Source organism: Morganella sp. Je.2.23 (genome assembly GCF_051129855.1).
GTDB classification, from domain to species: Bacteria; Pseudomonadota; Gammaproteobacteria; order Enterobacterales; family Enterobacteriaceae; genus Morganella; species Morganella sibonii.
Map to the genome: position 1 here is coordinate 115,028 of NZ_JBCPSQ010000004.1, position 115,343 is coordinate 230,370.

General features: G+C 51.7%; 98 protein-coding genes (2 of these 98 running past the window's edge). 43 read left to right on the forward strand and 55 right to left on the reverse strand.

Annotated elements, in window-relative coordinates:
* The 3 genes in view from spoT to recG are tightly spaced (at most 18 nt apart) and all read left to right on the forward strand, a layout consistent with a single transcriptional unit that may run on beyond the window.
* Positions 1–525, forward strand: the 3' portion of a protein-coding gene (gene spoT, locus AAZR23_RS14505) for a bifunctional GTP diphosphokinase/guanosine-3',5'-bis pyrophosphate 3'-pyrophosphohydrolase (protein WP_046891897.1). The gene continues 1,581 nt to the left of window position 1, outside the view; 525 of the gene's 2,106 nt are visible here — the last part of the coding sequence; its start codon lies beyond the left edge, outside the window; the stop codon is at positions 523–525.
* Positions 526–534: 9 nt separating this feature from the next.
* On the forward strand, positions 535–1,230 hold the full coding sequence (gene trmH / locus AAZR23_RS14510; protein ID WP_434693375.1) for a tRNA (guanosine(18)-2'-O)-methyltransferase TrmH: 696 nt from the start codon (positions 535–537) through the stop codon (positions 1,228–1,230).
* Positions 1,231–1,248: 18 nt separating this feature from the next.
* Positions 1,249–3,330 carry an ATP-dependent DNA helicase RecG gene (recG, locus tag AAZR23_RS14515; protein ID WP_218427189.1) on the forward strand — a complete coding sequence of 694 codons (2,082 nt, stop codon included), beginning with the start codon at positions 1,249–1,251 and terminating at the stop codon, positions 3,328–3,330.
* 48 nt (positions 3,331–3,378) lie between these two features.
* Here recG and gltS read toward each other — a convergent pair whose 3' ends face one another.
* Positions 3,379–4,611: a sodium/glutamate symporter gene (gene gltS / locus AAZR23_RS14520; RefSeq protein WP_046891894.1), complete on the reverse strand. Its 1,233-nt coding sequence runs from the start codon at positions 4,609–4,611 to the stop codon at positions 3,379–3,381.
* 241 nt (positions 4,612–4,852) lie between these two features.
* On the opposite strand from gltS, the gene AAZR23_RS14525 reads away from it, so the two are divergent.
* Together AAZR23_RS14525 and AAZR23_RS14530 are read left to right on the forward strand one after the other, a co-directional pair.
* On the forward strand, positions 4,853–6,238 hold the full coding sequence (locus AAZR23_RS14525; RefSeq protein WP_434693379.1) for a uracil-xanthine permease family protein: 1,386 nt from the start codon (positions 4,853–4,855) through the stop codon (positions 6,236–6,238).
* Between the two features lie 129 nt (positions 6,239–6,367).
* Positions 6,368–8,131 carry a hypothetical protein gene (locus AAZR23_RS14530; RefSeq protein WP_434693381.1) on the forward strand — a complete coding sequence of 588 codons (1,764 nt, stop codon included), beginning with the start codon at positions 6,368–6,370 and terminating at the stop codon, positions 8,129–8,131.
* A gap of 225 nt (positions 8,132–8,356) precedes the next feature.
* On the opposite strand, the gene fabY is transcribed toward AAZR23_RS14530, so the two are convergent.
* The 4 genes from fabY to typA all read right to left on the reverse strand — a co-directional run bounded on the left by fabY (position 8,357) and on the right by typA (position 12,455).
* Complete coding sequence (fabY, locus tag AAZR23_RS14535; RefSeq protein ID WP_046891891.1) at positions 8,357–9,274, reverse strand: fatty acid biosynthesis protein FabY; 918 nt, start codon at positions 9,272–9,274, stop codon at positions 8,357–8,359.
* Between the two features lie 50 nt (positions 9,275–9,324).
* Entirely contained in the window at positions 9,325–9,762 is a 438-nt protein-coding gene (dtd, locus tag AAZR23_RS14540) for a D-aminoacyl-tRNA deacylase (RefSeq protein ID WP_032098009.1), read from the reverse strand.
* A gap of 33 nt (positions 9,763–9,795) precedes the next feature.
* The gene (gene yihX, locus AAZR23_RS14545; RefSeq protein WP_107679902.1) at positions 9,796–10,413 is read right to left on the reverse strand and encodes a glucose-1-phosphatase; all 618 of its coding nucleotides are present in this window, start codon (positions 10,411–10,413) and stop codon (positions 9,796–9,798) included.
* Positions 10,414–10,634: 221 nt separating this feature from the next.
* Positions 10,635–12,455 (reverse strand): ribosome-dependent GTPase TypA, encoded by a 1,821-nt coding sequence (typA, locus tag AAZR23_RS14550; protein WP_107679901.1) that lies wholly within the window; start codon positions 12,453–12,455, stop codon positions 10,635–10,637.
* 562 nt (positions 12,456–13,017) lie between these two features.
* On the opposite strand from typA, the gene glnA reads away from it, so the two are divergent.
* The 3 genes from glnA to glnG all read left to right on the forward strand — a co-directional run bounded on the left by glnA (position 13,018) and on the right by glnG (position 17,104).
* Positions 13,018–14,427 carry a glutamate--ammonia ligase gene (glnA, locus tag AAZR23_RS14555; protein WP_107679900.1) on the forward strand — a complete coding sequence of 470 codons (1,410 nt, stop codon included), beginning with the start codon at positions 13,018–13,020 and terminating at the stop codon, positions 14,425–14,427.
* Positions 14,428–14,581: 154 nt separating this feature from the next.
* Complete coding sequence (glnL, locus tag AAZR23_RS14560; RefSeq protein ID WP_046895002.1) at positions 14,582–15,631, forward strand: nitrogen regulation protein NR(II); 1,050 nt, start codon at positions 14,582–14,584, stop codon at positions 15,629–15,631.
* Between the two features lie 18 nt (positions 15,632–15,649).
* The gene (gene glnG / locus AAZR23_RS14565; RefSeq protein ID WP_166706832.1) at positions 15,650–17,104 is read left to right on the forward strand and encodes a nitrogen regulation protein NR(I); all 1,455 of its coding nucleotides are present in this window, start codon (positions 15,650–15,652) and stop codon (positions 17,102–17,104) included.
* On the opposite strand, the gene hemN is transcribed toward glnG, so the two are convergent.
* The 3 genes from hemN to yihI all read right to left on the reverse strand — a co-directional run bounded on the left by hemN (position 17,101) and on the right by yihI (position 19,655).
* The gene (gene hemN / locus AAZR23_RS14570) at positions 17,101–18,471 is read right to left on the reverse strand and encodes an oxygen-independent coproporphyrinogen III oxidase (protein ID WP_434693386.1); all 1,371 of its coding nucleotides are present in this window, start codon (positions 18,469–18,471) and stop codon (positions 17,101–17,103) included. The two genes, glnG and hemN, sit on opposite strands and share 4 nt — an antisense overlap.
* Positions 18,472–18,609: 138 nt before the next feature.
* Complete coding sequence (locus AAZR23_RS14575; protein WP_046895005.1) at positions 18,610–18,888, reverse strand: SemiSWEET family transporter; 279 nt, start codon at positions 18,886–18,888, stop codon at positions 18,610–18,612.
* Between the two features lie 263 nt (positions 18,889–19,151).
* Positions 19,152–19,655 (reverse strand): Der GTPase-activating protein YihI, encoded by a 504-nt coding sequence (gene yihI / locus AAZR23_RS14580; protein ID WP_046895006.1) that lies wholly within the window; start codon positions 19,653–19,655, stop codon positions 19,152–19,154.
* A gap of 216 nt (positions 19,656–19,871) precedes the next feature.
* Here yihI and AAZR23_RS14585 point away from each other — a divergent pair, with 216 nt between their 5' ends.
* Positions 19,872–21,344, forward strand: coding sequence for a glycosyltransferase family 39 protein (locus tag AAZR23_RS14585; RefSeq protein ID WP_434693389.1), 1,473 nt, complete (start codon positions 19,872–19,874; stop codon positions 21,342–21,344).
* 232 nt (positions 21,345–21,576) lie between these two features.
* Here the strand turns inward: AAZR23_RS14585 and AAZR23_RS14590 are convergent, their stop codons facing one another.
* From AAZR23_RS14590 to AAZR23_RS14605, 4 genes are all read right to left on the reverse strand, one after another.
* Positions 21,577–22,911: an NCS2 family permease gene (locus AAZR23_RS14590; protein WP_046895008.1), complete on the reverse strand. Its 1,335-nt coding sequence runs from the start codon at positions 22,909–22,911 to the stop codon at positions 21,577–21,579.
* A gap of 129 nt (positions 22,912–23,040) precedes the next feature.
* A complete protein-coding gene (locus tag AAZR23_RS14595) occupies positions 23,041–23,814 on the reverse strand; it encodes an amino acid ABC transporter permease (RefSeq protein WP_434693392.1) in 774 nt (257 codons plus the stop codon).
* A gap of 1 nt (position 23,815) precedes the next feature.
* Positions 23,816–24,553 (reverse strand): amino acid ABC transporter permease, encoded by a 738-nt coding sequence (locus tag AAZR23_RS14600; protein ID WP_434693394.1) that lies wholly within the window; start codon positions 24,551–24,553, stop codon positions 23,816–23,818.
* Between the two features lie 77 nt (positions 24,554–24,630).
* Positions 24,631–25,464, reverse strand: coding sequence for an ABC transporter substrate-binding protein (locus AAZR23_RS14605; RefSeq protein ID WP_046895011.1), 834 nt, complete (start codon positions 25,462–25,464; stop codon positions 24,631–24,633).
* A 632-nt stretch (positions 25,465–26,096) separates the two neighbouring features.
* On the opposite strand from AAZR23_RS14605, the gene AAZR23_RS14610 reads away from it, so the two are divergent.
* From AAZR23_RS14610 to AAZR23_RS14630, 5 genes are read left to right on the forward strand one after another with little or no spacing between them, the layout of a single operon-like run.
* Positions 26,097–26,684, forward strand: a complete 588-nt coding sequence (locus AAZR23_RS14610; RefSeq protein ID WP_046895012.1) for a fimbrial protein — start codon at positions 26,097–26,099, stop codon at positions 26,682–26,684.
* Positions 26,685–26,739: 55 nt separating this feature from the next.
* Positions 26,740–27,432: a fimbrial biogenesis chaperone gene (locus AAZR23_RS14615; protein ID WP_218427176.1), complete on the forward strand. Its 693-nt coding sequence runs from the start codon at positions 26,740–26,742 to the stop codon at positions 27,430–27,432.
* A 14-nt stretch (positions 27,433–27,446) separates the two neighbouring features.
* The gene (locus tag AAZR23_RS14620; protein ID WP_434693399.1) at positions 27,447–29,957 is read left to right on the forward strand and encodes a fimbria/pilus outer membrane usher protein; all 2,511 of its coding nucleotides are present in this window, start codon (positions 27,447–27,449) and stop codon (positions 29,955–29,957) included.
* A gap of 9 nt (positions 29,958–29,966) precedes the next feature.
* The gene (locus AAZR23_RS14625; RefSeq protein ID WP_434693402.1) at positions 29,967–31,046 is read left to right on the forward strand and encodes a fimbrial protein; all 1,080 of its coding nucleotides are present in this window, start codon (positions 29,967–29,969) and stop codon (positions 31,044–31,046) included.
* 46 nt (positions 31,047–31,092) lie between these two features.
* Positions 31,093–31,752, forward strand: a complete 660-nt coding sequence (locus AAZR23_RS14630; protein WP_434693560.1) for a fimbrial biogenesis chaperone — start codon at positions 31,093–31,095, stop codon at positions 31,750–31,752.
* A 32-nt stretch (positions 31,753–31,784) separates the two neighbouring features.
* Here the strand turns inward: AAZR23_RS14630 and AAZR23_RS14635 are convergent, their stop codons facing one another.
* The 9 genes from AAZR23_RS14635 to greB form a co-directional block, all read right to left on the reverse strand.
* Complete coding sequence (locus tag AAZR23_RS14635) at positions 31,785–32,036, reverse strand: zinc-ribbon domain-containing protein (RefSeq protein ID WP_230059738.1); 252 nt, start codon at positions 32,034–32,036, stop codon at positions 31,785–31,787.
* A gap of 123 nt (positions 32,037–32,159) precedes the next feature.
* Entirely contained in the window at positions 32,160–32,930 is a 771-nt protein-coding gene (gene phoU / locus AAZR23_RS14640) for a phosphate signaling complex protein PhoU (protein ID WP_107679949.1), read from the reverse strand.
* A gap of 13 nt (positions 32,931–32,943) precedes the next feature.
* Positions 32,944–33,720: a phosphate ABC transporter ATP-binding protein PstB gene (gene pstB / locus AAZR23_RS14645; protein WP_004237979.1), complete on the reverse strand. Its 777-nt coding sequence runs from the start codon at positions 33,718–33,720 to the stop codon at positions 32,944–32,946.
* 31 nt (positions 33,721–33,751) lie between these two features.
* A complete protein-coding gene (pstA, locus tag AAZR23_RS14650; protein WP_107679889.1) occupies positions 33,752–34,639 on the reverse strand; it encodes a phosphate ABC transporter permease PstA in 888 nt (295 codons plus the stop codon).
* Position 34,640: 1 nt separating this feature from the next.
* Positions 34,641–35,597, reverse strand: a complete 957-nt coding sequence (gene pstC, locus AAZR23_RS14655) for a phosphate ABC transporter permease PstC (protein WP_434693407.1) — start codon at positions 35,595–35,597, stop codon at positions 34,641–34,643.
* 84 nt (positions 35,598–35,681) lie between these two features.
* Positions 35,682–36,722, reverse strand: coding sequence for a phosphate ABC transporter substrate-binding protein PstS (pstS, locus tag AAZR23_RS14660; RefSeq protein WP_107679888.1), 1,041 nt, complete (start codon positions 36,720–36,722; stop codon positions 35,682–35,684).
* Between the two features lie 295 nt (positions 36,723–37,017).
* Positions 37,018–38,352, reverse strand: a complete 1,335-nt coding sequence (gene envZ, locus AAZR23_RS14665) for a two-component system sensor histidine kinase EnvZ (protein ID WP_166706823.1) — start codon at positions 38,350–38,352, stop codon at positions 37,018–37,020.
* Positions 38,349–39,068 (reverse strand): osmolarity response regulator transcription factor OmpR, encoded by a 720-nt coding sequence (ompR, locus tag AAZR23_RS14670; RefSeq protein WP_046895021.1) that lies wholly within the window; start codon positions 39,066–39,068, stop codon positions 38,349–38,351. Before ompR ends, envZ begins: the two co-directional genes overlap by 4 nt.
* A gap of 50 nt (positions 39,069–39,118) precedes the next feature.
* Entirely contained in the window at positions 39,119–39,604 is a 486-nt protein-coding gene (greB, locus tag AAZR23_RS14675) for a transcription elongation factor GreB (protein WP_052927185.1), read from the reverse strand.
* Between the two features lie 185 nt (positions 39,605–39,789).
* Between greB and AAZR23_RS14680 the strand changes: the two genes are divergently transcribed.
* The 4 genes from AAZR23_RS14680 to AAZR23_RS14695 all read left to right on the forward strand — a co-directional run bounded on the left by AAZR23_RS14680 (position 39,790) and on the right by AAZR23_RS14695 (position 45,326).
* A complete protein-coding gene (locus AAZR23_RS14680; RefSeq protein ID WP_052927184.1) occupies positions 39,790–42,117 on the forward strand; it encodes a Tex family protein in 2,328 nt (775 codons plus the stop codon).
* Between the two features lie 325 nt (positions 42,118–42,442).
* Positions 42,443–42,670: a ferrous iron transporter A gene (feoA, locus tag AAZR23_RS14685; RefSeq protein ID WP_186725358.1), complete on the forward strand. Its 228-nt coding sequence runs from the start codon at positions 42,443–42,445 to the stop codon at positions 42,668–42,670.
* An 85-nt stretch (positions 42,671–42,755) separates the two neighbouring features.
* The gene (feoB, locus tag AAZR23_RS14690) at positions 42,756–45,077 is read left to right on the forward strand and encodes a Fe(2+) transporter permease subunit FeoB (protein WP_052927183.1); all 2,322 of its coding nucleotides are present in this window, start codon (positions 42,756–42,758) and stop codon (positions 45,075–45,077) included.
* A gap of 15 nt (positions 45,078–45,092) precedes the next feature.
* Complete coding sequence (locus AAZR23_RS14695) at positions 45,093–45,326, forward strand: FeoC-like transcriptional regulator (RefSeq protein WP_046895025.1); 234 nt, start codon at positions 45,093–45,095, stop codon at positions 45,324–45,326.
* 28 nt (positions 45,327–45,354) lie between these two features.
* Here AAZR23_RS14695 and bioH read toward each other — a convergent pair whose 3' ends face one another.
* Entirely contained in the window at positions 45,355–46,125 is a 771-nt protein-coding gene (bioH, locus tag AAZR23_RS14700) for a pimeloyl-ACP methyl ester esterase BioH (RefSeq protein ID WP_434693414.1), read from the reverse strand.
* A 36-nt stretch (positions 46,126–46,161) separates the two neighbouring features.
* On the opposite strand from bioH, the gene gntX reads away from it, so the two are divergent.
* The 6 genes from gntX to glpD all read left to right on the forward strand — a co-directional run bounded on the left by gntX (position 46,162) and on the right by glpD (position 51,341).
* Complete coding sequence (gntX, locus tag AAZR23_RS14705; protein WP_434693417.1) at positions 46,162–46,845, forward strand: DNA utilization protein GntX; 684 nt, start codon at positions 46,162–46,164, stop codon at positions 46,843–46,845.
* 61 nt (positions 46,846–46,906) lie between these two features.
* A complete protein-coding gene (gene nfuA / locus AAZR23_RS14710; RefSeq protein WP_004237958.1) occupies positions 46,907–47,485 on the forward strand; it encodes a Fe-S biogenesis protein NfuA in 579 nt (192 codons plus the stop codon).
* A 134-nt stretch (positions 47,486–47,619) separates the two neighbouring features.
* On the forward strand, positions 47,620–47,946 hold the full coding sequence (gene glpE / locus AAZR23_RS14715; RefSeq protein WP_004237957.1) for a thiosulfate sulfurtransferase GlpE: 327 nt from the start codon (positions 47,620–47,622) through the stop codon (positions 47,944–47,946).
* Between the two features lie 14 nt (positions 47,947–47,960).
* The gene (gene glpG / locus AAZR23_RS14720) at positions 47,961–48,794 is read left to right on the forward strand and encodes a rhomboid family intramembrane serine protease GlpG (protein WP_218427164.1); all 834 of its coding nucleotides are present in this window, start codon (positions 47,961–47,963) and stop codon (positions 48,792–48,794) included.
* An 84-nt stretch (positions 48,795–48,878) separates the two neighbouring features.
* Positions 48,879–49,637, forward strand: coding sequence for a DeoR/GlpR family transcriptional regulator (locus tag AAZR23_RS14725; RefSeq protein WP_046895030.1), 759 nt, complete (start codon positions 48,879–48,881; stop codon positions 49,635–49,637).
* Between the two features lie 216 nt (positions 49,638–49,853).
* Entirely contained in the window at positions 49,854–51,341 is a 1,488-nt protein-coding gene (gene glpD, locus AAZR23_RS14730; RefSeq protein WP_434693422.1) for a glycerol-3-phosphate dehydrogenase, read from the forward strand.
* Between the two features lie 48 nt (positions 51,342–51,389).
* Here the strand turns inward: glpD and AAZR23_RS14735 are convergent, their stop codons facing one another.
* Both AAZR23_RS14735 and AAZR23_RS14740 read right to left on the reverse strand, forming a co-directional pair.
* On the reverse strand, positions 51,390–52,022 hold the full coding sequence (locus tag AAZR23_RS14735; protein ID WP_046895088.1) for a LysE family translocator: 633 nt from the start codon (positions 52,020–52,022) through the stop codon (positions 51,390–51,392).
* 216 nt (positions 52,023–52,238) lie between these two features.
* Positions 52,239–53,669 carry a DUF4026 domain-containing protein gene (locus AAZR23_RS14740; RefSeq protein WP_434693424.1) on the reverse strand — a complete coding sequence of 477 codons (1,431 nt, stop codon included), beginning with the start codon at positions 53,667–53,669 and terminating at the stop codon, positions 52,239–52,241.
* A gap of 347 nt (positions 53,670–54,016) precedes the next feature.
* Between AAZR23_RS14740 and AAZR23_RS14745 the strand changes: the two genes are divergently transcribed.
* Positions 54,017–54,928, forward strand: coding sequence for a DNA-3-methyladenine glycosylase 2 (locus tag AAZR23_RS14745; RefSeq protein ID WP_434693426.1), 912 nt, complete (start codon positions 54,017–54,019; stop codon positions 54,926–54,928).
* 44 nt (positions 54,929–54,972) lie between these two features.
* Here AAZR23_RS14745 and poxB read toward each other — a convergent pair whose 3' ends face one another.
* Positions 54,973–56,694, reverse strand: a complete 1,722-nt coding sequence (poxB, locus tag AAZR23_RS14750; protein WP_052927178.1) for a ubiquinone-dependent pyruvate dehydrogenase — start codon at positions 56,692–56,694, stop codon at positions 54,973–54,975.
* A gap of 678 nt (positions 56,695–57,372) precedes the next feature.
* Here poxB and AAZR23_RS14755 point away from each other — a divergent pair.
* A complete protein-coding gene (locus AAZR23_RS14755; RefSeq protein ID WP_052927232.1) occupies positions 57,373–58,551 on the forward strand; it encodes a M20 metallopeptidase family protein in 1,179 nt (392 codons plus the stop codon).
* Between the two features lie 76 nt (positions 58,552–58,627).
* Here the strand turns inward: AAZR23_RS14755 and AAZR23_RS14760 are convergent, their stop codons facing one another.
* Together AAZR23_RS14760 and AAZR23_RS14765 are read right to left on the reverse strand one after the other, a co-directional pair.
* A complete protein-coding gene (locus tag AAZR23_RS14760; protein WP_046895036.1) occupies positions 58,628–59,605 on the reverse strand; it encodes a LysR substrate-binding domain-containing protein in 978 nt (325 codons plus the stop codon).
* Positions 59,606–59,815: 210 nt separating this feature from the next.
* Positions 59,816–60,127 (reverse strand): helix-turn-helix domain-containing protein, encoded by a 312-nt coding sequence (locus AAZR23_RS14765; protein ID WP_046895037.1) that lies wholly within the window; start codon positions 60,125–60,127, stop codon positions 59,816–59,818.
* Between the two features lie 1,230 nt (positions 60,128–61,357).
* On the opposite strand from AAZR23_RS14765, the gene proP reads away from it, so the two are divergent.
* Together proP and phrB are read left to right on the forward strand one after the other, a co-directional pair.
* Positions 61,358–62,860, forward strand: coding sequence for a glycine betaine/L-proline transporter ProP (gene proP, locus AAZR23_RS14770; RefSeq protein ID WP_046895038.1), 1,503 nt, complete (start codon positions 61,358–61,360; stop codon positions 62,858–62,860).
* A 64-nt stretch (positions 62,861–62,924) separates the two neighbouring features.
* Positions 62,925–64,364: a deoxyribodipyrimidine photo-lyase gene (gene phrB / locus AAZR23_RS14775; protein ID WP_434693431.1), complete on the forward strand. Its 1,440-nt coding sequence runs from the start codon at positions 62,925–62,927 to the stop codon at positions 64,362–64,364.
* Here the strand turns inward: phrB and AAZR23_RS14780 are convergent.
* Positions 64,361–66,007, reverse strand: a complete 1,647-nt coding sequence (locus AAZR23_RS14780) for a sigma-54 interaction domain-containing protein (protein WP_434693434.1) — start codon at positions 66,005–66,007, stop codon at positions 64,361–64,363. The two genes, phrB and AAZR23_RS14780, sit on opposite strands and share 4 nt — an antisense overlap.
* A 703-nt stretch (positions 66,008–66,710) precedes the next feature.
* Between AAZR23_RS14780 and megL the strand changes: the two genes are divergently transcribed.
* Both megL and AAZR23_RS14790 read left to right on the forward strand, forming a co-directional pair.
* Positions 66,711–67,907, forward strand: a complete 1,197-nt coding sequence (gene megL / locus AAZR23_RS14785; RefSeq protein WP_004904656.1) for a methionine gamma-lyase — start codon at positions 66,711–66,713, stop codon at positions 67,905–67,907.
* A gap of 242 nt (positions 67,908–68,149) precedes the next feature.
* Positions 68,150–69,433 (forward strand): aromatic amino acid transport family protein, encoded by a 1,284-nt coding sequence (locus tag AAZR23_RS14790; protein ID WP_107680155.1) that lies wholly within the window; start codon positions 68,150–68,152, stop codon positions 69,431–69,433.
* Positions 69,434–69,782: 349 nt separating this feature from the next.
* Here the strand turns inward: AAZR23_RS14790 and AAZR23_RS14795 are convergent, their stop codons facing one another.
* The 8 genes from AAZR23_RS14795 to AAZR23_RS14830 all read right to left on the reverse strand — a co-directional run bounded on the left by AAZR23_RS14795 (position 69,783) and on the right by AAZR23_RS14830 (position 78,601).
* Complete coding sequence (locus AAZR23_RS14795; protein ID WP_004237940.1) at positions 69,783–70,115, reverse strand: helix-turn-helix domain-containing protein; 333 nt, start codon at positions 70,113–70,115, stop codon at positions 69,783–69,785.
* 557 nt (positions 70,116–70,672) lie between these two features.
* On the reverse strand, positions 70,673–71,308 hold the full coding sequence (locus AAZR23_RS14800; protein WP_218427155.1) for a bifunctional 4-hydroxy-2-oxoglutarate aldolase/2-dehydro-3-deoxy-phosphogluconate aldolase: 636 nt from the start codon (positions 71,306–71,308) through the stop codon (positions 70,673–70,675).
* Positions 71,309–71,328: 20 nt separating this feature from the next.
* Entirely contained in the window at positions 71,329–72,291 is a 963-nt protein-coding gene (locus AAZR23_RS14805) for a sugar kinase (RefSeq protein WP_434693437.1), read from the reverse strand.
* Positions 72,291–73,712 (reverse strand): glucuronate isomerase, encoded by a 1,422-nt coding sequence (gene uxaC, locus AAZR23_RS14810; RefSeq protein ID WP_434693438.1) that lies wholly within the window; start codon positions 73,710–73,712, stop codon positions 72,291–72,293. Before uxaC ends, AAZR23_RS14805 begins: the two co-directional genes overlap by 1 nt.
* A 13-nt stretch (positions 73,713–73,725) precedes the next feature.
* Positions 73,726–75,192, reverse strand: coding sequence for a fructuronate reductase (locus AAZR23_RS14815; protein WP_434693440.1), 1,467 nt, complete (start codon positions 75,190–75,192; stop codon positions 73,726–73,728).
* Between the two features lie 67 nt (positions 75,193–75,259).
* Positions 75,260–76,444 (reverse strand): mannonate dehydratase, encoded by a 1,185-nt coding sequence (gene uxuA / locus AAZR23_RS14820; RefSeq protein ID WP_046895052.1) that lies wholly within the window; start codon positions 76,442–76,444, stop codon positions 75,260–75,262.
* 321 nt (positions 76,445–76,765) lie between these two features.
* The gene (locus tag AAZR23_RS14825; RefSeq protein WP_166706810.1) at positions 76,766–78,076 is read right to left on the reverse strand and encodes a TRAP transporter large permease; all 1,311 of its coding nucleotides are present in this window, start codon (positions 78,074–78,076) and stop codon (positions 76,766–76,768) included.
* A gap of 21 nt (positions 78,077–78,097) precedes the next feature.
* Complete coding sequence (locus AAZR23_RS14830; protein WP_166706809.1) at positions 78,098–78,601, reverse strand: TRAP transporter small permease; 504 nt, start codon at positions 78,599–78,601, stop codon at positions 78,098–78,100.
* A 258-nt stretch (positions 78,602–78,859) separates the two neighbouring features.
* Here AAZR23_RS14830 and AAZR23_RS14835 point away from each other — a divergent pair, with 258 nt between their 5' ends.
* The 9 genes from AAZR23_RS14835 to AAZR23_RS14875 all read left to right on the forward strand — a co-directional run bounded on the left by AAZR23_RS14835 (position 78,860) and on the right by AAZR23_RS14875 (position 90,264).
* Complete coding sequence (locus AAZR23_RS14835) at positions 78,860–79,840, forward strand: TRAP transporter substrate-binding protein (RefSeq protein ID WP_046895055.1); 981 nt, start codon at positions 78,860–78,862, stop codon at positions 79,838–79,840.
* Between the two features lie 141 nt (positions 79,841–79,981).
* Positions 79,982–80,743, forward strand: coding sequence for an FCD domain-containing protein (locus tag AAZR23_RS14840; RefSeq protein ID WP_230059774.1), 762 nt, complete (start codon positions 79,982–79,984; stop codon positions 80,741–80,743).
* 295 nt (positions 80,744–81,038) lie between these two features.
* Positions 81,039–82,184 (forward strand): trans-sulfuration enzyme family protein, encoded by a 1,146-nt coding sequence (locus tag AAZR23_RS14845; protein WP_166706808.1) that lies wholly within the window; start codon positions 81,039–81,041, stop codon positions 82,182–82,184.
* Between the two features lie 38 nt (positions 82,185–82,222).
* A complete protein-coding gene (locus tag AAZR23_RS14850; RefSeq protein ID WP_107680145.1) occupies positions 82,223–83,668 on the forward strand; it encodes a Na+/H+ antiporter NhaC family protein in 1,446 nt (481 codons plus the stop codon).
* Between the two features lie 30 nt (positions 83,669–83,698).
* Positions 83,699–84,718 (forward strand): D-cysteine desulfhydrase, encoded by a 1,020-nt coding sequence (locus tag AAZR23_RS14855; protein WP_434693446.1) that lies wholly within the window; start codon positions 83,699–83,701, stop codon positions 84,716–84,718.
* 656 nt (positions 84,719–85,374) lie between these two features.
* Positions 85,375–85,941, forward strand: coding sequence for a fimbrial protein (locus AAZR23_RS14860; RefSeq protein ID WP_434693449.1), 567 nt, complete (start codon positions 85,375–85,377; stop codon positions 85,939–85,941).
* A gap of 61 nt (positions 85,942–86,002) precedes the next feature.
* Complete coding sequence (locus AAZR23_RS14865) at positions 86,003–86,689, forward strand: fimbrial biogenesis chaperone (RefSeq protein ID WP_218427146.1); 687 nt, start codon at positions 86,003–86,005, stop codon at positions 86,687–86,689.
* Positions 86,690–86,785: 96 nt separating this feature from the next.
* Positions 86,786–89,209 (forward strand): fimbria/pilus outer membrane usher protein, encoded by a 2,424-nt coding sequence (locus AAZR23_RS14870; RefSeq protein ID WP_434693452.1) that lies wholly within the window; start codon positions 86,786–86,788, stop codon positions 89,207–89,209.
* The gene (locus tag AAZR23_RS14875; RefSeq protein ID WP_218454869.1) at positions 89,209–90,264 is read left to right on the forward strand and encodes a fimbrial protein; all 1,056 of its coding nucleotides are present in this window, start codon (positions 89,209–89,211) and stop codon (positions 90,262–90,264) included. The genes AAZR23_RS14870 and AAZR23_RS14875 overlap by 1 nt, the downstream gene beginning before the upstream one ends.
* Before the next feature lie 39 nt (positions 90,265–90,303).
* Here AAZR23_RS14875 and AAZR23_RS14880 read toward each other — a convergent pair whose 3' ends face one another.
* The 4 genes from AAZR23_RS14880 to acs all read right to left on the reverse strand — a co-directional run bounded on the left by AAZR23_RS14880 (position 90,304) and on the right by acs (position 94,997).
* Positions 90,304–90,882 carry a hypothetical protein gene (locus tag AAZR23_RS14880; RefSeq protein ID WP_434693455.1) on the reverse strand — a complete coding sequence of 193 codons (579 nt, stop codon included), beginning with the start codon at positions 90,880–90,882 and terminating at the stop codon, positions 90,304–90,306.
* Positions 90,883–91,004: 122 nt separating this feature from the next.
* Complete coding sequence (locus AAZR23_RS14885) at positions 91,005–92,660, reverse strand: cation acetate symporter (RefSeq protein ID WP_166706802.1); 1,656 nt, start codon at positions 92,658–92,660, stop codon at positions 91,005–91,007.
* Positions 92,657–92,968 carry a DUF485 domain-containing protein gene (locus AAZR23_RS14890; protein ID WP_166706801.1) on the reverse strand — a complete coding sequence of 104 codons (312 nt, stop codon included), beginning with the start codon at positions 92,966–92,968 and terminating at the stop codon, positions 92,657–92,659. Before AAZR23_RS14890 ends, AAZR23_RS14885 begins: the two co-directional genes overlap by 4 nt.
* A gap of 73 nt (positions 92,969–93,041) precedes the next feature.
* Positions 93,042–94,997, reverse strand: a complete 1,956-nt coding sequence (acs, locus tag AAZR23_RS14895) for an acetate--CoA ligase (RefSeq protein WP_434693457.1) — start codon at positions 94,995–94,997, stop codon at positions 93,042–93,044.
* A gap of 369 nt (positions 94,998–95,366) precedes the next feature.
* Between acs and sodA the strand changes: the two genes are divergently transcribed.
* Entirely contained in the window at positions 95,367–95,987 is a 621-nt protein-coding gene (gene sodA / locus AAZR23_RS14900; protein WP_166706800.1) for a superoxide dismutase [Mn], read from the forward strand.
* An 88-nt stretch (positions 95,988–96,075) separates the two neighbouring features.
* Entirely contained in the window at positions 96,076–96,765 is a 690-nt protein-coding gene (yiiM, locus tag AAZR23_RS14905) for a 6-hydroxyaminopurine reductase (protein WP_166706799.1), read from the forward strand.
* Here yiiM and AAZR23_RS14910 read toward each other — a convergent pair.
* From AAZR23_RS14910 to AAZR23_RS14940, 7 genes are all read right to left on the reverse strand, one after another.
* Entirely contained in the window at positions 96,736–97,983 is a 1,248-nt protein-coding gene (locus AAZR23_RS14910; protein ID WP_218427138.1) for a RhtX/FptX family siderophore transporter, read from the reverse strand. The genes yiiM and AAZR23_RS14910 overlap by 30 nt on opposite strands.
* Positions 97,971–99,452: a PepSY-associated TM helix domain-containing protein gene (locus AAZR23_RS14915; protein ID WP_434693461.1), complete on the reverse strand. Its 1,482-nt coding sequence runs from the start codon at positions 99,450–99,452 to the stop codon at positions 97,971–97,973. The genes AAZR23_RS14910 and AAZR23_RS14915 overlap by 13 nt, the downstream gene beginning before the upstream one ends.
* Complete coding sequence (locus tag AAZR23_RS14920) at positions 99,407–99,670, reverse strand: hypothetical protein (protein WP_166706797.1); 264 nt, start codon at positions 99,668–99,670, stop codon at positions 99,407–99,409. The genes AAZR23_RS14915 and AAZR23_RS14920 overlap by 46 nt, the downstream gene beginning before the upstream one ends.
* Complete coding sequence (locus AAZR23_RS14925; RefSeq protein WP_434693464.1) at positions 99,670–101,832, reverse strand: TonB-dependent siderophore receptor; 2,163 nt, start codon at positions 101,830–101,832, stop codon at positions 99,670–99,672. The genes AAZR23_RS14920 and AAZR23_RS14925 overlap by 1 nt, the downstream gene beginning before the upstream one ends.
* Positions 101,833–101,878: 46 nt before the next feature.
* Positions 101,879–103,582, reverse strand: coding sequence for an ATP-binding cassette domain-containing protein (locus AAZR23_RS14930; RefSeq protein ID WP_434693467.1), 1,704 nt, complete (start codon positions 103,580–103,582; stop codon positions 101,879–101,881).
* A complete protein-coding gene (locus tag AAZR23_RS14935; protein ID WP_434693470.1) occupies positions 103,572–105,287 on the reverse strand; it encodes an ATP-binding cassette domain-containing protein in 1,716 nt (571 codons plus the stop codon). Before AAZR23_RS14935 ends, AAZR23_RS14930 begins: the two co-directional genes overlap by 11 nt.
* 101 nt (positions 105,288–105,388) lie before the next feature.
* Positions 105,389–106,273, reverse strand: coding sequence for an AraC family transcriptional regulator (locus AAZR23_RS14940; RefSeq protein ID WP_369450878.1), 885 nt, complete (start codon positions 106,271–106,273; stop codon positions 105,389–105,391).
* 91 nt (positions 106,274–106,364) lie between these two features.
* Between AAZR23_RS14940 and AAZR23_RS14945 the strand changes: the two genes are divergently transcribed.
* Positions 106,365–106,655 (forward strand): hypothetical protein, encoded by a 291-nt coding sequence (locus tag AAZR23_RS14945; protein ID WP_052927230.1) that lies wholly within the window; start codon positions 106,365–106,367, stop codon positions 106,653–106,655.
* A 67-nt stretch (positions 106,656–106,722) separates the two neighbouring features.
* Here AAZR23_RS14945 and dmsD read toward each other — a convergent pair whose 3' ends face one another.
* The 4 genes from dmsD to dmsA form a co-directional block, all read right to left on the reverse strand.
* Complete coding sequence (dmsD, locus tag AAZR23_RS14950) at positions 106,723–107,334, reverse strand: Tat proofreading chaperone DmsD (protein ID WP_434693474.1); 612 nt, start codon at positions 107,332–107,334, stop codon at positions 106,723–106,725.
* A gap of 85 nt (positions 107,335–107,419) precedes the next feature.
* Complete coding sequence (locus tag AAZR23_RS14955) at positions 107,420–108,280, reverse strand: DmsC/YnfH family molybdoenzyme membrane anchor subunit (RefSeq protein WP_166706791.1); 861 nt, start codon at positions 108,278–108,280, stop codon at positions 107,420–107,422.
* A 1-nt stretch (position 108,281) separates the two neighbouring features.
* Positions 108,282–108,899, reverse strand: a complete 618-nt coding sequence (locus tag AAZR23_RS14960) for a DMSO/selenate family reductase complex B subunit (protein ID WP_046895077.1) — start codon at positions 108,897–108,899, stop codon at positions 108,282–108,284.
* Between the two features lie 11 nt (positions 108,900–108,910).
* On the reverse strand, positions 108,911–111,364 hold the full coding sequence (dmsA, locus tag AAZR23_RS14965) for a dimethylsulfoxide reductase subunit A (protein WP_434693476.1): 2,454 nt from the start codon (positions 111,362–111,364) through the stop codon (positions 108,911–108,913).
* 333 nt (positions 111,365–111,697) lie between these two features.
* On the opposite strand from dmsA, the gene AAZR23_RS14970 reads away from it, so the two are divergent.
* Positions 111,698–112,543 (forward strand): 4Fe-4S dicluster domain-containing protein, encoded by an 846-nt coding sequence (locus AAZR23_RS14970; RefSeq protein WP_348770392.1) that lies wholly within the window; start codon positions 111,698–111,700, stop codon positions 112,541–112,543.
* 62 nt (positions 112,544–112,605) lie between these two features.
* Here the strand turns inward: AAZR23_RS14970 and trpS are convergent, their stop codons facing one another.
* The 4 genes in view from trpS to dam are tightly spaced (at most 40 nt apart) and all read right to left on the reverse strand, a layout consistent with a single transcriptional unit that may run on beyond the window.
* Positions 112,606–113,634, reverse strand: coding sequence for a tryptophan--tRNA ligase (gene trpS, locus AAZR23_RS14975; RefSeq protein ID WP_046895080.1), 1,029 nt, complete (start codon positions 113,632–113,634; stop codon positions 112,606–112,608).
* Positions 113,635–113,636: 2 nt separating this feature from the next.
* Positions 113,637–114,356 (reverse strand): phosphoglycolate phosphatase, encoded by a 720-nt coding sequence (locus tag AAZR23_RS14980; protein ID WP_046895081.1) that lies wholly within the window; start codon positions 114,354–114,356, stop codon positions 113,637–113,639.
* Positions 114,353–115,027 carry a ribulose-phosphate 3-epimerase gene (gene rpe, locus AAZR23_RS14985; RefSeq protein ID WP_046895082.1) on the reverse strand — a complete coding sequence of 225 codons (675 nt, stop codon included), beginning with the start codon at positions 115,025–115,027 and terminating at the stop codon, positions 114,353–114,355. The genes AAZR23_RS14980 and rpe overlap by 4 nt, the downstream gene beginning before the upstream one ends.
* Positions 115,028–115,067: 40 nt before the next feature.
* On the reverse strand, positions 115,068–115,343 hold the 3' end of the coding sequence (gene dam / locus AAZR23_RS14990) for an adenine-specific DNA-methyltransferase (RefSeq protein ID WP_107680157.1). It continues 543 nt past the right edge of the window; the window shows 276 of its 819 coding nt (coding positions 544–819); its start codon lies beyond the right edge, outside the window; it ends in the stop codon at positions 115,068–115,070.

The following is a 115,343-nucleotide window of genomic DNA, read 5'->3' on the forward strand; positions in this document are numbered from 1 at the left end:
GGTCTGGGAAATGCCATGAGCGTGGTGGTTGCCCGTAACCTGCTGAATGAACCGGAAAGTAACACCGAAGAGAACACCACCCGCAAACTGCCGATCAAAGGTGCGGACGGAGTGTTGATCACCTTCGCCAAATGCTGCCGTCCGGTGCCGGGTGACCCGATTATCGCTCATATCAGCCCGGGTAAAGGTCTGGTTATCCACCATGAATCCTGCCGCAATATCCGCGGATATGAAAAAGAGCCGGAAAAATTCATGGCCGTTGAGTGGGACAGCGACATCGACACGGATTTCATTGCTGAAATCAAAGTGGATATGTTTAACCACCAGGGCGCGCTGGCTAACCTGACTGCCGCAATTAATGATGCCAATTCCAGTATTCAGAGCATGAATACCGAGGAGAAAGATGGCCGCGTTTACTGCGCCTTTATCCGCCTGACCGCAAAAGACCGTATCCAGCTTGCGAATATTATGCGTAAAATCCGCATTATGCCGGATGTCCTGCGCGTCAGCCGCAACCGGAATTAATCACACGGTATGAATTCCCAACGTTATGAGCGCATCTGCCGGATGATGGCGATGCGCCAGCCCGACCTCACTCTGTGTCTTGAGGAAGTGCATAAGCCGCACAATGTCTCCGCCGTGATCCGCAGTGCGGATGCTGTCGGTATCCATGACCTGCATGCCGTCTGGCCGGAGAAAATCAAAACCCTGGTTTCTTCCGCCGCCGGCAGTAACAGCTGGGTGAATGTGCATAACCATGACACACTCGGCGATGCCGTGACACTGCTGAAATCGCAGGGTATGCAGATCCTTGCCACTCATCTGTCTGACAGTGCGGTTGATTTCCGGGCTATCGATTTTACCCGCCCGACCTGCATTATCATGGGCTCAGAGAAAACCGGCATATCTCAGGAAGCGGTCAGACTGGCAGATAAGCATATTATGATCCCGATGTCCGGCATGGTACAGTCACTGAATGTGTCTGTTGCTGCCGCCGTGATCCTCTATGAGGCACAGCGCCAGCGCGAGGCAGCCGGTCTTTATGAACATCCCCGCTGCGCCCTGGCACAGGATGAACAACAGCGCCTGCTGTTTGAACGCGGCTATCCGGTGCTGGCACAGGTCGCCCGTGAGAAAAAACTGCCCCGTCCGCAGATTGACGAACAGGGCCATATCATTGCGCCGGACAGCTGGTGGGCTGCCATGCAACAGAAGAAACCATCCGCCTGATACGAAACGGAGCAGAAAATGAAAGGTCAACTGCTTGATGCTATCCCACTCACGACTTTGCACGGCGTCGGGGCCGGACAGGCGGGCAAACTGGCCGGTATCGGTCTGCATACCCTTCAGGATCTGCTTTTCCATCTGCCGCTGCGTTATGAAGACCAGACCCGGCTTTATACCATCACCGATCTGTTACCGGGAATTTATGCCACGGTCAGCGGTGAAGTGCTGCGCACCGATGTGGTCTTTGGCCGCAAACGGATGATGACCTGTCAGATAAGCGACGGCACCGGCATCTTAACCCTGCGTTTCTTTAATTTTTCGGCCGCGATGAAAAATGCACTGGCGGCCGGCAAACAGGTCACGGCCTACGGCGAAATCCGGCGCGGCAAAAACGGCCCGGAAATTTTTCACCCCGAATACAAAGTCCGTCAGAGTGATACTTCCGTTGAGTTACAGGAAACACTCACCCCCATCTATCCGACCACCGAAGGTGTCCGCCAGGCCACGCTCCGCAAACTGCTCGATCAGGCGCTGGAGCTGCTCGATACCTGTGCCATCAATGAATTACTGCCGCCGGAACTGACCCGCTCTATGATGAGTCTGCCGCAGGCGCTGAAAACGCTGCACCGGCCACCGGCGGATACACAGCTTGCCGAACTGGAAAGCGGGCAGCATCCGGCACTGAAACGGATTGTGCTGGAAGAACTGCTGGCACATCACCTCAGTATGCTGGCGGTCAGGGCGGGCGCACAGCGCTACCATGCACTGCCTCTGCCGCCACAGGAGACGCTGAAAAGTCAGTTCCTGGCACAACTGCCTTTCTCTCCGACTAACGCCCAGCAGCGCGTGGTGGCGGAAATAGAGCAGGATCTGGAAAAACCGGTGCCGATGATGCGCCTGATTCAGGGGGATGTCGGTTCCGGGAAAACGCTGGTCGCTGCGCTGGCGGCACTCCGTGCTATCGCACACGGCAAACAGGTCGCGCTGATGGCACCGACAGAGCTGCTGGCTGAACAACATGCCAATACCTTCCGTCAGTGGCTGGAGCCGCTGGGTATCAGTGTCGGCTGGGTGGCCGGAAAACAGAAAGGCAAGGCACGGCTGGCGCAGGAAGAAGCCATTGCCGCCGGTGATGTGGCGATGGTTATCGGCACGCACGCCATTTTTCAGGAACATATCCGTTTTCATTCCCTGGCGCTGGTGATTATTGATGAGCAGCACCGCTTCGGTGTCCACCAGCGGCTGGCGTTATGGGAAAAAGGCGAACAGCAGGGATTCCATCCGCATCAGCTGATTATGACCGCCACTCCGATCCCGCGCACCCTGGCCATGACCGCCTATGCGGATCTCGACACCTCCGTTATCGATGAACTACCGCCGGGCAGAACCCCGGTGACCACGGTAGCCATTCCGGACAGCCGCCGCCATGAGATTATCGAACGGGTGCGCAGCGCCTGTCAGGATGAAAAACGCCAGGCCTACTGGGTCTGCACACTGATCGATGAATCTGATTTGCTGGAAGCACAGGCTGCGCAGGTAACGTTTGATGAGCTTTCCGCCACCCTGCCGGATCTGCGGGTCGGGATGGTGCACGGCCGTATGAAACCGGCAGAAAAGCAGGCGGTGATGGCGCAATTTAAGGCCGGAGAACTGGATCTGCTGGTCGCCACCACGGTTATCGAAGTCGGGGTGGATGTGCCGAATGCCAGCCTGATGATCATCGAAAACCCGGAACGGCTGGGCCTAGCGCAACTGCATCAGCTGCGCGGCCGGGTCGGACGCGGCTCTGCAGTCTCCCACTGTGTGCTGCTGTATAAAACCCCGCTGACCCAAACAGCAAAACTGCGTCTTCAGGTACTGCGGGACAGCAACGACGGCTTTGTTATCGCGCAGAAAGACCTCGAAATCCGCGGGCCGGGTGAACTGCTCGGTACACGGCAGACCGGTAATGCGGAATTTAAAGTCGCGGATTTACTGCGCGATCAGGGCATGCTGCCGGAAGTACAGCGTGTGGCACGTCATCTGCACCAGAATTACCCGGAGCAGGCAAAAGCGCTGATCGAGCGCTGGCTGCCGGAACGCACGCAATACACTAACGTATAACGAAAAAAGCCACCCCGGAAGGTGGCTTGCCTGCTTAAGCGTTGTTTGTTACCCGCCCGCAACCGGGAAGATAGGTAATGCCAGGAAGAACGGGATAACCAGTGCGTTAATCAGATCGAGGAAGAACGCCCCCACCATCGGTACCACCAGGAAAGCCACATGGGAAGGACCGAAACGATCCGTCACTGCCTGCATGTTGGCAATCGCGGTTGGTGTGGCTCCCATCCCGAAACCACAGTGACCGGCAGCCAGAACCGCCGCATCATAGTTTTTGCCCATCACACGGTAAGTGACGAAGACAGCATATAACGCCATCACGATAGTCTGTACCGCCAGGATGACCAGCATCGGGACCGCCAGAGAGGCAATTTCCCACAGTTTCAGGCTCATCAGTGCCATCGCCAGGAACAATGACAGACTGACGTTACCCAGTACCGACACCGCCCGCTCAAACACACGGTAAAAGCCCATCAGTGACAGACTGTTGCTCAGGATAACCCCGATAAACAGAACACACACGAATGCCGGGATCTGGAACTTCCACTGCATTGACGTGAAGAAATCCGTCAGAACACCATACAGATACGTTCCTGCCAGCAAACAGATAGCAATCAGTGCAATTGTTTCAAGCAGAACCATTGAAGTGATCATGCGTCCGGCCTGCGGTTTTTCAAACGCGGTCGGTGCTTCATCATCCTGTAATTTCACATCGCTCATGGCCGTTTTTTTGATCAGGAAACGGGCTACCGGGCCACCAATCAGGCCGCCGAGTACCAGACCAAAGGTTGCGCAGGCAATCGCGATTTCTGTTGCGGAGCTGAAACCATAGCTGTCGCTGAAAATTTTACCCCATGCAGCCCCGGTACCGTGACCACCGGAGAGCGTGATAGAACCGGCCAGCAAACCAATCAGCGGGTCAAGCCCCATCATTTTTGCCAGAGAGATACCGACTGAGTTCTGCACAATCAGTAAGCCCACAACCGCAATCACAAAGATAAATAACGTTCTGCCGCCCGCCTTCAGGCTGGCTAAGTTGGCGTTTAAGCCGATGGTGGCAAAGAAAGCCAGCATCAGCGGGTCTTTGAGTGAATCATCAAATTTCACTTCCAGATCCATACCGGATTTGAACCCCAATAATACGATCGCAACCAGAAGACCACCGGCCACAGGTTCAGGAATTGTATACTTTTCGAGGAATGGTACAGTTTTTACGAGTTTACGTCCCAGTAATAGGACGAGTGTGGCCGCAACCAGCGTGCCGTAAACGTCGAGTTGATACATTCACGTACCCCTTTTATTGTTGGTATTTGTTACATCAATATCGCGTTAATAACGTCCCTGTTACGCAAAAAGAAAAAGCAGGTATCCGGATTAAAGAAAAAAAAGCGGATAAAGACAAGTTAAAATAAATAAAACTGTGATTATATTCCGCTATAAAAAATAACATCTCATCGGCGCAAACGATTGCTTTTGTGCCCCGGATCATTAAAATACGGTAATTGCTTATCCCGGACCTGTTGATATGAACTCTGCAATTTCTGATAAAACCAGTGTAAATCCCGCAACTAACACAAATAGTGAACTCATCTACCGGCTGGAAGATCGTCCGCCGCTGCCGCAAACGCTCTTTGCCGCCTGTCAGCATCTGCTGGCGATGTTTGTGGCAGTAATTACACCGGGGTTGCTTATCGCCCAGGCACTCGGCCTTTCCGCCCACGACACCCAGCGGATTATCAGTATGTCACTGTTCGCTTCCGGACTGGCATCACTGCTGCAAATCCGCACCTGGGGGCCGGTCGGTTCCGGGCTGCTCTCTATCCAGGGCACCAGCTTTAACTTTGTGGCTCCGCTGATTATGGGCGGTATGGCGCTGAAAAATAATGGTGTGGATACCGAAGGGATGATGGCTGCACTGTTCGGCACTCTGATGCTGGCGGCCATGACAGAAGTGATCCTCTCCCGTTTTCTGCATCTGGCACGCCGCATTATCACGCCGCTGGTTTCCGGTGTGGTGGTGATGATTATCGGGCTGTCGCTGATCCAGGTCGGGCTGACCTCCATCGGCGGCGGTTATGGTGCCATGGCGGATAACACCTTCGGCTCTGCCAATAATCTGATCCTCGCCGGTATTGTGCTGGCGGTGATTGTGCTGCTTAACCGCCAGAAAAACCCGTATCTGCGCGTCGCATCTCTGGTGCTGGCGATGACAGCAGGCTACCTTGCTGCCTGGTGGATGGGTATGCTGCCGGATAACCATGCGGAAATCCCGGAGGAAGTGATGGTGATCCCGGCGCCGCTCTTTTACGGCTTATCCATTGACTGGAACCTGCTGCTGCCGCTGATCCTGATCTTTATGGTGACTTCGCTGGAAACCATCGGTGATATCACCGCAACATCCGACGTCTCCGAACAGCCGGTATCCGGCCCGCTCTACATGAAGCGTCTGAAAGGCGGTGTGCTGGCAAACGGCCTGAACTCCGCCCTGTCTGCGGTCTTTAATACCTTTCCGAACTCCTGTTTCGGGCAGAACAACGGCGTGATCCAGCTGACCGGCGTTGCCAGCCGTTATGTCGGTTATGTGGTGTCGCTGATGCTGATCGTACTGGGGCTGTTCCCGGCCGTCGCCGGATTTGTGCAGCACATTCCGGAACCGGTACTCGGCGGTGCCACCATTGTCATGTTCGGTACGATTGCGGCATCCGGTGTGCGGATTGTCTCACGCGAAACCCTGAACCGCCGGGCGATTATGATTATTGCGCTGTCACTGGCTGTCGGCATGGGCGTTTCCCAGCAGCCGCTGATCCTGCAATTTGCGCCGGACTGGCTGAAAACCCTGCTCTCTTCCGGAATTGCGGCGGGCGGCCTGACCGCGATTGCCCTGAACCTGATTTTCCCGCCGGAGAAATAATCATCTGTTTAACCGCGTGACCGGAAACGGTCACGCGTGCTGCTCTGTGCGGAAAAACCGCGATAATCCTTGTCACCATAAAGAGCCTCACGCTAGTATGCCCTCAGGATTATCTCTCGGGAGCGCATTATGAAATGGTTGGGACGGGCTGTTTTCTGGCTGATAACACTGGTCATTATTCTTATCGTTGCCACTGCCCTTGTGGTGCAGACATCATGGGGCACAAAACAGATTTCAGCCCTTATCAGTGACAATACACGCTACAAGGTGTCACTTTCTGCAATAAGTCACTCGCTCTCCTCCCCTTCCCTTATTTCACTCAGTGATATCAGTATCAGCACAGTATCGGGGGATTTTGCCCTGGAAGCAGCCAATATTGAGCTGACGCTGGACTGGCGCAGTTTCTCTGAACCCGGCTGGTTTGCCCGCATTATTGTGCAGAAAGGGGATATCGAAATTTCTGATGCTGCTGACAGCGGCACGCTGCCGGTCAGCGCCGGGTTATTGCAGCTCAATCAGACAAATGTCCGCCGCACCGACGGCAACCGCAGTATTGATGCAGAGGGCGTCACCGGAGGTATCACCCCGTGGCAGCCGCAGGGCAGCGACCTGACCGGTAACGGCAAATATCAGTTTTCCGCTAACGGCCTGAATTACTACGGCCTGCCGCTGAAAAATATCCTGACGCAGGGTGAAGTCAGCGGAAAGCAATTCACGTTTGATAACCTGACCGCCACCCTGGAAAACGGGCTGATCACCGCGACCGGCCGCCGCAGCGCCGAAGGTCAGTGGCAGCTTGATACTCTGCTGCTCAATGACATCCGCTGGCAGACACCTCAGTCTCTGACACAACTGGCAGACAGTACAGAAAGTCTGCCGGATATTCAGGCCAAAAATATCACTGCCACCAATATTAAACTTGAAGGTCATCAGTGGGCGGTTAACTATCTGGAAGGCACGATCAAAAATCTGGCCTTTAAACAGGGACGCTGGCAGACGGACAACGGACAGGCGGATATCGCCGCAGCGGATCTGACACTCAGCGGGCAGCATTTTTCTGACATTATCAGCACGCTGGAACTACGCGGTGATCAGATTGACGTCAACCGCCTGACCGGCCGTTATGACAAGAGTATTCTGCGCTTTACCGGGAACTGGAACCGCGCCACCCGGACACTCGATATCACCAGCGGCGTTACCGACAATCTGCTGTACAGCTTCCCGGAACAGTGGTTCTCTGCATTACAGGAAGCGGCCCCGCAGGGGATTGATGCTATCCGCTTGCAGGATATAAAAGTCTCCAATGCCCTGCTGATTGATACACAAGCGATTTTTCCGTTCCAGCTCACCAATGTGAACGGCTACATCAAAACCATGCAGATCCTGAAATCCGGTCAGTGGGGATTATGGGACGGCGAACTGTCGGTCAGTGCGGGCAATGCCACCTTTAACCGCGTCGAACTGCACCGTCCGTATCTGACACTGACGGCCGGGGCGGACAGCGCGGCAACCACACAATTTGCGGCTTCCGCCGGAGAGGGACTGCTGAAAATGCAGTTTCAGGTCACCCCGTCCGGGACTGCGCCTTTCCGTTTCGCATTACAGGCTACCGGGGCTGACAGCCAGATCCTGTCACAATGGGGCTGGCAGCCTGCTCCGCTCTCCGGCAGTGCCAATTACACACTGCACCTGAACGGACAACTGCGGGCAGAGGATATCCGCAGCACACTGAGCGGTATGCTCTCCGGACAGGATAAACAGGGGAATCAGATAAACCGGGCTATCACGCAGGGGCAGATGGATAACGCCCCGGTATCCGCAGAGCCGGTGCCTTCTGCCCCGCCTGCACAGCGGGTGATCCCGGATAACAGCGAAACCGGGGAAATACTGTAACCCCTACTGATACAAAAACAGCGCCTGATGGCGCTGTGGTGTGATCTTCTGAAACCGGGGAGCTCTGATAACGGGCAAAACGAAAAGCCGCTGTGAACACTTCCCTGTGCGCTCAGGCGCGTCATCCATGACGCGCATGCTTTTCGTTCGCCTGCCCGTTATCACCGCCGTATCTGACCAATTATTCTCTCTGTCAGCCACAGCAAAAGAAATGTATCTTACCCGTTACTCCGCGCTGTGTTTCTGTCCGGGCAACACCATATAAGTGCCGGTAAAGACCGCCCCGACCTCATCGCCCTGTCCGACGGTCACTTCCAGCTTAATCCGCGCCTTACTGCCGCGCGCCAGACGATCCAGGTCGCCGCTGAGTTTATCGCGGGAAGCAATCGCCTCCGGCCGGCCTGCCACTGCCTTGCGGTAACGGATGTTGGCATCCACCAGAACGATATCGCCGTCCAGTGAGTTCTCCTGTAACAGCAGCCAGATAAGTCCCCAGCCGGTCAGTGTCGCCATAGAAAACTGACTGCCTGCAAAAATTGTCTGATGCAGATTCTGATTCGGGCCTTCCGGCATGGTGGTCATAAATTTCTGACCGGTATACTGCGTAATACGAATCCCCATTTTTTCACTCAGGGGGATGGTTTCATACCATGCTTTCTGTAACTCAGCACACCAGTCGGGACGATGCAGAATCGCATCGAGGGTTTCAACGGATTTAATCATAAAAAAATGACGAACAGGCGTCGTTTGCGGGCCTGTAATCGGTCCTCTGTTTTCAAAACCTGATTTTTCAAAAAATGCGACCGCTTCCTCACGGGCACTGCACACAATCCGCTTCACGCCCTCCTGACGGGCCACTGACTCCAGTGCGCGTGCAATCAGTGTTCCGAACCCGCGTCCCTGCATCTGCGGATCAACAGCCAGAAAGCGGATCGCGCCTTCATTTTCTGCATTGATATACAAACGGCCGACAGCCACAGGCTGCCCGGTTTCATCCACCACCATCTGATGATGTGCATAGGTATCATAGCCGTCCTTTTCCGACCCCTGCGGCTGATTCAGCGGTTTGCGCAGCATCGCCCAGCGGAAATGAAAATAGCTTTCCAGCTCCTGATCGGTTTTGGGTACCCGTAAATGATACATTGCACTTTCTCCTGTCAGTGGTAACCGGTGACCGGCCTGAGACTGTTGTATCATACCTGCAGCCAGAAAGTGACCGGACCATCGTTTGTCAGACTGACCTGCATATCTGCCGCAAACCGGCCTGTTTCCGTCACCATTCCTGCTGCCCGGCACTGTGCCACAAAGTGCTCATATAAGGCATTGGCTTTTTCCGGTGCCGCGCCGTTTGAAAATCCCGGGCGCATTCCTTTTTGTGTTTCTGCTGCTAACGTAAACTGTGACACAACCAGCAGCTGACCGCCGGACTGCGCCACATTCAGGTTCATTTTTCCGTCCGCATCACTGAAAATGCGGTAACCCATCACTTTCTCACTCAGGCGTTTCGATTTCTGTTCGTCATCATCCCGCTCAACACCCAGCAGAACCAGTAATCCGGGACCGATTTCACCGGCAACTTCCCCGGCGATCCGGACATCCGCGCGGGTCACACGCTGTATTAATGCAATCATGTCATATCCGTTTAAAAAACAATCAAATCTGAATTATTCAGTCACTTCTGCGGAAAAATCGTATTCTGCAAAATAACGGGAGACAGTATCGCGATCAGTAACAAACACGCCTTTGATACCGAGTTCGGTTGCCGCATCCACGTTCTCACGGACATCATCGAAGAACACGACGTCCTGCGGTTCAAACTCTTCGGTTTCAAGCACATACTGATAAATATCCGGGTCCGGCTTGCGCAGCCCCAGATCCTGGGAAAGATACAGAAAATCGGCGGAAGCGGCGATTTCCGGATAGTGCTGCGGCCAGTAATCCTGATGCAGACGATTGGTGTTAGAGAGTACCACCACGCGGTGTCCCTGCTCACGCAGCCTGTTCATGATATCAATCACTTCAGGGCGGACAGAGATAAAGATAGCCTGCCAGCCTTCGGCAAACTCATCGAAACTCAGCGACATTCCCAGCTCATCATTAATGGCTTCGGCAAATTCAACATCGGAAATTTTGCCGCACTCATGCTGTTTAAAGGTTTCGCCGTGAATAAAATCACTGCTCAGTTCAGACAGCGGCTTGCCGCTCAGATTACTCCAGACTGATAAAACACGTTTAAAATCAATATCAATAATGACATTACCCATGTCAAAGATATAAAGCATACCATCCCTCCGGGTTGATGAATTATTTTTACTCTACCCGCAGACTCTCTTCCTGAACAGAGTGAAAACCGTTTTCGGTGAGAAAAAATATCCGGGACTGCGATCCCCGCCCATATTTCCGCACGGTTATCAGCCTGTAACCTGTATGTAACGGCAGACAGAAAAAGCTCAGGGCGCCCGGAGGCGCCCTGAGTGGCATGAATCAAAACAACCGGCAGAGATTAATCTTTGCTGCGGTGTGCGCGTTTGCGGTCGTTTTCAGTCAGGTGGCGTTTACGCAGACGGATAGACTTCGGCGTAACTTCCACTAATTCGTCGTCATCGATAAATTCTAACGCCTGTTCCAGGGTTTTCTCGATAAACGGAGTCAGTGTGGTCGCTTCATCAGTACCGGACGCACGCATGTTGGTCAGTTTCTTACCGGTCAGGCAGTTAACTGTCAGGTCGTTTGAACGTGAGTGAATACCGATCAGCTGGCCTTCATACACTTCAGTACCGTGACCGACAAACAGCTTACCGCGATCCTGCAGGCTGTACAGTGCATAAGCAACTGCTTTACCCTGGCCGTTGGAAATCATCACACCGTTCTGACGGCGGCCGATTTCACCCTGTTTAACATCATCATAGTGACTGAATGTTGCATACAGTAAACCGGTACCGGAAGTCATGGTCATGAATTCAGTACGGAAACCGATCAGACCACGGCTCGGGATGCTGTAATCCAGACGTACGCGGCCTTTGCCATCCGGCATCATGTTACTCAGTTCGCCTTTACGCTCACCGAGTGCGCGCATGACATCACCCTGATGCTGCTCTTCGATATCCAGAGTCACCTGCTCGAACGGCTCTTGTTTACGGCCATCGATAGTACGGAAGATAACGCGCGGACGGGATACCGCCAGCTCAAAACCTTCACGGCGCATGTTTTCGATCAGAACAGATAAGTGCAGCTCACCACGGCCTGATACACGGAATGCATCCGGGTCTTCAGTTTCTTCAACGCGCAGTGCCACGTTGTGAACCAGTTCTTTCTTCAGGCGGTCAAGGATCTGACGGGAAGTCACATATTTCCCTTCTTTACCGCAGAACGGAGAGGTGTTAACGCAGAAATACATGCTGACGGTTGGTTCATCAACGGCCAGTGGTGTTAATGCTTCAACACAACCGGTGTCACAGATAGTATCAGAGATATTCAGTTCACCCAGACCGGTCAGTGCGATGATATCACCGGCTTCCGCGATTTCAGATTCGATACGATCCAGACCTAAATGGCTCAGCACTTTACCGATTTTAGCGTTACGGGTTTTACCTTCCGCATCGATAATCGTTACCTGCTGGTTTGGTTTGACTTTACCGCGCTTGATGCGGCCAATCCCGATAACACCTAAATAGTTGTTGTAATCGAGCTGGGAGATCTGCATCTGGAACGGGCCGTCGAGGTCAACCTGAGGCGGCTCAACATATTTCACGATAGCTTCGTACAGCGGGGTCATGTCATCCGCCATATCGTTATAATCGGTGCCCGCGATACCATTCAGCGCAGATGCGTAAATGATCGGGAAGTCGAGCTGCTCGTCAGTTGCACCGAGGTTGTCAAACAGGTCAAACACCTGGTCGATAACCCAGTCAGGACGTGCGCCCGGACGGTCAATTTTGTTGATAACAACGATTGGTTTCAGGCCGTTTGCAAACGCTTTCTGCGTTACAAAGCGGGTCTGCGGCATAGGACCGTCCATCGCATCCACCAGCAGCAGTACGCTGTCAACCATGGACATCACACGTTCTACTTCACCACCGAAATCGGCGTGCCCCGGGGTGTCAACGATGTTGATGTGATAGTCGTTCCACGTAATCGCGGTATTTTTTGCCAGAATAGTAATGCCGCGCTCTCTTTCCAGATCGCCGGAGTCCATTACACGCTCTTCCGGTTTTGAACGCTCATCAAACGTACCGGACTGCTGTAATAATTTATCGACCAGCGTGGTCTTGCCATGGTCAACGTGAGCGATGATGGCAATATTTCTTAATTTCTCGATAGACAAAGACTTGTACCGTTTTCGTTAATGGATGGGAATTACGTCACAGATAGCATTCTTTTCAACAACGCCCATCTATGGTGTAGATGTTTGGTGGTATTTTACACGTTCTCTGAGGCAAGTGAAAGAAGTGTGATACATCTCACTTAAAAAATAAATGATTATAAAACATAGAGATAAAATCCATCCTGCCATTTTTTTACAAAATCAGCGGCGCATACCACGCTCAGCGACGAATTCAGAGGGGCATATCATAAACCTATTCAGGATAAAAGAGATACTTTTTTTGCGTTTGCGGCCGGGAAACAAGCGGGCCGGTCTGATTGCACCACATTGGTGCGCCAGCATCTCACAGACAGAATCAGAAACGCACCAATATGGTGCAATTTACGACATTTCCGCTATCCTTATTTGAGTAATTCGCTGCTGTAACGCGGTTTACCCCCTTTTAAAAAAGTTGGCACGCTTTTCGCTTTATATTTATCAAGCAATGTGAGAACCGCAATCAGTGTCCCTCCGGGTGACCACCAGAGGATTGACGGAACATCCCAAACCAGGAGATCTGAATATGTCTGTTGAACATGTATTGACCATGATGGAAGAGCACAACGTTAAATTCGTGGACTTACGCTTTACCGATACCAAAGGCAAGGAACAGCATGTATCGATCCCTGCTCATCAGGTAGATGAAGATTTCTTCGAAGACGGAAAAATGTTTGACGGTTCCTCAATGGCCGGCTGGAAAGGCATCAACGAATCCGACATGGTACTGATGCCGATTGCGGAATCCGCCCTGATCGACCCGTTCTTTGAAGTCCCGACACTGGTTCTGCGCTGTGATGTGTTAGAGCCGAACACCATGCAGGGTTATGACCGTGACCCGCGCTCTATCGCCAAACGTGCCGAAGATTTCCTGCGCACCAGCGGTATTGCGGATACTGTCCTGTTCGGGCCTGAACCTGAGTTTTTCCTGTTCGATGACATCCGTTTCGGTGCGGATATCTCCGGCGCTTACTATCATATCAATGATATCGAAGCGGCCTGGAACACCGGTACTGTCTATCCGGAAGGCAACAAGGGCCACCGTCCGCGTGTGAAAGGCGGTTATTTCCCGCTGCCGCCGGTCGATTCCTCACAGGATCTGCGTTCTGAAATGTGCCTGGTTATGGAAGAGATGGGCCTGGTCGTTGAAGCGCATCACCATGAAGTCGGTACTGCCGGCCAGAACGAAATTGCCACCCGCTTCAATACCATGACACTGAAAGCGGACGAAACCCAGATGTACAAATACGTGGTGCAGAATGTGGCGCACCGCTACGGTAAAACCGCAACCTTTATGCCAAAACCGCTGATCGGTGATAACGGCTCCGGTATGCACTGCCATATGTCTCTGTCAAAAGACGGCGTTAACCTGTTCTCCGGGGATAAATATGCCGGTCTGTCAGAAATGGCGCTCTATTACATCGGCGGGATCATCAAACACGCCCGTGCCCTGAATGCCTTTACCAACCCGACCACCAACTCTTACAAGCGTCTGGTGCCGGGCTATGAAGCACCGGTGATGCTGGCATACTCCGCGCGTAACCGCTCGGCCTCAATCCGTATTCCGATTGTGTCCAGCGCGAAAGCCCGCCGTATTGAAGTCCGCTTCCCGGACCCGGCAGCTAACCCGTACCTGGCCTTTGCCGCACAGCTGATGGCCGGTCTGGATGGCATCATCAATAAAATTCATCCGGGTGATGCAATGGACAAAAACCTGTATGACCTGCCGCCGGAAGAAGCGAAAGAAATCCCGACAGTCGCACCGTCTCTCGGTGATGCACTGGATGCGCTGGCAGCTGACCACGAATTCTTAACCCGTGGCGGTGTGTTTACCGAAGATGCGATTAACACCTATATCGACCTGCTGCGTGCTGATGTTCAGCGCCTGAATATGACTCCGCATCCGGTTGAATTTGATATGTATTACAGCGTGTGATTCTGATTGTGCCGTCGTTTGGCGGCACTCAGAGTGACAGGCTCCGGTTTATTTTGTTGCCGTGAAGCACTTGACCCGCCGTTGGGCGGGTCCTTTTCTCCTGCGGGGTAAATACGCTACAATGCACCAAATTGGTGCAAAGAGGTGGATGACAATGAACCCGGATAACAGACCGCAGGCGGAACAACTCCTTGATTCACTGATTAACTGTGTCCTGCTGCTGGATAATGATCTGATTATCCGCTACGCCAACCAGTCGGCCATGCAGTTATTTGCCCAGAGTGCCCGTAAACTCACCGGCACACCGCTCCCTATTTTATACAGTTACCTTTCCCTCGATACCGCCGCCTTTCAGTCCGCACTGGCAGAAGGCCACAGTTTTACTGACAACGATGTGACCCTGGTGGTGAATAATCAGATGCATGCACTGTCCCTGAGTGCACAGCCGGTATCCGGGAATTTTATTCTGCTGGAACTGACCCCCCTCGACAGCCACCGGCGCATTACCCAGGAACAGTTACAGCAGGCGCAACAGGCTGCTGCCCGTGATCTGGTGCGCGGACTCGCTCACGAAATCAAAAATCCGCTCGGCGGGCTGCGCGGTGCCGCACAGCTGTTATCCCGTGCGTTACCGGATCCGTCACTTCAGGAATACACACAGGTTATTATCGAACAGGCTGATCGCCTGCGGGCGCTGGTTGATCGCCTTCTTGGTCCCCAGCATCCGGGCCGGAAAAGTATGCAGAGCATTCACCATGTGGCGGAACGGGTCTTTCAGCTTATCAACCTGGAAAAGCCGGACAATATCACGCTGGTCAAAGATTATGATCCCAGTTTACCGGAGTTATCGCATTATCCCGACCAGATCGAACAGGTTATCCTCAATATTATGCGTAATGCCCTGGAAGCCCTGCACGCCTCAGGGGGCACGATTATTCTGCGTACCCGCACTGCATTCCAGGTGATGCTGCACGGCGAGCGCTACCGGCTGGCAGCCAGAATTGATATTGAAGACAACGGCCCGGGAATTCCGCCGCATATCCTGGATACCCTGTTTTACCCGATGGTCAGCGGCCGTGAAGGCGGCTCCGGGCTGGGTTTATCCATTGCCCGTAATCTGATCGATCAGCATAACGGCAAAATTGAATTCAGCAGCTGGCCGGGTCACACCTTATTTTCACTTTATCTGCCAATCCGTCAGTAAGCCTGTTGAGGAGGTCATATGCAGCCGGGAAAAATCTGGGTCGTTGATGATGACAGCGCGATCCGCTGGGTGCTTGAACGGGCACTGAACAGCGCCGGTTATACCTGTATCTGTTTTGACAGTGCCGAAAATGCCCTGGCGGCGCTGAACAGCGGTCAGCCGGACGTACTGATCTCCGATATCCGTATGCCGGGCATGGACGGATTGTCCCTGCTGGCGGCTGTCAAACAGCATAACCCCCTGCTGCCGGTGATTATCATGACCGCCCATTCCGACCTGGATGCCGCGGTGAATGCGTACCAGCAGGGCGCGTTTGATTATCTGCCGAAACCCTTTGATATTGATGATGCCGTTACGCTGGTCGCCCGTGCTCTGGAACATTACCGGGAACAGCATCTGCCGGTGCGGCAGGAAGTCACTGCTGATCCGGTTTCCGGTATTATCGGGGAATCCCCGGCAATGCAGGAAGTGTACCGGGTAATAGGCCGGTTATCCCGCTCCTCCATCAGTGTGCTGATTAACGGTGAATCCGGGACCGGGAAAGAGTTGGTGGCTCACGCTCTGCACCATCACAGCCCGCGCGCGGACGCACCGTTTATTGCGCTCAATATGGCAGCGATCCCGAAAGACCTGATTGAGTCAGAACTCTTCGGCCATGAAAAAGGGGCGTTTACCGGCGCCTTACAGGTACGTCAGGGGCGTTTTGAGCAGGCTGACGGCGGCTCGCTGTTTCTCGATGAAATCGGTGATATGCCGCTCGATATTCAGACCCGGCTGCTGCGCGTGCTGGCAGAAGGCCAGTTTTACCGCGTTGGTGGTTATGCGCCGGTGAAAGTGGATGTGAGGATTATTGCCGCAACTCATCAGGATCTGGAACGGCTGGTAACAGAAGGTAAATTCCGCGAAGATCTGTTTCACCGCCTGAATGTTATCCGCATACAGTTACCGCCGCTGCGGGAACGACCGGGGGATATTCCGCGTCTGACACGTCATTTTCTGCAAAAAACAGCAAAAGAGCTGGGAACTGAGGCGAAAACACTGCATCCGGATACGGAAAAATTACTGATGCAGCTGCGGTGGTCCGGTAACGTCCGCCAGCTGGAAAACGCCTGCCGCTGGCTGACCGTGATGTCCGCCACTCAGGAAGTGCTGCCGCAGGATCTGCCTGCTGACCTGACAATGACCGCTGCCGGAGAACAAATCCGTTATGAAAACAGTTATGACCCGGCTGCCGGCAGCTGGGATAAACAGCTGGCACAGTGGGCGGATGCACAGTTACAGGCCGGAAAAACAGATTTGCTGGCGGATGCCCTGCCGCTGTTTGAGCGCACCCTGTTGCAGTGCGCACTGAATTACAGCAACGGACACAAACAGGATGCCGCCCGTCTGCTGGGCTGGGGGCGTAATACGCTGACACGGAAACTGAAAGAGGCCGGGATTGATGACACCGCATCAACCCCGGAAGCAGATTAAATCACGCGGGAGAACTGACGCTGCCGCATCTGGTTACGCAGGTAAGTATCAAAACACATACAGATATTACGGATAAGCAGACGTCCGCGCGGCGTGACCACCAGAGCATCGTCGCGGATCTCAACCAGTCCGTCATCGGCCATCGGCTGCAATAATTGCAGATCTTCGGCGAAATGGGTTTTAAAATTCAGGTTGTACTGTTTTTCAATCTGCGCATAATCCAGGCGGAAATTACAGATCAGCGCCTTAATCACATCACGGCGCAGGCAATCCTCTTCAGTCAGCACCAGCCCGCGGCACAACCCGTTACCACGTTCTTCCACCTGTGCATACCAGGTTTTCAGGTCTTTCTGGTTCTGGGCATAGTGATCACCCAGCATGCTGATCGCAGAGACGCCAAAGCCCAGCAAATCACACTCCTCATGGGTGGTATACCCCTGGAAATTGCGGTGCAGAATACCGTTATTCTGAGCGATAGCCAGTTCATCATCCGGTTTGGCAAAGTGATCCATCCCGATAAACTGATAGCCGCTGCCGGTCAGGTTTTCAATTGTCTGCTGTAAAATCGTCAGTTTCTGCTCTGCGGATGGCAGGTCTTCATCTTTGATTTTCCGCTGGGCGGCAAACAGGTTCGGCAGATGGGCATAGTTAAAGACACTCAGGCGATCCGGTGACAGCTCCGCCACCCGTTTCAGGGTAAAGGCAAAACTCTCCGGGGTCTGTTTCGGCAGGCCGTAAATCAGGTCGATACTGACGGATTCAAACCCGGTTTCACGGGCACGCTCCACCAGGGCAAAAATCGTGGCTTCATCCTGCTCGCGGTTGACCAGGCGCTGTACTTCTTTATTGAAATCCTGCACCCCCATACTCAGGCGGTTAAATCCTTCCGCCCGCAGATGGTCGATAACATCCAGTTCTATTTCACGCGGATCAATTTCAATGGAAAGCTCGGCATCCGCCGCAAAATCAAAATGTTTGCGCAGCATACCGGTCAGACGGCTGATCTGCGCTTTATCGAGATAGGTCGGCGTGCCGCCGCCCCAGTGCATCTGATGCACTTCGCGTCCGGCAAATAACGGGGCACGGGCGGCGATCTCTTTCTCCAGCACAGCCAGATATTCATCCGCCTTATGCTTCTGCCGGGTGACTAATTTATTACAGCCGCAGAAATAGCATAATTTATGGCAGAACGGGATATGCACATATAACGACAACGGACGCTGCGGATAGCGGTGTGCCGAGGCGATAAAATCACTGTCACTGTACTGCTGATTAAATTCCAGTGCAGTCGGATACGACGTGTATCGCGGACCGGAATAGTTATATTTCCGGATCAATGCCAGATCCCAGATGATCGCGTCAGACATGCTCTCCCCTTTGCTCACCTTTGCAGAATTAATATGTTTCCGTTCTCTGACGGTTTAGTGTGCCGCACAGTTTATCGGATCTGCCGCCCGATTAATATGATCACACCACAGACAGACAATCCGGCGTCGGTGACATAACTACAGAGCCGTCAGCATCGCCGCTAATCCGAACAGAACACCGGGCGCATTGGCGACCGCCACCGGCAGATCTTTCACTTTAATGCCGTAAATCACCCAGAGTGTACAGTTAAATGCGGCAGCCAGCGGCTGTAACGGGGATGTTTTATGCCCCGCCAGATTGTCCATTATCTGAGGAATATACGAGACATACATGCAGAATGCTGTAAAGGTTGCCACCCAGCCAAGGCAGCGGATAAAGCGGCTGTGATCATGCGGCTGACGTTGTGTATTACTCATTGGAATCTCCCGGAGAACCGTATCAGCATAACTTTGCATTATTCTTCAGAATTATTTATTATTTTCAATAATATATCTGCCCGTGCCGTCACAGAAAAAACGCACTGATATTGCAGATAACCGCCTTAATACCGGTATTTAATCCGCTATTAAGGCAGATAACACGGCAAACACGTAGGCTGAATATAAGAAAACCGGCATAACAGTCGCCTGTTACGCCGGTTTTAATGCAGTACCGCCGGTTTCAGCGGAATAACGGAAGATCAGCGCCCTTTCAGCAGTTGCATGATGTCGTCGGTTTTCTCTTCATCATCATCTTCATCAAGAGAAATACCGAGTTTTTCCATCAGCGCATCGATACGTTCAAGCATGGTATCGACGTAAGTATTTTCTTCTGCGGTCAGGGTTTCATTGTTCTCAAGGCGCTGCAGTAATGCATCGAGACGCTCGTCGTTCTCGAGTTTTACCAGCTCTTCTTCCGGAGACAATCTGGCTTTGAGCGGCTCAGCCGGTTTTTTTACCGCCGGTTTGACAGAGGTTCTGCCTTCAGCAATCAGCGGAACCGGTTTTTTACTGCCGATACGCGGATCAGCAACCGCATTATCCGTACCACGGCCGGTCTTGCGGGCATCATCCTGCTGACGGGCACCGGACGGATTACCGCGGTGCTTTTTCTGCCGTTTACGTTCACGGCCTTCCGCGTTGAGCTCCTCACGGCTTTTTTTGGGTGTCCGTGACCGGGATGGTTTTTTTGAAATAGCGGCCATATACCTTACTCGCTTAAAAATTAACTGATTAATTTGTGTTAACATTTACCACGTAAATGAACAGTACAAAACTATATTCACGGCTTCCGGGTTACCCGCAGCTATGACAGTGATTCGCTGGCGGCTAGTTTACCCTGATTTCCGTCAAAACGATCTATCATTTCGCCTCCGGGTGAATAATGAACACAGCTATTATTTTAACCAAGATATAGAATTATGCACTTTTCACAACAAACGTCACACCGCCCCGTCTGGTTTTGGGTCGCAGCTTATGTCACGCTCTGGATTATTATCAGTTACAGATTCGATCCGACAGTACCGTATGATGCAGTAGAAGCCCTCAACTGGGGAAAAACCGGTGAATGGGGTGCGCCGAAAAATCCGTGGCTGGTCGGCATGCTGATGTATCCGGTCATCGCCTTCCCTGATCTGATTGCCGCCGATTTCTACTGGTATTTCATCCATTTTACCGGCATCGGTATCGGTATGGGCGGCGTGTGGTATCTGACACACCGCCTCACGCAGCGTACTGATTTTGCCTGGCTGGCACTGCTGTCACTGAATCTGTCGGGGATCATTAATTTTGATTTAATTCCTTATAATGATAACTATATCCTGGTCACCTTCTGGCCATGGGTGCTGTACTTTTTTGTCCGTGCCGTTTATGACAATCCCGCCTGGTGGATGGGCTTTGCACTGACGTCGGGGCTTGCCACCATGGGCAAATATTCCACGCTGGCGCTGGTCGGTATGGTCTTTCTCTTCACGCTGTTTGTACCGAAAGCGCGGGAAAGTTACCGCTCGCCCTGGTTTTATGCCGCTATCGCCCTCTGGTTTGCTCTGGTCATTCCGAATGTTATCTGGCTGGTTAACAATGATTTTGCCGCCTTTAAATGGGTCGATTCACAAATTAAAACCGGTTTAACCCTGAAAACCACCGGTTCACTGTTCACGGTTTTTTATCCGCTGATCATTATTGCCGTCATTATCCGTCTTAAAGGCGGCCGTTTCAGCTGGCCAAAAGAACAGGCAAAACGGCTTATCAATATTATGATTCTGGCACCGCTCGCCGTAATTTATATCTGGTTCACCTTCCATAAAGGCGGACGCATTACCGAGTGGTTACAGCCTTTTGTCCTGCTCAGCATCCCCGCGCTGATCTGCTCGGTGGTAACACCGCCGGTAAAACCGCTGAAAAACGTGATGAACGGGCTGATAGCCTTTGCGGTTATCGTTATCGCAGGCTATGCCACAGTGATGAGTCTCAATATCCGCGATGCCGGACAGAAAAATATCGGGCTGAAAACCTTTACTGCGGAGGCGGAAACCTGGTGGGAGCAGGAAACCGGAAAACCGCTGAAATATACCGGCGGGGAATACCTGCATGAGTGGCTGACCTTTTATGGTAAGCACCAGCCGGAAACTATCCAGCCGTGGATCAATGAGTTTGGCCATACCTACCGGGCAACCAATATTTATAACCTGCATGTCACCCGTGAGGATATCCGCCGGGACGGTGCCCTGCTGATCGGCAAAGCGAACCGCACCTGCGCGGATGAGCCGTTTACCGGCGCGCTGGAAGACTGGCCGGATCTGGTTATCACGAAGCGGAAACAGGTCATATATCAGTCACAGCCCGGCGCAAAAGAAGAAGCCGTCTGTCTGGGGATTGTGTATCCCGCACACTAAAACAGAGACAAAAAAACCGCGCCGGTATCACCGCGCGGTTTCAGGCCGTTGACAAACCCGCAGGGGTTGGCGACGACCGGCAGAGGTTGTAAAAATAAACCAGGAAAATCAATTTATTGATTTTCGGCTGATAACACAAAGCAGGAAAAACCACGTTTTATCCTGCTTTGTCAGCAATTTCAAACCGCGCCGATCACCGCGCGGTTTTTTCACATCTGACTGACGGCCTGAATCAGGCGTCCACAAATACCATCTTCAGAATAAACAGCAGTGATACCACCACTACACACAGGTTCAGCTCACGCCAGCGGCCGGTGCCCAGCTTCATGGCGCAGTAAGCGATAAACCCTAACGCAATCCCTTCGGTGATAGAGAAACTGAACGGCATCATCACGGCAGTCACAAACGCCGGAACCGATTCGGTCAGATCATTCCAGTTCACGCGCACCAGGCTGGAGGTCATCAGCACGCCGACATAAATCAGCGCCCCGGCAGTCGCATAAGCAGGAACCATCGCTGCCAGCGGTGAAATAAAGATCGCCGCGAGGAACAGCAGACCAACCACAATGGCGGTCAGACCGGTACGACCGCCGACAGAAACCCCGGAAGTACTTTCAATAAATGCGGTCACGGAGGATGTTCCCATCGCAGAGCCGGCGACGGAGCTGATGCTGTCCACATACAGCGCTTTTTTCATATTCGGGAAACGGCCTTTCTCATCCGCCAGCCCGGCTTTGTCTGTCACACCGATCAGCGTACCGGAGGAGTCAAACAGGTTCACCAGCATAAACGAGAAGATAATCCCGGCGAGGGATAAATCCAGCGCGCCCATGATATCCACATGGCCGACCACAGAGGTAATTCCCGGCGGCACATCAAATATGCCCTTATAGGTGACATCGCCGAGGAAAAGCCCGATGGAGGTGGTCACCACGATTGACACCAGTACAGCCGCGTGGATATTGCGGGCAGCCAGAATGGCGATAATAAAGAAGCCCAGTGCGCCCAGCACCACACCGTGATCGGTAAACTTACCGATAGTCACCAGCGTATCCGCGTTCGGCACAATAATACCGGCGTTTTTCAGCCCCATCATGGCGATAAACAGCCCGATACCGCTGGTGATCCCCACCCGCAGACCCAGCGGGATATGCGCAATCAGCCAGTAACGGATGCGCAGCAGGGTCAGGATAAACAGCCCGACCGCCCCCCAGAAAATCGCGCCCATCGCCACTTCCCAGGAGTAGTGCATTGCACCCACCACCACAAAGGCGAAAAAGGCATTCAGCCCCATCGCCGGCGCAACCGCCACCGGCAGATTAGCAAATAACCCCATCCCGATACTGCCGATGGCCGCAATCAGACAGGTGGTGACAAACACCGCTTTGATATCCATCCCGGCGAACGAGAGGATTTGCGGGTTTACAAAGATGATATACACCATGGTGAGGAACGTGGTCAGCCCGGCAATAATTTCTGTGCGGACAGTTGTGCCGTGTTCCTGTAATTTAAACACGCGCTGGAGCAGGCCCTGATGAGGATCAGTGCCGGAAGTCGGAGTAGTCATGAATAAGGAGTCCCGGAAATTTGTTTTTTTCGGCTTATCCTACCGCATCATTTTCAAAAAGAAAACGTTTGCGTTTCATTGCGGGAAAATCCCGGCCATTAACTGTACCGGGATTGTCACTGATCAAACTTATGATGTACAGGCAGCCGGTTTTTCTGACAACTGTACCGGTTTCTCCCTGCCGCGGCCAGACAGACGGGCGAGCCATGACTGACGGGGCTGCCGCTGCAATGAATAACGGCGCATCAGGGCATTTGCGCCCAGTTCCAGCCCGGAGCACATCACAAAATAGATAAAGGCGACAAACAGGAAAATCTCTGTCGGATACACCATACTGCGGTTATTGACCTGAGTCGCAAGAAACGACAGTTCCCCCACACCGACAATATAGGCCAGCGAGGTGTCTTTAATCAGCGCAATCCACTGATTAATAAAGGACGGGATCATCATCCGCAGTGCCTGCGGTAACACAATATGCCACAGCACTTCCCACCGGCTGAAGCCGAGAGACATACCCGCCTGCCACTGTCCTTTGCCGATCGCCAGAATCCCCGCTTTCACGCCGTGGGCGATATAGGCCGAGGTGACCAGCGCCAGCGCACAGACCACCGTGGTGATTTCCGGCACATCCACACCGAACGCGATAGGCAGCAGGAAATAAACCCAAAATATCAGCATAATGATGGGAATAGCGCGGAAAAAACCGAGAAATGCGGCAAACAGGTTCACCCACCAGCCGCGCAGCATCGCCAGCATCACCCCGCCGATAGTCCCCAGCACCACGGAAATGGCCCCGGCAATCAGGCTGATCACCAGCGTCAGTGCCGCACCTTCCAGCGGTCCGTCAGGAAAAGTGCCGAACAGCAGATATTCCCAGTTATCACGAATTACAGAAAAATCCATCTTAATACCCCCGTGCCAGTGCCCGCTGTGTCCGCCACTGTCCGAATGCTTCCATCACAGCGATAATGGCGATATAGAGGATCGTCGCGACGCCGAAAGCTTCAAAAGTTTGTAAGGACTGACTTTCTACCTGACGCGAGGCGTAAGAGAGCTCAGCCACGCCGATCGCCATGGTCAGGGACGAATTTTTCACCACATTCATATATTGGCCGAGCAGCGGCGGCATGGCGATTCTGACCGCCTGCGGCAGCACCACATACCGCATGGACTGCCACGGTGTCAGCCCGAGCGCCAGTGCCGCTGATTTCTGCTGACGCCCGGTACCGGCAATGCCCGCCCGCAGTTCTTCCGCAATAAACGGTGCGGAGTAGAGCGTCAGCCCGAACCATCCGGCGATAAATTCAAATGACGGCCAGGCGAGTGTCAGCCCGGCCAGTTCAATCTCATGCGGCGTATTCAGCCAGATTTTCAGCGCCTGCGGCAGAATTTCCCCCGAGGCGAAATACCAGAAAAACAGCTGTACCAGCAGCGGCGTGTTACGGAATACACTGGTGTAAGCACTAACTAACCAGCGGGTCGGTACAAACTGACTGTCCCGTCCTGCCACCAGCAGAAAACCGAGCAGCGTGGCCGCAAGGATTGTCCAGAATGCGATTAGCAGGGTGATCACAAACCCCTGCCCCAGCCATTCCAGATATTCCGGCGCAAGTAAGTGCGTACTTATAAATTGCTCAAACATCCGCTAATCCCGTCTGTTACCCCAGAAATGCAGGAAGCCTCACCGGAGTGAGGCCTGAATCAGATAATACAATCACATTACTTCGGCTGGTCAGCCAGCGGTGCAAACTTAAATTCACCGCGTGGTTGTTCCGCTTTGGTACCCGGACCAAACCACTGGTTATAAATCTGCTGTGATTTGCCGTCGCTTTCGAGTTTCAGCAGGGTTTTATTCACAGCCTCAACCAGACGGGTTTCCCCTTTTGGTGCTGCCAGTGCCTGGTATTCACGGGTCAGGCTGAACGGTGAGAGTTCAAATTCCGCTTTTACTGACTCCGGCAGATTGCCCAGTAACCCGACCAGCTTGGCATCATCCTGGGTAATGGCATCGACGTTACCATTGCGCAGCGCCGCAAAAGCCAGCGGGGTGTCATCATAAGAAATCACTTTGGTGCCCGGATATTTCTCGCGCAGCGTTACTTCCTGAACGGTGCCTTTATCCGCACCGATGCGCAGTTTGGCCACATCTTCCGGCGTTTTCAGCACACCTTTGCGGGCGATAAATTTCTGTCCGGTCTGAAAATCAGGAATGGAGAAATCCACCTGTTTGGCGCGCTCATCCGTAATCGTGAAGTTCGCCCCGATTAAATCCACTTTACCGGAGACCAGCAGCGGAATACGGTTTGCCGGGTTGGTCGGGCGCAGCTCCAGTTTAACACCCAGGTCATCCGCGACAGCCTGCGCAATATCCACATCATAACCGGCCAGTTTTTTGGTCTGCGGATCGATAAATCCGAACGGCGGGTTGCTGTCAAAAACCGAAATACGGATCACACCGGCTTTCTGAATATCATCAAGCTTATCCGCCTGTGCGGTACCACTTACTAACGCTAAACCGGCAAGCAGAGCCGGAACAAATAATGTCGGTTTCATACACACCCCTGGAATCAGTCACGGAAAACGTCAATTTGTGTAAATCACACTCTCACGCTACCAACTCCTGCTTAGTTCCTGAAATACTAAGAAAGAATAATTCCATAACTGATTGTTCTAAGATGAACATAAGGACAGATGCTGTATCTGTAATAACAAGCCATTATTTTTAATTCATCTATTTTTATCAAAAAAACTAATTACATTATTTATGATTATTCACTGAAATAAAATCACACATTATTTTCCCGGCGGAAACATTCCCGAATCACGATAAGAAACACTTAACAGGCAGTGCAGGCGTTAATTAAAATTAATGACACAGAGAAATTATTCATGAAAAACCGTTTAATAAACAACTATATTTTGTATATTTTCACATTTAAACATAAGACACTATCAAAATAAAAAACGAATACTACATTTCATGAAAATGACAAACTATGAAAATAAAAATTTATAAAATTTGATAATAATCACATATCTGTAAAATACAAAATTAAGCACTGGTAAATATACCTGGTGATTCTAGATTTAAAGAGACTAATCCACATAGTCTCTTTAAATGAAAAACCGCAAAAATAGACGCTTATTTTTGTCAGTCTGGTATCTTATTTTTACCGGAGTTAACCATGTTAAAGAAAACGCTTATTACAGCAGTAGTTTCTGCCGCTCTTTTTTCAGGCTCCGCGTCTGCAATAACAGCAGCAGGCGGTATTATTAACATCACAGGTGCTATCAGTGATACGACCTGTACTATTAACGGAGGCAACAGCGCCGACTTCGCCGTATTATTAGATCCGATTACCGTAACGGATGCCGGAGTGACGGCAAATACCGTCATTACCAAAAATCAGAAAGCATTTACCATGACGTTCTCTGATTGTGCACCCGCATCAGTCCCGCCCGGAAGTAACCTGAAAATACATTTCGCATCCCCCAATAATATATCGTCAACCGGGAATTACCTGATTAACGATACCGTTAATGAAGGGGACCCGGCTGTCGCGAAAAATGTCGGATTCAGTTTATCGTCAACAACCGCACCGTCAGTGGCACTTTCACTGAATGCGGCGTATGACACCGGAGTGAAAGGCGATAAAACGGCACCGGCATCGGATCAGGTGACATTAATTGCCAGTTATTACAAAACCAATACATCTCCTGCAAAAGTCGGGCCTGTACATTCCAACGTGATTTATACAGTCTCTTATTTATAACCATTGTCAGACAGTCAGGCTTGTCAAAAAGCCTGACTGTTTACGGGTGAATATAATGAAACGCCGATTCTTTTTCCTGATAATGCTTATTTTGTCCGGTAATGCCGCTGCAAATATCGTGATTAACGGCACGCGGCTTATTTACCATGAAGAAAATGACAGCATTACTGTTCAGCTGAATAACAACAGTCAGACATCATCATTAGCCCAGAGCTGGACTGATGACGGTGATATTAATGCAACACCGGAAAACAGCAATTCCCCGTTTTATGTTTATCCGCCGATTGTCAAAATAGACGGAATGCAGGGACAGCAGCTTAAAATAAAGAAAAATAATGAAAAACTGCCGGATGACCGGGAAAGTGTCTTTTATCTCAGTGTGCTGGATATTCCGGCCACACCCGCCAATGCCAAAGGAAAAAGTGTGCTGCAGGTAGCCCTGCGGTCACGGATAAAGCTGTTTTACCGCCCTGCCGGGCTGACCGCAAACCCGGAAACCGTCATTGATAATATTCAGTGGCAGCTTAAAGGTGATCATTTATCCGTCACCAATAACTCCCCGTACCATTTTACTATTGCGGCAATCAATGCCAATGACAGCAGCCGCACATGGCTGGCGGCATCCGAAATGATCCCGCCCTTTTCTGAAAAACAATTGCCTCTGAAAAATACACTCCCGGCCCGTAATGCCTCAGTAACCTATGTGGATGATTACGGTGTGTATAAGCCGAAGAATATTACTTTCTGACGGACGATAATAACGTGAAAACACAACATTGCCTGCCGATTCTTATTATTGCCGGATTATGGAGTTATCCCCGCGAAGGCGTTACGGAAGAATTCGATACCACCCTGCTGGCCGGAGAGTCCGCCAAAGGGGATATTTCACGTTTATATCAGGAAAATACACTGCCGTCCGGCGAACAACTGATGGATGTTTATGTCAATAATACCTGGAAAGGCCAGTTCACCGTTGAGGTGGGAGAACACAATAATACCCTGAATTTTCAGCCGGAAGATATTAATAAGCTCGGGCTGAACCTTTCTGATGATGCAAAAAAATTATCCGCAGAGAAACAGCCGGTTCCGGCAGATGCTCTGACATCCGGACTGACTTACCACCTGAATAAAAGTACATTACGGTTAGATCTGTCCGTGCCGCAAATCGGGGTAAAAACAGCTGATGCCGGTTATATCGATCCGGAATTATGGGATCACGGACAACCCGCCTTTATTCTCGGCTATAACGCCAATTACTATAACGCCAGACAAAAAAAGAATAACAAACAAAGTAACGACAGCTTTTTTGCCACGGTAAATACCGGGCTGAACCTCGGTGTCTGGCAATTTCGTGATGAATCCGTTTACTCCGCTTATTCCGGCGGACATAAGGGCTGGAAAAATAACAGCCGTTACCTTTATCGTCCGCTCAGCCGTATTTTATCTGCGCTGACGCTGGGGGATTTTTATACCCCCCCTTCTCTGTTCGGCAGCTTTAAATTCAGAGGGGTATCACTGGCCACGGATATGAATATGCTGCCGCCGTCCGGCCAGGGATTCGCGCCGATCATCCGGGGTGTTGCCCGGACTAATGCTCTCGTCAGTATTTACCAGAACGGTAATCTTATTTTTCAGGAAAATGTGCCGCCGGGTGAGTTTATGTTCCGTGATATTCAGCCGACCGGCGGCAGCGGTGATTTTTCTGTCGTGATTCAGGAAGCAGACGGCCGGAAAGAATCATTTACCGTCCCCTTCTCCGCGGTACCCGATATGCTGAAAGAGGGGATTTATAATTACAGTCTGACCGCCGGTCAGGCGCGGCCGGATAATACACATTACCGCCCGGAGTTTATTCAGGGAGAATTTCGTTACGGGCTGAATAATACCGTAACGCTCTACACCGGCGGGATTGCCGGAAAAGATTACCGTTCAGCTCTGGCGGGCAGTGCCTGGAACCTGCCGTTCGGCGCGCTTTCCGTGGATGTCACTCAGGCAAATGCGGACTTTAAAACCGGCCGGAAAAGCGGCCAGAGCTACCGTATCGCATACAGTAAGTTTGTCAGCACCACATCCACCAACCTGACGCTGGCGACATACCGCTACTCCACCGGGAATTTTTACAGTTTCACGGATGCTGTCTATCAGCAGGATAATTACCGGGCCTGGGATGCTTACCGCGATGCACAGGAAAATACTCCGGATAACACGCCGCGGCAGATACCGGATCTGATGACACTGGATGCCATGCGTGGTGCACGGGCTAAAAATACGTTCACCGTGAATTTAAATCAGTATCTGGGGGAAAACCGGGGAGTGATTTATATCTCCGGTACCCACCGGGATTACTGGAATTCCGGTGGCAGCAACCGCGAATATCAGCTCGGATATTCAAACAGTTATAACGATATCAGCTATACCGTGTCCGCATCGCGGACACGTAATTTCGATGATAAAAATGAAACCCGGTTTTACCTGAATGTCAGCGTGCCGGTTTCTGTTTTCGGCAAAAGTGCATCACTCAGCAGCGGTATTTACGCCACCGATTCCCGTTATCAGCAAACAACAGTCAGCCTGAGCGGTACTGCCGGTAAAGATGACCTGGTCAACTACACGCTGACCGGCTCAAATCAGAACGGCGGCAACAACATGGCGGGCGCAAACCTCAATTACCGCAACCCGTACAGCACGTTGTCCGGCTCATTCAGTGAGGGCAGTGATTACCGTCAGGCGGGAGCCGGGGCGAAAGGCACTATCGTCGCGATCCCGGGCCATATCGCCATGTCCGGTGACACCGGCAATACCTATACCATTATTGATGCCCCGCAGGCCGGTAACCGGATGGTGAATTCAGATAAAGCGTCACTGACAAACAGTGATGGTGTGGTGCTGATGACACAATCCGTCCCTTACCGCACTAATTCATACACGCTGTCAGACACAGAAAAAAGCTCCGGTGCCGAAGTGACCGGTAATATCGGCCAGATCAGCCCGTATAAAGGCGCGGTCAGTTATATCCGCATGGAAACCGATCCCCGCCAGACCTTCATTCTGCGGGCGGCACGGGAAAACGGCGGCACACTGCCGTTCGGTACAGAGGTAACTGACGCGCAGCATCAGTCACTGGGGTATGTCGGACAGTCCGGGCTGCTCTATCTGAAAAGCGGGCAGTTGCCGTCCTCGCTGCTCATAAAACTGACGGCGGACGGGAAACAGCAGTGTGTTATCCGCAATCCGGTGGTGACGCCGGATAAAAACCACAATATCTGCCGGTAAAAGGAAACAATGATGAAAACCTCCGCCGCTGTATTACTTTTATTCCTGACAGTGATAAGCAGCAGGGCGGCTTATGCCACCTGTTCGGTAACATCCACCCAGACAGCACCGGCCGTAATGCTGGATATTTCCACTGATCTGACAGGCGCCACCACACCGGTATCGAAAGTATCTCAGACCAACTTCAGCGGCCAGTTTACCTGTACGACAGCAGTGGTGCTGTTTCCGAATACCATCGGAATCGACTCCCCTTTTAATGGCCGGACAGCGACAATCGGATTTAATAACGGTGCACAACTCGTCAATATCACCCTGACGGCTCAGACAAAAAAGAGTGTTTCCGGCCTGGCGGCAGGTACTCACAACGGGACAGAACTCAATACCGGTTTCACATTGCGTTTTGATCTCGTCACTACACCAACCGGTAACTACACCAAAGTCCCGGGTGATACAGTGACGATTACACCCGTCATTTTTGCCTCTGATGCCACCACGCTGGGGCTGGTCGGCTGGCTGGCCGCGCTTGTCAGTAAGATTCTGCAGTTTTTACTGACACTGCAATGGCCGGCTGACCCGAATGATATGTTTTTGCAGCCGGTGCAGATTACCTACAATCCGCCGGTGACCACCTGTACTTTTACCAACGCCGGGCTGACCGTCAATCTGCCGCTGATGAGCATCAATGCCGTTAAAACCACGGATAAAGCCGGATATACCCCGTTCCGCCTGAATTTTACCTGTGGCAGTCTCCTCCCGGGTAACACCGCGTCCCGGGATATTGCCATGTTCCTGTCGTCGTCAAATTTACAGCCGTCCGATAAAACCGTGCTGACCAATACCGTTTCCGGCGGTGCGGGCGGTGTCGGCTTCCGGGTGGTAAAAGCCAATAACCTCAGCAGCCCGGTACAATTTTCTGACAGTGCCAATGCTCAGGGCAGCGCCACCAGTATTTTCACTGCCGCCAAAGGCAGTGCGGTTTCACCGGCTTTCTCTGTCGATCTCGGTGCATATTACTATCCCTACAGTCCGGGTACGGTGACACAGGGAAAAATGAGCAGTTCCGCGACCCTGGTTTTTTCCTACAACTGAATCGCCGGAGGACACTATGCGGACAGCTGTTTTTATTATCATGCTTATGTGTATTCCGGCGGGATATGCGGGAGTGATGATTAATACAACCCGGGTCATTTTTCCGGGAAATCAGGATAATACTGTGATCCAACTGACCAACAGCGGAGAAATACCATCACTGGTACAGAGCTGGGCAGATGAGGGGGATATCAATTCCTCACCGGAAACGACCGGCGCGCCGTTTATGGTGGTGCCGCCGGTGACGCGGATCGCCGGAGGCGGCGGGCAGCAGCTGAAAATCCGGATTACGGAGAACAGCCTGCCCCATGACCGGGAATCTGTTTTTTATCTCAATGTAGTGGATATTCCGGCGAAAACCGCCGCCACCGGCAATACTCTGCAATTTGCCCTGCGGACGCGGATAAAGCTGTTTTACCGGCCGGATGACCTGCCGCTGCCGCCGGAGGACGTCCCTGAACAAATTTCTGTTTCTCTGTCAGGCGAAACACTGATTCTGAACAATCCGTCACCTTACTATTTCACATTATCCGCACTCGTTTCCGGCGGAGACAATACGCCGTCACATATCAGCACCGTGATGCTTGCCCCTTACTCAGAGAGCCGGGTGGCATATGCAGGGCATTTATCTGCGGGCGGGTCTGTCACACTGATCAGTATTGATGATAAAGGACACAGTGTGCGGACAGAGAAAACGCTGAATTGAAAATGCCGGTCAGGTGATGACCGGCATTTGTCTTACGGATTGAGTGTATTACCGCACCGCCCGCAGAAACGGCTGTCCGGCGGATAGCCGGTGCCGCACTTCTGACAATATCCGCTGATATTCTGCGGTGCTTCCCTGCTGATCTGCTCCGGGTAACCATTATTGTCACGGCCATGCTTGTTGTAACCGGTATTACCGTGTTTGCTGCCATGACCACCGCCGCCGCGGTTTCCGTGACCGGAACCGGAGCCGCTATTAAAAAACCGGTTGAATAAACTCATCATATACACCTCCGGAAACACTGTTTTGTCTGTTTTAAAAAGTATAAACCCCGGAGTTAACTCCAGGGTCAAATCAAAACGGATACTTTTACAAAAACAGACAATATCGCCGGAGAAGCAGCCCTGTTACGCCGGATCATCCCCTTTTTCACCGCTGTTACTGTGTGCGGAAACTTCAATCACATGCTCACCGAGCAGGATGCGTTCCACATCATCCCCTTTCACATGACGGAAATCCTGTCCCTTCACATAGTAGAAGATAAATTCACAGATATTCTGGCAACGGTCACCGATACGTTCGATAGAGCGTGCGCAGAACAGTGCGGTCAGGACACTCGGGATAGTGCGCGGATCTTCCATCATATAAGTCATCAGCTGACGGACAATCCCCTCATATTCCTGATCGACTTTCTGGTCTTCGCGGTAGATACGGATAGCTTCCTGAATATCCATACGCGCAAAAGCATCCAGGACATCATGCAGCATCTGAATCGCGTGACGGCCAAGGGATTCAAGGCTGACCAGCAGCGGCTGATGCTGTTGTGAGAATTTTTCCAGTGCGGTTTTGGCAATTTTATCACCCACATCGCCAATGCGCTCAAGTTCGGCGATTGTCTTTGAAATTGCCATAATCAGGCGAAGATCACTCGCCGTCGGCTGCCGCTTGGCAATAATACGGACGCAGGCCTCATCAATCATCACTTCCATGATATTGACCTGCTTGTCACCGGCGATAACTTCACGCGCCAGGTCTTCATCCTGGTTATGCATGGCGGTGATCGCTTTGCTGAGCTGCTCTTCCACCAGCCCGCCCATCGTCATCATTTCTGTGCGGATATGCTCTAATTCAGCATTAAACTGCCCGGAAATATGTTTATTGTGATTCAGATTTTCCATGATTGTCTCCGCATCAGCCATAACGACCGGTGATGTAATCTTCGGTTTGTTTCTTACCCGGGGTGGTAAACAGGGTATCAGTATCACTGAATTCAATCAGTTCGCCCAGATACATAAACGCAGTGTGGTCAGAACAGCGCGCCGCCTGCTGCATGTTATGGGTGACGATCACCACGGTGTATTCCGATTTCAGCTCACTGATAAGTTCTTCAATACGGCCGGTGGAGATTGGGTCCAGCGCCGAGCACGGCTCATCAAGCAGCAGAACCTCAGGGCGGATAGCAATACCGCGCGCAATACACAGACGCTGCTGCTGACCACCGGAGAGGCTGTAGCCGCTCTGATGCAGCTTGTCTTTGGTTTCATTCCACAGCGCCGCTTTGGTCAGCGCCCACTGTACCCGCTCATCCATTTCGGCACGCGGCAGTTTTTCAAACAGGCGGACACCGAAAGCAATATTGTCATAAATAGACATCGGGAACGGCGTCGGTTTCTGGAACACCATACCCACTTTGGCGCGTAATAACGCGATATCCTGGGTATCTGTCAGAATATTGGTGCCATCCAGCAGGATTTCACCTTCCGCACGCTGCTCATTATACAGCGCGTACATTTTATTGAAGGTACGCAGCAGGGTCGATTTCCCGCAACCGGACGGACCGATAAAGGCCGTGACTTTATTTTTGGCAATATCCAGCGAAATGTTTTTCAGCGCGTGGAACTGGCCGTAATAGAAGTTCAGATCACGGACCTGAATTTTGCTTTCAGTTACGTTTTGAATTTTACTCATGACTCTCTCTCATTCATCCGCAGTCATTTAATCAGTGCTTTTTCTTCGCAAACAGCACACGCGCCACGATATTAATTAACAGCACACACAGTGTGATCAGCAGAACACCCGCCCAGGCCAGACTCTGCCACTCCGCAAACGGACTCATGGCAAACTTGAAGATAGTGACCGGCAGGTTGGCAATCGGCTGCATCAGATCCGTACTCCAGAACTGGTTGGAGAGGGAGGTAAAGAGCAGCGGTGCCGTTTCCCCGGCAATACGGGCAATCGCCAGCAGCACCCCGGTGATAATCCCGGAAACCGAGGCTTTCAGGGTAATCGCTGAAATCATTTTCCATTTCGGTGTGCCGAGGGCATACGCCGCTTCACGCAGGCTGTCCGGCACCAGACGCAGCATGTTTTCCGTGGTACGGATAACAATCGGGATCTGTAACAGCGCCAGGGCAATCACCCCCGCCCAGCCGGAGAAGTGCTGCATTTGCATCACCACAATGGTGTAAACAAACAGCCCGACCACAATCGACGGTGCGGATAATAAAATATCGTTAATAAAACGGGTCACTTCCGCCAGCCAGGATTTACGGCCGTATTCCGCCAGATAAACCCCGGCGAGAATGCCCAGCGGTGTCCCGATAACCGTAGCCCATAAAATCAGCAGGCCGGAACCGACAATGGCGTTCGCCAGACCCCCGCCTTCCGTATTCGGCGGTGGTGTCATTTCGGTGAACAGCGCCAGCGACATGCCGTCCATCCCTTTGGTGACTGTCGAGAACAGGATCCAGATTAACCAGAACAGCCCGAATGCCATCGTGGACATGGATAAGAACAGAGCAATACGGTTTTTCTGACGGCGCCAGTACTGACGTTTCTGCCGTGCGCTGATATCCACTTTCGGTTGTTGAATATTCATTTCAGCCATCTCAGCGCCCCTCTTTCTTATTCAGACGCATCACCATAAATTTGGAGATAGCAAGGACGATAAAGGTGATGACAAACAGGATCAGCCCCAGCTCCATCAGTGCTGCGGTATGCAGCCCGGATTCCGCTTCGGCGAATTCGTTCGCCAGTGCCGAGGTAATACTGTTGCCCGGCATATACAGCGAGAAGCTGTCCAGCTGATAGGTGTTACCGATGATAAAGGTCACCGCCATGGTCTCCCCCAGGGCGCGCCCCAGACCCAGCATCACGCCGCCGATCACCCCGTTTTTGGTGTACGGCAGTACAATCCGCCAGATCACTTCCCAGGTGGTACAGCCGATGCCGTAAGCCGATTCTTTCATCATCACCGGTGTCTGCTCGAACACATCACGCATAACCGAGGCAATATAAGGGATTATCATAATGGCGAGGATAACACCCGCCGCCAGAATACCAATACCGAATGCCGGGCCGGAGAACAGCTCGCCGACAATCGGGATGCTGGACATCACCTCGCCGACCGGCTGCTGGAAATAAGTGGCAAATAACGGGGCAAAGACAAACAGTCCCCACATGCCGTAAACGATACTCGGAATAGCCGCTAACAGTTCGATTGCGATACCCAGCGGGCGGCGCAGCCAGTTAGGAGACAGTTCTGTCAGGAACAGCGCGATCCCGAAACTCACCGGGACGGCAATCAGCAGTGCGATAACTGAGGTCACGATGGTGCCGTAAATCGGTACCAGTGCCCCGTACTCTTCCGCCGGCGGGTTCCACTCTTTATTCCATAAGAAACCTAAGCCGAATTTTTCAATACTCGGCCAGGACGCAATAATCAGTGAAATAATAATACCGCCCAGCAACAACAGCGTAATCAGCGCCGCCAGTTTTACCAGGGCACTGAAAAATTGGTCGCCGCGTTTGCCGGGTGGTTTCATTGCCGTGTTCAGTTCGGCCATAGTCGCTTCCGTCTTTAACACAGATCCCCCCGGTACGGGGGGATCAATTACTGGTAATTCAAAATCACTTCATCATCTGCCGTATCAGTACAGCGGCTTACCGCTGCTGTCTTTGACACTGGTTTTCCATGATGCACGGACTTGTTCAATCACTTCCTGCGGCAGTACTGCATAATCCAGTTTTTCTGCCTGCTCACCGCCGTTCTTGTATGCCCAGTCAAAGAATTTCAGAACTTCCTGCCCTTTGGCGGCATCTTTCTGATTGGTGTGGACCAGGATGAAAGTGGTGGAGGTAATCGGCCATGCGTTCGGACCCGGCTGGTTAGTCAGATCCTGAGCGAAGCTTTTTGTCCACTCTGCTTTACGCGCTGCGTTACTGAAGCTTTCACCGGTCGGGGATACCGCATCGCCGTCCGCAGAAATCAGCTTGGTGTAAGCCAGTTTGTTCTGTTTGGCGTAGGCGTATTCCACGTAACCGATAGAGCCCGGCAGACGCTGAACAAAGGCCGCAATACCGTCGTTACCTTTACCGCCCAGACCGACCGGCCAGTTAACGGTAGAGCCTGCGCCGACTTTCTCTTTCCAGTCAGGGCTGACTTTGGACAGGTAGCTGGTGAAGACGAACGAGGTGCCGGAACCATCCGCACGGCGGACAACCGCGATATCCTGATCCGGCAGTTTCACTGACGGGTTCAGTTTGGTAATTGCCGGGTCATTCCATTTTTTGATGTTACCCAGGTAGATATCACCCAGGGTTTTACCGTCGAGCACCAGTTCACCGGACTTCAGACCCGGCAAGTTGACGGCCAGTACCACACCGCCGATTACGGTCGGGAACTGGAATAAGTTATCAGCGGCCAGTTTATCTTCGGACAGCGGCGCATCTGACGCCCCGAAATCAACAGTGTTGGCGACAATCTGCTTCACGCCGCCGGAGGAGCCAATCCCCTGGTAGTTGACTTTGTTACCGGTTTCTTTCTGGTAAGTATCAGCCCACTGCGCATACACCGGCGCAGGGAATGTTGCACCCGCCCCGGTCAGACTGGTCGCGGCAAATGCAGAAAATGCAGAGAGAGAAAGTGTCGCTGCCATAACAGTGGCTACTGCGGTACGCATCGGTTTCATGATCCCTCCTGACGGGATTTATAGATAATGACGATAAACGTTGTATCTGGTTAATGTCGGAACATGAGGGAAAATAGGACAATCTGGTGACAATAATATGTAGGTTATATGACAGTTTTATGACACTGCAGGTGCGCGGGAACACAAAAGCGGAAAAATGATGCGAAAGAACAAAAACAGGATACACAACCAACAAACTGATTTTATTGAGATTAAAAACAAAATCCCCGGGATAATCGCTTACCTCAGGGATTTATGACAGCCACATGACGATGACATGCGGCTGTCATAATAATTAATCGTCTCTGTCATCCGGCAGCGGCAGCATCACGCGGATACGGAATCCGCCGCGCTGACTGCGGCCGACCTCAATTTTACCGTCATGCGCATCCACAATACGGCGCAGAATAGCCAGCCCCAATCCGGTACCTTTATTGCTGCGCGCTTTTTCACCCTGCACAAACGGCTGGAACAGATGCGGGATATCCGCCTCATCAATACCGTTGCCGTCATCCTCCACCTGAAACCAGGCAAAATGCGCATCCAGACCACTGCTGACACGTATCCAGCCGTTACCGTAGCGGGTGGCATTCACCAGCATATTACCCAGCGCGCGTTTAATCGCAATCGGGTTACCGGTGAGATAAACCGGTGCCTGAATAACATCATTCTGAAGTGTGACATCCGAGTGGATGTGCGCTTCAGTCACTTCATTAAGGACAGATGTCAGTTCCAGATGCACCATCTCCATTTCACGGCCGGTACGCAGATACGCCATAAACTGCTCAATGATACCATCACACTCTTCGATATCATTGTTGATGGATTCCGCCAGATAGTCATCCTCCGGGCTCATCATTTCCGTTGCCAGACGGATGCGCGTCAGCGGCGTGCGCAGGTCATGACTGACACCGGCCATCAGGACAGTACGATCCTGCTCCAGCGTTTTGATATCGCGGGACATCTGGTTAAACGAACGGATCACCGAGCGCACTTCCGCGGCGCCGGCTTCCCGAACGGGGACCAGCGGCCCCCCGGTTCCGATTTGCCGCGCGGCGGATTCCAGCTCGGTCAGCGGGCGGTTCTGATAACGGATAAATAACCAGACCCCGGCAAAGACAATCAGCAGAAAGGCAAAAATATAACGGAAGACCGGCGAGAACTGATCCTGACCAATTTCAGTCAGCGGCACTCTCACCCAGACATCCGGAGCAATATAGGAGTTCAGCCACAGCACGGGATAATCACGGCTGACTTCCAGCCGGACATCCGCATAGCCATCCAGATAATGACTCATCTGTTTACTGAGGGATTCAAAATGACGCGCCCAGCGCAATCCGCCCTCATCAGCTGTTTCTTCGGTAAAAAAGGTAATGCCCAGCTCTTCATAAATTTTCTTACGCAGTGCCGGCGAAACACGTACTGCGGTTCCGTCCTTCAGCACCATTTTTTCGCTCATCAGTGTGCGCACTTCATAAGCCAGAACCCGGTTAAACTGTTGCAGACTGGGCATGACAATAAAGTTCACTACGGCCAGATAACTTGTTGTTATAGTTGCAAACAACAGGAAGATGACCAGAAATAACGAGCGCGAAAAGGTACTTCTCGGCGAGAACCGCAGCCGCTTCATGCTTTATTGCCGTCCGGAACGAAGACGTAACCCAGTCCCCAGACGGTCTGGATATAACGCGGATGTGTCGGATCTTCCTCAATCATGCGGCGCAGACGGGAAATCTGCACGTCGATTGAACGTTCCATCGCACTGTATTCACGGCCGCGCGCCAGGCTCATCAGCTTATCGCGGGACAGCGGTTCACGCGGGTGTGACACCAGCACTTTCAGTACGGCAAACTCACCGCTGGTCAGCGGCATGTTTTCATCTTCGTGGAACATCTCGCGGGTACCGAGGTTCAGCCGGAACTTACCGAACTGAATCACCGCGTCATCCTGGGACGGCGCACCCGGCAGTTCATTCGCCTGACGGCGCAGCACCGCACGGATACGTGCCAGCAGTTCACGCGGGTTAAACGGTTTCGGAATATAATCATCCGCACCGATTTCCAGCCCGACGATACGATCCACTTCTTCCCCTTTCGCCGTCACCATAATGATCGGAATCGGGTTATTCTGGCTTCTCAGACGGCGGCAGATAGACAGCCCGTCCTCGCCCGGTAACATCAGATCCAGGACAATAAGATGAATTGATTCGCGCGTCAGCAGACGATCCATTTGTTCCGCGTTTGCGGCGGTACGGACCTGGAAACCCTGCTCACTCAGATAGCGCTCAAGCAGCGCACGCAGACGCATGTCATCATCAACGACAAGGATCTTATAACTTTCCTGCATGTTTGACTCCCGGGTTCATTTTTTCATGCAACTCTTCAGATTAATTGTGCCTATTCAGCAATCGGCTGATAGCGGATAGACAAAATGACATAATTCACTTCACCGTTAGGTGTTATTACCGTTACTTCATCTTCCGCCTGTTTTCCGATTAATGCCCGGGCCACAGGGGAATCAACTGAAATCCATTTCTTTGCCGGTGAAAATTCATCAGGTCCGACGATGCGAAAAGTCTGAATTTCTTCATCATCATTTTCCAGCTCCACCCACGCCCCGAAAAATACTTTTCCTTCCTGGCGGGGGTCCGGCTCAACTATTTTTAAATTATCCAGACGTTTTGAAAGAAACCTCACGCGTCTGTCAATTTCACGCAGACGTTTCTTTCCGTATATATACTCGGCATTTTCCGAGCGATCACCCTGCGCAGCGGCTTCTGACACTGCCTGAGTGACTTGCGGGCGTTCTGTTTTCCAGAGATATTTTAACTCCTGATCCAGCGCATCCCATCCTTCACGGGTAATCAGGTTACTTTTTGCCATATGTTACCTAAACAAAAAATAAATTATTTAAATAAATTGTAATACTAAATGCATTTTCTGAAAGATAACAGCAATGCATAATTCATTTATATTACTTTATATCGGCTGGTAATTCCCGTTTTGAACACGTATAACTGTCCCCTGAAATTTTTTTACGTCAATTTATCGCAGCCGGAAAGAATATCATGATGAATGAATCTCTGAGCCAGATTATTGCCGGTGAACTGAAGGCACAAACCCGCCAGGTCACCGCCGCAATTACCCTGCTGGATGAGGGAAATACTGTCCCTTTTATCGCCCGCTACCGGAAAGAAGTTACCGGCGGCCTGGATGATACTCAGCTGCGTCAGCTGGAAACCCGTCTCAGCTACCTGCGCGAACTGAACGACCGCCGTCAGACCATCCTCAAATCCATTGAGGAACAGGGCAAACTGACCCCTGAACTGGCGGGGGCGATTAACGGTACTCTCAGCAAAACAGAGCTGGAAGACCTCTACCTGCCTTACAAACCCAAGCGCCGCACACGCGGACAGATTGCGGCGGAAGCCGGTCTGGAACCGCTGGCAGACACGCTGTGGCAGGATCCGTCACAGACCCCGGAAACCCTCGCCGCCACCTATATTGACAGCGAAAAAGGCGTGGCAGACACCAAAGCCGCCCTTGACGGTGCACGCTACATTCTGATGGAGCGTTTCGCGGAAGATGCCGGTCTGCTGGGAAAAGTCCGTGATTACCTGTGGCGTAATGCGCACCTGGTTTCCGTTGTGATCAGCGGCAAAGAAGCGGAAGGCGCAAAATTCAGTGATTATTTTGATCACCACGAACCAATTGCCAATGTCCCGTCACACCGCGCCCTGGCGATGTTCCGCGGCCGCAATGAGGGGATTCTGCAACTCTCCCTCAATGCTGATCCGCAGTGTGAAGAGCCGCCGAAAGAGAGCTATTGCGAAGAACTCATCCGCGATTACCTCGGTGTCCGCTTTAACAATGCCCCGGCAGACAGCTGGCGCAAAGCAGTGGTGAGCTGGACATGGCGGGTGAAAGTGCTGCTGCACCTCGAAACCGAACTGATGGCCGCGCTGCGCGAAAAAGCAGAAGATGAGGCCATTAATGTCTTCGCCCGTAACCTCAGTGATTTACTGATGGCGGCACCGGCCGGTATGCGCGCGACGATGGGACTGGACCCGGGTCTGCGTACCGGGGTGAAAGTGGCGGTGGTGGATGCCACCGGTAAAGTGCTGGCCACTGACACCATTTATCCGCACACCGGACAGACCGCCAAAGCAGCGGCGTCAGTCGCGGCACTCTGCCTGAAATACCATGTTGAACTGGTGGCTATCGGTAACGGTACCGCCTCCCGCGAAACCGAGCGTTTCTTTGCGGATGTGCAGAAACAGTTCCCGGATATCAAAGCCCAGAAAGTGATCGTCAGCGAAGCCGGAGCCTCAGTTTACTCCGCGTCAGAACTGGCGGCGGCAGAGTTTCCGGATCTGGATGTCTCACTGCGCGGGGCAGTTTCTATCGCCCGCCGGTTACAGGATCCGCTGGCTGAGCTGGTAAAAATCGACCCGAAATCCATCGGGGTCGGCCAGTATCAGCATGATGTCAGTCAGACACAACTCGCCCGCAAGCTGGATGCGGTGGTGGAAGACTGCGTAAACGCCGTCGGCGTTGACCTCAACACCGCCTCTGTCGCCCTGCTGACCCGCGTTGCCGGACTGAGCAAAGTCATTGCACAGAATATTGTTGACTGGCGTGATGAAAACGGCCGTTTTGCTGACCGCAAACAACTGCTGAAAGTCGCACGTCTCGGCCCGAAAGCCTTTGAGCAGTGTGCCGGATTCCTGCGTATCGCGGGCGGAAAAAATGCGCTGGACGCCTCCACTGTTCACCCGGAAGCCTATCCGGTAGTGGAAAAAATCCTTCAGGCCACAGAAAAAACCCTCAGCGACCTGATGGGTAACAGTGATGTGCTGCGTAACCTGAAAGCGCAGGACTTTGTTACTGAACAATTCGGTGTGCCGACGGTTTCTGACATCCTCAAAGAGCTGCAGAAACCCGGCCGTGACCCGCGTCCGGAGTTCAAAACCGCGACCTTTGCCGATGGCATTGAAACCATGAATGACCTGCGTCCGGGTATGGTACTGGAAGGCGCGGTCACCAACGTGACCAATTTCGGTGCTTTTGTGGATATCGGTGTTCATCAGGACGGACTGGTGCATATCTCCTCGCTGGCAAACCGCTATGTGGAAGATCCGCATACTGTGGTGAAAGCCGGGGATATTGTCAGCGTCAAAGTGCTGGATGTGGATATCGCCCGTAAGCGTATCGCGCTGACCATGCGGATGGATGAGGAGCCGGAAACGGCAGCCCGCCGCGGCGGCGGCAGTGATAAGCCACGGGCGGAAAAACGGCAGAACAGCCGCCCTGCCCGTAACGGTAACAGTGACACCTCTGCCGGCAACAGCGCGATGGGTGATGCCCTCGCCGCCGCTTTCGGTAAGCGTAAGTAACTCCCCTCTGTATCCTGTACGCGGCAGCGCCTGCTGCCCGTACTTTCCCCTCCCGTTAGTCGTGTATTGCGTTAATCAGTGGTAAAAATTGTTACTAACGTAAATCAATACGTGAAATATCTGCTCTCAATTGTTTTATACGCCGGATATCTTGATATACATCAAACTTCACTGGTTACTTTTCGGGCTAAATAGGTAAAACATTGTTGGTTATGATTTGCATTTACAGTATCAATTAAGTTTGTAAGGATATTTTTCTGCCGGACTGTTCGTGCGATAATCATTTGCAATATCATTCCTTTTTGCATGGTTAACCGGAGCCTTTATGACACTTCAGCCACAACACAGTTATAAAATTCTGGGCTTTTCCGGGCAAATCAGCCCGGCATACCGTCAGAAATTATTGTCTCTGGGCATGCTGCCCGGCTCCGTTTTCCGGGTGATCCGCAGCGCACCGCTGGGCGATCCGATCCAAATCGAAACCCGGCACGTCAACCTGATGCTCAGAAAAAAAGACCTGGCGCTGCTGATGCTTGATGACGTGCAGGTATAACCCGCCGCACATCCCGCGCTGACTCACTTCTTTCCTTCTGCCGCCGGCAGGAGGGGTTTGTATTTATTGATTGGCATATGACACTATGAAAGCACTCACCCTGGGACTCATCGGTAATCCCAATTCAGGGAAGACCACGCTGTTCAACCAGTTAACCGGTTCCAAACAACGCGTCGGCAACTGGGCCGGTGTGACCGTGGAACGGAAAATCGGTTATTTCACCACACCGGAACACAAGATTGAGCTGGTGGATTTGCCCGGTACCTACTCACTGACCACCATCTCCGAGCAAACGTCCTTAGACGAACAAATTGCCTGTCACTTTATCCTCAGCGGTGAAGCGGACATGCTGATTAATGTCGTCGACGCATCCAACCTCGAGCGTAACCTTTATCTGACACTGCAGCTGCTGGAACTGGGTGTTCCCTGCATTATTGCCCTCAATATGCTGGATATCGCTGATAAAGCGAATATCAATATTGATATCAAAGCCCTGTCAGAACGTCTCGGCTGCCCGGTCATCCCGCTGGTTTCCACCCGCGCGTCCGGTATCTGTGAGCTGAAAGCGGCGATCGATAAACACTCAATGGCACCACATGACGTGCTGGTGAACTATCCGGCGGCACTGCTCGACAGCATGAACAGCCTCGCACAATCTATTCCCGCAGAGGAATTCAGTGCCACACAGCGCCGCTGGCTGGCACTGCAAAGTCTGGAAGGGGATATCTACAGCCAGGCCCGCGCCGGTTTCACCCCGGAGCATGTACAGTCTGTCCGTGACGCCATGCAGGCACAGCAGCAGGAAGAGCCGGAACTGGTGATTGCGGATGCCCGCTACCAGACGATTGCGGATATCTGCGAAAAAACCATTGATAACAGCCATTCCGAGCCGAACAAACTGACCGCCTCGATGGACAGAATTGTCCTCAACCGCTGGCTGGGCGTGCCGGTATTCCTGTTTGTGATGTATCTGATGTTCGTGCTTGCCATCAATATCGGCGGGGCATTGCAGCCGTTGTTTGAAGGCGGTTCGGAAGCCATTTTCATTAACGGGACACAATGGCTGGGGATCACCCTCGGCTTCCCGGACTGGCTGACCATCTTCCTCGCCCAGGGGGTCGGCGGTGGTATCAACACCGTGCTGCCGCTGGTGCCGCAAATCGGGATGATGTACCTGTTCCTCTCCTTCCTGGAAGATTCCGGTTATATGGCCCGCGCTGCATTTGTGATGGACAGACTGATGCAGGCGCTCGGACTGCCGGGCAAATCCTTTGTGCCGCTGATTGTCGGTTTCGGCTGTAACGTGCCGTCCATTATGGGTGCCAGAACCCTGGATGCGCCGCGTGAGCGGCTGATCACCGTCCTGATGGCACCGTTTATGTCCTGCGGGGCACGGCTGGCAATCTTTGCGGTTTTCGCCGCGGCGTTCTTCGGCAAAAGCGGCGCAAGCATTGTATTCTCCCTGTATATCCTCGGGATTGTGGTGGCTATCCTCACCGGTCTGCTGCTCAAGCACACTATCATGCGCGGGGAAGCCTCACCGTTTGTGATGGAACTGCCGGTGTACCATGTGCCGCATATGAAAACCCTGTTTATGCAGACCTGGCAGCGCCTGAAAGGATTTGTGGTACGTGCGGGTAAAGTAATTATTGTCGCCAGTATGGTGATCGGTGCACTGAACAGCTTCAGTTTCTCCGGCAAACCGGCGGACAGCATCAATGATTCCGCACTGGCTTCGGTCAGTAAAGTGGTCACTCCGCTGCTCAGCCCGATTGGTGTAACCAATGATAACTGGCAGGCGACTGTCGGTCTGATCACCGGTGCGATGGCGAAAGAAGTGGTGGTCGGGACACTGAACACCCTCTACACCGCCGAGAGTATCACCAACGAACCGTTTGATCCGGAAGCTTTCGATTTATGGGGTGAGCTGGGTGATGCTGTCAATGAAACCCTGGATTCACTGGCAGATACGTTCACGTTCGCAGCCTTGTCCAACCCGATCGAAGCCAGTAAAGGTGACGGTGAAATGGATGGCGGCACCATGGGTACCATGGCCGCGAAATTTGGTTCTGGTGTCGCCGCATACAGCTATCTGATCTTTGTACTGCTGTATGTACCGTGTGTGTCTGTGATGGGGGCTATCGCCCGTGAAACCAGCCGCGGCTGGATGACGTTCTCTATCCTGTGGGGTCTGAACGTGGCTTACTCACTGGCCGCACTGTTCTATCAGGCAGCCACATTCAGTGCGCATCCGGGCAGCAGTTCTGTGATTATCGCTGTGGTGGTGATTTTCAACCTGATTTTGTTTGCGCTGCTGCGCCGCACACGCAGCCGGGTGAATCTCAGCGGCTTCCGCCGTGATGCACACAGCCGCTGCGGTGGCTGCTCCGGCAACGAGTGTCACTGATAAAAGGACACGGACATGATCAGCCTGATCGCAGTACGTGACGCCATTGCTCTGAACGGCCGGGCAGATGCCCGGCTCCTCAGCCACCAGCTGAATACCCCGGAAACCCTGGTACAGGCCATGATGGAAAAGCTGGCAGCCATGGGAAAAATTGAGGCCGTGGATGTCAGCAGTTGCCTGAGCAGCAGTTGCAAACAGTGCCCGGAAAGTCAGGGCTGCGATACAAAGGTGTATCAGATCCGTTCATAAAAATACCCGCCACTGTGCGGGTATTTTTTTATTTAACAAACCCCGTCAGTACCTCACAAAACTCATCCGGATGTGAAATAAAAGGCGCATGTGCACTGTTGCGCATAATCACGGAAGGAGATGACGGCAGTTGTTCATTCAGCAGTGATGCCACTTTACGCGGCACCAGCCCGTCCAGATAGCCGTAAATCCGCAGGAACGGCATCGTCAGGGTCGTCAGTCCGCCGCGCAGATCGGCGGTTCTCAGAATTTCCAGTCCGGCATTCAGTACTGCCGCATCCGGCATCGGCTGTTCCAGTACGACGGATTTCAGTGTGCGGGCATCCTGACGCGCACTGGCGGTTCCCAGTGTCTGCAATGCCAGAAAACGCTCCACGGTGTGCTGAAAATCTGTTGCCAGCTGATGCTGAAAACCGCTCAGAACAGTGGGCTTAATTCCCGGCCAGCCATCTTCCTCCTGCGCACTAAAACAGGGCGACGAACAGATTGTCACCAGATGACTCACCGCCTGCGGATAACGCAGCGCAATATCCGCAGCCACCAGCCCGCCCAGCGACCAGCCTGCCAGCACTGCCTTTTCCGGCATCTGCGCGAATACGGTATCCGACATCTCCGTCAGTGACATCTCACCAAATTCCTGACTGCGCCCGTAACCCGGTAAGTCAACCTTGTGAATACGGAAATGCGGTGCGAGCCGCATTTCAATGCTGTTCCATACTTCGCTGTTCAGTCCCCAGCCGTGTAACAGCACAAGATCGCGCGAACCCTGTCCGCTCTGCTGCCAAAAAAGCGTAGCCATCGTTATTGTTTCCTTATTTATCCGGAGGGAAGACGGATGGTTATTATTGAGAATTACTGCCTGCTGTGCAATCAGCCGCTGGCAATTGCCGCACACGGTATCTGCGGATTCTGCATGCGCGGACTCCCGGAAATGCCGCCGGTCTGCCGGAGATGCGGCCTGCCGCTGGTAACCCCGGAGCCGGAGTGCGGCCGTTGTCTGCAGACGCCGCCGCCGTGGCAAAGCCTGCTGGCGGTGACCGGCTATCAGCCGCCGCTGGCCGCCCTGGTTCACCGCCTCAAATACAGCGGGCAGACCCACATTGCCCGTGCGCTGGCACGACTGCTGCTGCTCCGGGTACTGGCAGCTTACCGCGCGGGGGAATATCCGAAGCCGGATTTACTGCTCAGTGTACCGCTTTACCGTTACCGGCAATGGCGGCGCGGGTTTAATCAGAGCGACCTTATCGCCCGCCCGCTGGCAAAATGGCTGCGCTGTCCTTATGACAGTTCCGGCCTTATCCGTACCCGTGCTACACTGAGCCAGCGGATGCTGTCCCGCACGCAGCGCCTGACAAACCTGCCTTCTGCTTTTGCCTTAACCCGGGATGTCCGCGGACTGCATATTGCGCTGGCCGATGATGTCATCACAACAGGGGCGACCATGACAGCGCTGTCTGAATTGCTCATTCGTGCGGGTGCGGCGGCAGTCCGGGTGTGGTGCCTTTGCCGCACCTTGTAGTGAACCCGCAAATGGGCGTATTATAACCAACCGGAACAGTCAACTATTTTTGGGCAATGTTATGATTACTATTACTGACGCTGCGCAGGCACATTTTTCCAAACTGCTTGCCAACCAGGAACCCGGCACACAAATCCGTGTTTTTGTTATTAACCCGGGCACTCCCAATGCGGAATGCGGAGTCTCTTATTGTCCGCCTGACGCTGTGGAAGCGACCGATACCGCGCTGCCGTTTGAGCAGCTGACCGCCTATGTTGATGAACTGAGCGCGCCGTTCCTTGACGAAGCCGTGATCGACTTCGTGACCGATCAGCTCGGCTCTCAGCTCACCTTAAAAGCCCCGAACGCCAAAATGCGTAAAGTGGCTGATGACGCTCCGCTGATCGAGCGTGTCGAATATGTCCTGCAATCTCAGATCAACCCGCAGCTGGCCGGACACGGCGGCCGTGTTTCCCTGATGGAAATCACGGATGAAGGCTATGCCATCCTCCAGTTCGGCGGCGGCTGTAACGGCTGCTCAATGGTCGATGTCACTCTGAAGGAAGGGATCGAAAAAGAGTTACTGAATATGTTTGCCGGTGAACTGAAAGGCGTTAAAGACCTGACTGAACATCAGCGCGGCGAACACTCTTATTACTGACAGCGCTGTTTACTGATAGTGCTGTACCGGCCGGATATCGCACGGCCGTGATATATACCGTCCGGTGAACTGCCGGGCGGGTTTCCGGCGGTGCTCTGTCACCGCTGATATTCACCTGCATACGAAAAACCATTATGGAACAAATCCGCTTAATCACACCGGATACGGCGTATGAACTCTGGCAGCAGAACGGCGCTGTCCTGGTTGATATCCGTGATCCGCAAAGCTTCCGTGCCGGTCACACTGACGGCGCATTTCACCTGACAAACGACACCGTAAACACCTTCATGGATCAGACAGATTATGAGCAGCCGGTTATGGTCATGTGTTACCATGGGCACAGCAGTCAGGGCGCGGCTCAGTATCTGCTTAATGTCGGCTATGAAACGGTATACAGCATCAACGGCGGCTTTGAAGCCTGGTTGCGCAACTACCCGGACACAGTCAGGTCACTCGCTTAACAACGGACAGCTATATGGTTTATCTGATCACCATCGCCAACCCGCGGATTGCCCAGTCATTTATTGATTATATGGCCTCGCGGGATATTGAGCTTACCATGCGTGCCACCCGCGAAGGGCGCGGTGCGGAATTGTGGCTCGAAGACGAAAGCAAGCTGGCGCAGACACAGTCTGAGCTGGACACCTTTATGCGTGATCCGATGAACAAACGCTATCTCGCGGCCAGCTGGGAATCCGGTGAAACCGATTCCCCGTTCCGCTATCCGGCTTCCCGCGTCTTCAGCAATCTGGTGACGCCGGCCGGGCCGCTGACTATCGCTGTCACGGTACTGTGTGCACTGGTCTTTCTGTGGATGCAGATAAGCGGTACTGACGCGGTGATGGACTATCTGGCATGGCCGCAGCCTGACCAGCAGGGTGAACTGTGGCGGTGGATAAGCCCGGTTTTCCTGCATTTTGGTCTGACGCATCTTCTGATGAACCTGGCGCTGTGGTGGTATCTCGGCAGCCAGGTGGAAAAACAGCTCGGCAGCGGACGGCTGCTGGTGATCACCCTAATCTCTGCCCTGGTCAGTTGCTGGGCGCAATCCTTTTTCAGCGGTTCATCTTTCGGCGGCTTATCCGGCGTGGTCTTCGCGCTGATCGGTTATGTCTGGTACACCGGCGCACGTAATCCGTCGGCTGGTATTTATCTGCCCGCCGCCATGATGATGTTCTCCGTATTATGGCTGGTTATCGGTTATTTTGATTTATTTGGTACAATACCGATCGCAAATATGGCACATGCGTCCGGTCTGGCGACCGGCCTGCTGATGGCTGTATGGGATAACCGCCGCCGGGCGGCCTGAATAATAATGACAATATGACACCACCACCGCCTGTCACGGCACGATCCTGACTATGCGGTGGTATTGATCTGACCGGGGGATTTTGTGAAACAAACACAGCGTCACGATGCTATCGTTGAGTTAGTCAGTAAACAGGGCTATGTCAGCACAGAAGAGCTGGTCGAATACTTTAAGGTCAGCCCGCAGACCATCCGCCGTGATCTCAATGAGCTGGCAGAACAGAATAAAATTCACCGTCACCACGGCGGGGCGGCACAGCCGTCCAGCTCGGTGAATGCCGCGTATCATGAACGGAAAAGCATGTGGTCGGATGAAAAACGCCGGATTGCGCGCCGCGTCGCGGCACTGATCCCGGATGGCGCCACACTGTTTATTGATATCGGCACCACGCCGGAAGCTGTTGCGCATGAACTGCTGGAACACAAAAATCTGCGCATCGTCACCAATAACCTGAATGTCGCCACCCTGCTGATGGCAAAAGACGATTTCCGTCTGATCCTGGCCGGCGGCGAAGTCCGTTCCCGCGACGGCGGAATTGTAGGCGAAGCCACGCTCGATTTTATCTCTCAGTTCCGTCTGGATTTCGGTATTCTCGGGATCAGCGGTATTGATACTGACGGCTCCCTGCTGGAATTTGATTATCACGAAGTCCGCACCAAACGGGCGATTATTGAAAACTCCCGCTGTGTGATGCTCGTTACCGACCATTCCAAATTCGGCCGTAACGCCATGGTTAACCTCGGAAATATGGGGCTGATTGATTGCCTGTTTACCGACAAACGCCCGCCGGAAAGCATCATCAAAATTCTCGGTGAGCAACAGGTACAGCTCGAAGTCTGCTGATTTTCTCCACCCGCGTCACTGCCCGGTGGCGCGGTATTTCACCCTCTTTTCTTCTCCGCCTTAATTCATTACTTTTTGTATGGATATGCTAACAAATTGTTATCCGTGTCACGGAGAACGTTTTTTTATGTCCTGAATGTTGGAATATCGTTCACATTGAACTATTATGAGCGATAACGAACATTAAAGAACAAATATGGTCATGCGGGAGTGAGGATGGAAACGAAAGATTTGATCGTTATCGGGGGCGGAATCAACGGCGCGGGAATTGCCGCTGATGCTGCCGGACGCGGGTTGTCAGTACTGATGCTGGAAGCCCGGGATCTGGCCTGTGCCACCTCATCGGCCAGTTCAAAACTGATCCACGGCGGATTGCGCTATCTCGAACATTATGAGTTTCGTTTGGTGAGCGAAGCGCTGGCTGAACGTGAAGTATTGTTAAAAATGGCACCGCATATCGCCTTTCCGATGCGTTTCCGCCTGCCGCATCAGCCACATCTGCGTCCGGCATGGATGATCCGCGCCGGGCTGTTTCTGTATGACCATCTCGGCAAACGTACCACATTGCCGGGCAGCCGCGGCCTGACGTTCAGCAATGCCTCCCCGCTGAAAGCAGAATTTAAAAAAGGATTCGAATACTCCGACTGCTGGGTGGATGACGCCCGTCTGGTGGTGCTGAATGCACAGGAAGTTGTGCGTCAGGGCGGCGAAGTCCGTACACGGACAAAAGTCACCCGCGCATGGCGCGAAAACGGCTTATGGCAGGTGGAAGCGGAGAATGTCCTGACCGGCGGGACGCTGCGCTGGCAGGCAAAAGGACTGGTCAATGCCGCCGGGCCGTGGGTGAAAACCTTCTTTGATGACGGGTTACAGCTCAAATCCCCTTACGGTATCCGTCTTATCAAAGGCAGCCATATTGTGGTACCGCGTGCGCATGACGAGCCGCAGGCCTATATTCTGCAAAACGAAGATCACCGTATTGTGTTTGTTATCCCGTGGATGGATGAATTTTCCATTATCGGCACCACCGACGTGGAATATCACGGTGATCCGGCAGACGTTAAAATCGATGATAACGAAATTAATTATCTGCTGGATGTCTATAACGACCACTTCCGAAAAACCCTGACCCGCGACGATATCCGCTGGACATACTCCGGTGTCCGCCCGCTGTGTGATGATGAATCGGATTCACCGCAGGCAATCACCCGCGATTACACGCTCGATCTGCATGATGATAACGGGCAGACACCACTGCTGTCGGTCTTTGGCGGGAAACTCACGACTTACCGCAAGCTGGGCGAACACGCACTGGATAAACTGGCGGCCTACTATCCGCAGGCCGGGAAAGCATGGACAAAACAGGCGGTACTGACAGGCGGTGAACTGAACGGCCTGAGCCGTGACGACTATGCACGGACACTCACCGGACGCTGGTCATGGCTGCCGAACGGACTGGCGCTGCGCCTTGCCCGTACCTACGGCAGTCAGACAGAAAAAATCATCGGTGATGCACAGTCTCTCAACGACCTCGGACAGTTATTCGGCCATAACCTGTATGAAGCCGAACTGCGCTATCTGGTACAGCACGAATGGGTGATCACCGCAGAAGACGCACTCTGGCGCAGAACCAAGCTGGGGATGTGGCTTACACAGGAAGAACAGCGTCAGGTGGAGCAGTGGCTCCGCCGGGAAGAACAGTAAGGTAACAACACAGACCGGCTCACAAAGCCGGTCTGTTTTTTTATCACCTCAGCGCCGGGATTCCAGTGCCATCCGGACAGCCAGTCCGGCCAGTACCGTTCCCATCAGCCAGCGCTGCACAACCTGCCAGAACGGGCGGCCTGTCATAAATACAGAAACCGATCCCGCCATCAGAACAATCAGTCCGTTTACTGTCAGGCTGATCATAATTTGAGTTGTTCCGAGCGCCAGAGACTGCACCAGCACACTGCCGTGTCCCGGCACAATAAACTGCGGCAGCAGCGACAGATACATCACTGCCACTTTCGGGTTCGCAATACTGGTCAGAAACCCCATCGTGAACAGTTTTTTGGGCTTATCTTCCGGCAGTTCCCGTACTGAAAATGCAGAGCGGCCGCCGGGTTTTACTGCCTGCCAGGCCAGATAAAGCAGATATAATGCACCTGCGATACGCAGGACATCATAAGCATAAGGAACTGCCAGAAAGAGAGCCGTGATCCCGAACGCCGCACTCAGCATATAAAAAATAAATGCCAGACCGACACCCGCAAGAGAAATATATCCCGCCCGCTTTCCCTGACAGAGTGAACGGGAGATCAGATAAATCATATTAGGGCCCGGCGTTAATACCATTCCCAGCGCAACCAGAGCAAATGCAAACAATGACGTAATATCAGGCATAATGCACTCCATAACAGATAATGCATAACAAATAATAATGTAATTTATTGTTTTTTCAGGATATGTAACCACCATGAACAGGTGATCATTGATTATAGCCGGAACAAAAAAAAAGCAGCAACAACATAATTTAGTATGTATTAATAACGTGGGTTACTGCACAAAACAGCAGACACAAAAAAAGCGCTTTTCAGCGCTTTTCCGGACCGGTTGTTCTCAGTGCACCTGTGCCGGGCTGAGAAGCTGATAGATCGTGTCCGGGGTATATTTCTCACCGGAAAAATAGATATTCCAGTCGGTGAGCATCGCGGTATTCAGCGGATACACACCGCCCTCTTCCATCTCTTTCACATAGAACGGATGGTTAATCAGTTTACCGGTAAAGACATCATTATCGAGGGTTTCCGGGATAAACCACATGTGTTCCAGGTCATCCTCATCCCCGTACGGAATGCCGCATTTGACCATAAATACCCACGGATTTTCGTCCTCATCATCACGGGCTTTTTTACCGAACAACCCGCCGAACAAACCTTTTTTCGCTTTGGCCTCCGGCTGCCCGTACTCTGTAAACATCTGGGCAAAATAGTGCCAGCGCAACCGGGCTTTTACCGCCATTTCGTGAGTTTCACTGTTCGGGCGATAAAACATGATGGCGGCATCATCGTCGAAACCACGGAAAAATGTCTGTAACTCCGGCGAACTTTCATTCACCCGGAACAACATGCAGGACGGATGGTCATGCTGATCATCACGGTCGCCGCGATCACCAAGAAACTCATTTTCCGGCATATTATCGTGAGAATAATCAATATCTTCCAATGATTTCAGCTGGTCGATTGGCGTATTTTTGTTGATCTGACGAATACCTTCCTGGTAAGGCAGCGCCACAATATATTCCAGCTGTTTTTCAGTCTGTCCGCACAACATAGGCTCATTGAACAGTACTTTGCCTTCATTGAGGCTCTGTCCGATAAAACTGCGCAGCAGATCAGGAATACCGTAGTACGCATTAATGGTATGCGGCAGCAAGAGTTCCACTTCAGGGATGCCGCAGCGCAGCAGGCCGTGTGTATGGAACCAGTACATGGTCGGCGGGGTATTTTCCGTGTCATAGATAGCATGAATGGTATACAGAGACTCGATGTTCAGCTGCACGTCATTTTCCAGCTGAAAATTGAGCCACTCACGGGTAAATCCGCGTCCGGCTGCTGAAATATCAATACCCAGCAGTAAATCCGGCACCAGAATTTGTACCATCTTCAGCTGATGCCGGTAACTCTTCAGTACGTCATTCTGCAAAAGGCACTCAACATAAATGTCCTGCACGGTCTGGTTAACTTCAGCCAGCAGTGCGGCAGAAAGCGGGTCCGTTGAATAGTAAGGATTGATCTCCAGTTCCGGTGCCCGCGGGGCCAGTGACACCAGAAACAGCAGTTCTTCATCGCCATAATGACAGCTGTAATAAAAGCTGTTTTCATCATGTTCTGCGTATTCAATATCACCCTGTGTGAAAAAGGTTTGTGATGCCAGACGCTCTTCTAACTCTGCGAGGTTAAGCCGCGAGGGAGGGAATGCCACTACCTCCGACGTCATCCTCTTACCTTTACCTTCCGCAACCTCAAGGTAATATTGTTTTATATCCATCGGTAATGCCTTTATCCGCTCTGAGTTGTGCTGCTGTGCTGTAATAGTCTCCGGCGGAACACTCCTTCCGGGGGACATAAGAACTTCGGGCGTCAATTATATTCATTGTGGCAACAATAACCTCTGCTTTTGTCCCGGTTATGCCAAACGAAGTACTGTAAAAAATGAATGTGCTGAAATTAAACTCATTTGTTCATACGTATAAGTACCATACTTCGCATGTGTCTTTCATTCAGAATAATCCACCTATTATTCTGTAAACAGATATTTTGGCCAAAATTATACGGCCGGAAGCAAAAACGGCTATAATCCGATCAGTTGACCGCACCGATCTGAGGTATGAGAAGTTGATAAATAACAAAAAGTTAACGATTACTGTTCCGTTACCGGAGCCTTATCATACCGCGGATTTTCTCGCATTTCATTTACGTGATAACCACCATGTGGCTGAACAGGTCACAGAAAACCGGGTGATGAAAGGTATTTGCCTGCACGGCCATCCAGCTTTACTGACACTTGAAATCCGCGCCGGGGAAGCCGGCGTCACCCTCAGTACTGACGGCCCGGCCATTCTGCCGGAAGACGGGGCGCGGATGCATCATCTCGCCCGGCATATGCTCGGTCTGATCCAGCCGGTTGAAGAATTTGAGGCACAATATCAGGATCACCCGCTGGCCGGGCCGCTGATCCGGCGGCAGAAAGGTTTGAGGATCTACCAGTCCGCCACGCCGTTTGAAGCGATTAACTGGGCGATTATCGGACAACAAATCAGTGTACAGGCCGCGATATCCATCCGCCGCCGCCTGATTCAGCATATCAGTCTGCGCCACTCCTCCGGGCTGTTGTGCTACCCGGATGCGGCACATATTTTACAGACCGATTTTGACGGACTGCGCAGCTGCGGTTTTTCTGCCGGTAAAGCCCATGCGCTGCTGGCACTGAGCGAACAGCTGGCAAGCGGGAAACTGATGCTGCCTGACGTGGTGACGCCGGATAATGCGGATACAGTTTCCGCCTCTCTGACCGCCATTAAAGGTATCGGTACCTGGACCGTCAGTTATGCCCTGCTGCGCGGATTTAACTATCTGAACGGCTCACTGCACGGTGATGTTGCGGTGCGGCGCAATCTGCAGCGCCTGCTGATGCGGGATGAGAAGATAACCGCGGATGAAACTCAGGCGTGGCTGGCGGATTTTGCCCCCTGGCGGGCACTGATAGCGGCGCATCTGTGGCGGCAGGAATCCGCCGCCGGGTACTGAGCAAAAAAAATGCCGCACATGCGGCATTTTTCCTCTCTGCTGACTCAGCGCAGCCAGTTGGTTTTTGCCAGTTCCACAATCTCATCACCGCGCCCGTTAATAATCGCACGCAGCATATACAGACTGAAGCCTTTGGCCTGTTCAAACTTAATTTCCGGCGGCATGGCCAGTTCCTGTTTGGCGGTCACTACATCCACCAGAACCGGGCCGTCATGGGCAAATGCGGTTTTCAGTGCATCATCCAGTGATTCGCTGTCTTCAACCCGTATTCCTTTGATCCCCATGGCATTGGCCATCGCAGCAAAATCCGGGTTATGGAGATCAGTTCCGTCAGTCAGGTAACCGCCTGCTTTCATCTCCATCGCAACAAATCCCAGTACACTGTTGTTAAAGATGACAATTTTCACCGGCAACTGCATCTGTGCCAGGGAAATAAAATCCCCCATCAGCATACTGAATCCGCCGTCACCGCACATTGCCACCACCTGACGTTTGCGATCAAGTGCCTGAGCACCGATAGCCTGCGCCATGGCATTTGCCATCGAGCCGTGGTTAAAGGACCCAATCAGCCGCCGTTTGCCGTTCATAGTGAGGTAACGTGCTGCCCATACTGTCGGCGTGCCCACATCACAGGTGAAAACGGTATCGTCATCCGCCAGTTCGCTGATTTTTTTCGCCAGATACTGCGGGTGGATCAGTTCCCGTTTGCTTGCGGTTGCCAGTGCATCGAGGTCACTGCGGGCGGTCTGATAGTGTTTCAGTGCCGCATCCAGATGGGTGCGATCCTCTTTGGCCTGCAAGCGCGGCTGAATGGCATTAAGTGTGGCTTTGATATCCCCGATAACCGCCATATCCACCGCGCAGTGCGCGCCGAGGCTGCCCGGGTTGATATCCACCTGAATAATCTTTGCTTTGGCCGGATAAAACGCCCGGTACGGGAAGTGCGTGCCGAGCAGCACCAGGGTATCTGCGTTCTCCATCGCATAATAACCGGAGGAGAAGCCGATAAGCCCGGTCATCCCGACACTGTACGGGTTATCATACTCAATATGCTCTTTCCCGCGCAGCGCATGCACCACCGGCGCTTTCAGGGTTTCCGCCAGCTTGATAACCTCATCATGTGCCCCGGCACATCCGGCCCCGCACATCAGTGTGATATTTTTCGCGCCGTTAAGGGCATCCGCCAGTTTCACCAGCTCATCCCGCTGCGGCATGACCAGCGGCAGCGACGGCTCATACCAGACATTACGGGCCGATTCCGGAGCCGGTCTTAACGCCACATCCCCCGGAATGACCACCACGGCCACGCCGCGTTCCAGAATCGCCTTGCGCATGGCAATACCGAGCACCTGCTGGATCTGTTCCGGATTGGAAACCAGCTCACAATAGACGCTGCACTCGCGGAACAGCTCCTGCGGATGGGTCTCCTGGAAATAGTGGCTGCCGATTTCGCCGGAAGGAATATGTGCGGCAATCGCCAGCACCGGCACGCGGTTGCGCTGGCAATCAAATAATCCGTTGATCAGGTGAAGGTTACCCGGCCCGCAGGAACCGGCGCATACCGCCAGTTTACCGGTCAGATGCGCTTCCGCCCCGGCGGCAAACGCGGCCACTTCTTCATGCCGGGTGCCCATCCATTCAATGCTGCCCAGTTTACGTAAGCTGTCACTCAACCCGTTCAGTGAGTCGCCTGTGACACCCCAGATACGGTTGATTCCTGCATCCGCCAACATTTTTGCGATATAACCCGCTACAGTCTGCTTCATCGTAAATCTTCCCTCTTACTGGTGATAAATCTGATTCGTAATAAGGTGCTGCACAGAACAATTCCGGCCTGCTCTGTGTGTTTATCCTGTCATTTCAGTGTAGCCCGGGCTTGCCGCAGATAAAACCACCAGTAATAAGGTAAATTTTCAGTACTAATTCAGGATATTGCCGGAGATTCGGCGGAATAATACAAAACCAACCGCAATGATATATAAGTACACTTCTCTTAATTTCTGTTTAATAATATTTATATTATCTTTATTTCGGAGAATGAATTTATATTCCATCCGGAATAAACATAAAATCAGCGTAAATAGAAAATCAAATTAACCCATTGATAAATATAAATTAAATAATGAATTTGCATCGGTGTAATATTATTTCAATACAGACATCATCGTTATTATTCATGCACCATGAAATACTGATATGATATAAACACGATCTCCGTCACGCTCGTTTTTTTAATACTGACGTTAAAATCCCTCCTGCAAATAATAACGAAAACAACTGCTGACAGAAACCCGCCGGTTCCGGAAGGCAGATTCTTTTCGTAAAAATAAAATGTACTCATGTTGCGCCGGCGCTGTGGTATGACCGGTTTCCGGTCATACCCGCGCTTACATCAGGGATTCTTTATCAGCACACAAACCGGTTTCAGTTACGGGGTAAATGTAATGACCAACAAATACAATATCAGTGAAAAACTCTTTGCGCTTGAGGCGTTCAGCAAGAAAACGCGCCAGGATTTACATAAAATCCCTGAGCTGTCCGGTGAAGAATATAAAACCTCAAAATACTGCCGCGAACTGATGGAAAGCTTCGGTTACACCATCCGTCAGTTTGAGGGCTACACCGGCTTTACAGCTGAACTGACCGTGAACCCGGCATACCGGCTGATTGCTTACCGCACCGATATCGACGGCCTGGAAATGCCGGATATGACCTGCAACGAGCACAGTTCCGTACACGAAGGTTGTGCCCACAACTGCGGCCATGACACCCATATGACCATCGCCCTGACTGCGGCAAAATACCTCAGCGAACACCGTGATGAGCTGACCCACAACGTCCGTTTTATCTTCCAGATGGCAGAAGAAGATATGCGTGTGCCGGGTGCGGATAAAATGGTGGAAATGGGCTGTATGGATGGCGTGGATGAAGTCTACGGCCTGCATAACGACGCGGCGATTGAAACCGGCTGTATCCGTTTTAACGCCGGGGTGATGTCCTCTTACGGCTCTGCCTGGACGCTGGACGTACACGGCATTTCCGCGCACGGCTCCACTCCGCACAAAGGACTGGATGCAATCCGCGAAGCGACCCGCATCATTGATTACATGGATTATATCGTCGCCAAGAAAACCGATCCTTTCAGCCCGGCCGTTTTCGGCTGCGGTATGATCAACGGCGGTACTATTCCGAATGCACTGGCTGATTACGTGCAGGCACGCGGCACCATCCGTTCTATGGATGAAGAAACCGATAAGATCTTAAAAGCCAGCTTTAAAGAAATTGTTGCCCGCAGTGAAGCCGGTGGTTTTAAAACCACTCTGGAAGCCTGTGGCTATCCGGCCGTGATTAACCATCCGCAGGCAGCAGACGTGATTAAAAACGCGGCAGCCGCTTTCTTACCGGCTGAAAATATTGATTCAAACGGTAAGCCGATGACCGGCAGCGAAGATTTCAGCTATATGATTAATGCCACCAAAGATAAACTGGGTGCCATGTATTTCCTCGGCAGCGGTAATAAAGCCAAAGGAATTAATAACTATCTGCATGCCAATCCGTATTTTGTTGATGACGATTGCCTGCTGATCGGTGCGCAAATCTTTATTAATATTGCCACCCGGTAAAAAAAAGATAACACACAGCAAATGCAAAGCCCGGTAACTGATGTTACCGGGCTTTTTTATCAGAAATACAGAAAAATCAGAGTTCAGGTAATGCGCGGTACAACTGATCACGGGCTTTCTGATCAACCGGCAGCCACTGTTCCGGCTGGTGAATATAATTCAGGTCAAGATGCGGCGCATAACAGGAAATAAAGTCATACATATAATCCTTCAGATGTGTATGACGGCTGATACAAATATGGGTATAGCTCGGTTTCACCAGATTACCGATATTAATACAGCGCAGTGAATCACTGTCTTCTGCCGGATCAAATGCCACGGATGAAATAACACCGACGCCCGTTCCGCGCTTGACATAAAATTTAATAATTTCTGTATCGACGGCGGTTAATACCACATTCGGCGTCAGGTGATTCTGATAAAATACCTGATCCAGCTTGGAACGGCCGGTAAATCCGAATACATAAGTAATCAGCGGATAATGCGCCAGTTCCTGAATCGTCAGCTGCTCATGTTGTGCCAGCGGGTGATCATGCGGCACAATCGCACTGCGGGACCACTGATAGCAGGGCAACGTCAGTAAATCATCATAAAGATGCAGGGACTCCGTGGCGATCGCAAAATCCACATCCCCGTTTTTCACCATTTCTGCCAGCTGTGCCGGTGCTCCCTGATGAAAATGCAGCGAAATATTCGGATAACGCGCATTAAAGCGTTCGATTACCTTCGGTAATTTATAGCGGATTTGTGTGTGCGTGGTGGCAATACGGAGATTCTGTTTTGTCGTGGTATCTTCATGTGAAACCAGACTTTTAATTTTATCAAACTGCGCAAGAATATCGCAGGCAACACGATGAACTTCTTCACCAATCGGACTGAGCGATAATAAGTTATTATTTTTCCGGTTGAATAAAGAAACGTTCAGTTCATCTTCAAGAATTTTGAGCTGTTTACTCACTGTTGGCTGTGAGGTATACAGCTTCTCGGCAGCATTCGTGATATTAAAGTCACTCCTGACCACCTCAACAAAACTTTTGAGCTGATTAATGTTCATTGCTTATTTATCCAGTAATAAAACGGATTAAAAATACTAAAATTATTAAGAAACAGGGTTATAAGAGTAATACAACATGCTGTGTATCAGGATGATAGCACAAGGCAGGTGACGAATAAATAAACACGTCCCGCAAAATGCGGTATCCGTTATTAGCAGGCTAATAACGGATTTTTGAGATGAGATTCAGTATCACTCAATATCACAACATTACATCAGTTCGGATTCGACCGGCAAAATAACGGTTTCTGCTTTCCAGGATTCCCGTTCATTTCCGCTGTCGCGTTTACTCCGGCCTTCAATTCCGGTGAAGAACCAGCCAACCGGTACTTCAAAGATATCCGCAATACGGACTAAACAATCCACATCCACACGATTTACACCACGTTCATAACGTGACATCTGCTGCTGGCTGATTTCAATCATTTCAGCCAGTCTTGCTGCTGTAATACCGTGATCTTTTCGTAACACCTGAATTTTTTGCCCGACTGCACGCGCGATCGAGTTTTTTGCTTTGGTCATGTCGCTATCCCTCACATATGGCTGTGATAATCACCGGATTCCTCTCCGGTAACTAACAAAAATATGCGTTTATTAAAGAAAGTGGACCAATTGATATTCACAAAGTTTTACTCTTTGTTGTTGTTTTAACTTCCGCATGATTGTACTTATTACAAACCAGCAAAGTACACATGTTGAAACATATATTACATATTCATTTACTAAATTGAAACCTGCCTTTCCTTCACTTAACGGATTGTAAAAAAAGAATTATTCGGTGCACGAAAGAGTTATAACCCTATGTATTATAGTATATTTACCTTCGCCATCACCCTTGGACTAGGTATAAACCACTAAAAATAAAATGACTCATCATTGGCATAAAATAGTAATTATTTAGCTTTAATGGAGTAAGAAACCACAATTAAATGGAAAAAAAACGATATATCTTGAAACATTTATGTCTTTCTCAAATTGCCATTGACAGATATCACTTCATGAAACTCATATTCAGCATATAATTCCAAAGTTTATCTTATAATTACGTAAAGAAATCATTGATGGCTGTTATTATGCATTAATGACCAGCAGCACCACCTTCAGAAAAACACATACAGAAAATTGAGAAATAAGATGAAACATACTGATAACATTGTTTGTTTTCTGAATTCGCCTTATATTTTGCTTATATTTAAACCATCGGCACTATCATTTCACTAATAATTTTAAATACATCGGATTTAGATACCCCTGATTACACTTTTAATGCAATAAAATCGCCCCGAAAACATCATTTCAGGATGAGCTTTTTCAAAAAAAACCGCCTTTCCGTTGATTTTTCAGAAAAAAATAACGCTGAATATTTAGTGACAGTAAGACGTTAAATGCCAAATCAGCAATTAAATTCAGTACAAAAAACCGTTAATTTTACAAAAAATACGATTTATGCTAAATTAGGTGACCTCGTTTCAAAACAAAGGTACTTTTTTTGGTTATTACAACGCACAACTTTCCTATTCTCCCTATCCTGTCTGCGGTTTCCTGTGCCGTCTGCCGTTAGCGCCGCTATACTGATTAATCAATCTATTTAACGGGAAACATGAATACGGGAAAAATTACGTATTTATACTTACCAATTTAGTATTAAACATCTTCTGCTACCGATGAATTCACTATCATACAAAAAGTCGTTGTGGGTTTGAGTGAATCTCAGTCACGTGAATCCCCGTCATAAAACAAAAGGATACAACGATGAGACGCAAGAAAACAAAACAAAAACCTTTAAATATCAATGATATTACTATTATTGATGATGGAAAATTAAAGAAAGCTATCACCGCTGCCTCACTGGGTAATGCCATGGAGTGGTTTGACTTCGGGGTCTACGGCTTCCTGGCGTATGTGCTGGGTCAGGTCTTCTTCCCTTCCGCCTCCCCGGGTATACAGATGATCGCGGCGTTAGCCACGTTCTCCGTACCGTTTCTGGTGCGTCCGCTGGGCGGGGTATTTTTCGGTATCATGGGCGATAAATTCGGCCGCCAGAAAGTCCTTTCTGTCACCATCATTATTATGGCCATCAGTACTTTCTGTATCGGTCTGATTCCGTCTTATGAAAGTATCGGGATCTGGGCACCGGTTCTGCTGCTGCTGGCAAAACTGGCTCAGGGTTTCTCCGTGGGCGGTGAGTATTCCGGTGCAGCTATCTTTGTAGCGGAATATTCACCGGATCGTAAACGCGGATTTATGGGCAGCTGGCTGGACTTCGGCTCAATTGCCGGTTTCGTCTGCGGTGCCGGTGTGGTGGTTCTGATCTCCAGTATTCTCGGCGAAGCAGCATTCCATGAGTGGGGCTGGCGTATCCCGTTCTTCCTGGCACTGCCGCTGGGCGTCATCGGCCTGTATCTGCGTCATGCCCTGGAAGAAACACCGGCTTTCCAGCAGCATGTTGAGGATATGAAAAGTGCCAACCCTGAAACCGGCGAAGATAAGCCACGGGTTTCACTGCGCAGCATTGCCTCACAATACGGTAAGGGTCTGATGATCTGTGTCGGACTGGTCATTGCCACCAACGTCACGTATTACATGCTGCTGACCTATATGCCGAGCTATCTGTCGCATAACCTGAATTACAGCGCGGATCACGGTGTGCTGATTATTATCGCGATCATGATTGGTATGCTGTTTGTACAGCCGCTGATCGGAATGATGAGTGACCGCATCGGCCGTAAACCGTTTGTTCTCGCGGGCAGTATCGGGTTATTTTTCCTTGCTATTCCGGCATTTATGCTGATTAATAGCGATGTTATCGGACTGATTTTCTTAGGGTTGCTGATCCTGGCGGTTCTGCTGAACTGCTTTACCGGCGTGATGGCATCTATTTTGCCGGCCATCTTCCCGACAAAAATCCGCTACAGTGCACTGGCTATCTCATTCAATATTTCCGTGCTGATTGCAGGTGCCACGCCGACAGCCGCAGCCTGGCTGGTCGAGGTTACCAATAACCTGTATATGCCGGCTTACTATCTGATGGTAATTGCGGTTATCGGGATGATCACTGCGATTGTGATGAAAGAAACCGCCAACAAACCGTTACGCGGTGCCACACCGGCGGCATCAGACCGGGCGGAAGCCAAAGAGATTTTACTGGAGCATTACGATAATATTGAACACAAGATTGAGGCGATTGATGAGGAGATTACCGCGTTGCAAAAACGCCGTCAGTCACTGATTGATCAGCATCCGAAGCTGGACTGATGTCCTGCTCAGGCCCGCCTCTCCGGACGCGGGCTTTTTTATTGTTTATGCGGGAGGTAAGACGATGACGGACTCAGCACCGGCGGTTGTCTGGCTGCGGCAGGATCTGCGGCTGACAGATAACACAGCACTTTATGCCGCCTGTCAGGCACACCGGCAGGTAAAACTGATTTTTACCCTCACACCGGGACAGTGGGAACAGCACGCCATGTCTCCGTCACAGCGGGCACTGATTTTCTGTCAGCTGCACACCCTGAACACATCCGCTGCCGCACTCGGGATCACCCTGCATGTGCAGACGTGCAATACCTTTGAGGATGCCGCTGACTGGCTGGCGGAATGGTGCCGGGAACATCGCATCCCCGCCGTGTATGTCAATAAACAGTACGGACTGAATGAACAGCGCCGTGATGCCCGTTTAGCGGATCGTCTGCCGGAAAGCTGCCGTTTTTATGCCTTCGATGACAGTGTCCTGCTGCCGCCGGGAAGCGTAAGCACACAGCAGGGCGGGCTCTACAAAGTGTTTACCCCATTCCGCCGCGCCTTTCTTACCGCACTGATGCAGACCACGGTCCGGGTCTTACCGGTACCGGATGCCAAAGGGCCGCCTGTTTCCCCGGTACCTCTTAATCTGCCGCAGCAGGAACATACTCTTTTTCCTTCCGGAGAAGAGGCCGCACTGCAACGACTGGCGGATTTCTGTCAGAAGCACGCTGCGGATTACAAAACTGAACGGGATTTCCCGGCGATTGACGGCACCAGCCGCATCTCCGCCTATCTTGCCACAGGGATTTTGTCCCCGCGCCAGTGCCTGAGCCGTCTGCGCCTGCACTTTCCGATGGTCGCTGATGAGCCGGAAAGCGGCGCTTATACCTGGCTCAGTGAGCTTATCTGGCGTGAATTTTATCTGCATCAGCTGGCACTCCATCCGGATATCAGCCGCCACCGCCCGATGCAGCGCTGGACAGAGGCCATTGTCTGGTCACCGGACAGCAGCGGGCTGCTTGCCTGGCAGCAGGGAAAAACCGGCTTTCCGCTGGTCGATGCGGCCATGCGCCAGCTGAATGAAACCGGCTGGATGCATAACCGCCTGCGGATGATCACGGCAAGTTTTCTGGTCAAAGATTTATTAACGGACTGGCGGCGTGGTGAACACTACTTTATGTCACAACTGATTGACGGTGAATTTGCCGCCAATAACGGCGGCTGGCAGTGGGCGGCGTCCACAGGCCATGATTCGGTACCGTATTTCCGGATTTTCAACCCGGTCACCCAGGGTAAACGGTTTGACCCGGACGGCAGCTTTATCCGCCGCTGGCTGCCGGAGCTGGCTGATGTGCCCGCAAAATATATTCACACCCCCCATGAATGGGCGGAGAAGAATCAGCGGGAGATTGATTATCCGAAGCCGGTGGTTGATCACCGGATGGCGAGGATCAGAGCTATCGATGCGTATGAAACTGCCCGCCGGACAGCCGCCGGCGGGGATGAAAACCCGGGTTAATCTGCTTTACCTGCTGACCGCCGCACAGTGCTGTAGGTCAGCAGATGTTCCAGATTATAATAACGGGCCTTATTCAGCACGGTCGTGTGAGACATCCCGATTTCGCGGGACACCTTACGGGCTGAACCATAGCGGCGCAGATAATCCTCCAGCAGGCTTTTTTCCTGACGCGCCAGGGACTCTTTCAGGTTGATCTCTTCCGGTACCGGCTGCACCGCAGGCAGCATATCGGCTCTCTGTACCGGATGAGGCCGCTGTACCGGAGAAACCATCACTTCCTCATGCGGCAGCCACAGATCGCCGACGGTAATTTCCCGGCCGGACGCCAGGTGAATCGCCCGCAGAATCACGTTTTGCAGTTCCCGCACGTTACCCGGCCAGGAATAGGCCATTAACTGATGATAAGCGTCCTGAGATAAACTGAGCTGCTTATTCAGTTCCGTCGTGTATTTGCTGATAAAACGCTGTAATAACAGAGGAATATCCGTTTTCCGCTCTTTCAGCGGCGGAATATTAATCGGGATCACGTTGATCCGGTAATAGAGATCTTCACGGAACGATTTGTTCTCGATCATCTCTTCCAGATTCCGGTTGGTCGCCACAATGATCCGCACATCCACCGGGATCTCTTTATGCCCGCCGACCCGGCGGATCACGCCTTCCTGTAATACCCGCAATAATTTACTTTGCAGGATAAGAGAAAGCTCACCGAATTCATCCAGAAATACCGTACCGTGGTTGGCGGATTCAAACAGCCCCATTTTCCCGCCTTTGCTGGCACCGCTGAATGCGCCGCCCTCATAACCGAACAGCTCGCTCTCAATCAGATTTTCCGGCAGCGCTGCGCAGTTAATCGGTGCAAACGGATGAGCACTGCGGTCGCTGGCGTTGTGAATGGCGCGGGCAAAAAGTTCCTTACCGGTTCCGGTTTCACCGCGGATCAGCACAGTATAAGGACTTATTGCTATTTTTTTAGCAAAATCAATAAGATTCATCATGATTCCGCTTTCGCAGATAATGTCATCAAAACTGAACGGCAGGCTTTTATTCACTGATGATGCCATCTGCTGTACAGATCGCAGGCTTTTGAAGGTGATCACCGCCCCCATGACCTGGGACTCTTCACTCAGAATCGGACGGCCGGAACAGATATAGTACAGCTCCCCTTTCGGGGTACTGGTCACCATCTGATAGTGGTCGAAACTGTTGCCGCCGAGCAGTTTGGTGAGCACGGCCTGGTTTTTGCCGCTGAGAATTTTACTGATATTAACGCCGACAATATTTTCCCGCGATATCGAGAAAAAGTCTTCCGCCACTTTATTAAAGTAGTTGATGTTACCCTGATTATTGATACCGATAATACCGTCAGTGGTGGATTCCAGAATCGCCTGTAATTCTTTTTCTTTACGTTCGTAGGGCTGTAATTTGGAACGGGTGACACTGATAACATCAGGATTAAGCAGGAGTTTACTCAGCAGCAGCTTAACATCCCGCTCGCATTCCGCGTTGAATTTGACATAAATTTTGCACGGAAAAACTTCCATGGAATTGATGCTGATTTCTGAGGCCGAAAACTCATTGATGACTTCTTCCACCATGGCGACGCGGTCAATGGTATTAATTAACCATCTATATGCAGACATGTGTTTAGTCACTCCCGGTTAGTGTATGTAGTGCTCTTTTTCACCCACCTACCAGGGTTAACCTATCTTAGGCACTCACTGAAAGGTGAATCAAAAGCGAAATACAACAAAATGGTGCGCAATTAAGGAAAAACCACATGATAAGCAACCTTATCACATAGATTTAATTATTATTTTTTGGTTCAGTTACACTACTTACTATAAACAACTTGAATCAGCTTGTACCCGCCAGATATCTCAATTCCATGAAAAAAGTCGGCCAGACAACGCGTTTACACCCGAACGCATTGAGATCGCAAATCATTAAAAATGCGGTAATTAATAGAATTGATTATTTCTGACGTTGATCATTATCAATCACCGGACGTATCGATTCAGGAAAAAATTTAAAAAGAGATCTGGATCACCCTTCCCTTTTGGGGCTATAATGTGACGCAAGTCCGGTTTTATACCCCAATGTGATTAACCTCACTATCAGAAAGTGGCAACCTACTGTCAACTTTCTTTCCACCTTGTCATTTTTACTTACACTCCGCTTTCCACTTCCTCTGCGTTGTCTTTATCTAAGCTATGCTTTAAAATTATTTATCTCTTTCAATTCAATATGTTATAAAAATAAATCCTGAGTTGGCACGGCTATTGCTTTTATTACTGCAACAACAGCACATGTTGGCATAATAAAAAATTATTCTTTGGAGGATTTATGCACGATTATACGAATAAAGGTTATGACACTAAGATTGTTCACGCTGGCCAACAGGCAGATCCACTGACTGGCGCGTTATCAACCCCAATCTATCAGACCTCTACATTCGTCTTCGACAGCGCAGCACAAGGGGCAGCACGTTTCGCATTAGAAGAAGAAGGTTATATCTACTCACGTTTAGGTAACCCAACTAACGCAGCATTAGAAGAAAAAATGCGTGTACTGGAAAACGGCGAAGCTGCTCTGGCGACTTCTTCCGGTATCGCAGCTATCTCTACCACTATCCTGACTATGTGCGGCCAGGGCGACCATATCGTTGCTTCTGACACTCTGTACGGCTGTACTTATGCTCTGCTGTCTCACACCCTGCCTAAATTCGGTATCGAAGTCACTTTCGTTCGCGCAAATGACCCTGCGAACATCAAAGCGGCAATGAAACCAAACACCAAAATGGTTTACGTCGAAACTCCGGCTAACCCGACTCTGGCAATGATCGACCTCGAAGCAGCGGCAAATGTTGCTCACGAAGGCGGCGCAATGCTGGTTGTGGATAACACCTTCATGTCTCCGTACTGCCAGCGTCCTCTGGAATTAGGTGCAGACATCGTTGTTCACAGTGTGACCAAATACATCAACGGTCACGGTGATGTTATCGGTGGTGTGATTGTCGGTCCTGCTGACTTCCTGGTTCCTGCACGTCTGGTTGGTGTTAAAGACATCACCGGTGGCGTAATGAGCCCGTTCAACGCATGGTTAACCCTGCGCGGCCTGAAAACACTGCACGTCCGTATGGAACGTCACTGCTCTAACGCAATGAAAGTTGCTAAGTATCTGGAATCTAACCCGAACGTGGAAGCTGTATTCTACCCGGGTCTGCCATCTCACCCGCAGCACGAATTAGCGAAAAAACAGATGAGCAACTTCGGCGGTATGATCAGCTTTGAAATCAAAGGCGGTATCGAAGCAGGCCGTAAAGTGATGGATTCTGTTGAGTTATGCATGCTGGCAGTAAGCCTGGGCGATACTGAAACTCTGATTCAGCACCCTGCATCAATGACTCACTCTCCGGTTCCGGCTGAAGAGCGTCTGAAAGCAGGTATCACCGATGGTCTGATTCGTATTTCTGTCGGTCTGGAAACACCTGAAGACATCATTGCTGACCTGGAACAGGCTATTGCGAAAGCAGTTGCTTAAGATCAGAGCGGAAAATTAAGTCTTGCAGTATGTACTCACCTCATTTGCCGTTAACACACAGACGGGGTGAGTACACGAAGCACGCGGAAAAATTCATTGAGAGCCACTCTGAATTCTCTCCGGCGTGCTTTTTAAGTATTTAACAGGTTATTTTTAGCGGTAACAAAAAGAACAACGCAGTGCTGAAATTTTTTAGAAACCATAATCACAATAAATTATTATGAAAACCAAGGGGGCTTAGTATGGCGGACATGACCTCAACCGATAATTCCGCGAAAGCGCTGGGCAAAATACCATTCACAATGTATGACGCCGGCTGGGTTGTGCTTTGTATTGGTATGGCTATCGGTGCCGGTACCGTTGTAATGCCGATTCAGATCGGTCTGAAAGGTATTTGGGTATTTATTTTAGCTTTCATGATTGCGTATCCGGCAACGTATATGTTGCAGAAGCTGTACATGAATACGTTATCTGAAAGTGAAGAATGTGAAGACTACACAAACATAATCACACAGTATCTGGGCAGTAACTGGGGTGTGGCACTGGGGGTTATTTACTTCCTGATGCTTATCCACGGTATCTTTATTTACTCTCTTTCTGTTATTTTCGACAGTGCTTCCTATCTCCATACGTTCGGTGTTACTGAAGGTGTGCTTTCAGATTCACTGATCTATCGTGTCGTTGTTTTTGCCGCGCTGATTTTTATTGCCTCCAAAGGTGAGAAGCTGCTGTTTAAAATCTCCGGTCCGATGGTTATCGTGAAAGTGGGTATCATTGTATCGCTGGGTCTGGTGATGATCCCTCACTGGGATTTCAATAACATCACTGCGTTCCCGCCGATTGCTGACTTTACCCGTGACGTGCTGCTGACCGTCCCGTTTGCTTTCTTCTCTGCGGTCTTCGTTCAGATCCTGAACCCGATGAATATCGCATACCGTAAACTGGAATCTGACAAACGTGTCGCCACCTACCGTGCTATCCGCGCTCACCGCGTGGCCTATATCACCCTGGTGACTATCATCCTGTTCTTCTCATTCTCCTTTACGTTCTCTATCAGTCATGAGCAGGCCGTATCCGCGTTTGAACAGAACATCTCTGCACTGGCCATTGCCGCTCAGGTTATTCCGGGCGCGGTCGTGAGTGTGATGACAACCGTTCTGAACATCTTTGCGGTTCTGACAGCATTCTTTGGTATCTATCTGGGCTTCCAGGAATCAGTGAAAGGTCTTGCGATTAACATCCTTTCCCGTTTCATGGATAAAGAAAAAATCAACCACACGTTATTAAACATCTGTATCTCTGTCTTCATCGTTGCATTACTGACTGCATGGGTGTCCACAGGGTTCTCAGTGGTTGTCTTCTTCCAGATCGGTAGTCCGTTATACGCTATCGTTTCCTGCTTAATTCCTGTTTACCTGGTATTCCGTGTCGCGAAACTGAAAAAATTCAAAGACTGGAAAGCCTGGTGTGTTATGGGCTTCGGTATCCTGCTGCTCATCGCACCGTTCTTCAAATACCTTGAGTGACGGGTAAGATAAAACAGGCGATTTGTCAGTGTACGCACTGACAGAAATAAAGTAACACCCCGGAACCGGTCACAATACCGGTTCCGGAAAGTTAAAAAACTCAGCACCGCAGTCTGAATAAAAAAACCTCTGTCCTTCTAACCATATTTATTAAGTTCCTTGATTGGTTAGCATATTGCGGGAGATATCATCTCCCGCTTTTTTTCGTCTGAACACAGCCCCTGACCGGACATATCACCATTCCCGCTGTTTTATTTCCGCCGGATGAGAGACACGGCAAACCCGTACAGTAATCCGCAAATCAGCTGTACTGGTCTGTCTTTTTATTTCAAAACGGAAATTCTGGTAATTAAAAATCGCGCGGAGAAATAATACTGTCCGCAATAAGGCTCATCCGGATTTCCTGAATATCCCCTTCTTCATTTTCATAAAGAATGTCATCCAGTCCGGTTCCGGTCATATTCATTTCCTCAAAGAAACGACCCGGTGTGAGTTTAAAGGCCAGACTGACACGCAGGAGTGTGTCCACATCAATACGATTAACACCCCGCTCATAACGCGAGAGCTGCTGCTGGCTAATCCCTATTCTGTGTGCCAGCTGCTTTGTGGTTAACCCTGCATTGGTCCGGTATTGTCTGATCACCTGTCCGATAGCTTCGGAGATCGCATATTTCTTCATCATTAATCAATAACCCTATAAAGACCATCACTAAAATTCCTTATTTAGCTCACTGATCATAGAAAAAGCACTTAAAACTATAAGTAGTTTATCGTAGATAGGGGCATTTTTGAAAAACCAAAGGATATGCTGTTTGTGAGTACATTACGGGGTAAGTGAGACTGAATGTTTCAGTATATTTCGCCTTTAAAATCATAGCGTAACGCAACAATATGACAAAATATAAATCGATTGAAAGTGCAATGGGTTAGTAGAATAAGTGTTATATACCAAATAATTAGGAAAAAAATATGTTTTCACTCCATTCGAATACAAATACCGAGTTTTTACAGGATGTGAAAAAGTGTGTTTGATCCCACACATCGGATTTCAGAATAATAAGTTAATACATAGTCTTAATATGAATATCAAACAGAACTTAATAAATTAAATTAATGTAAATATTTTGCACGAATAATTAACTTATTTCGGATTTTGTCAAAAATACAGAAACCGGCACGAAAAGCCGGTGACGAATACGGCAGCAGAAACAGGCTCCGCTGCCGGAACAATAAAAATGCTTACTTCACAAACTCACTGGCTTCACGCGCCAGTTTGCCGATGGCTGCCCAGTCTTTTGCTTTGATAAGCGAAGCCGGTACCATCCACGAGCCGCCGCAGGCCACAATCTGCGGGATAGCCAGATAGTCGCGGATATTGTTCAGCCCGATACCACCGGTCGGCATCACCTGTAACTGGTGATACGGCGCCAGCATGGCTTTGATCATCGGAATACCGCCTGACGGCTCTGCCGGGAAGAATTTCACGAAGTCGATACCCAGCTCCAGCGCCTGCTCAACTGCGCTGGGGTTGTTTATCCCGGGAACAATTTGGATATCCATCTGCTGACACGCCTGAACGGTGTTCGGGTTCAGACCGGGAGAGACGACAAACTGTGCCCCGGCGGCTTTGGCCTGACGCACCTGTTCGCGGTTAATCACGGTTCCCGCGCCCACCAGCATATCCGGGCGGGCTTCGCGCAGCAGTTTAATCGCTTCCGCCGCACACTCAGTACGGAAAGTGATTTCCGCCACCGGCAGACCGTTGTCCGCCAGCGCATTGCCTAACGGGATAATATCTTCCGCGTTATCCACGGCGATCACCGGCACAATTTTCAGCTGCCGGAAACGGGTAATCATTGCCTGTAATTCGGACATCTCGTTCTCCTCTTTTCCCGTTAAAACGTATTATTCAGTAAAGTATCGGTGACCGGGCGGGTTGCCGCCTGCGGGATAATCGCCCCTTTGTGCTGAATCACCACTCCCGCAAGCCGGTGCCCCATCCGGGCAGCATGTTCAATATCCGCACCGGTAAGCCAGCCCGCCAGGAAACCGGCGTTAAAGGCATCACCGGCAGAGGTGGTATCCACCACTTGTGTCACCGGCGTGGTGGCAATATTGATGACCGGCGCATCAGTGCGCAGATCACGGTAGTCACACCCCTGAGCACCCGCTTTGATAATCGCCTGTTTCACCCCGGCCTTTGCCAGACGGGCAAAGGTGACGTTACGATCGCTGTCGCCCCACAGACGCGCTTCATCATCATCAGTGACCAGCGCCATATCAGTCAGTGCATACATCGCCTGATAACAGTCACGGGTTTCATTTTCATCCGCCCACAGAGCCGGACGGTAGTTGCTGTCAAACAGAATGGTTTTTCCCTGCTGTGACAGTGTTTTCAGATCATCCAGCAGCCGCAGACGGTCTTCCGGCGGCAGAATGGCCAGACTGATACCACTGAGGTAAACAGCATCCATCTCCGCCATCTGTGCCAGCAGCGCCGGGTAATCCGGATGGCGGACAAGATAACGCGCCGCTGAATCATTACGCCAGTAGAGGAACGTGCGCTCACCCTGTTCATCCAGCTGAATAAGATACAACCCCGGCTGATGATGCGGATCAGTCAGCACATGTGAGGTTTTCACCCCCTCCGCCTGCCAGCGGCTGATCATGCCTTTACTGAGCGGGTCAGTGCCCATGGCTGAGATAAAATTCACCTCAACAGCTTCCCCCGCCGCGCGGGCCAGATAGACCGCGCTGTTCAGGGCATCACCACCATAACGCTGAACCATCTCCCCGAACGGCGCACCGTTGAGTTCAATCATGCACTCGCCGATCAGACCAATGCGTTTCACTGTCATTATTCACCTTTCGCTGCGGAAAAATAACGCTGTGCATTATTGAAACAGATATCACGCACCATCTGCCCCAGCATATTTTCATCGGCCGGAATTTCACCGTTAACCGCCAGCGTACCGAGCATATTGCACAGAATACGGCGGAAGTATTCATGACGAGTATAGGACAGGAAACTGCGTGAATCTGTCAGCATCCCGACAAACTGACTTAACAGCCCCAGTTGTGATAACTGTTCCAGCTGGCGCTGCATGCCGTCTTTCTGGTCGTTAAACCACCAGCCGGAACCGAACTGAATTTTGCCCGCAATACCACCGCCCTGGAAGTTGCCGATCATAGTTGCCAGCACTTCGTTATCACGCGGGTTCAGGCAGTAAAGGATAGTGCGCGGCAGTTCATCGGTTTTATCCATTTCATCAAGCAGACGTGAAAGCGGATAAGCCACCGGCGCGTCACCGACGGAATCAAAACCGCTGTCGGCACCGAGCAGATTAAACATGCGTGTGTTGTTGTTGCGCAGCGCACCGATATGCAGCTGCATCACCCAGCCGCGTTTTGCATATTGCTTACCGAGCCAGACCAGCACTGCCGTTGCAAACTGCGCAGTGGCGGTTTCATCCGGGATTTCCCCGGCAAGGCGTTTCTGCAGAATCACATCCAGGACGGATTCATCCGGCACCGGTGCATAACGCAGGATCTCAATACCGTGGTCAGACGCAACACAACCGTGCTGTGCAAAGTGAACCAGGCGGCGATCCAGTGCGGTCAGCAGATCGCTGAAACGGCGGATATCCACATCGGCACTCTGTGCGAGCTTCGCGATATAATCTGTGAAACCGTCCAGTTCAATTTTAAAAGCGCGATCCGGACGCCAGCTCGGACGCACTTCAATATCAAAACTGTCATCCTGTGCAATCTGCCGGTGGTATTCCAGTGAATCTGCCGGGTCATCGGTGGTACCGACCATATGCACATTCATCTGCTGCATAATGCCGCGTGCGGAAAATTCCGGCTGTGCCAGTTTTTCATTGGCCTCATCCCAGATACTCTGCGCTGTTTCCGGCCCGAATACTTTGCCTGTGATACCGAACGGGCGGCGCAGTTCCAGATGCGTCCAGTGATAAAGCGGGTTACCAAGTGTCATCGGCACGGTTTTTGCCCACGCCTGATATTTCTCATAATCACTGGTGTCGCGTCCGGTGATAAGCGATTCCGGAATTCCTGCCGAACGCATGCCGCGCCATTTGTAGTGATCCCCCTCCAGCCAGATCTGCCCGAGGTTATCAAAACGGCGGTTTTCCGCGATTTCACGCGGGTTCAGGTGACAGTGATAGTCATAGATTGGCATGTCCGCCGCATAGTCATGATAAAGACGGCGGGCGATGTCACTGTGCAGTAAAAAGTCTTCGCAAAGAAACTGTTTCATAAACTCTCCGGAATTACAGTGCGGCAACGGCCTGGCGGGCACCGACATCAAGTAACTGCTGATACGCGCGTTTCACCGCATCAACAAAGCCCTGCTGTTTCGGCAGGTTGTTACCGAAAATGGATTCAATCGCCAGCAGCTCATCCACTACTGTCACAGACAGACCATGTTTCGCGTAAATTGCGGCGAACGTCTCTGCCAGCGGGTCACGCACATCAATTTTATTGCCCTGTTCATCGGTACCACTGATATAACGCATCCAGCCCGCCACGCCCAGCGCCAGATGACGGTAGTCACTGCCGTCTGCGATATGCTGCGCAACCGGGTCCAGCAGGCGCTGCGGAAGCTTCTGGCTGCCGTCCATCGCAATCTGCCATGTCTGGTGTTTCAGGGACGGGTTGGTAAAGCGGTCAATCAGGTTATCCGCATAGGCAACCAGGTCGGTATCTTCCGGCATGGTGAGGGTCGGCGCCTGCTCATCCAGCATCAGTGCGCGGGCGGCTTTGCGGTAATCCGGGTTGGTCATGGTATCGGAAATATGGGCATAACCGCCGAGATAGCCGAGATACGCCAGGAAGGAGTGGCTGCCGTTGAGCATCCGCAGCTTCATTAATTCGAACGGCACCACATCCTGAACAAACTGTGCACCGGCGCAATCCCACTCAGGGCGACCGTTCACAAAATTATCTTCAATCACCCACTGACGGAACGGCTCACAGGCGATAGCACAGTTATCTTCCGTTCCCAGCAGTTGTGCGATTTCAGCCAGCGTTTCCGGGGTGGCCGCCGGGACAATGCGGTCAACCATCGTACACGGGAAAGTGACATTGGATTCAATCCATGCCGCCAGCGCCGGGTCCTGCAACCGCGCCAGGCCGAGCACCGCTTCACGGGCAACATGACCATTCTCACGGACGTTATCACAGGAGAGCACCGTAAACGGCGGTAAACCACGTTCGTGACGGCGTTTCAGTGCCGCCGTGATATAACCGATAGCAGAGCGCGGTGTCTCAGGCGTGGCCAGATCCTGTTTAATCAGCGCATTTTCCGGGTCGAGCTGCCCGGTGGCAGGATCGGTGCAGTAGCCTTTTTCGGTCACGGTCAGGGAAACAATACCGACATCCGGGGAAGCCATTTTCTCAATCACCGCATCAATACCGTCGATCAGCGGGTGCATCGCTTCTTTCATCGAGCCGATAATTTTCAGCTCTGTTTTATCCGCCCCTTTCTCCGCCACGGTATACAACATGGACTGGGCTTTCAGCCCTTCAATCAGTGCCGCATCCTGTGCCGACATCAGGTTAACTTCGCAGTAACCCCAGTCGCTGTCTGTTTTTTCTAATACGTGATGGGTGTACAGCGCCTGATGTGCGCGGTGAAAAGCGCCGCAGCCGAGGTGAACAATACGGGTGGTGAGACGATCAGTCGTCCAGTCAGGACGCGTTGCGGTGATGTCCGCAGTGACAAGATTCTTTTCCATTACAGGCTCCCGGGGAGCAGGCTGCGGAAGAGATCCCGCAGCCCGGCAGGTACAAAGGTATGAGATATTATTTTGTATAGAATGCGCGGTGAATACCCATTTCCAGGCCACGGATTTCAGCCAGCCCTTTCAGACGGCCGATCGCGGAATAGCCCGGATTGGTTTTCTTCTTCAGGTCATCCAGCATCTGATGGCCGTGATCCGGACGCATCGGGATCAGGGACGCTTCCCCGCTCTCACGGCGGCGGTTCTCTTCGGCAGCAACCGCACTGATGACATTATACATATCCACATCACCGGCCAGATGCGCCGCTTCATGGAAGGTATTCGGGTTCTCTTCACGCATCGTTGAACGCAGATGCAGGAAGTAAATCCGCGGACCAAAGGTCTTAATCATATTGACCAGGTCGTTGTCAGCGCGCACACCGTAAGAGCCGGTGCACATGGTGTAACCGTTGGCATCACTGTTGACGGTATCCGCCATCCACTGCATATCTTCAATCGTGGAAACGATACGCGGCAGGCCGAGGATAGGACGCGGAGGATCATCCGGATGTACCGCCATTTTCAGGCCGCACTCTTCAGCAACCGGAATAATTTTATTCAGGAAATACGCAAAGTGCTCACGTAATTTCGCTTTATCGATACCGGCGTAACGTTTCAGGTGCTGGCGGAATTGTTCAAGTGTATAGCCTTCTTCCGCCCCCGGAAGACCGGCAATAATATTGTTTATCAGTTTTTGTTTTTCATCATCCCGCATGGTTTCAAAGCGGGTTTTGGCCTGTGCCAGTTCTTCTGCGGTATAGTCCTGCTCAGCCCCTTCGCGCTGTAAGAGATAAATCTCGAACACCGCAAATTCAATCTGATCAAAACGCAATGCTTTTGAACCATCCGGCAGCTCATATTCCAGGTCAGTACGGGTCCAGTCGAGAACCGGCATAAAGTTGTAACAGACAGTATAAATCCCGCAGGCGGCGAGGTTGCGCAGGGATTGCTGATAGTTGGCAATCCATTTTTCATACTCACCGGTCTGTGTTTTGATATCTTCGTGGATAGGCACACTTTCAACCACGGTCCATTCCAGATGATTGGATTCAATCAGCGCCTTGCGCTTCTGAATCTCGTCTGTGGTCCAGACTTCTCCGTTCGGGATATGGTGCAGCGCCGTTACGATACCGGTAGCGCCCGCCTGACGAATATCAGATAAAGTAACCGGATCTGCCGGTCCGTACCAACGCCAAGTTTGTTTCATACTAAACCTCGTTTATGCTCCGCGAATATCATCACTGTTTATTTGGTTGACCAATTAAATCCCCGGTGTGGCGAGTATTGCTGTCAAACCTTGCTGTCACGAGTACAGCATTGTCATCTTCCTATCAACACAGAGAGACGTCAAGCCTGAAAACAATATTGGTCAACCAATATCACATTTTGTTTTATGATTAATTTATTGTTTTAACTGTAAATAAAATTACATCAAGGGTACGTGTGTTTTTATTACTTTCTTTTCTTAAGACTGGTAAACCAAAAGTGTCACTCATCCGGCAGGACAGATGAGTGACAACACCAATAATTATGATGGTGTATAGTTCAGAACCAACTCAGGCAGCCACAGGCTGAGCTGAGGGAAATAGGTCACCACCGCCAGTGCCGCAATCAGCGCGATATACATCGGTACCAGTGGTTTCAGAACTTTATCAATGCTGACACCACCCACAGAACACCCGACAAACAGCGCACTGCCGACCGGCGGCGTACAGATACCGATAGCCAGGTTGAATGTCATGATGATCCCGAAGTGTACCGGGTCAATCCCCATATCCATGGCCACCGGCAGGAAAATCGGGGTGAAAATCAGTACCGCCGGTGTCATATCCATAAAGATGCCGACAATCAGCAGAATGATGTTAATGACCAGCAGGATAGTCAGCGCGTTATCGGAAATCGCCATCAGACCGTCCGCAATCAGATACGGCAGATCCGCGTTCGCCATCGCCCATGACATCCCCATGGATGCACCGATCAGGAGCAGCACGATAGAAGTGGTCACCGCCGATTCCAGAATAATTTTCGGCAGACGGCTGAAGCTGACTTCACGGTAAACAATCACCGCCAGTACAAAGCTGTAGATGACGGCAATCGCGGAGGCTTCTGTTGCGGTAAAGATACCGGCGATAATCCCGCCCATAATCACCACAATCAGCATCAGTGACGGCACCGCTTTCCAGACCGTAGAGAAGAACATCCCCCACGTCGGGCGCGGAGCGACCGGATAACCGCGTTTTTTCGCGATAATCCCGGAAACAATCATCAGGGACAGTCCCATCAGGATGCCCGGAATATACCCGGCCAGGAACAGTGCGGCAATTGATGTGCCGCCGGAAACCAGTGAGTAAACAATCAGGGTATTGCTCGGCGGGATCAGCAGACCTGACGGGCAGGACGCAATATTCACCGCAGCAGACAGCTCCGGATCATAACCCTCTTTTTTCTGCATCGGTGACATGGTGCCGCCGACCGCCGCCGCAGAGGCCACGGCAGAACCGGAGATAGCGCCGAACAGCATGTTAGCCATAATATTGACGTGCAGCAGCGAACCCGGCAGACGACCGCCGATCACTTTTGCCACATTAATCAGCCGGGCAGCAATACCGCCCTGGTTCATAATGTTACCGGCGAGAATAAAGAACGGGATCGCCAGCAGCGAGAAGTTATCCACCCCTGCCGCCATACGCTGGGCGACAACGGTAATCGCGGAATCGAGCGGCAGCGTCATGGCAATCGCCACTAACGATGACAGGCCGATAGCGAAAGAAACCGGAACACTGAGAACCAGAAGAAACGCAAAGGTGCCGAAGAGCGCGGCAATCACATACCAATCCATAATTAACCTCTCATCGCACCATTAATGGCTGTCAGTCAGTTCAGTATTGGCTGAACCCGGCTGAAAGAGTGAAAAGATATCAACCAGTGCATACATAATCATCAGTAAGCCGCTGATTGGTAAACAGAGATAGATGTAACCCATCTGCCAGCCCAGTGCCGGGGTGATCTGGCCGCTTTCCAGTGTGGAAGCGACCAGCGTGCTGCCGCCGTACACCAGCACAATGCCGGCAAAGGCAATAATGGCAATCTGGATAATGACGCTGACAAACTGTTTTTTCGCACCTGACAGTTTCATAACGAGAAGGTCAATCGCGAGGTGCCGGTGTTGTCCTGTGGTGTAAGCCGCGCCAATCATGGCGACCCACATAAAAAGGTAACGGGCGAGTTCATCTGTAATCGTACTCGGGGAGCTGAGGATATAGCGGGATAACACCTGCCATGTCACACAGAACACCAGGAATGCTGATAAACAGATAGTAAAAACAGCAAGCCCTTTATTAATCAGCGCTACAAGGTTTTTCATTGGCCTTGTCCTTGTTCTTATTTTGGTTAACCAATTTGGCAACTGTCATACCAAATACAAATTTTGCTGTTCGAGCATAGTCTATCCCGCTGAAAACAGTGAGTGACGGCGATCACATTATGATTTGGTTAACCAAAGATTGGGGTTATTTTGTGATAGTGGTCAACCAATGGAGGTTTACCTTTTGACCACTTAGTGACTTGTGATTAAGGTGAGACAACATAATAAGAAGCTCATTTTCCTCCGGAGAACCCTAACGTGAAAAACAGCAAACGTATCCTCAGCACTGTTATCGGCGCGGTATTTGCTCTCAGCGCTACCCAGGCTTTTGCCGCCACCACGCTGAAACTCAGCCATAACCAGAACCGTGATCATGCTGTTCACAAAGCCATGACACAGTTCGCGGATGACGTAAAAACAAAAACAAACGGTGATGTCCGCATCCGTATCTACCCGGACGCGCAATTGGGCAACCAGCGTGAATCCATGGAATTGATGCAGAACGGTGCGCTGGATATCGTCAAATCCAATGCTGCTGAACTGGAAGCGTTCTCACCGGCCTACTCCGTCTTTAACCTGCCTTACCTGTTCCGTGACAAACCACACTACGAAAAAATTATTTACGGTGATATCGGACAGGAAATCCTCGACTCCAGCAAAGACAGCGGATTTGTCGGTCTGACTTACTATGATGCGGGTGCCCGCAGCTTCTATGCCAAGAAACCTATCCGTACCCCGGACGATCTGAAAGGTCTGAAAATCCGCGTACAGCCGAGCCCGACCGCTATCGCGATGGTAAAAGCACTCGGCGGTAACCCGACCCCGCTGGCTTACGGTGAACTCTATACCGCATTACAGCAGGGTGTGGTGGATGCGGCAGAGAACAATATCCCGTCCTATACACTGAGCCGTCACAGCGAAGTCACCAAATTCTTCTCTCTGGATGAGCACACAATGGTGCCGGATGTGCTGGTGATGTCGACCAAATCACTGGATAAGCTGACGCCGGAACAGCAGGCGATTGTGAAGCAGGCTGCCAAAGATTCCGCGCAGACAATGGCGAAACTCTGGGAAGCTTCAGAAAAAGAAGAACGTGCGAAAGTTGAGAAGCAGGGTGTTGAATTTATCACTGTCGATAAAGTGACATTCCAGGATGCGGTAAAACCGATGTATGACGATATTGCCAAATCCAACCCTGAATTATCCAAAATGGCAGATCGCATCCGCGATGTGAAATAATCTTCGCTGTACCTCTCATATAAACCACCCTGTATTATCAATATCGGGTGGTTTATTTTATATTATAGTCATCAAAATCATTTTTGGTTGACCAATATCTGGTAAACTGACTCCGATTTCATTTTATTTATGGCACCGCAGATGACTCAATTTATCGAATCAAAACGTCCTTATCAGGAAGTCGGTCACGCATTGCGTCAGATGATCACCAACATGCATTATGCCGCGGGTGACAAGCTTCCTCCTGAGCGCGAAATTGCTGAGATGCTCAGTGTGTCCCGTACCGTGGTACGTGAGGCACTGATTATGCTGGAACTGGAAAACCTGATCGAGGTCCGTAAAGGGTCCGGTATCTACATTATTGACCTGCCGCACCAGAAAGACAGCGATACGGATAACGGCTCGCTCAATGCCGCCGGTCCGTTTGAACTGTTACAGGCCCGCCAGCTGCTGGAAAGCAATATTGCAGAGTTTGCCGCCACGCAGGCCACGCCAGTGGATATTGCGAATATGCGCAGCGCTCTCCAGCGGGAACGCGACGAACTGAAAACCGGGGAAGATGAAACCGGTGACCGCGAATTTCACCTGGCCATCGCGCAGGCGACCCATAACAGCATGCTGGTGGAATTACTGAAGCAATCCTGGGCATGGCGGGAAAACAACCCGATGTGGCTGAAACTGCATACGCGGATCACCAATAAAGATTACCGCAAAGAGTGGATGACCGATCACCAGGCGATCCTCGCAGCGATGATTAAAAAAGATCCGGCAGCGGCCAAAGAAGCCATGTGGCAGCACCTGGAAAATGTGAAACAGCGCCTGCTGGAGCTGTCCGATGTCGATGACCCGAATTTTGATGGTTATCTGTTCAATTCCTATCCTGTTGACCTGGTCCGGAACTGATCCCGCCACACACATTTTTTACTTTCAGACACCAGAAACCGGGCAAAATCAGCCCGGTTTTTTTGACCGTAAAATAAAAATAATACCCTTATTATTCATAGTGTGATTCACCTCTCATTCATAAAAATGATTCAATTCACTGATATATAACACTTATTTTATAACAGAGAAATTTATTCTCTGCCGTCTGCGGCTGCGTAATTTTTTTAGAAAATTTTTTCTGACTACCTGTGCCACTATCCGGCCATTACAATAACCATTAAATATTCATCGCATATTTTACAGGACACCAACTATGAGTAAGAAAATTGCCACTGTGCTGATCCACGGCGGACAGCAGCAGGATAAAGTCAACCATGCCATTTTTCCGGCGATCACCACCGCCAGTACGTTTGTGCAGACCAGTCTGAGCGAACACGGTGAATACGCCTATTCCCGTGTCAGTAACCCGACCCGCCACGCCTATGAAACACTGCTTGCCGATGTTGAGGAAGGCACTTATGCCACCGCAACGGCTTCCGGTGTGGCCGCCGCGGCACTGGTGCTGAATATTTTCCCGCAGGGCTCTCATATTATTGCGATGAAAGGCGTGTACGGCGGTACTTTCCGTCTGTTTGAACGCGTGGCAAAAGAAAACTGCGGCCATGAGTTTGACTATGTTGATCTCAATGATTTGGCGGCTGTACGCAGCAAAATCAAAGACAATACCCGTATGATCTGGATAGAAAGCCCGACCAACCCGTTACTGGAACTGGTTGATATTGAGGCCGTCTGCGGGCTGGCCAAAGAACACAACATCGTGACCTGCATCGATAACACCTTCGCGACACCGTGGAACCAGAAACCCCTGACGATGGGTGCAGATCTGATCATGGTTTCCTCCAGCAAATATATCGGCGGTCACTCTGATTTAATCGGCGGTGCGGTGATCACCAACCGTGACGACCTCGCGGAAAGACTGAATTTCCTGAAAACCACCACCGGTGCGATTGCCTCACCGTTTGATGCCTACCTCGCCCTGCGCGGCCTGAAAACCCTGGCATTGCGGATGGCGGCACAGTGCAGCAACGCGCAGGCCGTGGCGGAATTCCTGTCCGGTCATGCCAAAATTGAAAAGGTGTTTTATCCCGGTCTGAAAGATCATCCGCACTATGAGTTATGCAAAAAACAGATGCGCACCGGCGGTGCCGTGGTCACTATTCAGCTGAAAGGCGGTCTGACCGAAACCGAAGCCTTTGTGAAAAAACTGCGCTATTTTGTGCTCGCGGAATCGCTGGGCGGTGTGGAAAGCATGGTGAATCACTCAGCAACCATGTCCCACGGCTCCATGAGCCGCGAAGAGCGCGAGTCTATCGGCGTCTTTGACAGCACACTGCGTTTGTCTGTCGGTATCGAAGATATCGGTGATTTACTGGCTGATTTACAGCAGGCTCTGGCCTGACACAGCATCCCTGACCACAATAATAAAAGAGAAAGCGTATGCAGGACTATGGTATCTGGACGGTCATTACCCCGGTCGTCACAATTATTCTGGCTATCTGTACCCGTCAGGTGATTTTATCACTGCTGATCGGGATACTTGTCGGCTTTACTGTTATTAATGATCACAACCTCTTACTGGGTGTCCGCGCGACCCTGGAAGGGATTATTGATGTCTTCAAATCCTCAGGCAACGCCAAAACCATCATCTTTATGCTGATGATTGGCGGGATTATGCGGCTGGTCGTGGTGACCGGCGGTGTACGGGCACTGGTCCGCCTGCTGACCAACAAAACACAGATCATCAAAGGCCGCAAAGGTGTACAGCTGCTGGCGGTGATTATCACTTCCCTGATTTTTATCGAAAGCTCGATTAACCAGCTGGTTTCCGGTGCCTCCACCAAAGCGCTGGCGAAAAAATACGGCGTACCGCCGGAGAAAATGTCTTACATCATCCAGACCGCCTGTGTGTCTGTCTGTTCTTCCGCCATGATCAACGGCTGGGGTGCGGCAATGATGGGCGTTATCGGTGTGCAGATCTCTCAGGGACTGATTACCGGCGAACCGTTTGATATCCTGGCACATTCCATGGTTTACAACATCATGGCCTGGTTCTCGCTCGCCAGTATCCTGTTCTATATCTTCAGTAATGTCTCCTGGGGACCGATGCGCAAAGCAGAAATGCGTGCACAGGCACTTATCAGCTCAGCGGATGTTATTACCGGCACACCGGAAGAAACCCATGACGAACCGGAAGATGATAACGATATTATCAATCATCCGAACTGCCATACTTCACTGAACTTCTTTATCCCTATCCTCTCCACCATTCTGATGGTGCCGGTGGCGCTGTATATCACCGGGGACGGCGAATTCAGTAAAGGCAGCGGCTCCACGTCTGTTTACTGGGGTGTGATGTTCGGTACGATGGTGTCATTTGTCTGGTTCCTGGTACGCCGGGTCATGAATGTCGATACCTTCTTTAAAGAGCTCTATATCGGCTACGCCAGTATGATCAAAATCAGTTCGGTGATGATCCTCGCTTTCCTGATGGGCTCAGTCTCTTCTGACCTCAACACCGGTGCTTATATTGCCCAGGTGACATCCGGGGTTATTGCGCCGGGATTCTCTGTCGGCTTTATCTTCCTGATCAGTGCCGTGATGTCACTGGCGACAGGTACCTCCTGGGGAACATTCGCTATCATGATCCCGATTGGTGTACAGCTGGGTCTGTCCGTTGGTATGCCGCCGGAATATATGATTGGTGCGGCTATCGCCGGGTCTATCTTTGGTGATATGACATCCCCTATCTCCAGCGATGCGATTGTTGCATCGATGGCGACAGACTGCGACCATATTGAACATATCCGTACCCAGATGCCGTATGCGGTATTAACCGCGAGTTTTGCGCTGGCCGTCTACCTCTGGTTAGGATTCACCTACTGAGTATGACCGCGAATTCAATAAGGAAATGATATGTCTTCTTCTGTAAATACCGCCGGGGCAACCCGGCTGCAACAGACATTAGCGCAGTTCAGCAGGCTTAATCTGCTCAGCGGTGTGACACCGCTGAATAAACTGAACAATCTCTCCCGTCTGCTGGGACGGGAGATTTACATCAAACGCGATGATCTGACGCCGCTGGCGGCGGGCGGCAACAAACTGCGTAAGCTGGAATTCCTGATGGCGGATGCCCTGGAAAAAGGCGCACAGTTTATTGTCACCGCCGGTGCTGTTCAGTCTAACCATGTCCGCCAGACTGCGGCTGTCGCAGCGATGTACGGTCTGAAATGTGTGGCACTGCTGGAAAATCCTATCTGCAGTCAGGACGCAGACTTCCTGAATAACGGCAACAAACTGCTGACCGATTTATTCGGTGCTCACTGCGTGATGTGTGATGCACTGACCGATCCTGATGCGCAGATGCAGGCGCTGATCAACCATATGCAGCTCAGCGATGCGTATATCGTGCCGGTCGGCGGCTCCAATATGCTTGGTTCACTCGGCTATGTGCAGTGCGCCCTGGAAATCGCAGAGCAGACACCGGAAGGCACGGAATTCGGTGCTGTGGTGGTGGCCTCCGGCAGTGCAGGAACACACGCCGGGCTTTCTGCCGGATTGCAGCTGGTTATGCCGCAGACGCCGGTTATTGGTGTCACAGTATCGCGGACTTATGCCGACCAGGCACCGAAAGTCGTGAAACTGCAGAATGAGCTGGCGCCGCTGTTTGGTATTGAAACCCCGGCACCGGTCGCACTGTGGGACAGTTATTTTGCACCGGAATACGGTATGCCGAATGCCGGCGGGCTGGAAGCCATTGAGCTGCTGGCGCGTCACGAAGGCATTTTGCTGGACCCGGTTTACACCGGTAAAGCGATGGCCGGACTGATTGACCAGGTTCGCCGGCATCCGCAGGATACCTCGCCGCTGCTGTTTGTACACACCGGCGGTGCCGCCGGATTGTTTGCCTATCCGGCAGTGAGCGCTGCAATATAAATTAATCTCCGCATACAAAACAGATACCGGTAATAAATCGTATTACGGTATCTGTTATTTCCCGCCTGACTGATAATACTCTCGGCTTTCATAACATATTATTTATCAATCTTTGATGTAAATCATTATTTAAACCTGCAAAAAAATCACCACATTATTTTAGTTTCAAAAAAATACGCCTTTCAGATGTAAGTAAATACTGCATGCTCTTCACGTTTTCCTTTCATTTATTATTCTTTAATTCATTGATATTTAATGACTTACTCTGGTTACTCTTTTGTGATGTATGGAATGGTATAAACAGGAAAACACAAACACAACAAAAATATATATAAAAATCAAAATATTAAAATCAATAACACCGGAAAAATAATTTGAAACACACCATTACATAACGATACCCCGGTGGGTATTCTGAACAAATTATTCCGATATACTCAATCCATGAGTGAATGAGAAGAACTCATATATCCATAAACTAAACAAATAATAAACAGCAGAAAAATAAAATTAAACTCCGGAAAATGAGAAATACAGCAATCATTAACCGGATATTTTCTGCTTTTATTAATTATTGTTTCAGGTAAGACAATAAGATTTCACGTTATTCAGTTCATATTACGTAATAACAAACATTCATTTAAGTAAGGTTTAAGATGAAAAAGTCTTTAATTGGTAAAACGTTAATTTCTGTATTATTTGCAGGTACAGTAATGAACGCTTCAGCCGCAGAGCAAACAGGTACAATTTCATTCAAAGGTTTTATTTATAACGCCACGTGTTCGATTGTCCTGAATGACACCAATTCCCCTAATGCCGATGTTTTAATGGGTCGTTATCCGACAAGTGCCTTTACTAAAACCGGTGATGAAGTTGGCGGCGAAGACGGACATGGTTCTTTAAGTATTTCATTACTGGATTGTCCGGAAAAAGGAAAAGTGACATTACAGCTTCACGGAAAGCCAAAAGATGGCCATGACGCTATTCTGGAACTGGATAACCCGGCATCACCAAATACCGCTAAGAATATCGGTATTGTTCTCTATGACCGCAATGATATGGATACTGATATTGTCATTAATGGTTCTGTTACCAAAGAATATGAAGTTTCCTCCAGTGCCGAATGGCATGCTGATTACGTCGCAAAATATTACAGCACCGCTGACAACGTTGAAGCAGGCCAGGCTGATGCAACACTGAATTACACGCTTTCATATAATTAATTATTTATGCGCAGATGAAATATTCTGCGCGCCCTCATATAAAAATAAATAAGGATTAATTATGTTCACTAAAACAAATATTATCGCTGCCAGTGCATTACTGCTTCTGGTATCAACAAGCTATGCCGGCTTTGGTTTAGAAACAACCCGCGTTATTTATCATGAAAAAAATAACAGTGAGGGCGTTGTTGCATTTAATACGGACAAAGGCAGAAACTATCTGCTGCAATCCTGGGTTGAAGATAAAGCCGGAAATGTAAGCTCTGACTTTGTTTCAACACCACCACTCGTCAAATTACGGGCTGAAAAAAAGAACACATTACAGGTCACAAAAATGGCCTCATTACCCGCTGACAGAGAGTCACTTTACTGGCTGAATGTTAAGTTTGTGGCACCGGGTGAAGAAGGCCGGGAAAACGTCCTGCGCTATTCGATGACGAACAGAATAAAGATTATTTATCGCCCGTCTGTTCTGGATAACAACCGGGACATCGAAACCGGCATGAACACGTTAGCGTGGTCTGTGTCCGGTAATCGTCTTACGGTTAATAATCCTGCACCCTATTATGTGAATATTTCAAAGATAACCGTAAATAATCAGGAAGTAAAATTACCTTCCGGATATCTGTCACCGAAATCGACAGAAACACTAACTGTTCCGCAGGCAATTAAATTACCTGCAAATATAAAAATGACATACATCAATGATTACGGCAAAGCCGTTGAATTAAATTATTCCGCAAAATAACACGTGATAATAATGATGAATAGATATCATAATAAAAATAATTTTATGTCATTATCTGTGATGTCTCTCCTTCTGGCAGGGTCATCCCTCTCTGCTATGGCAGATGATTATTATCCGGCCAGTTTATTTAATATTCCCGGCACTGACTCACAGCTGACCAATGAAGATATTGAAGTTTTTAAAGACAATGATAACGCACCGGGAAAATACAAAGTCACCCTGATCATTAACAACAATAAGGTTGCTGTAAAAGAAATTGATTTTGTTATGAAAAAAAATAAAGCCGGAGATGAAAAACTCATCCCTTGCTTATCACGGGAAGAATGGAAAAATGCAGGACTGGATTTCCCGTTATCAGATAACGATGATACCGATGGCTGCCTTAATATCAATGGCATTGAATATACGCATGGCTATCTCGATCTTAATACAAAGGTCTATGCACTGACGACACCACAGTCATATATCAATAAAGATAAGCTGGAAGCATTAGCGCAGGAAACCTGGGATAACGGCATTCCTGCTCTGTTTGTTAACTATTTATTTTCAGCCGTGAATCGTCAGCACAATGGTGACTCAAAAGACAGCTATTACGGAAACATTCAGACCAGAATCAATTTAGGTGCCTGGCGTTATCAGAATTACTCCACCTGGATGAACGATGATAACAATAAAAACAAATGGAAAAACATCAGTAATACCTTATCAAGAAACATAAATGCCCTGAAAAGTGAGTTTACCGCCGGTAATTTATATTCATCATCACAGTTATTTGATTCTGTTAAATTTCGTGGTGTCCGTCTGACCACGGACAGATCAATGGACCCGGTCAGCAAAACAAACTATGTCCCGTCTATCTCCGGAATCGCCAATTCCGAAGCCGTTGTAACGGTTGTCCAGAATGGCGAAATTATCCTGAGACAAAGCGTCCCGGCCGGGCCGTTTAATCTGACCGAATATTACCCGATGAATAATGGCGGAAATCTTTATGTTAATGTGAAAGAAACTGACGGCAGCGAGAAAAATTTCATCGTCCCTTTCTCCTCGATTTCCACTCTGGAAAAGAAAGGAAATGTACGATACAGCATTTCCGGCGGAACCTACGACAGCAACAACAAGGGTAACGGAAAAAAAATTAATCAGGCTGAAATATTTTATGGTCTGACTGACTTTGTCACGGTATTTGGCGGCGCATTTGTGGCCGGGGGTTATCAGTCCGGCGGTATCGGTGCTGCATTCAATTTTGGCGCCTTTGGTGCCATCACCGCGGATGTCCTGCATGCAAAAGCAACTCTTAATAATGATAAAACCTCTGCCGGTAATGCATTCCGCGTTAACTACGCAAAAAGAATAGAAGCAACAAATACCAGCGTCTCTCTGGTCGGTTACCGTCACTTTGATACTAAGTTTTATCGTTTTGAAGATGCGATGTCATATGATGAAAACCGGAACGATCGCAGTAAACTTAAAAATGAGTATACCTTATCGCTGAATCAGCCTGTTTTTTCCGGTAATTCATCTCTCAATCTGTCTGCCGTTATTTATGAGTATACGTCCGGAAAGAAACAAAAATCCTATAATACCGGGTTTAACAGCTCATTTAATAAAATGAACTACGGTATTTATTACAACTATTATCAGGGTGCAAGAACGGAGAACGGCAAGAACAATACGTATAATGTGAGTATGAATCTCAGCGTTCCGCTTAATATCAAAGATAACGCCATATGGGCAAATTATAATATTTCCTCCGATGGTGATCATCAGACATTACAGACGGCCGGACTCAGCGGAAATTACGGTAAAAACCAGCAAGGCAGCTGGGATATTTATCAGAGTCAGGGTAACAAAGGCACAGGTAATTCCGGCGGCCTGAGCAGCGCCTACCGCTCACAATATGCGACGGTTAATGCCGGTTACTCATACAGTAAAAATAATAAAAACCTCAGCTATGGCATGAATGGTTCGCTACTGGCAACGCAATACGGCGTACTTGCCGCCCCTGCGTTGCAGAATACCAATGCACTGATTCTGACCAAAGATACTGCCGGTATCGGTATCATTAACGGCCAGTCTGCTCAGACCAATAATTCGGGCCTTGCGGTTGTTTCAGGTATGACGCCGTACCGTAAAAACAATATTGTGATTGATACACAGACAATTCCGGACGATACCGGGATAGAAAACAATATTATTAACGATATTGTTCCGACAAAAGGTGCGCTGATTCTGGCAGATTTCAATGTGAAAAAAGGCTATAAGCTGCTGATCACACTAAAAACCCCGGATAATAAAGAAATTCCGTTAGGTGCCAAAGCGACGATGCCCGGTGATACTGAATATTGGGTGTCTAATTTTAATACGCTCTATTTTATTGCGGATAAAGAAAAAGGTGATATCCGCGTAACGTGGAAGCAGGACGGAAATATGCAGCAATGTGTTGTCAGATATGACATTACCGGCACGTTACCCAAGAACGGAATATATATTACAGAGCTGAACTGTCAGCGGGAGATTTGATGAAATACTGTCACCTGATAAAAAGAACCAAACATCTGATTTTATCTCTGTTAATTGCCGCAGGCGGATTAGGTACAGCGGGCCACGCTTATGCGTTACAGGACTGTCTCAGAGGCGGAAATCAGAACCATTCCACCATGACCTCAACCATTAATCTGCGCCTTACCGGCAATATAAAGCAGAACCAGGAAGTCGGCCGCTTCACATTTGTCCGTGAAGGCGGTATCGGCGGCGTGGCGAACTGCGGGCCGGATGCCGGTATTCACGGCTATACCAGCTACAGTGAAGGCAGCGGTATTGTTGCCAAGTATTACGGCGATATTGACGGCTATCCTGCATATCATATTTATCCGGGCGGTGATCGGAACTTTGTTTATGTACTGGTCGATAACCGGACCGGTATGCATTTTCAGAATCAGCCGGGAAGTAATGTGCCGGTACCGGAAGGCCCGCTGCTGCCGCTTGATTTAACGGTCATTATTTATGCCGCAAAAGATAACCCGGATACGCTTTCTTTAACCGGCGGGGCATATATCGGTACTGTTTTAATTCAGGCGTACAACCCCGGCGGCGGCACAACAGCAGTAGGCTATAGCTACAGATTAAAAGGTAAAATTGAAAGTGCACCGGCATCATGTTCGCTGGACAACGCTAATCTGGAATTTAATTTACCCCGGGCGCCGCTGAACGCGTTTTCATCAAAAGGACTTCCGGACGGTAATTATAAAGCTGAAGATAATTTACTTATTTCATGTAATGGCGGGCTGTCTGCCCGGATGAAATTAATGGCGGCTAAAACCGAAAGTTATAACGGAAAAGAGTCTGTTATTGTTCCTGATAACGACGGCAATAATAATGCGTCCGGTGTTGGCTTTGTTGTTACATCACCGATGAATGATGATGCCGTACTGGTTAATCATGAATTTGTTAAAATTGCGGAATTACAGGATGGAAAAACACGTGTTCCGCTGGTTGCCGAATATTACCGCTATAGTGATTCGGTCAGCCCCGGCAAACTGGAAGCAAATACTCAGTTTATTTTACAGTTTGACTGATATCAGCGCCGTCCGGATTATCCGGGCGGCGCCCGGTATTCAGCTGATACCGGTGCAGCCCCGCCATGCCATCGGCACGGCGGCAAGATTGTAGAGCGGTGTTCCCAGCAGGTAATGGTCATACACCGTCAGTCCCGGGGTTTTATCTTTTTCCATCGCGTAATATTCAACCGGAAGAATAAACGACAGTAATAACAGAGAGATACCGGCATTACGGATTGCCCGGCGCGGTAATGCGCTGCTCAGCAGATGAACCACCGCGAAATAGGCCCCGGAAACCACAATAAAAAACAGCACAATACCACTGTTTTCATTCAGGAATTCACCGGCGGACAGGGAGTATCCCTGATGAAGCAGATCAGGTAAGTTTGTCAGATATTCGGCCCCCGCCTCACGGCGGAAAAAAGCCGAGGCAGATAAATTCAGCCCCCACAAAATCGTCAGCAAACCAACCACGATTTTTCCTGCTGTATAACGACAGAGATACACATTCGCCAGCAGCAGTAATATGCCCATCACCGTAATTTTCACATTGTACTCCGCCCCCGGCCCGCCGGCTAAAACCGCCGGTGCCAGAGCAATCAGCACAATCAGTAAAACAGAAGAAAACAGACGCATAAATTAACTTTTAAGTAACATAAACAAGCGGGTTGCAGTAAACCATTAACAACCTGATAAAACAAGTGGCGGAGAAAAAGAAAAGCGCGGTCCCCGGGCCGGAAACCGCGCTGTCACCTCTGTCAGTGAGATTTGCCCTGCTCAATTCCCAGGCCGATCTGAGAGCGGATAAACTGCGCCTCAAAGCGGCTGCGTTCTTCCTGACCCTGTGCGGAGTTATCCGTCACAGACACCAGCCAGGCTGCGATAAAGGCAGCAAACATTGAGAAAAGTGCCGGATATTCATACGGATAAATTGCTTTTTCATGTCCGAGGATACCCACCCAGATTGTCGGACCCAGGATCATCAGTACGACTGCTGTTACCAATCCCAGCCAGCCTCCTGCCAGTGCACCGCGTGTGGTCAGCCGTTTCCAGTACATGGAAAGCAGGATGATCGGGAAGTTACAGCTCGCCGCAATAGAGAAGGCCAGCCCCACCATAAAGGCAATATTTTGTTTTTCAAACAGAACACCCAGCCCGATGGCAACAATCCCGAGGATAATAACGGTGATTTTGGAGACTTTTAATTCATCCCGCTCATTGGCTTTGCCGTCTTTGATAACACAGGCATACAGATCATGAGAAACTGCGGATGCACCCGCCAGGGTCAGCCCGGCCACAACCGCCAGAATTGTTGCGAACGCCACCGCAGAGATAAAGCCGAGGAAGAGATTTCCGCCGACAGCATCCGCCAGGTGTACCGCCGCCATGTTAGTACCGCCGATCAGAGCTCCCGCTGCATCCTTAAATACCGGATTCGGACTGACCAGCAAAATGGCACCGAAACCGATGATAAAGGTCAGAATATAGAAGTAACCAATAAATCCGGTGGCATAAAATACACTTTTACGGGCTTCTTTGGCATCACTGACCGTAAAGAAGCGCATGATAATATGCGGCAGCCCGGCAGTACCAAACATCAGCGCCAGTCCCAGGGATAATGCGGAAACCGGATCAGATACCAGACCGCCCGGGCTCATAATCGCCAACCCGTTTTTATGTACCGCAACCGCGTCTTTAAACAGGGTGTTAAAGTTAAAATCCACGGCTTTCATCACCATCAGCGCCATAAAACTGGCTCCGGCAAGTAACAGAACCGCTTTGATAATCTGCACCCAGGTCGTTGCCAGCATGCCGCCGAACAGGACATAAAACACCATCAGAATACCGACCAGCACAACCGCCACGATATAATTCAGCCCGAATAACAGCTCAATCAGTTTACCGGCACCCACCATCTGCGCGATCAGATATAACGCCACCACCACCAGCGAACCACTGGCGGAGAGCACACGGATCGGACGTGCTTTCAGGCGGTAAGAGACCACATCCGCAAAGGTATAGCGGCCGAGATTACGCAGACGTTCCGCAATCAGAAACAGGATCACCGGCCAGCCGATCAGAAAACCGATGGAGTAAATCAGGCCATCATACCCGGACGTGTAGACCAGTGCGGAGATCCCGAGGAATGATGCGGCGGACATAAAGTCGCCGGCGATCGCCAGCCCGTTCTGAAACCCGGTAATTTTCCCTCCTGCAGTATAATATTCCGCCCGGGAACGTGTCCGTTTTGCCGCCCAATAGGTGATATACAGTGTCAGGCCGACAAAGATCAGGAACATAATAATGGCCTGATAGTTTACCGGCTGGCGCTCCACCGGCCCGCTGATGGCATCAGCGTGACTGAACAGCGGAAACAGCAGGGATAGCAGAAGAGCAGAAAGGCGCGTTTTCATTGTTTCACCCCGCGGATAATTTCGGCAGTCAGACGGTCAAATTCCCCGTTTGCCCGGATGGTATAAATACCGGTCAGGACAAAAGCACTGATAATCAGTCCGACCCCGACAGGTATTCCGCGGGTGATCGTCAGACCTTCACCGAGTGGTGTGCCCAGCCATTGCGGGTCAAAGGCAATCAGAATAATAAAGCTGACATACAGCACCAGCGTAATAGCGGACAGTGTCCATGAGAACCGACTGCGTTTTCTGACCAGTTCCTGAAAGCGAGGGTCATTCTCCACCTGTTGATAAATGGATGCGCTCATTGAGGATACTCCTCTGTTTTTGTTATCCGGAGTGTCAGTGCCGCATAACCCGGCACTGACTGAGGTTAGCGTGCTAGTTCATTTTGATGGCCTGCTTTTCTTCGAGCAGTTTTTCGACGACACCCGGGTCGGCCAGTGTTGATACATCACCCAGATTACCGGTATCACCGGTGGCGATTTTACGGAGGATACGGCGCATAATTTTACCGGATCGCGTTTTCGGCAGAGAGTCAGTCCAGTGCAGAATATCCGGGGTGGCAATCGGGCCGATTTCTTTACGGACCCAGTTCCTCACCTCCGCATACAGCTCCGGTGTCGGCTCTTCGCCGTGATTGAGTGTGACATAGGCATAAATGGCCTGCCCTTTGATGCTGTGCGGGATCCCGACCACCGCCGCTTCGGCAATTTTCGGGTGTGAAACCAGCGCGGATTCCACTTCGGCAGTACCGAGACGGTGTCCGGAGATATTCAGCACATCATCCACCCTGCCGGTGATCCAGTAATAGCCGTCTTCATCACGGCGGGTACCATCCCCGGCAAAGTACATGCCTTTAAAGGCGGAAAAATACGTCTGTTCAAAGCGTTCATGATCACCGAACAGGGTACGTGCCTGGCCCGGCCAGGAATCCAGGATCACCAGATTCCCTTCTGTCTCACCGTCCAGAATGTCGCCCTGGTTATCCACCAGCGCAGGCTGAACCCCAAAGAACGGCACGGTCGCGGAGCCCGGTTTCAGCTCAATTGCTCCCGGCATTGCACCTATCATGCAGGCACCGGTTTCAGTCTGCCACCAGGTGTCGACAATCGGGCAGCGGCTGTCGCCGATAGTTTTGTAATACCACTCCCAGGCTTCCGGGTTAATCGGTTCGCCGACCGATCCCATAATGCGCAGGGATTTGCGGGACGTGCCTTCAATCGCATTCAGCCCTTCCGCCATCAGGGCGCGGATAGCTGTCGGTGCGGTATAGAGGATATTGACCTGATGCTTATCGACAATCTGACACATCCGGTTGACCTTCGGATGGTTAGGCACACCTTCAAACATCAGTGTGACAGCGCCATTGGACAGCGGGCCGTAAACCAGGTAGGTGTGTCCGGTCACCCAGCCGACATCCGCGGTACACCAGAACACTTCATCGCCATGATAATCAAAGATATATTTGAATGTCAGCGTGGCGTAGACCAGATAACCGCCGGTGGTATGAAGCACCCCTTTCGGTTTACCGGTCGAGCCGGAGGTATAGAGGATAAACAGCGGATCTTCCGCATTCATTTCTTCCGGCGGACAGTCAGCACTGACACCGCTGACAGCATCGTGCCACCAGATATCACGCCCTTCCTGCCACTCCACCGGATTGCCGGTACGGCAGAAGACGATCACACTGCTGACCGTGGTCACGCCCGGATTTTTCAGGCCGTCATCCACGTTTTTCTTCAGCGGGATAGTGCGTCCGGCGCGCAGACCTTCATCTGCGGTGATCACCATTTTTGCGCCGGAATCAATCACACGGCCGGACACCGCCTCCGGTGAGAACCCGGCAAAAATCACCGAATGCACCGCACCGATACGGGCGCAGGCCAGCATGGCAACCATCGCCTCCGGGATCATCGGCATATAAATGGCGACCACATCACCTTTGCGTATCCCCTGCTGTTTCAGGACATTGGCAAACTGACAGACATCATGATGCAGTTCACGATAGGTGAGAGTACGGGACTCATCCGGGCTGTCGCCCTCCCAGATCACCGCCGGTTTGTCACCACGTTCTGCCAGATGCCGGTCGAGACAGTTGGCACTGAGATTCAGTGTGCCGTCCTCAAACCATTTTATGCTGACATGGCCGGGGTCGAAGGAGGTGTTCTTCACCCGCGTATAGGGTTTTATCCAGTCGACAATCTGTCCTTTCTCACGCCAGTAGCCGTCAGGATCCTGAACAGACCACTGATACTCGTCCAAATACTGCTGATGATTGATTAGCGCATTTTTTGCAATTGCTTCGGGTACAGGATATTTCGTTATTTTTGTCATGATGCATCTCCTTTCAATTGTTAATGCTATGTCAAAATCACGTTAAATAAAGTTGCCGTTTCGCCTTTGTTTCTTTTTTGCGCTAAAGATCACGGATTGAAAAAGGGGAGATTCACAGCGTTATCATTTGATGCGAAAAGCACCAACGATATAAAACATCATCATTGAGATAAAAATCAGTGTATGACATTATGCGGGGAGAGTTAGCTAAAATATTTAACTAAAATAAGACAGTAAAATAACAAATAAAAAGAATCCGCACAGATCGCACAGATCTGATAATCATTTTCATTATCATCTGTTTCATTATAATGTTTAGCCTGTTCACACACGGTGTGAGCGGTTCGGTCAATTACTGGAGTTATAATTATGAGCTATGTATTACCTGCATTACCGTACGCTTATGATGCGTTAGAACCGCATTTCGATAAAATGACAATGGAAATTCACCATACCAAACATCATCAGACGTATGTGAATAACACCAACACCGCGCTGGAAGCCTTCCCTGAGATGGCAAACCTTGATATCGACGATCTGGTCGCACAGCTCGATAAATTCCCGGCGGACAAACGTACCTTTATCCGCAACAACGCGGGTGGTCATTCCAACCACAGCATGTTCTGGAAAGGCCTGAAAACCGGCACCACATTACAGGGTGACCTGAAAGCCGCTATCGAACGCGATTTCGGCAGTGTTGATGCATTTCAGGCAGAGTTTGAAAAAGCAGCGGCAACCCGTTTCGGTTCCGGCTGGGCATGGCTGGTGCTGAAAGACGGCAAACTGGCTGTCGTTTCCACCGCTAACCAGGACAGCCCGCTGATGGGTGAAGCGATTTCCGGTACTTCCGGTTATCCGATCATCGGTCTGGATGTGTGGGAGCACGCCTACTACCTGAAATTCCAGAACCGCCGTCCGGATTACATCAAAGCATTCTGGTCTGTAGTCAACTGGGATGAAGCAGCAGCGCGTTTCGCTTCTGCCAAATAAGTTCTGAAATATGTGCGGGCATTGTCCGCACATATTCTTCTTCCCCGCTTTCGATTATGATGTCTGTCTCACTCAATACGGAGGCGGCATGGCATACACACCTTTAGTTTTCACCGGTCCCGTCAGGGATACAGCCCGCTGCGGACGCAGCGCAATTGAGAAGCGTCAGACTGAGGGTGTCCTTCAGCTGGGTGCCTCCGGACTCGCCGGTGATGAGCAGGCGGAAAAAGCCTTTCACGGCGGCCCTGACCGCGCGTTATGTCACTATCCCCGCGAACACTACGATTACTGGAAAATGATGTATCCGGAGATTGAGGATCGCTTTGTCGCGCCGTTTTTCGGGGAAAATATTTCCACTCTCGGTATGACGGAAGACACCGTTTTTATCGGCGATATTTATCAGTGGGGCGGGGCGGTTATCCAGATCACCCAGCCGCGCTCACCCTGTTATAAGCTCAATCCGCTGACTGATGTGTCCGATTTTGCGCAGGTAATGCAGGACAGCGGGCGTACCGGCTGGCTGTACCGCGTGATAGGCAAAGGCGAAGTCAGCGGACTGCATCCCCTGAAACTGCTGACGCGAACCAGCGCGGTATCTGTCAGAGAAGCCGTGGCAATTGCGTTTCATCTGCCGTTCGATGAGACGGAATATCGCCGTCTGCTTCATGCCCCCGGCTTATCCGCCAGCTGGACGCTGACGATGCAGCGCCGCCTGACCAGCGGAAAGATTGAAGATTTCAACCGCCGGTTATTCGGTTTCGCCGGACCGTTCGGCTGACAACTGAACCCGCCGCTGATAACGGACATTGGCGACAGTGAACAGCAGAGCCGCCAGCGCAATCACTGCCGCCAGTACGAATCCGCCGGTATAGCCAATCGCCGCCGTCAGGCTGACCAGCATCATTGCGCAGGCCATTTCACCGATATCCCGCATACTTTGCACCGCCGTCATATCCGTTCCGGCCTGCTTCGCCTGTGAGGCGAAACGCATCCCGGCCGTCATAATTGCCACAGATGTTATCCCGGAAGAGAGTGAGCCGAACAGAATACACACGGCCACCATAATGACACTGACACTGCCCTGAGACTGTGCAAACCAGAGCAGCGACGAAATCAGCGCGCACAGAAGACCCGCCGAAAAAGCCCGCCATACCCCTATTTTTCCGATAAGCCAGGCACCGCCGCCGCAACCGAGCACCAGCGTGACCATCCCGCCCGCCATGCCCGCTTTACCGACATCTTCCAGCGCCCAGCCCGCATCGGTGAGAAACAACTTTGCCAGCCCGAAACCGGAAACCGCCGTCACCGCCGATAACAGCGTCAGCGTCAGCAGACGGACAGCTCCGGAACGGCGGACAGTTTTCAGCAGACTGGCCTGAGCCTCATCAGGCCGGACATCCGCGTGATAACGGGGCGGCTGCCGGAAACGGCTGATCAGGATCAGGCTGAATGCCGGTACCGCCGTAAAAATCAGTAATGCGCCCTGCTGACCCAGCACACCGGTGAGCATCATCATACCGGCACCGCCGAGGAAAAAGCCGCCCATCACACCCGCTATCTGAACTGCATTAATATTTGCCAGCAGACTGCCTCCCGCATGTTCCGCCGCCATACCGTCAGTAGCGATATCCTGGGTGGCACTGGCCAGAGAAGCCACCGCGAGCAGGGCAACACACAGACCGGCATTGTCAGCCGTGATACCGGTCAGACTGAGTGCCAGCAGACAAAGTGTGACGATCACCTGCATCGGAATAATCCAGCTGCGCCGCCGGCCCAAAGAAACAGACCAGTGATTATCCACAAACGGTGCCCATAAAAATTTGACCACCCACGGCAGCCCGACCAGCGGAATAAAAGCCAGAGCTGCAAGGTCAGTTCCGGCACGGCGTAATATCGCGGGCAGCGCATCCATAGCGATACCCATCGGAATACCCTGTGCCAAGTACAGAAAGCCCAGGGTTATCACCAGGCGGCGATGTTTAATCAGTTCATGCATAATTCACTCCGGCAGCGGTTTTTCCGCCATAACACAACAGCACATAACAGACACCCCGCCGCAGTCAGCAGCAGCGCGGCATCGGTATACCACTGCGCACCGGCGCAGGAAAACAGATGAACCAGCGCCGCAAACACGAATCCGGCGGCACAGAACAGACAGATCAGCAGCAGTGCGCGGCTGAGCGACGGGTACAAAAGGGTGAAAAAAACCGTTATCAGCCATACCGCAGGAAATACCGCAGGGGCTGATAACGGGGAGAACCACGCACTGAGCAGCAGTACGGTACAGGCAAGTACCGGGCCGCCGCACAGGCCGATGGTTAAACGGGATGAGAGACTGTCAGGGGCATTCAGTGCCCGCATCGACAGGCCGCTCAGTGTCAGAAGACAGGCTGCGAATCCGGCCAGAAAATGCAGTGCGCTGAGCCACGGCGCAGCACCGGCAAGCCAGGTATATTGTCCGTAATGCAACGGCTGAACTGCAATAAAGGCACGGGTCCAGATGCCCTGTTCCGCAGAATCGCGGATGCCGGTCAGACGCAGCGGCGTTCCCTGCCAGCGCAGCTGTTCAAAATACGCGGATCCCGGCTGCCCTTCACGGACGCCGCTGATAGTCACCACCCGGTCATCACGTCCGGGGTTTTGCAGAGACACCATCTGCGGAATAAAGCCGGGATAGCGGGCCGGTAACTGCGCAAGCAGTTCAGTAACCGATGAAAACACCGGTTCTTCCGCCGCATCCGGCTCACGGAATGATCCCATCAGCTGCTGCATAATCTGCTGCGGTGCCTGCGGACTGACGCGATCGGCCAGCATCATTGTCCCGAATGCCCCGAGTCCGGACAGCGCACCGGTCAGCGCGAACAGCACCAGCCACGGATAACACCACAGGCCGGTCAGGTTATGCAGATCAAAAGCAAAGCGCCGTATTCCCTGCCGCCATCTGAGACGCAGTAACAGCCGGATTTTCCGGTGATGAATAACCAGCCCGGTGATCAGTAAAACCGTCAGCACAACGCCGGTCAGGCTGACCAGCATCCGGCCGGGGAAGCCGAGAAACAGATTTTTGTGGAGTGTCACCGGGATATCTGTCGGTGCGGCAGCACTTACCGGCTGACCGGTGACGGCACTGAGCAGCACCGGGCAATCCCCCGGATGGCGGCAGACACTGATCACCGGATAGCGGTCTGAAGGCAGTACGATGTGAACCCCGTTCTCCCCGCTCAGCTGTGCCATCCCCTGCTCTGTCAGAACAGACAGCGGCAGCGGTTCACCGGCGGGCAGATGCTGCCACCACAAACGCAGGCTGTCACCGCCGAGGCTCCAGGTGCCGCTGAATAAGATGATAAACAGCACCACACCAAATACAGACCCCGCACTTCTGTGCAGTTGTGCGAACGATGCCTTCAGTCCCGGACGCATCAGCAGACTCCCGGCAGCAGCAAAAGTGGCGGCCACCAGATCCATGCCCGCAGAAATACCGCCCCCGGTCCGGGGGATGTCAGGGCATAACACAGAATGGCGCACAGAATAAAGAACGGGATAAAAACCCCGGCATAGAGACGGTTAAGTGCATCACTGCCGGGATAAAAAACGGTGATCACCGCAGACAGTGTTACCGCACCGGCAACACAGCCGGTGACCGCCATCAGCATCATCCACCGCCGTAACCCGGCAGACTTCATCAGAAATCTGCCTTCAGTGTCAGCATAATATTACGCGGCTCGCCATAGCGGTTATTCCACTGCGGGGTGAATAATCCGGCGTAATAACGGCGGTCAAACAGGTTATTAATATTGACTGCTGCGGACCAGTTATCATCTATCTGATAGCCCAGCCGGGTATTAACCACCGCATATCCGCCCTGGCGCAGAGTGACCCGGCCGTTGGAATTACTGAACTCACTTTGTGCCTGAACACCACCGCCGACACTCCATTTCCGTTCATCCCAAGGTAACTGATACTGTGTCCAGACCCGGACCATATGCCGTGGTGTCAGGCTGTTAAAGGTTTCGCCCTGATTCTGTGTGTCTTCTTTATAACGGGTATCGGTATAGGTATACCCGGCCGTGATATCCCAGAACGGCGTGATATAGCCGGTTCCTTCCAGTTCAAAGCCCTGACTGACCACTTTTCCGCCGCTGATATAGTTGGTATCAAAAGCGCCGCCCGGGTGCTCAGGGTCAGCCTGCGGGTTATTTTTCATATCAATCCGGTAAACCGCAGCAGAGACATTCAGTCCGCCGTTGAGCAGCGAGCCTTTCACACCGCTTTCCAGTGTCTGTCCCTCAACCGGTTTCAGCATGTTACCGCTGTAAGTTTTGCCGGTCTGCGGCTGATACACCGTGGAAAAACTGCCGTACCATGACCATTCCGGCGCAAAGTCCCAGATCAGACCGCCGTAAGGTGTGATTTTTCCGTCTTCGGTAAATTTCGCATCCGGCTTGCGTACCTGCCACCAGTCTGCCCTGGCGCCGGCCACCACTGTCAGCGGCTCCGCAACCTTGATCCGTCCCATGGTGTACAGGCCTTTGCGGATCGTTTTTGTGGTTCCCGGCGATGAATACGCGCCGATGCCCGGCACCGGTACACTGTGCGGATCCCAGCGGTAGACATTGACCGGCACATTGAGCGGTGTATCAAAAGCAGCAGTGAGCTGCTCTTCCTGCGCACCGGCATAGCTGATTCCGGCTATCAGATCATGCTGTAAGCCGCCGGCGGTCAGTTTGCCGGTCACATTACTGTCCAGGCTCAGCTGGTGGTTACGGAATTTATACGCGCCGCCTGTCAGCATTGCGCCATCCCCGGTCAGCGGGTCAATATTTCCCCATGCCCCGGCATACAGCAGGCGGGCTTTTACATGCTGATAATCAAGATGAGTATTAAACTGCCAGTCATCATTAATCTGATGTTCCAGTTGCGCAAAGGCACGGGTGGTATCCCATTTGAATTTATCCCAGCTGACATCCAGATACGTATCACGCGGCAGATGCAGATCACTGCCGTCGGCCGCCATCGGGACACCGGCCATGTTAGTGACAGAATCAATGATCTGATATTGCAGGCCGGTACGTAACAGCGTGTCCGGTGTAAGATCCGCATCCACGGTGGCATAGATCAGCCGTGTCTGCTGGTCAGACACATCGTAGAAGAAATCACGATCTTCCCACGCCACCACGACCCGGCCACGCACGCTGCCCGATTCATTGAGCAGTCCCCCGGCATCCGCCTCTGCGCGGTAGCGGTTCCAGCTGCCCGCCGTCAGCGTGATATTCGCCTGATCCCGGTGCGGAGCATGTTTACGTACCATATTCACGGTCGCAGCCGGATTACCCATACCATGCAGCAGGCCATTAGAGCCGCGCAGAATTTCCACCCTTTCATACACCGCCATATCCTGCGGCGACGAGGCCATATTACCGAGCAGAGCGGGCACGCCATCAAGCTCAAAAGAATCGACTTTAAAACCCCGGGTATAATACGCCGTGGTCAGCAGAACAAACGGCGCACTGGTGACGCCGGTCGCCCTGCTCATCACATCATCAAGCGTATTCAGGTTCTGCTGTTCAATCTGCGTCCGGTCAATAACACTGACCGACTGTGCGATTTCACGCGGCTTCAGTGCCATTTTCCCCAGCGTGGTAACACCGGGCGCGATATAGTCATCCCCGGCGGCAGCCGGGCGATCAGTGACCACAATGATATCACCGGTGTCCGGCGCGGTTGTCTCTGCCGCTGACGGCAGCGCTGAGAGCAGCAGTGCGCACATCAGTGTGTGTTTGCTGAGTGTGAAACGGGCCGGTAAACCGGGTGTTTGCTGTGTATGTGTTATTGTCAGGCGCGTCATGTCTGTTCCGGCTTATGAAATGATAATCGTTATCATTTTATCCGTTTCAGATAATCTGCGGTTTCGATTGCCGGACAATTTCTGTCGATTGCCGATCAATTTCAGCGGTCTTCTGTCCGGCGGCACAAAAACCGGCGAACCAGTCAGATTGCTGTGCGACTTCTGCCGGAGTGCCCTGCGCACAGAGATAACCGTTGTCCAGCACGATAACCCTGTCAGCCGCACGGGCAAGTGCCGGGCTGTGCGTCACCACAATCCGTGTCCCCGGAAACGAAGCCAGCAGACGGATGACGTTATCACGGCTGACCGCGTCGAGACTGGCGGTCGGTTCATCCGCCAGCAGTATCGCCGGTGCGGCTAACAGCGCCCGGGCCAGACACAGCCGCTGCTTTTCGCCCCCGGAAAAGCGATCGCCCTGTTCACCGGTATCGTCATCCAGTTGTGCCGCGGTAAGGTGCAGACCTGTTTTCCGCAGTTGCGCAAGCAATTCCGCATCGTCCGGGGTTGCAGCTCCCTGTAACAGTGACCAGCGCAGAGAGCCGCGCAGCAGCCGGGAAGATTGCGGCACCAGCTGACGGAACGATGCCAGTACCGTTTCAGACAGCGACGTCACCGGCAGATCGCCGTAGCTGACCGTTCCGCTCTGCGGATCAGCCGTCCGCGCCAGCAGGTGCAGCAATGTGGTTTTCCCGGCACCGGACGGGCCGGTAATGACGGTCAGACTGTTCTCCGGACAGGTCACAGATACCGCATGCAGCAACGTTTTTCCGTCATCAGACAGTGCTGTCAGCGACGCTGCCGAGACCCCGGCTGACTGCGGTTTTCCGCTGTGTGCCGGTGAACAGCGGGTTTCCCCCCTCAGTTCCTGTTCTGCCGCATTCAGTGCAGCCTTCGCCTGACGCAGCGCCTGATCAATATGGGAAAGCTGGTTCAGCGGCTCGATAAAACGGGCGATCAGCACCATCACCGCCAGCCAGCCGTTCAGTGTGATTGTGCCGTGAGAAACCTGCCATGCGCCTGCGATCAGAATTACGATAAAAATCAGCTGGATCAGCAGCCCGGATAGCAGGTGATACGGCAGGCTGCGGCGCAGAAGTCTGATTTGGGATTCATGCTGTGCCGACAGTGTCCGCTGTAATTGCTGTACCGCTCCGCTCATCTGACCGCTTTTGCGCAACAGTGCCTGATGGAATGCAAAATCGCCCAGCGCCTGCGCAGCCCCGGCACGGGCGCGGAGGAGCCCGGTTTCATCCCGTTTCAGCCGCTGCGCACTGAGGCGGAGTGCGGCAATCAGTATACCGGCGGTTGCGGCAAACAGGAGCGCCGTCACGGGGGAGTAAAACAGCAGACCGGTAACAATCGTCAGCGGTATCATGACGGTACTGATCAGCGGGGAAAGCAGATGCGCCGGAATCGCCGCCGCCGGGATAAGTGCTCCCGTCAGCAATTCCCCGGCGCTGTTATCCGGTGACAGACGACGCGGGATATGCCGGATCAGTGCAAGTGTCAGGCGGCGCATCACAGTTGTTCCGGCCAGAAAGCCCTGTTGCAGGGCAATATACTGTACGATCAGCGTGATAACGGACGCGATCCCCAGATTCCGCAGCGCCGGGAGCGGATCAGACGGCAGAGTCAGGATCACCGGGATCAGCAGTAATCCGCAGATCCCTTCAAGTACCGCACCGGCGGCCATCAGCAATACCGGTCCTTTCAGGGAATAAACCAGCGCTTTCAGCGGATCATGCTTCATGTTGTTTCTCCTGCTGCATAACAAATTCCCGGTATGCCGCGCACTCCGCCATCAGCTCTTCATGTGTGCCGGTTGCAGCAATCGTGCCGTCAGCCATAAACAGCATCCGATCCGCACGTCTTGCCAGCATAAGGTCATGTGTGACAATCAGCCGGGTTCCCGGACTGCTGAGCAGCGCATCAAAAATCATACCGGCGTTCTCCGGGTCCAGTGCGGATGTCGGTTCGTCCGCCAGCAGAAGCGGGCTTTGCGCAATCAGGGCGCGGGCAATGGCCAGCCGTTGCGCTTCACCGCCGGAAAGCTGGATATCGGTGCCGATCAGCGCATCAATCCCTTTCGCCTGTGCCGCAATCACCTCATCAAAACAGGCGGCAGTGACCGCATGCTGTATCTGTGATTGCGAAGCCTGCGGGTTAAACAGCAGCAGATTGTCACGCAGCGTGCCGGGCAGCGGCTCACTGTTTTGCATCACGATCGTCACCAGCTGGTTCAGCCCGGTATGTGACCATGCAGACAGCGGCCTGCCTGCAAGAAGAATATCGCCGGTATCCGGCAGCATAAAACGCGCAATCAGCCTCAGCAGTGAGCTTTTACCGGCACCGGACGGCCCGATAATCGCAACACTTTCCCCTGCCGTCAGCGAAAACGAGACATCACGCAGTACAGATGTCTGTGTGTGCCCTTCTCCGGCATGCAGTGAGATATTCAGTACCTCCAGCGGTACTGAACGCGGCAGCAGAGCGGCATTATCATACTGCCCGCTGCCACAGGTAATTTCCGGCTGCCGCAGCAACTGACTGATACGCGCGGCGGCACGGGCGCCGGCCTGCAATGCATCGGCGCCGTGCCCCATCGCCGCAACCGGCTCAGTAATACTGCGCAGCAGGAGAATAAACAGGATCAATGCCGGCGCAGATAATGTCAGCCCGGTCACAAACGCACAGAGAAGCAGCCAGACCGCCAGCAGAACCGAACTGAGCAGGATCTGTGCCAGTGCCGCCGGACGGCCGGTTTTGATGACCCACTGATGAAAAACAGACAGGAAATGTGACAGGGATAATTCGGTTTTGCGCACAATGCCGCGGCCGGGAAATTGCTGCGCAATCAACGGGTTTTCGGCCAGAGTCCGGTAATCACCGGATAATGCACGCAATGCGTTATCACGCTGAGCAAAAATATCGCGGCAGCGTCCGGAACGGGTCAGCCGGAAACAGTAAAATGCCCCGCACACCGGCAGCAGTGACAGGATCAGCAACAGGGGATTAATCAGCAACAGTAAAAGTACCGCCGGGAGCGGAACCAGTATCAGCCGGACAATATCGGCCGGTGCATGCGCAACCAGCTGATGCAGTGCGCTGATATCCTGCTGCACATACTGATCCACCCCGCTGCGCCCCTGCTGCACAAACCAGTTCAGCGGCAGATTGCGCATTTTCTCCGCCAGTTGCAGCCGCAGCCGGTAACTGAAACGGGCATCGGTGATGTGGGTAAGATGAAACGCCAGTGTCTGAGCCGCCAGCCAGATAACACCACCGGCCGCCGCAGCCGCCAGCCAGCCGTTATGGCCGGCCGGTTGTGCATCCGCCCACTGATACAGTGCCAGCCAGGGTAATAACGAGGCGATACCGGCGATCGTCTGAAAGAAAAGTGCTGTCGCCAGCAGGGTATAAAAGGGGCGCAACAACGCCCGTAAGTCGTGATACATGATGTTCTCCGCAGTCCTCTGCGGAGAGTAACGGACAGCCGGTTATGTCACCAGCGGCAACCCTTTCGTTTGCGGGGCTATTTCTTTCGCTTGCCGGACATTCAGTTACAAAAATGCCGTTTGCGCACATCCCCGGGCACCAATCCGAAGCGTTTGCGGAAAACCACCGAGAAATGTGCGGGGGTGTAACCCACATGATACGCAACGGCAGATATCGCCTCACCCTGCGTGGTCAGCATCTGCCAGGCCGTCTGTAAGCGCAGTTCCTGCAACCAGCCGTACACAGACTGACCATGCCTCTGCCTGAATCCCTGAGTCAGTTTACGGCTGTTCAGCCCGGTACGCAGCGCCAGTTGTTCCAGACACGGCGGGTTTTCCATTTCATCACGCAGGATCTCTTCCGCCCGTTGCAGGCCGCTTATTTCCCGGCGGCTGAGCGGTTTATGTGCCGCTACCGGTGCGGCTATCACCTGTTGCAGGCACAGTGCCGCGAATTCACCGGCTTTTCCGGCATAGTAGAGCGGTTTCAGTGCATCCTGAACCGTACTGTCAAACAATTGCCCCGCACAGGCAGCGATCCGGCCGCCGAGAGCGATATGGCGGAGCGACAGCGCCTGTCCGCTGCCGAAAACTGCCGGTAACAGAATCTGCTGCTGTTCAAGCCAGTCAGGAGAGAGTTGTAAGAGTGTGTAATGCAGGGGTACACCGGCTTTAAACCGATTCTGTAATGTGTAATTATCACTGCCCGCCGCAATAAAAACTGCCGGTGAATCGATCGTAATCAGCTGTCCGCCGGTGCTTTCGCTGTGAACCCGGCCGCTGTGAACAACGATCAGTTTGAGCCCCGCGTCATAACGTTCTTCCAGCGCAATATCATCGCTGACAGACATGATCCCCTGACGCAGCAGAATTTTGTCGCGGAAATGATATTCCGCCACCTGTTTATGCAGAGGCGGGATACAGGATAAAGATGCGTTTTCAGTCATAAGGCCCGGCCGTCGTCTGGTGAAATACCGGGCTATACTGGCAAAAAAAACATCAAATGACAATTATTATCATTTAAAACAGGAGACACGGATGAAACACCTGATAATGCTGCTGAGCCTGGCAGCGCTTTCTCTGCCTGCCGCCGCGGCAGATCAGAACAGTGCGGATGAGATGGAAATCTTTACGGATAATGCAGAAAACTGCATTTATTTCTCTGGTGAATGGGATGTATCCCTGCCGGAAGATCAGAAAAAAGATATCAGAAAAGCACTGGATGAAACCTGTCCTCCGGCTAAAGAGCAGCAGAAAGTATTGCGTGAAAAATACCGCAATGACCCGGAGATGCTGGCAAAAATTAATGAATTTGACCTCGGCCGGTAGTATCCGCCGTAAAAAAAGCGCCCCCGGTGCAGACCGGAGGCGCTTTTTACTCTGATGCGGCGGCACGTCAGGCGAAGATAGTTTTCTCTGCCGGAATTACCAGCAAAGCATCCTGCCAGCCGCAGAGTGTCAGGGCGGTCAGGGCAGATAATCCTTCATAGAACGGGCTTCCGCATCTTTCCTGCATACGCGCCAGATAAAAGCGCGCCCACGGCAGCAGATGTTCCGCCAGCAGTGAATTCAGGGCATCAGGACGGTTTTCCGCTGTCCAGGCCACCATCATCAGTAACAAACCGATGTGATCTTCCGGCTCATTCTGCGACAACGCAATATCCACCTGATGTGCACGCATCCATTCACGCAGGGCAACTGCGGAATCCCCGAACAGCACCTGCTCTTTATCCAGCCAGACAGAGCCCCACGGTGATGCGGGCAGAGCCTGCGGGCCGATAAACAGCCGCTGATACGCCTGCGGTAATGTTTCCTCCCCGCTGACAGCGATATTCAGTTTCTGCGCTGCATTCTGCTTTTGTGCGTCATCACCATACGGCCATTCCGCCACCCACTCACCGGAAGAGAGCAGTTCCGTTATCTGTGCGATTTCTGACGGCGGATAATAAAATGCCGCGCCGAGAATACGGGCCGTTAAGGCAATATCACTGACTGCTTGCTCACTCATAACTCAGGATCCCCGCAATAAAATACCGGCGTATCCTGCCACGATTTCCGGACGGAAAACAGTAACAGGATACGCGCTGACTGTATCAGGACAGATAGGCCATACCCACTGTCATGTGCAGCCCGTAGAAAATACCGCGGCCGATGATTTCCCCGGCCAGCACCAGGATAAAACCAGCCAGCATCATGATCACCGGCGGATTCGCCCGTTTCACCAGCGGCAGGATCCAGCAGGCCAGACCCAGAACCAGCAGAACCAGACGCCAGCCCATATACAGGCCGAACTCCGGCACCAGCGCGGATGCGCTCTGTACTGAGCTGCGGATAGAAGCCAGATCAAACGCCTGTGAGGTCACCGCAACCGCACTCGCCACCAGCGCGATAATACTCACCAGCGGCAGCCAGCTGATGCAGCGCAGGTCAAATCCGGCAATCCGCAGCAGCAGAGCAGCCAGTACCGGTCCGCCCAGCAGCGCTGTCAGCACAAAGTGGATTGTCGTGTACGGGGTGTGCCAGGTCGGCACCGTGGCAATCTGGTAAACCTGCGGAATGGCGTAAATAAAGACCACCGCCAGCACCATGACCACCAGCAGCCAGAGCTTACCAAGCGCCGCCGGCATTTTGTTCAGCACTGCCAGCAGCCAGTAGAAACCGCCTGCCGCGAAGAAGACCGAACCGGCCGCAATTTCATTACTGAGCGACGAACTGCCGAGGCGGTTAAACGCATTAAATGCGCGCAGCGGTGTGCCCATGTGCATCATGGAGAGCAGGAAACCCGCGCCCATCAGCACCCACAGGCCGAACATGCTGTAATGCACTTTACGGTTCATCTCCGGTGACAGTTTTCCGGACAGCAGCACTGCCGCCATCACAATAAACGCCCCTGCCACACTTTGCCCGATGGTGGTAAAGAACATCAGCGGCCATTCATGAATTCCCGATCCCATGTTATACCTCCTCCGGGTTCGCCAGATGGCCTGTGGTATCCCCGACAGGGCGGCTGTTGGCATTCAGTTTTAAAACGATATTCGGATGTGTGTATTCCGCAGACGGCAGCGGCGCGATTTCCGCCAGTGTGCCGTATTTGGCGCGCAGTTCCTCAATCGGTCCCATATCCAGTGCCCGCAGCGGGCAGGATTCGACACAAATCGGTTTTTTGCCTTCCGCGACGCGCTCATAACAGCCGTCACATTTGGTCATGTGGCCTTTGACCTCATCAAACTGCGGTGCGCCGTACGGGCACGCCATATGGCAGTAGCGGCAGCCGATACACACTTCCTCATTCACCACCACAAAGCCGTCTTCCCGTTTATGCATCGCACCGCTCGGACAGACTTTGGCACAGGCAGGGTCATCACAGTGGTTACAGGAGATGGAGAGGTAGTAAGCAAACACATTCTGCTGATACACCCCATCCTGCTCTGTCCAGTCGCCCCCCGCATATTCATAGATGCGGCGGAAATTCACGTCCGGAGATAAGTTTTTAAAGTCTTTACAGGCCAGCTCACAGGTTTTGCAGCCGGTGCAGCGACCTGAATCAATGTAGAAACCATATTGCGTTGACATAATTCGCTTCCTCAGGCCTTAACGACTTCAACCAGGTTGGAATGGGACGGATTCCCTTTCGCCAGCGGCGACGGGCGCTGAGTGGTTAACACGTTGATACTGCCTGCGTGATCGATACGATCACCGTCCGGGCTGTACCATGCGCCTTCACCCAGACCGACAACACCCGGCAGAATACGCGGTGTGACTTTCACATTAACGCGCACTTCCCCGCGATCGTTGAAGACCTTCACATTATCACCGTGCGCAATCCCGCGTTTCGCGGCATCAACAGGGTTAATCCACAGTTCCTGCGGACAGGCGGCTTTCAGCACATCAACGTTGCCGTAAGTGGAGTGCGTCCGGGATTTGTAGTGGAAACCGGTCATCTGTAACGGGTATTTTTCCTGAAGCGGGTCACCGGCATGCTCAAAGCCTGCGGAATAGACCGGCAGCGGATGGATCTCATCGCCGTCGTTCAGTTCCCAGGTATCACGGAGTTCCGCCAGCTGCGCGGAATAGATCTCGATTTTACCTGATGGTGTGGTCAGCGGATTGGCCTGCGGATCTTCGCGGAAATCACGGTACGCGACATGGTGTCCCTGCGGGTCACGTTTTTTGAAAATACCCTGTTTGCGGAATTCATCAAACTCCGGCAGTTCCGGCAACGCGGCGCGGGACTGTTCATACAGGTGACGCAGCCACTCTTCCTGGGTACGGCCTTCGGTAAACTGTTCACCGACGCCCATCCGTTTGGCGATTTCACTGGTCATGTCATAGATGTTGCGGCTTTCAAAGCGCGGGGCGATTGCCTGATCGGCAAAAATCACATACCCCATGTTACCTGCGGAAGCATCCATACAGAAATCCATCTGTTCGGAGGCGGTGCAGTCCGGCAGCAGGATATCGGCGTATTTGGCAGAAGAGGTCAGGTGGTTATCGATCACCACAATCATCTCGCACTTGCTCTCATCCTGAAGGATGTCATGGGTGCGGTTGATTTCGGAGTGCTGGTTTACCAGGCAGTTACCGGCATAGTTCCAGACCATTTTGATCGGCACATCCAGTTTGTCTTTGCCACGCACACCATCACGGGTGGCGGTCATCTCTTCGCCGCGCAGAATCGCATCAGTCCACATAAACATGGAGATACTGGTTTGCACCGGGTTGGTCAGCGTCGGCATGCGGACAAACGGGATGGCATAAGAGCCTTCACGCGCACCAGTGTTACCGCCGTTGATCCCCACGTTACCGGTCAGAATTGACAGCATGGCAATGGCACGGGATGCGGTTTCACCGTTTGAACGGCGCTGCGGACCCCAGCCCTGGGTAATGTAAGCGGGTTTGGCAGTCCCGATTTCGCGCGCCAGTTTCACAATCCGCGCGGCAGGAATACCGGTGATTTTTGCTGCCCATTCCGGGGTTTTCGCCACACCGTCCGGCCCCTCACCTAAAATATACGCTTTATAGTGACCGTTGGCCGGTGCACCGGCCGGCATCGTGGTTTCGTCATAACCGACGCAATATTTATCGAGGAACGGCTTATCCACCAGATCTTCGTTAATCATCACATACGCCAGTGCGCTGACCAGGGCGGCATCTGTTCCCGGACGGATCGGTATCCATTCATCCTCACGCCCTGCCCCGGTATCGGTATAGCGCGGATCGATGATAATCATACGGGCATCTGATTTTTCGCGTGCCTGCTCAACATAATAGGTCACACCGCCGCCGCTCATGCGGGTTTCGCCCGGGTTGTTACCGAACAGAACCACCAGCTTGCTGTTTTCAATATCTGACGGGCTGTTGCCGTCCGCCCAGCCGCCGTAGGTGTAATTCAGACCGGCTGCAATCTGTGCGGTACTGTAGTCACCGTAATGATTCAGATAACCGCCGCAGCAGTTCATCAGACGGGCAATCAGCGTGCCTCCCGGCGGCCAGGATTTGGTCATGGTACCGCCGAGGGTACCGGTACCGTAGTTGAGATAAATGGATTCGTTACCGTAATCGCGGATCAGGCGCTTCATCGTGTCTGCGATGGTATCAAATGCCTCTTCCCAGGTAATTCGCTCGAATTTATTTTCGCCGCGTTTACCGACACGTTTCATCGGGTATTTCAGACGATCCGGATTATATACCCGGCGGCGCATGGATCGGCCGCGCAGACAGGCGCGTACCTGATGCAGCTCTTCGTAGACATCATCACCGGTATTGTCGGTTTCCACATATCTGATTTCACCATCAACCACATGCATCCGTAACGGGCAACGGCTGCCGCAGTTAACCGTACAGGCACTCCAGACCACTTTTTCATCAGAAGCCGCCGCAGGTGCAGAGGTATTCTCAGCGGCAGATGCCGCATGGCTGAACGGAAGAGACAGGCCGCCTGCCGCAACCGCCAGACCGCCCGCCGCACCGGAGGCTTTGACAAACCCGCGGCGCGTCAGCGGCGCGGTGAACAACGACGTTTTTTTCATCTTTGTCATATACATTGCTCGCTTAATTGATTTTGTTATCGTTATTATTGTTATTGCCGGTTAACGGCTTATTGTCTGATCGCGACTGGTAACCATTCGCAATAAAGTATTTGAAATACAATAACCTGCATTTATTTTACGGTTTTACGATTCAGCCGGGTTGTTTTGTATCAAGAAATGAGCCTGTGAAACGCAGATTATTGATCCCGTTGGTGGCAGACAGCATCCGGTCATGGGAAAATGGCAGTCAGATTACTATGATGATCGGGAAAAGGAGTTAACGTTATCAGACGCAGCGCACTCAACTACCTGATAAACGGCGGGAAAACCATACCGCCGACAGTGAATGATCACTGTGTCAGGAAGAAACTCAAAAACAGTCAGTGTGATAACTGTGCCGCCTGCTGCCCGGCAGATGCGGTAACGTTCGGCTATCTTGATGTCAGAATTGATAACGACCGCTGTTTTCAGTGCGGAAACTGCCTGTTTGTCTGCCCGTCTGATGCGATTGAACACATACCTGTCCGCGAACGCAGCTATAACAATCACGGACAACTGGTGGTGGAAAAGAAAGAAACACCGGCCAGTGCGGAAGAACTGCTGGTCTGGCACCGGCAGTACCATATCCGCGGAATACAGATAACAGAGCCGGAAACCGATAACTGGCTGCCGGTGCTGGCGGAGCTCAATCTGCGCCTGAAAGCGCTCGGTGAGCCGGTCTGGCAACTGACCATCATCCCGCCGCCGCAAGTGGATACCGGAAAGCGCTTTGCCTTATTCCGGCAGAAAACCGTCAGTGCCGGGCTGAATACCGGCCGCGCCATAACCGGACTGAATGAACGTAAAAAACTCTGGCCGGATGACAGCTGGTTTGATGTGCGCCCGGATACAGAAAACTGTATTTTGTGTACCGCCTGCGCGGCAGTGTGTCAGGAGGGTGCGATCACGATTGCGGATAATCAGTTTACCGTGGATAAAACGAAATGCAGCGGCTGCATGAGCTGCCGCGATGTCTGTTTCCCGAAAGCGATTGATGTCATACCGCAGGCAGAAAAAAACAGTCAGCCGGTTCATTATGCGTATTTTGATGCCCGGTGCAGCAGTTGCCATCTGCCTTTTATGAGCTGGCAACCGGAACAGACATTGTGCCCGGTATGTCGTTCCCGCAAAGAAAAAGGCTGGCTGTAACGGATATAAAAAAAGCGCCGCTTCATTCCGGGGCGCTTTTTTCAGTTTAATCAGTCCAGCCGTTACAGCGGGCGGCGCACAAAACCAATTGCGTCGTGGACTTTATCCAGCGTGATCTGTGCACGGGCAGAGGCTTTCTCCGCACCTTCTTTCATCACCCGGTTCAGTAACACATCGTCGTTACGGATTTCGTGATAACGGGTCTGTAACTCTGTCAGCATACCGGAAACAGCATCTGCAACCGCGCCTTTCAGGTGACCGTACATCTGGCCTTCAAATTCCGCTTCCAGCGCTGAAACCGGTTTGCCGGTAACACCGGAGAGAATATCCAGCAGGTTGGAGACACCCGGTTTATTTTCCAAATCATAAATCACACGAGGCGGCTCTTCGGAGTCTGTTACCGCGCGTTTGATTTTCTTCGCTGCCGATTTAGGATCTTCCAGCAGTGCGATCAGGTTGTTACGGTTATCATCAGACTTCGACATTTTTTTCGCCGGGTCCTGTAACGCCATCACACGGGAACCGCCTGACGGGATAAACGGATCAGGCACCACAAACACATCACCGTAAATCGCGTTGAAACGCTGCGCGATATCGCGGCTCAGCTCCAGATGCTGTTTCTGGTCGATACCGACCGGTACCTGATTGGTCTGATACAGCAGGATATCGGCAGCCATCAGCACCGGATAGTCAAACAGACCGGCGTTGATGTTTTCGGCATGACGGGCGGATTTATCTTTAAACTGCGTCATACGGCTCAGTTCGCCGAAATAGGTGTAGCAGTTCAGTGCCCAGCCCAGCTGTGCATGCTGCGGCACATGGGACTGCACAAACAGGGTGTTTTTTGCCGGTTCCAGTCCGCAGGCCATATAGAGAGACAGCGTATCCAGAGTGCGTTTGCGCAGCTCTGCCGGGTCCTGACGGACGGTAATCGCATGCTGGTCGACGATGCAGTAAATGCAGTCAAAATCATCCTGCATTTTCACCCACTGACGCAGCGCGCCCATGTAGTTACCGATAGTCAGTTCGCCGGAAGGCTGTGCGCCGCTGAAAACAACGGGTTTATGTGCTTTGGTGTTAGTTCCGCTCATGATTATCCTTCCTGATGAGTTAACGGAGACAGCCCGAGCGCCGGTAACAGCCCGGCAAAGTCGGACAGTACGCAATCCGGGTTGCTGTCCGCAATCGGAATACCGTAGTTGTAGCCGTAGGTCAGACCGACACACGGACATTCTGCTGCCTGTGCCGCCAGGATGTCATTGCGGGAATCCCCGACAAACAGCATCTCTTCCTTACGCAGCCCAAACTCACCCAGCGTCAGGTAGAGCGGAGCCGGATGCGGCTTTTTATTCTTCACATCATCCCCGCCGAGAACGACAGAGAAGAAATCAGCAATATCCAGCTCTTTCAGCAGCGGGGCAATAAACGGGGTCGGTTTGTTCGTGACGATAGCCAGATCCATGCCTGCATCCGCCAGTTCCTGTAATACCGGCTTCACGTGTGCAAACAGCGGGCTGCCGGTTTTGACGGCATCGGCATAAAACTCATCAAATAACTGACGGCATTTCGCATGCAGCGCGGCATCCGGCGCAGAGCCGGTTGCCCACGTCAGTGCGCGCTCCAGTAGAATATCAACACCGTTACCAATCCAGACGGTGACATTCTCTTTCCCGGCTTTCTGATAGCCGAGTGCCTCTAACGCGCGGTCTGTGGCATCTGCCAGGCCGTGAATACTGTCAACCAGTGTGCCGTCCAGGTCAAATGCAACGGCTTTAATCCCTGTAAATTGCTGTACTGCTGTTTTCTCTGTCATGCTGAAACCTTTGTTAATTCTTTACGCATATCATCAATCACGGCTTTGTAGTCCGGTTTGCCGAAAATCGCGGAACCGGCCACAAACATATCCGCACCGGCCTGCGCCACTGCCGCGATATTTTCAGTATTAATCCCGCCATCCACTTCCAGACGGATGTCACGGCCGCTGGCATCAATGCGGCGGCGGACTTCTTCCACTTTTTTCAGTGTTTCCGGAATAAAGGACTGACCACCGAAGCCCGGGTTTACCGACATCAGCAGGATCAGATCCAGTTTATCAATGACATAATCGAGGTAACTGAGCGGCGTGGCCGGGTTGAATACCAGACCCGGTTTACAGCCGCATTCGCGGATAAGCTGAATGGTGCGATCAACGTGCTCGCTCGCTTCCGCGTGGAATGAAATGTAAGTTGCGCCCGCTTTGGCAAAATCCGGCACAATGCGGTCCACCGGTTTGACCATCAGATGCACATCAATCGGTGCGGTAATACCGTAGTCACGCAGGGCTTTACACACCATCGGTCCGATAGTCAGGTTCGGGACATAATGGTTGTCCATCACGTCGAAGTGAACCACATCACCGCCTGCGGCGAGAACCTTCGCGGTGTCTTCCCCCAGACGGGCAAAGTCAGCAGATAAAATGGACGGAGCAATCAAAAACTCTTTCATTCCTGTTTCCTCTTAATAAGACGCCGCCGGATTCAACGGCTTACTGTCCGCGGTAAAGCGCCAGTAATTCATTCACTTTCTGGCGGTTAAGTGTATTGCGGCTGATAGTGCGGCGCACTTTGACAATGTGCAGTTGCGCCTGATGATACCACTCCCGGGTCAGGGGGGTGTCATGATTCGAGATCAGAACCGGAATTTTGCGATCCGACGAAAGCATTTGTGCAAGCTGTGCCAGGTTCTGCTGCTCAGGTAATCCGAATCCGCTGGTGTGATAGGCCGTAAAATTAGCCGTCACGGATAACGGCGCATAAGGCGG

Excerpts from the sequence above, each read along its gene's own strand:
- trmH (WP_434693375.1), top strand. The coding sequence starts at position 535 with ATGAATTCCCAACGTTATGAGCGCATCTGCCGGATGATGGCGATGCGC.
- recG (WP_218427189.1), top strand. The coding sequence starts at position 1,249 with ATGAAAGGTCAACTGCTTGATGCTATCCCACTCACGACTTTGCACGGC.
- gltS (WP_046891894.1), bottom strand. The coding sequence starts at position 4,611 with ATGTATCAACTCGACGTTTACGGCACGCTGGTTGCGGCCACACTCGTC.
- AAZR23_RS14525 (WP_434693379.1), top strand. The coding sequence starts at position 4,853 with ATGAACTCTGCAATTTCTGATAAAACCAGTGTAAATCCCGCAACTAAC.
- AAZR23_RS14530 (WP_434693381.1), top strand. The coding sequence starts at position 6,368 with ATGAAATGGTTGGGACGGGCTGTTTTCTGGCTGATAACACTGGTCATT.
- fabY (WP_046891891.1), bottom strand. The coding sequence starts at position 9,274 with ATGTATCATTTACGGGTACCCAAAACCGATCAGGAGCTGGAAAGCTAT.
- dtd (WP_032098009.1), bottom strand. The coding sequence starts at position 9,762 with ATGATTGCATTAATACAGCGTGTGACCCGCGCGGATGTCCGGATCGCC.
- yihX (WP_107679902.1), bottom strand. The coding sequence starts at position 10,413 with ATGCTTTATATCTTTGACATGGGTAATGTCATTATTGATATTGATTTT.
- glnA (WP_107679900.1), top strand. The coding sequence starts at position 13,018 with ATGTCTGTTGAACATGTATTGACCATGATGGAAGAGCACAACGTTAAA.
- glnL (WP_046895002.1), top strand. The coding sequence starts at position 14,582 with ATGAACCCGGATAACAGACCGCAGGCGGAACAACTCCTTGATTCACTG.
- glnG (WP_166706832.1), top strand. The coding sequence starts at position 15,650 with ATGCAGCCGGGAAAAATCTGGGTCGTTGATGATGACAGCGCGATCCGC.
- hemN (WP_434693386.1), bottom strand. The coding sequence starts at position 18,471 with ATGTCTGACGCGATCATCTGGGATCTGGCATTGATCCGGAAATATAAC.
- AAZR23_RS14575 (WP_046895005.1), bottom strand. The coding sequence starts at position 18,888 with ATGAGTAATACACAACGTCAGCCGCATGATCACAGCCGCTTTATCCGC.
- yihI (WP_046895006.1), bottom strand. The coding sequence starts at position 19,655 with ATGGCCGCTATTTCAAAAAAACCATCCCGGTCACGGACACCCAAAAAA.
- AAZR23_RS14585 (WP_434693389.1), top strand. The coding sequence starts at position 19,872 with ATGCACTTTTCACAACAAACGTCACACCGCCCCGTCTGGTTTTGGGTC.
- AAZR23_RS14590 (WP_046895008.1), bottom strand. The coding sequence starts at position 22,911 with ATGACTACTCCGACTTCCGGCACTGATCCTCATCAGGGCCTGCTCCAG.
- AAZR23_RS14595 (WP_434693392.1), bottom strand. The coding sequence starts at position 23,814 with ATGGATTTTTCTGTAATTCGTGATAACTGGGAATATCTGCTGTTCGGC.
- AAZR23_RS14600 (WP_434693394.1), bottom strand. The coding sequence starts at position 24,553 with ATGTTTGAGCAATTTATAAGTACGCACTTACTTGCGCCGGAATATCTG.
- AAZR23_RS14605 (WP_046895011.1), bottom strand. The coding sequence starts at position 25,464 with ATGAAACCGACATTATTTGTTCCGGCTCTGCTTGCCGGTTTAGCGTTA.
- AAZR23_RS14610 (WP_046895012.1), top strand. The coding sequence starts at position 26,097 with ATGTTAAAGAAAACGCTTATTACAGCAGTAGTTTCTGCCGCTCTTTTT.
- AAZR23_RS14615 (WP_218427176.1), top strand. The coding sequence starts at position 26,740 with ATGAAACGCCGATTCTTTTTCCTGATAATGCTTATTTTGTCCGGTAAT.
- AAZR23_RS14625 (WP_434693402.1), top strand. The coding sequence starts at position 29,967 with ATGATGAAAACCTCCGCCGCTGTATTACTTTTATTCCTGACAGTGATA.
- AAZR23_RS14630 (WP_434693560.1), top strand. The coding sequence starts at position 31,093 with ATGTGTATTCCGGCGGGATATGCGGGAGTGATGATTAATACAACCCGG.
- AAZR23_RS14635 (WP_230059738.1), bottom strand. The coding sequence starts at position 32,036 with ATGATGAGTTTATTCAACCGGTTTTTTAATAGCGGCTCCGGTTCCGGT.
- phoU (WP_107679949.1), bottom strand. The coding sequence starts at position 32,930 with ATGGAAAATCTGAATCACAATAAACATATTTCCGGGCAGTTTAATGCT.
- pstB (WP_004237979.1), bottom strand. The coding sequence starts at position 33,720 with ATGAGTAAAATTCAAAACGTAACTGAAAGCAAAATTCAGGTCCGTGAT.
- pstA (WP_107679889.1), bottom strand. The coding sequence starts at position 34,639 with ATGGCTGAAATGAATATTCAACAACCGAAAGTGGATATCAGCGCACGG.
- pstC (WP_434693407.1), bottom strand. The coding sequence starts at position 35,597 with ATGGCCGAACTGAACACGGCAATGAAACCACCCGGCAAACGCGGCGAC.
- pstS (WP_107679888.1), bottom strand. The coding sequence starts at position 36,722 with ATGAAACCGATGCGTACCGCAGTAGCCACTGTTATGGCAGCGACACTT.
- envZ (WP_166706823.1), bottom strand. The coding sequence starts at position 38,352 with ATGAAGCGGCTGCGGTTCTCGCCGAGAAGTACCTTTTCGCGCTCGTTA.
- ompR (WP_046895021.1), bottom strand. The coding sequence starts at position 39,068 with ATGCAGGAAAGTTATAAGATCCTTGTCGTTGATGATGACATGCGTCTG.
- greB (WP_052927185.1), bottom strand. The coding sequence starts at position 39,604 with ATGGCAAAAAGTAACCTGATTACCCGTGAAGGATGGGATGCGCTGGAT.
- AAZR23_RS14680 (WP_052927184.1), top strand. The coding sequence starts at position 39,790 with ATGATGAATGAATCTCTGAGCCAGATTATTGCCGGTGAACTGAAGGCA.
- feoA (WP_186725358.1), top strand. The coding sequence starts at position 42,443 with ATGACACTTCAGCCACAACACAGTTATAAAATTCTGGGCTTTTCCGGG.
- feoB (WP_052927183.1), top strand. The coding sequence starts at position 42,756 with ATGAAAGCACTCACCCTGGGACTCATCGGTAATCCCAATTCAGGGAAG.
- AAZR23_RS14695 (WP_046895025.1), top strand. The coding sequence starts at position 45,093 with ATGATCAGCCTGATCGCAGTACGTGACGCCATTGCTCTGAACGGCCGG.
- bioH (WP_434693414.1), bottom strand. The coding sequence starts at position 46,125 with ATGGCTACGCTTTTTTGGCAGCAGAGCGGACAGGGTTCGCGCGATCTT.
- gntX (WP_434693417.1), top strand. The coding sequence starts at position 46,162 with ATGGTTATTATTGAGAATTACTGCCTGCTGTGCAATCAGCCGCTGGCA.
- nfuA (WP_004237958.1), top strand. The coding sequence starts at position 46,907 with ATGATTACTATTACTGACGCTGCGCAGGCACATTTTTCCAAACTGCTT.
- glpE (WP_004237957.1), top strand. The coding sequence starts at position 47,620 with ATGGAACAAATCCGCTTAATCACACCGGATACGGCGTATGAACTCTGG.
- glpG (WP_218427164.1), top strand. The coding sequence starts at position 47,961 with ATGGTTTATCTGATCACCATCGCCAACCCGCGGATTGCCCAGTCATTT.
- glpD (WP_434693422.1), top strand. The coding sequence starts at position 49,854 with ATGGAAACGAAAGATTTGATCGTTATCGGGGGCGGAATCAACGGCGCG.
- AAZR23_RS14735 (WP_046895088.1), bottom strand. The coding sequence starts at position 52,022 with ATGCCTGATATTACGTCATTGTTTGCATTTGCTCTGGTTGCGCTGGGA.
- AAZR23_RS14740 (WP_434693424.1), bottom strand. The coding sequence starts at position 53,669 with ATGGATATAAAACAATATTACCTTGAGGTTGCGGAAGGTAAAGGTAAG.
- poxB (WP_052927178.1), bottom strand. The coding sequence starts at position 56,694 with ATGAAGCAGACTGTAGCGGGTTATATCGCAAAAATGTTGGCGGATGCA.
- AAZR23_RS14755 (WP_052927232.1), top strand. The coding sequence starts at position 57,373 with ATGACCAACAAATACAATATCAGTGAAAAACTCTTTGCGCTTGAGGCG.
- AAZR23_RS14760 (WP_046895036.1), bottom strand. The coding sequence starts at position 59,605 with ATGAACATTAATCAGCTCAAAAGTTTTGTTGAGGTGGTCAGGAGTGAC.
- AAZR23_RS14765 (WP_046895037.1), bottom strand. The coding sequence starts at position 60,127 with ATGACCAAAGCAAAAAACTCGATCGCGCGTGCAGTCGGGCAAAAAATT.
- proP (WP_046895038.1), top strand. The coding sequence starts at position 61,358 with ATGAGACGCAAGAAAACAAAACAAAAACCTTTAAATATCAATGATATT.
- phrB (WP_434693431.1), top strand. The coding sequence starts at position 62,925 with ATGACGGACTCAGCACCGGCGGTTGTCTGGCTGCGGCAGGATCTGCGG.
- AAZR23_RS14780 (WP_434693434.1), bottom strand. The coding sequence starts at position 66,007 with ATGTCTGCATATAGATGGTTAATTAATACCATTGACCGCGTCGCCATG.
- megL (WP_004904656.1), top strand. The coding sequence starts at position 66,711 with ATGCACGATTATACGAATAAAGGTTATGACACTAAGATTGTTCACGCT.
- AAZR23_RS14790 (WP_107680155.1), top strand. The coding sequence starts at position 68,150 with ATGGCGGACATGACCTCAACCGATAATTCCGCGAAAGCGCTGGGCAAA.
- AAZR23_RS14795 (WP_004237940.1), bottom strand. The coding sequence starts at position 70,115 with ATGATGAAGAAATATGCGATCTCCGAAGCTATCGGACAGGTGATCAGA.
- AAZR23_RS14800 (WP_218427155.1), bottom strand. The coding sequence starts at position 71,308 with ATGTCCGAATTACAGGCAATGATTACCCGTTTCCGGCAGCTGAAAATT.
- AAZR23_RS14805 (WP_434693437.1), bottom strand. The coding sequence starts at position 72,291 with ATGACAGTGAAACGCATTGGTCTGATCGGCGAGTGCATGATTGAACTC.
- uxaC (WP_434693438.1), bottom strand. The coding sequence starts at position 73,712 with ATGAAACAGTTTCTTTGCGAAGACTTTTTACTGCACAGTGACATCGCC.
- AAZR23_RS14815 (WP_434693440.1), bottom strand. The coding sequence starts at position 75,192 with ATGGAAAAGAATCTTGTCACTGCGGACATCACCGCAACGCGTCCTGAC.
- uxuA (WP_046895052.1), bottom strand. The coding sequence starts at position 76,444 with ATGAAACAAACTTGGCGTTGGTACGGACCGGCAGATCCGGTTACTTTA.
- AAZR23_RS14825 (WP_166706810.1), bottom strand. The coding sequence starts at position 78,076 with ATGGATTGGTATGTGATTGCCGCGCTCTTCGGCACCTTTGCGTTTCTT.
- AAZR23_RS14830 (WP_166706809.1), bottom strand. The coding sequence starts at position 78,601 with ATGAAAAACCTTGTAGCGCTGATTAATAAAGGGCTTGCTGTTTTTACT.
- AAZR23_RS14840 (WP_230059774.1), top strand. The coding sequence starts at position 79,982 with ATGACTCAATTTATCGAATCAAAACGTCCTTATCAGGAAGTCGGTCAC.
- AAZR23_RS14845 (WP_166706808.1), top strand. The coding sequence starts at position 81,039 with ATGAGTAAGAAAATTGCCACTGTGCTGATCCACGGCGGACAGCAGCAG.
- AAZR23_RS14850 (WP_107680145.1), top strand. The coding sequence starts at position 82,223 with ATGCAGGACTATGGTATCTGGACGGTCATTACCCCGGTCGTCACAATT.
- AAZR23_RS14855 (WP_434693446.1), top strand. The coding sequence starts at position 83,699 with ATGTCTTCTTCTGTAAATACCGCCGGGGCAACCCGGCTGCAACAGACA.
- AAZR23_RS14860 (WP_434693449.1), top strand. The coding sequence starts at position 85,375 with ATGAAAAAGTCTTTAATTGGTAAAACGTTAATTTCTGTATTATTTGCA.
- AAZR23_RS14865 (WP_218427146.1), top strand. The coding sequence starts at position 86,003 with ATGTTCACTAAAACAAATATTATCGCTGCCAGTGCATTACTGCTTCTG.
- AAZR23_RS14870 (WP_434693452.1), top strand. The coding sequence starts at position 86,786 with ATGGCAGATGATTATTATCCGGCCAGTTTATTTAATATTCCCGGCACT.
- AAZR23_RS14875 (WP_218454869.1), top strand. The coding sequence starts at position 89,209 with ATGAAATACTGTCACCTGATAAAAAGAACCAAACATCTGATTTTATCT.
- AAZR23_RS14880 (WP_434693455.1), bottom strand. The coding sequence starts at position 90,882 with ATGCGTCTGTTTTCTTCTGTTTTACTGATTGTGCTGATTGCTCTGGCA.
- AAZR23_RS14885 (WP_166706802.1), bottom strand. The coding sequence starts at position 92,660 with ATGAAAACGCGCCTTTCTGCTCTTCTGCTATCCCTGCTGTTTCCGCTG.
- AAZR23_RS14890 (WP_166706801.1), bottom strand. The coding sequence starts at position 92,968 with ATGAGCGCATCCATTTATCAACAGGTGGAGAATGACCCTCGCTTTCAG.
- acs (WP_434693457.1), bottom strand. The coding sequence starts at position 94,997 with ATGACAAAAATAACGAAATATCCTGTACCCGAAGCAATTGCAAAAAAT.
- sodA (WP_166706800.1), top strand. The coding sequence starts at position 95,367 with ATGAGCTATGTATTACCTGCATTACCGTACGCTTATGATGCGTTAGAA.
- yiiM (WP_166706799.1), top strand. The coding sequence starts at position 96,076 with ATGGCATACACACCTTTAGTTTTCACCGGTCCCGTCAGGGATACAGCC.
- AAZR23_RS14910 (WP_218427138.1), bottom strand. The coding sequence starts at position 97,983 with ATGCATGAACTGATTAAACATCGCCGCCTGGTGATAACCCTGGGCTTT.
- AAZR23_RS14915 (WP_434693461.1), bottom strand. The coding sequence starts at position 99,452 with ATGGATCTGGTGGCCGCCACTTTTGCTGCTGCCGGGAGTCTGCTGATG.
- AAZR23_RS14920 (WP_166706797.1), bottom strand. The coding sequence starts at position 99,670 with ATGAAGTCTGCCGGGTTACGGCGGTGGATGATGCTGATGGCGGTCACC.
- AAZR23_RS14925 (WP_434693464.1), bottom strand. The coding sequence starts at position 101,832 with ATGACGCGCCTGACAATAACACATACACAGCAAACACCCGGTTTACCG.
- AAZR23_RS14930 (WP_434693467.1), bottom strand. The coding sequence starts at position 103,582 with ATGAAGCATGATCCGCTGAAAGCGCTGGTTTATTCCCTGAAAGGACCG.
- AAZR23_RS14935 (WP_434693470.1), bottom strand. The coding sequence starts at position 105,287 with ATGTATCACGACTTACGGGCGTTGTTGCGCCCCTTTTATACCCTGCTG.
- AAZR23_RS14940 (WP_369450878.1), bottom strand. The coding sequence starts at position 106,273 with ATGACTGAAAACGCATCTTTATCCTGTATCCCGCCTCTGCATAAACAG.
- AAZR23_RS14945 (WP_052927230.1), top strand. The coding sequence starts at position 106,365 with ATGAAACACCTGATAATGCTGCTGAGCCTGGCAGCGCTTTCTCTGCCT.
- dmsD (WP_434693474.1), bottom strand. The coding sequence starts at position 107,334 with ATGAGTGAGCAAGCAGTCAGTGATATTGCCTTAACGGCCCGTATTCTC.
- AAZR23_RS14955 (WP_166706791.1), bottom strand. The coding sequence starts at position 108,280 with ATGGGATCGGGAATTCATGAATGGCCGCTGATGTTCTTTACCACCATC.
- AAZR23_RS14960 (WP_046895077.1), bottom strand. The coding sequence starts at position 108,899 with ATGTCAACGCAATATGGTTTCTACATTGATTCAGGTCGCTGCACCGGC.
- dmsA (WP_434693476.1), bottom strand. The coding sequence starts at position 111,364 with ATGACAAAGATGAAAAAAACGTCGTTGTTCACCGCGCCGCTGACGCGC.
- trpS (WP_046895080.1), bottom strand. The coding sequence starts at position 113,634 with ATGAGCGGAACTAACACCAAAGCACATAAACCCGTTGTTTTCAGCGGC.
- AAZR23_RS14980 (WP_046895081.1), bottom strand. The coding sequence starts at position 114,356 with ATGACAGAGAAAACAGCAGTACAGCAATTTACAGGGATTAAAGCCGTT.
- rpe (WP_046895082.1), bottom strand. The coding sequence starts at position 115,027 with ATGAAAGAGTTTTTGATTGCTCCGTCCATTTTATCTGCTGACTTTGCC.